The 114,511-nt window shown below is 57.8% G+C and carries 105 protein-coding genes, 1 tRNA gene, 2 pseudogenes, 1 riboswitch and 1 other annotated feature (2 of these 110 only partly in view); of the genes and pseudogenes, 91 read left to right on the forward strand and 17 right to left on the reverse strand.

Annotated elements, in window-relative coordinates:
- Positions 1–30, reverse strand: partial view of a DUF1846 domain-containing protein gene (locus tag ACK2JC_RS26600; RefSeq protein WP_320936505.1) — the 5' end (the start) only. It extends 1,449 nt beyond the left edge of the window; only the first 30 of its 1,479 coding nucleotides appear in the window; the start codon lies at positions 28–30; its stop codon lies off the left edge, out of view.
- Positions 31–250: 220 nt separating this feature from the next.
- On the opposite strand from ACK2JC_RS26600, the gene ACK2JC_RS26605 reads away from it, so the two are divergent.
- A complete protein-coding gene (locus tag ACK2JC_RS26605) occupies positions 251–853 on the forward strand; it encodes a hypothetical protein (protein WP_320936504.1) in 603 nt (200 codons plus the stop codon).
- Between the two features lie 52 nt (positions 854–905).
- On the opposite strand, the gene ACK2JC_RS26610 is transcribed toward ACK2JC_RS26605, so the two are convergent.
- Complete coding sequence (locus ACK2JC_RS26610; protein ID WP_320936503.1) at positions 906–1,751, reverse strand: YitT family protein; 846 nt, start codon at positions 1,749–1,751, stop codon at positions 906–908.
- 270 nt (positions 1,752–2,021) lie between these two features.
- Here ACK2JC_RS26610 and ACK2JC_RS26615 point away from each other — a divergent pair, with 270 nt between their 5' ends.
- Together ACK2JC_RS26615 and ACK2JC_RS26620 are read left to right on the forward strand one after the other, a co-directional pair.
- Positions 2,022–5,798, forward strand: coding sequence for a phosphoribosylformylglycinamidine synthase (locus ACK2JC_RS26615; RefSeq protein ID WP_320936502.1), 3,777 nt, complete (start codon positions 2,022–2,024; stop codon positions 5,796–5,798).
- 236 nt (positions 5,799–6,034) lie between these two features.
- The gene (locus ACK2JC_RS26620) at positions 6,035–6,451 is read left to right on the forward strand and encodes a hypothetical protein (protein WP_320936501.1); all 417 of its coding nucleotides are present in this window, start codon (positions 6,035–6,037) and stop codon (positions 6,449–6,451) included.
- A gap of 19 nt (positions 6,452–6,470) precedes the next feature.
- On the opposite strand, the gene ACK2JC_RS26625 is transcribed toward ACK2JC_RS26620, so the two are convergent.
- Entirely contained in the window at positions 6,471–8,144 is a 1,674-nt protein-coding gene (locus ACK2JC_RS26625; protein ID WP_320936500.1) for a MutS-related protein, read from the reverse strand.
- A gap of 317 nt (positions 8,145–8,461) precedes the next feature.
- Between ACK2JC_RS26625 and ACK2JC_RS26630 the strand changes: the two genes are divergently transcribed.
- The 6 genes from ACK2JC_RS26630 to ACK2JC_RS26655 all read left to right on the forward strand — a co-directional run bounded on the left by ACK2JC_RS26630 (position 8,462) and on the right by ACK2JC_RS26655 (position 13,636).
- Positions 8,462–8,845, forward strand: a complete 384-nt coding sequence (locus ACK2JC_RS26630) for a RidA family protein (RefSeq protein ID WP_320936507.1) — start codon at positions 8,462–8,464, stop codon at positions 8,843–8,845.
- A 4-nt stretch (positions 8,846–8,849) separates the two neighbouring features.
- Positions 8,850–9,956, forward strand: coding sequence for an alanine racemase (locus ACK2JC_RS26635; protein ID WP_092360939.1), 1,107 nt, complete (start codon positions 8,850–8,852; stop codon positions 9,954–9,956).
- A gap of 79 nt (positions 9,957–10,035) precedes the next feature.
- Positions 10,036–10,863 carry a carbon-nitrogen hydrolase family protein gene (locus ACK2JC_RS26640; protein ID WP_092360938.1) on the forward strand — a complete coding sequence of 276 codons (828 nt, stop codon included), beginning with the start codon at positions 10,036–10,038 and terminating at the stop codon, positions 10,861–10,863.
- A 51-nt stretch (positions 10,864–10,914) separates the two neighbouring features.
- Positions 10,915–11,784, forward strand: a complete 870-nt coding sequence (locus ACK2JC_RS26645; RefSeq protein ID WP_092360937.1) for a DUF3100 domain-containing protein — start codon at positions 10,915–10,917, stop codon at positions 11,782–11,784.
- Positions 11,785–11,799: 15 nt separating this feature from the next.
- Positions 11,800–12,267 (forward strand): hypothetical protein, encoded by a 468-nt coding sequence (locus ACK2JC_RS26650; protein ID WP_276854166.1) that lies wholly within the window; start codon positions 11,800–11,802, stop codon positions 12,265–12,267.
- Positions 12,268–12,301: 34 nt separating this feature from the next.
- Positions 12,302–13,636 carry a M20/M25/M40 family metallo-hydrolase gene (locus tag ACK2JC_RS26655; protein ID WP_320936499.1) on the forward strand — a complete coding sequence of 445 codons (1,335 nt, stop codon included), beginning with the start codon at positions 12,302–12,304 and terminating at the stop codon, positions 13,634–13,636.
- A gap of 84 nt (positions 13,637–13,720) precedes the next feature.
- Here the strand turns inward: ACK2JC_RS26655 and ACK2JC_RS26660 are convergent, their stop codons facing one another.
- Positions 13,721–14,362: a transcriptional regulator gene (locus ACK2JC_RS26660; RefSeq protein WP_024734875.1), complete on the reverse strand. Its 642-nt coding sequence runs from the start codon at positions 14,360–14,362 to the stop codon at positions 13,721–13,723.
- A 280-nt stretch (positions 14,363–14,642) separates the two neighbouring features.
- On the opposite strand from ACK2JC_RS26660, the gene ACK2JC_RS26665 reads away from it, so the two are divergent.
- A complete protein-coding gene (locus ACK2JC_RS26665) occupies positions 14,643–15,452 on the forward strand; it encodes an aspartate dehydrogenase domain-containing protein (RefSeq protein WP_227167538.1) in 810 nt (269 codons plus the stop codon).
- Here ACK2JC_RS26665 and ACK2JC_RS26670 read toward each other — a convergent pair.
- Together ACK2JC_RS26670 and ACK2JC_RS26675 are read right to left on the reverse strand one after the other, a co-directional pair.
- Positions 15,449–15,973, reverse strand: coding sequence for a GNAT family N-acetyltransferase (locus tag ACK2JC_RS26670; protein ID WP_320936498.1), 525 nt, complete (start codon positions 15,971–15,973; stop codon positions 15,449–15,451). The genes ACK2JC_RS26665 and ACK2JC_RS26670 overlap by 4 nt on opposite strands.
- 85 nt (positions 15,974–16,058) lie before the next feature.
- A complete protein-coding gene (locus ACK2JC_RS26675; RefSeq protein ID WP_040411808.1) occupies positions 16,059–16,568 on the reverse strand; it encodes a hypothetical protein in 510 nt (169 codons plus the stop codon).
- A gap of 213 nt (positions 16,569–16,781) precedes the next feature.
- Between ACK2JC_RS26675 and ACK2JC_RS26680 the strand changes: the two genes are divergently transcribed.
- From ACK2JC_RS26680 to ACK2JC_RS26705, 6 genes are all read left to right on the forward strand, one after another.
- Positions 16,782–17,369 (forward strand): hydrolase, encoded by a 588-nt coding sequence (locus ACK2JC_RS26680; protein ID WP_320936497.1) that lies wholly within the window; start codon positions 16,782–16,784, stop codon positions 17,367–17,369.
- Positions 17,370–17,580: 211 nt separating this feature from the next.
- Positions 17,581–18,900, forward strand: coding sequence for an aspartate kinase (locus tag ACK2JC_RS26685; protein WP_092360929.1), 1,320 nt, complete (start codon positions 17,581–17,583; stop codon positions 18,898–18,900).
- Positions 18,901–19,198: 298 nt separating this feature from the next.
- Entirely contained in the window at positions 19,199–20,704 is a 1,506-nt protein-coding gene (gene pap / locus ACK2JC_RS26690) for a polyphosphate:AMP phosphotransferase (RefSeq protein ID WP_092360928.1), read from the forward strand.
- Positions 20,701–21,939 (forward strand): NAD(P)/FAD-dependent oxidoreductase, encoded by a 1,239-nt coding sequence (locus tag ACK2JC_RS26695; RefSeq protein WP_107434811.1) that lies wholly within the window; start codon positions 20,701–20,703, stop codon positions 21,937–21,939. Before pap ends, ACK2JC_RS26695 begins: the two co-directional genes overlap by 4 nt.
- A gap of 16 nt (positions 21,940–21,955) precedes the next feature.
- Positions 21,956–22,636, forward strand: a complete 681-nt coding sequence (cmk, locus tag ACK2JC_RS26700; protein ID WP_092360926.1) for a (d)CMP kinase — start codon at positions 21,956–21,958, stop codon at positions 22,634–22,636.
- A complete protein-coding gene (locus ACK2JC_RS26705) occupies positions 22,636–24,618 on the forward strand; it encodes a bifunctional 4-hydroxy-3-methylbut-2-enyl diphosphate reductase/30S ribosomal protein S1 (protein ID WP_118754068.1) in 1,983 nt (660 codons plus the stop codon). The genes cmk and ACK2JC_RS26705 overlap by 1 nt, the downstream gene beginning before the upstream one ends.
- Before the next feature lie 127 nt (positions 24,619–24,745).
- On the opposite strand, the gene ACK2JC_RS26710 is transcribed toward ACK2JC_RS26705, so the two are convergent.
- Positions 24,746–25,480, reverse strand: coding sequence for a LytR/AlgR family response regulator transcription factor (locus ACK2JC_RS26710; protein WP_118754066.1), 735 nt, complete (start codon positions 25,478–25,480; stop codon positions 24,746–24,748).
- A gap of 217 nt (positions 25,481–25,697) precedes the next feature.
- Between ACK2JC_RS26710 and ACK2JC_RS26715 the strand changes: the two genes are divergently transcribed.
- Together ACK2JC_RS26715 and ACK2JC_RS26720 are read left to right on the forward strand one after the other, a co-directional pair.
- On the forward strand, positions 25,698–25,919 hold the full coding sequence (locus ACK2JC_RS26715) for a small, acid-soluble spore protein, alpha/beta type (RefSeq protein WP_007712093.1): 222 nt from the start codon (positions 25,698–25,700) through the stop codon (positions 25,917–25,919).
- Positions 25,920–26,016: 97 nt separating this feature from the next.
- Positions 26,017–27,087: a cobalt-precorrin 5A hydrolase gene (locus ACK2JC_RS26720; RefSeq protein ID WP_320938446.1), complete on the forward strand. Its 1,071-nt coding sequence runs from the start codon at positions 26,017–26,019 to the stop codon at positions 27,085–27,087.
- A gap of 127 nt (positions 27,088–27,214) precedes the next feature.
- On the opposite strand, the gene ACK2JC_RS26725 is transcribed toward ACK2JC_RS26720, so the two are convergent.
- A tRNA-Ala gene (locus tag ACK2JC_RS26725) sits at positions 27,215–27,287 on the reverse strand.
- A 125-nt stretch (positions 27,288–27,412) separates the two neighbouring features.
- On the opposite strand from ACK2JC_RS26725, the gene cbiD reads away from it, so the two are divergent.
- From cbiD to ACK2JC_RS26815, 18 genes are all read left to right on the forward strand, one after another.
- A complete protein-coding gene (cbiD, locus tag ACK2JC_RS26730; protein WP_320938445.1) occupies positions 27,413–28,597 on the forward strand; it encodes a cobalt-precorrin-5B (C(1))-methyltransferase CbiD in 1,185 nt (394 codons plus the stop codon).
- A 3-nt stretch (positions 28,598–28,600) separates the two neighbouring features.
- Positions 28,601–29,362 (forward strand): precorrin-4 C(11)-methyltransferase, encoded by a 762-nt coding sequence (gene cobM, locus ACK2JC_RS26735; protein WP_320938444.1) that lies wholly within the window; start codon positions 28,601–28,603, stop codon positions 29,360–29,362.
- The gene (cobJ, locus tag ACK2JC_RS26740) at positions 29,362–30,105 is read left to right on the forward strand and encodes a precorrin-3B C(17)-methyltransferase (RefSeq protein WP_320938443.1); all 744 of its coding nucleotides are present in this window, start codon (positions 29,362–29,364) and stop codon (positions 30,103–30,105) included. The genes cobM and cobJ overlap by 1 nt, the downstream gene beginning before the upstream one ends.
- Positions 30,089–30,952, forward strand: a complete 864-nt coding sequence (cobK, locus tag ACK2JC_RS26745) for a precorrin-6A reductase (protein WP_320938442.1) — start codon at positions 30,089–30,091, stop codon at positions 30,950–30,952. The genes cobJ and cobK overlap by 17 nt, the downstream gene beginning before the upstream one ends.
- Positions 30,945–32,213, forward strand: coding sequence for a precorrin-6y C5,15-methyltransferase (decarboxylating) subunit CbiE (gene cbiE, locus ACK2JC_RS26750; RefSeq protein ID WP_368271528.1), 1,269 nt, complete (start codon positions 30,945–30,947; stop codon positions 32,211–32,213). Before cobK ends, cbiE begins: the two co-directional genes overlap by 8 nt.
- A complete protein-coding gene (locus tag ACK2JC_RS26755; protein ID WP_368271529.1) occupies positions 32,210–33,727 on the forward strand; it encodes a cobyrinate a,c-diamide synthase in 1,518 nt (505 codons plus the stop codon). The genes cbiE and ACK2JC_RS26755 overlap by 4 nt, the downstream gene beginning before the upstream one ends.
- Positions 33,705–34,763 carry a nicotinate-nucleotide--dimethylbenzimidazole phosphoribosyltransferase gene (cobT, locus tag ACK2JC_RS26760; RefSeq protein WP_320938449.1) on the forward strand — a complete coding sequence of 353 codons (1,059 nt, stop codon included), beginning with the start codon at positions 33,705–33,707 and terminating at the stop codon, positions 34,761–34,763. The genes ACK2JC_RS26755 and cobT overlap by 23 nt, the downstream gene beginning before the upstream one ends.
- Positions 34,764–34,946: 183 nt before the next feature.
- Positions 34,947–35,522, forward strand: coding sequence for a bifunctional adenosylcobinamide kinase/adenosylcobinamide-phosphate guanylyltransferase (locus ACK2JC_RS26765; protein WP_320938439.1), 576 nt, complete (start codon positions 34,947–34,949; stop codon positions 35,520–35,522).
- Positions 35,519–36,304 (forward strand): adenosylcobinamide-GDP ribazoletransferase, encoded by a 786-nt coding sequence (locus tag ACK2JC_RS26770; RefSeq protein WP_320938438.1) that lies wholly within the window; start codon positions 35,519–35,521, stop codon positions 36,302–36,304. Before ACK2JC_RS26765 ends, ACK2JC_RS26770 begins: the two co-directional genes overlap by 4 nt.
- Before the next feature lie 40 nt (positions 36,305–36,344).
- On the forward strand, positions 36,345–36,902 hold the full coding sequence (locus tag ACK2JC_RS26775; protein ID WP_320938437.1) for a bifunctional adenosylcobinamide kinase/adenosylcobinamide-phosphate guanylyltransferase: 558 nt from the start codon (positions 36,345–36,347) through the stop codon (positions 36,900–36,902).
- A gap of 58 nt (positions 36,903–36,960) precedes the next feature.
- On the forward strand, positions 36,961–37,977 hold the full coding sequence (cbiB, locus tag ACK2JC_RS26780) for an adenosylcobinamide-phosphate synthase CbiB (RefSeq protein WP_411338534.1): 1,017 nt from the start codon (positions 36,961–36,963) through the stop codon (positions 37,975–37,977).
- A gap of 131 nt (positions 37,978–38,108) precedes the next feature.
- Positions 38,109–39,200, forward strand: coding sequence for a histidinol-phosphate transaminase (locus ACK2JC_RS26785; protein WP_368271532.1), 1,092 nt, complete (start codon positions 38,109–38,111; stop codon positions 39,198–39,200).
- A gap of 4 nt (positions 39,201–39,204) precedes the next feature.
- A complete protein-coding gene (locus tag ACK2JC_RS26790; RefSeq protein WP_320937123.1) occupies positions 39,205–40,986 on the forward strand; it encodes a cobyric acid synthase in 1,782 nt (593 codons plus the stop codon).
- Positions 40,976–41,635 carry a precorrin-8X methylmutase gene (locus tag ACK2JC_RS26795; protein WP_320937122.1) on the forward strand — a complete coding sequence of 220 codons (660 nt, stop codon included), beginning with the start codon at positions 40,976–40,978 and terminating at the stop codon, positions 41,633–41,635. Before ACK2JC_RS26790 ends, ACK2JC_RS26795 begins: the two co-directional genes overlap by 11 nt.
- Before the next feature lie 133 nt (positions 41,636–41,768).
- Entirely contained in the window at positions 41,769–43,406 is a 1,638-nt protein-coding gene (locus ACK2JC_RS26800; RefSeq protein WP_092360911.1) for a response regulator, read from the forward strand.
- Positions 43,407–43,421: 15 nt separating this feature from the next.
- Positions 43,422–45,209: a sensor histidine kinase gene (locus ACK2JC_RS26805; RefSeq protein WP_320937121.1), complete on the forward strand. Its 1,788-nt coding sequence runs from the start codon at positions 43,422–43,424 to the stop codon at positions 45,207–45,209.
- 34 nt (positions 45,210–45,243) lie between these two features.
- Complete coding sequence (locus ACK2JC_RS26810; protein WP_411338535.1) at positions 45,244–46,215, forward strand: sugar ABC transporter substrate-binding protein; 972 nt, start codon at positions 45,244–45,246, stop codon at positions 46,213–46,215.
- Between the two features lie 34 nt (positions 46,216–46,249).
- Positions 46,250–47,293, forward strand: coding sequence for a galactose ABC transporter substrate-binding protein (locus ACK2JC_RS26815; protein WP_320937120.1), 1,044 nt, complete (start codon positions 46,250–46,252; stop codon positions 47,291–47,293).
- A 233-nt stretch (positions 47,294–47,526) separates the two neighbouring features.
- Here ACK2JC_RS26815 and ACK2JC_RS26820 read toward each other — a convergent pair whose 3' ends face one another.
- Both ACK2JC_RS26820 and ACK2JC_RS26825 read right to left on the reverse strand, forming a co-directional pair.
- A complete protein-coding gene (locus ACK2JC_RS26820) occupies positions 47,527–48,279 on the reverse strand; it encodes a transposase (RefSeq protein ID WP_368275016.1) in 753 nt (250 codons plus the stop codon).
- 144 nt (positions 48,280–48,423) lie between these two features.
- Positions 48,424–48,657, reverse strand: a pseudogene (locus ACK2JC_RS26825) (transposase zinc-binding domain-containing protein); the annotation flags it as partial.
- A 306-nt stretch (positions 48,658–48,963) separates the two neighbouring features.
- Here ACK2JC_RS26825 and ACK2JC_RS26830 point away from each other — a divergent pair.
- From ACK2JC_RS26830 to ACK2JC_RS26845, 4 genes are all read left to right on the forward strand, one after another.
- Complete coding sequence (locus ACK2JC_RS26830; protein WP_092360907.1) at positions 48,964–50,109, forward strand: galactose ABC transporter substrate-binding protein; 1,146 nt, start codon at positions 48,964–48,966, stop codon at positions 50,107–50,109.
- A 72-nt stretch (positions 50,110–50,181) separates the two neighbouring features.
- Positions 50,182–51,687 (forward strand): sugar ABC transporter ATP-binding protein, encoded by a 1,506-nt coding sequence (locus tag ACK2JC_RS26835; protein ID WP_092360906.1) that lies wholly within the window; start codon positions 50,182–50,184, stop codon positions 51,685–51,687.
- An 18-nt stretch (positions 51,688–51,705) separates the two neighbouring features.
- Positions 51,706–52,710: a galactose/methyl galactoside ABC transporter permease MglC gene (locus ACK2JC_RS26840; RefSeq protein WP_092360905.1), complete on the forward strand. Its 1,005-nt coding sequence runs from the start codon at positions 51,706–51,708 to the stop codon at positions 52,708–52,710.
- A gap of 6 nt (positions 52,711–52,716) precedes the next feature.
- Positions 52,717–52,932, forward strand: coding sequence for a hypothetical protein (locus tag ACK2JC_RS26845; protein ID WP_092360904.1), 216 nt, complete (start codon positions 52,717–52,719; stop codon positions 52,930–52,932).
- 137 nt (positions 52,933–53,069) lie between these two features.
- Here ACK2JC_RS26845 and ACK2JC_RS26850 read toward each other — a convergent pair whose 3' ends face one another.
- Positions 53,070–53,537, reverse strand: a complete 468-nt coding sequence (locus tag ACK2JC_RS26850) for a CYTH domain-containing protein (RefSeq protein WP_092360903.1) — start codon at positions 53,535–53,537, stop codon at positions 53,070–53,072.
- Between the two features lie 295 nt (positions 53,538–53,832).
- Between ACK2JC_RS26850 and ACK2JC_RS26855 the strand changes: the two genes are divergently transcribed.
- The 7 genes from ACK2JC_RS26855 (at position 53,833) to ACK2JC_RS26885 (ending at position 61,373) form a co-directional block, all read left to right on the forward strand.
- A complete protein-coding gene (locus ACK2JC_RS26855) occupies positions 53,833–54,387 on the forward strand; it encodes a DJ-1 family glyoxalase III (protein WP_092360902.1) in 555 nt (184 codons plus the stop codon).
- A 182-nt stretch (positions 54,388–54,569) separates the two neighbouring features.
- Positions 54,570–55,856 carry a trigger factor gene (gene tig / locus ACK2JC_RS26860; RefSeq protein ID WP_092360901.1) on the forward strand — a complete coding sequence of 429 codons (1,287 nt, stop codon included), beginning with the start codon at positions 54,570–54,572 and terminating at the stop codon, positions 55,854–55,856.
- A 116-nt stretch (positions 55,857–55,972) separates the two neighbouring features.
- On the forward strand, positions 55,973–56,554 hold the full coding sequence (gene clpP, locus ACK2JC_RS26865; RefSeq protein WP_320937687.1) for an ATP-dependent Clp endopeptidase proteolytic subunit ClpP: 582 nt from the start codon (positions 55,973–55,975) through the stop codon (positions 56,552–56,554).
- A 39-nt stretch (positions 56,555–56,593) separates the two neighbouring features.
- Positions 56,594–57,910 (forward strand): ATP-dependent Clp protease ATP-binding subunit ClpX, encoded by a 1,317-nt coding sequence (gene clpX, locus ACK2JC_RS26870; RefSeq protein ID WP_007712009.1) that lies wholly within the window; start codon positions 56,594–56,596, stop codon positions 57,908–57,910.
- A gap of 97 nt (positions 57,911–58,007) precedes the next feature.
- Entirely contained in the window at positions 58,008–60,323 is a 2,316-nt protein-coding gene (gene lon / locus ACK2JC_RS26875) for an endopeptidase La (RefSeq protein ID WP_092360899.1), read from the forward strand.
- A gap of 18 nt (positions 60,324–60,341) precedes the next feature.
- On the forward strand, positions 60,342–60,962 hold the full coding sequence (gene yihA / locus ACK2JC_RS26880; RefSeq protein WP_092360898.1) for a ribosome biogenesis GTP-binding protein YihA/YsxC: 621 nt from the start codon (positions 60,342–60,344) through the stop codon (positions 60,960–60,962).
- A gap of 144 nt (positions 60,963–61,106) precedes the next feature.
- The gene (locus tag ACK2JC_RS26885; protein ID WP_276953817.1) at positions 61,107–61,373 is read left to right on the forward strand and encodes a hypothetical protein; all 267 of its coding nucleotides are present in this window, start codon (positions 61,107–61,109) and stop codon (positions 61,371–61,373) included.
- A gap of 110 nt (positions 61,374–61,483) precedes the next feature.
- Here ACK2JC_RS26885 and ACK2JC_RS26890 read toward each other — a convergent pair whose 3' ends face one another.
- Positions 61,484–62,002, reverse strand: coding sequence for a DUF4364 family protein (locus tag ACK2JC_RS26890; protein WP_007711997.1), 519 nt, complete (start codon positions 62,000–62,002; stop codon positions 61,484–61,486).
- 121 nt (positions 62,003–62,123) lie between these two features.
- On the opposite strand from ACK2JC_RS26890, the gene ACK2JC_RS26895 reads away from it, so the two are divergent.
- From ACK2JC_RS26895 to ACK2JC_RS26975, 17 genes and pseudogenes are all read left to right on the forward strand, one after another.
- On the forward strand, positions 62,124–65,714 hold the full coding sequence (locus ACK2JC_RS26895) for a DUF5717 family protein (protein ID WP_320937688.1): 3,591 nt from the start codon (positions 62,124–62,126) through the stop codon (positions 65,712–65,714).
- A gap of 73 nt (positions 65,715–65,787) precedes the next feature.
- Positions 65,788–67,011 (forward strand): DUF5716 family protein, encoded by a 1,224-nt coding sequence (locus ACK2JC_RS26900; RefSeq protein WP_368272638.1) that lies wholly within the window; start codon positions 65,788–65,790, stop codon positions 67,009–67,011.
- Positions 67,008–67,820, forward strand: coding sequence for a hypothetical protein (locus ACK2JC_RS26905; protein WP_368272636.1), 813 nt, complete (start codon positions 67,008–67,010; stop codon positions 67,818–67,820). The genes ACK2JC_RS26900 and ACK2JC_RS26905 overlap by 4 nt, the downstream gene beginning before the upstream one ends.
- Before the next feature lie 239 nt (positions 67,821–68,059).
- Positions 68,060–68,556 (forward strand): annotated as a pseudogene (locus ACK2JC_RS26910) (YbaK/EbsC family protein).
- 43 nt (positions 68,557–68,599) lie between these two features.
- Positions 68,600–68,830, forward strand: a binding site (T-box leader).
- An 82-nt stretch (positions 68,831–68,912) separates the two neighbouring features.
- The gene (locus tag ACK2JC_RS26915) at positions 68,913–71,555 is read left to right on the forward strand and encodes a valine--tRNA ligase (RefSeq protein ID WP_411338152.1); all 2,643 of its coding nucleotides are present in this window, start codon (positions 68,913–68,915) and stop codon (positions 71,553–71,555) included.
- Between the two features lie 41 nt (positions 71,556–71,596).
- Positions 71,597–72,811, forward strand: coding sequence for a BTAD domain-containing putative transcriptional regulator (locus ACK2JC_RS26920; protein ID WP_092360892.1), 1,215 nt, complete (start codon positions 71,597–71,599; stop codon positions 72,809–72,811).
- A 24-nt stretch (positions 72,812–72,835) separates the two neighbouring features.
- Entirely contained in the window at positions 72,836–73,741 is a 906-nt protein-coding gene (locus ACK2JC_RS26925) for a DMT family transporter (RefSeq protein WP_276953835.1), read from the forward strand.
- A gap of 366 nt (positions 73,742–74,107) precedes the next feature.
- A complete protein-coding gene (locus ACK2JC_RS26930; RefSeq protein ID WP_320937908.1) occupies positions 74,108–75,421 on the forward strand; it encodes a folylpolyglutamate synthase/dihydrofolate synthase family protein in 1,314 nt (437 codons plus the stop codon).
- Between the two features lie 158 nt (positions 75,422–75,579).
- Entirely contained in the window at positions 75,580–75,723 is a 144-nt protein-coding gene (locus ACK2JC_RS26935; protein WP_007711938.1) for a hypothetical protein, read from the forward strand.
- Between the two features lie 9 nt (positions 75,724–75,732).
- Positions 75,733–77,037, forward strand: coding sequence for a tetratricopeptide repeat protein (locus tag ACK2JC_RS26940; protein ID WP_368271780.1), 1,305 nt, complete (start codon positions 75,733–75,735; stop codon positions 77,035–77,037).
- Between the two features lie 148 nt (positions 77,038–77,185).
- The gene (locus ACK2JC_RS26945; RefSeq protein ID WP_024734837.1) at positions 77,186–77,527 is read left to right on the forward strand and encodes an anti-sigma factor antagonist; all 342 of its coding nucleotides are present in this window, start codon (positions 77,186–77,188) and stop codon (positions 77,525–77,527) included.
- Positions 77,528–77,555: 28 nt separating this feature from the next.
- On the forward strand, positions 77,556–77,993 hold the full coding sequence (spoIIAB, locus tag ACK2JC_RS26950; RefSeq protein ID WP_320937911.1) for an anti-sigma F factor: 438 nt from the start codon (positions 77,556–77,558) through the stop codon (positions 77,991–77,993).
- A gap of 5 nt (positions 77,994–77,998) precedes the next feature.
- Complete coding sequence (sigF, locus tag ACK2JC_RS26955; RefSeq protein WP_007711935.1) at positions 77,999–78,718, forward strand: RNA polymerase sporulation sigma factor SigF; 720 nt, start codon at positions 77,999–78,001, stop codon at positions 78,716–78,718.
- Between the two features lie 143 nt (positions 78,719–78,861).
- On the forward strand, positions 78,862–79,077 hold the full coding sequence (locus ACK2JC_RS26960; RefSeq protein WP_320937907.1) for a hypothetical protein: 216 nt from the start codon (positions 78,862–78,864) through the stop codon (positions 79,075–79,077).
- Positions 79,074–79,700 (forward strand): stage V sporulation protein AA, encoded by a 627-nt coding sequence (locus ACK2JC_RS26965; RefSeq protein ID WP_320937906.1) that lies wholly within the window; start codon positions 79,074–79,076, stop codon positions 79,698–79,700. Before ACK2JC_RS26960 ends, ACK2JC_RS26965 begins: the two co-directional genes overlap by 4 nt.
- Positions 79,687–80,130: a stage V sporulation protein AB gene (locus tag ACK2JC_RS26970; protein WP_206196977.1), complete on the forward strand. Its 444-nt coding sequence runs from the start codon at positions 79,687–79,689 to the stop codon at positions 80,128–80,130. The genes ACK2JC_RS26965 and ACK2JC_RS26970 overlap by 14 nt, the downstream gene beginning before the upstream one ends.
- Before the next feature lie 31 nt (positions 80,131–80,161).
- Entirely contained in the window at positions 80,162–80,623 is a 462-nt protein-coding gene (locus ACK2JC_RS26975; RefSeq protein ID WP_320937905.1) for a SpoVA/SpoVAEb family sporulation membrane protein, read from the forward strand.
- 98 nt (positions 80,624–80,721) lie between these two features.
- Here the strand turns inward: ACK2JC_RS26975 and ACK2JC_RS26980 are convergent, their stop codons facing one another.
- Complete coding sequence (locus ACK2JC_RS26980; RefSeq protein ID WP_411338157.1) at positions 80,722–81,117, reverse strand: helix-turn-helix domain-containing protein; 396 nt, start codon at positions 81,115–81,117, stop codon at positions 80,722–80,724.
- On the opposite strand from ACK2JC_RS26980, the gene ACK2JC_RS26985 reads away from it, so the two are divergent.
- From ACK2JC_RS26985 to ACK2JC_RS27030, 10 genes are all read left to right on the forward strand, one after another.
- Positions 80,998–82,362 (forward strand): IS1182 family transposase, encoded by a 1,365-nt coding sequence (locus ACK2JC_RS26985; RefSeq protein ID WP_411337769.1) that lies wholly within the window; start codon positions 80,998–81,000, stop codon positions 82,360–82,362. The two genes, ACK2JC_RS26980 and ACK2JC_RS26985, sit on opposite strands and share 120 nt — an antisense overlap.
- 44 nt (positions 82,363–82,406) lie before the next feature.
- The gene (locus tag ACK2JC_RS26990) at positions 82,407–83,198 is read left to right on the forward strand and encodes a hypothetical protein (RefSeq protein WP_411338159.1); all 792 of its coding nucleotides are present in this window, start codon (positions 82,407–82,409) and stop codon (positions 83,196–83,198) included.
- Between the two features lie 310 nt (positions 83,199–83,508).
- Positions 83,509–84,603 (forward strand): agmatine deiminase, encoded by a 1,095-nt coding sequence (aguA, locus tag ACK2JC_RS26995; protein WP_320937903.1) that lies wholly within the window; start codon positions 83,509–83,511, stop codon positions 84,601–84,603.
- 43 nt (positions 84,604–84,646) lie between these two features.
- Entirely contained in the window at positions 84,647–85,672 is a 1,026-nt protein-coding gene (ptcA, locus tag ACK2JC_RS27000; RefSeq protein ID WP_320937902.1) for a putrescine carbamoyltransferase, read from the forward strand.
- Positions 85,673–85,694: 22 nt separating this feature from the next.
- Positions 85,695–87,110, forward strand: a complete 1,416-nt coding sequence (locus ACK2JC_RS27005; RefSeq protein ID WP_320937901.1) for an MATE family efflux transporter — start codon at positions 85,695–85,697, stop codon at positions 87,108–87,110.
- Positions 87,067–88,695: an amidohydrolase gene (locus ACK2JC_RS27010; RefSeq protein WP_320937900.1), complete on the forward strand. Its 1,629-nt coding sequence runs from the start codon at positions 87,067–87,069 to the stop codon at positions 88,693–88,695. Before ACK2JC_RS27005 ends, ACK2JC_RS27010 begins: the two co-directional genes overlap by 44 nt.
- Positions 88,696–88,719: 24 nt before the next feature.
- The gene (gene arcC, locus ACK2JC_RS27015; protein ID WP_276952571.1) at positions 88,720–89,661 is read left to right on the forward strand and encodes a carbamate kinase; all 942 of its coding nucleotides are present in this window, start codon (positions 88,720–88,722) and stop codon (positions 89,659–89,661) included.
- A 165-nt stretch (positions 89,662–89,826) separates the two neighbouring features.
- On the forward strand, positions 89,827–90,849 hold the full coding sequence (spoVAD, locus tag ACK2JC_RS27020; RefSeq protein ID WP_092360885.1) for a stage V sporulation protein AD: 1,023 nt from the start codon (positions 89,827–89,829) through the stop codon (positions 90,847–90,849).
- A 12-nt stretch (positions 90,850–90,861) separates the two neighbouring features.
- Entirely contained in the window at positions 90,862–91,215 is a 354-nt protein-coding gene (spoVAE, locus tag ACK2JC_RS27025) for a stage V sporulation protein AE (protein ID WP_320937899.1), read from the forward strand.
- 163 nt (positions 91,216–91,378) lie between these two features.
- The gene (locus ACK2JC_RS27030; protein WP_092360875.1) at positions 91,379–91,753 is read left to right on the forward strand and encodes a LytR/AlgR family response regulator transcription factor; all 375 of its coding nucleotides are present in this window, start codon (positions 91,379–91,381) and stop codon (positions 91,751–91,753) included.
- 68 nt (positions 91,754–91,821) lie between these two features.
- On the opposite strand, the gene ACK2JC_RS27035 is transcribed toward ACK2JC_RS27030, so the two are convergent.
- Together ACK2JC_RS27035 and ACK2JC_RS27040 are read right to left on the reverse strand one after the other, a co-directional pair.
- Positions 91,822–92,292, reverse strand: coding sequence for a helix-turn-helix transcriptional regulator (locus ACK2JC_RS27035; protein WP_320937898.1), 471 nt, complete (start codon positions 92,290–92,292; stop codon positions 91,822–91,824).
- Between the two features lie 125 nt (positions 92,293–92,417).
- Entirely contained in the window at positions 92,418–95,111 is a 2,694-nt protein-coding gene (locus tag ACK2JC_RS27040; RefSeq protein WP_092360870.1) for a transglycosylase domain-containing protein, read from the reverse strand.
- Between the two features lie 299 nt (positions 95,112–95,410).
- Between ACK2JC_RS27040 and ACK2JC_RS27045 the strand changes: the two genes are divergently transcribed.
- The 14 genes from ACK2JC_RS27045 to ACK2JC_RS27110 all read left to right on the forward strand — a co-directional run bounded on the left by ACK2JC_RS27045 (position 95,411) and on the right by ACK2JC_RS27110 (position 110,411).
- Positions 95,411–96,067: a YigZ family protein gene (locus ACK2JC_RS27045; protein ID WP_092360869.1), complete on the forward strand. Its 657-nt coding sequence runs from the start codon at positions 95,411–95,413 to the stop codon at positions 96,065–96,067.
- Between the two features lie 136 nt (positions 96,068–96,203).
- A complete protein-coding gene (gene typA / locus ACK2JC_RS27050) occupies positions 96,204–98,033 on the forward strand; it encodes a translational GTPase TypA (protein ID WP_024734830.1) in 1,830 nt (609 codons plus the stop codon).
- A gap of 192 nt (positions 98,034–98,225) precedes the next feature.
- Positions 98,226–98,858 carry a single-stranded DNA-binding protein gene (locus tag ACK2JC_RS27055; protein ID WP_092360868.1) on the forward strand — a complete coding sequence of 211 codons (633 nt, stop codon included), beginning with the start codon at positions 98,226–98,228 and terminating at the stop codon, positions 98,856–98,858.
- Between the two features lie 144 nt (positions 98,859–99,002).
- Positions 99,003–99,515, forward strand: coding sequence for a cob(I)yrinic acid a,c-diamide adenosyltransferase (locus ACK2JC_RS27060; RefSeq protein WP_007711884.1), 513 nt, complete (start codon positions 99,003–99,005; stop codon positions 99,513–99,515).
- 43 nt (positions 99,516–99,558) lie between these two features.
- Positions 99,559–99,736, forward strand: a riboswitch (Lysine riboswitch).
- 212 nt (positions 99,737–99,948) lie between these two features.
- Positions 99,949–100,833, forward strand: a complete 885-nt coding sequence (gene dapA, locus ACK2JC_RS27065) for a 4-hydroxy-tetrahydrodipicolinate synthase (protein WP_092360867.1) — start codon at positions 99,949–99,951, stop codon at positions 100,831–100,833.
- Between the two features lie 28 nt (positions 100,834–100,861).
- A complete protein-coding gene (dapB, locus tag ACK2JC_RS27070; protein ID WP_092360866.1) occupies positions 100,862–101,620 on the forward strand; it encodes a 4-hydroxy-tetrahydrodipicolinate reductase in 759 nt (252 codons plus the stop codon).
- 126 nt (positions 101,621–101,746) lie between these two features.
- Entirely contained in the window at positions 101,747–102,085 is a 339-nt protein-coding gene (locus tag ACK2JC_RS27075; RefSeq protein ID WP_092360865.1) for a lipase chaperone, read from the forward strand.
- 118 nt (positions 102,086–102,203) lie between these two features.
- The gene (locus ACK2JC_RS27080; protein WP_320937894.1) at positions 102,204–102,527 is read left to right on the forward strand and encodes a hypothetical protein; all 324 of its coding nucleotides are present in this window, start codon (positions 102,204–102,206) and stop codon (positions 102,525–102,527) included.
- Between the two features lie 150 nt (positions 102,528–102,677).
- Positions 102,678–103,385: a phosphoribosylaminoimidazolesuccinocarboxamide synthase gene (purC, locus tag ACK2JC_RS27085; RefSeq protein WP_092360863.1), complete on the forward strand. Its 708-nt coding sequence runs from the start codon at positions 102,678–102,680 to the stop codon at positions 103,383–103,385.
- Positions 103,386–103,471: 86 nt separating this feature from the next.
- Entirely contained in the window at positions 103,472–104,914 is a 1,443-nt protein-coding gene (gene purF / locus ACK2JC_RS27090) for an amidophosphoribosyltransferase (protein WP_320937893.1), read from the forward strand.
- A gap of 123 nt (positions 104,915–105,037) precedes the next feature.
- Positions 105,038–106,474: an adenylosuccinate lyase gene (purB, locus tag ACK2JC_RS27095; RefSeq protein ID WP_092360861.1), complete on the forward strand. Its 1,437-nt coding sequence runs from the start codon at positions 105,038–105,040 to the stop codon at positions 106,472–106,474.
- A 117-nt stretch (positions 106,475–106,591) separates the two neighbouring features.
- Positions 106,592–107,521 carry a LysR family transcriptional regulator gene (locus ACK2JC_RS27100; protein ID WP_368271341.1) on the forward strand — a complete coding sequence of 310 codons (930 nt, stop codon included), beginning with the start codon at positions 106,592–106,594 and terminating at the stop codon, positions 107,519–107,521.
- Positions 107,518–108,888, forward strand: coding sequence for an MATE family efflux transporter (locus tag ACK2JC_RS27105; protein ID WP_320937465.1), 1,371 nt, complete (start codon positions 107,518–107,520; stop codon positions 108,886–108,888). The genes ACK2JC_RS27100 and ACK2JC_RS27105 overlap by 4 nt, the downstream gene beginning before the upstream one ends.
- Positions 108,889–109,133: 245 nt before the next feature.
- On the forward strand, positions 109,134–110,411 hold the full coding sequence (locus ACK2JC_RS27110; RefSeq protein ID WP_092360858.1) for an adenylosuccinate synthase: 1,278 nt from the start codon (positions 109,134–109,136) through the stop codon (positions 110,409–110,411).
- 284 nt (positions 110,412–110,695) lie between these two features.
- On the opposite strand, the gene ACK2JC_RS27115 is transcribed toward ACK2JC_RS27110, so the two are convergent.
- Together ACK2JC_RS27115 and abc-f are read right to left on the reverse strand one after the other, a co-directional pair.
- On the reverse strand, positions 110,696–110,911 hold the full coding sequence (locus ACK2JC_RS27115) for a hypothetical protein (RefSeq protein WP_092360857.1): 216 nt from the start codon (positions 110,909–110,911) through the stop codon (positions 110,696–110,698).
- 25 nt (positions 110,912–110,936) lie between these two features.
- Positions 110,937–112,946 (reverse strand): ribosomal protection-like ABC-F family protein, encoded by a 2,010-nt coding sequence (gene abc-f / locus ACK2JC_RS27120; RefSeq protein ID WP_320937466.1) that lies wholly within the window; start codon positions 112,944–112,946, stop codon positions 110,937–110,939.
- 206 nt (positions 112,947–113,152) lie between these two features.
- Between abc-f and ACK2JC_RS27125 the strand changes: the two genes are divergently transcribed.
- The 3 genes in view from ACK2JC_RS27125 to ACK2JC_RS27135 are tightly spaced (at most 16 nt apart) and all read left to right on the forward strand, a layout consistent with a single transcriptional unit that may run on beyond the window.
- On the forward strand, positions 113,153–113,818 hold the full coding sequence (locus ACK2JC_RS27125) for a redox-sensing transcriptional repressor Rex (RefSeq protein WP_092360855.1): 666 nt from the start codon (positions 113,153–113,155) through the stop codon (positions 113,816–113,818).
- Positions 113,819–113,834: 16 nt separating this feature from the next.
- The gene (gene acpS, locus ACK2JC_RS27130; protein ID WP_107434779.1) at positions 113,835–114,227 is read left to right on the forward strand and encodes a holo-ACP synthase; all 393 of its coding nucleotides are present in this window, start codon (positions 113,835–113,837) and stop codon (positions 114,225–114,227) included.
- On the forward strand, positions 114,224–114,511 hold the beginning of the coding sequence (locus tag ACK2JC_RS27135) for an NAD(P)H-hydrate dehydratase (protein ID WP_320937467.1). 1,368 nt of this gene lie beyond the right edge of the window; only the first 288 of its 1,656 coding nucleotides appear in the window; it begins with the start codon at positions 114,224–114,226; its stop codon lies off the right edge, out of view. The genes acpS and ACK2JC_RS27135 overlap by 4 nt, the downstream gene beginning before the upstream one ends.

Consider the following 114,511-nt stretch of genomic DNA (forward strand, 5'->3'; position numbering starts at 1 on the left):
GTATTTTTCGTTGTCAAATCCGGTTTTCATCTTTTTGTAATCTCCTGTTTTAAAATTGACCATAAGTAATACATTTCCATAGTATACCATAAATCCGGCGGGTGTGCTATCAGTTTTCACATCGGCTGCCGGAACGGATGCGAATTTCCCGGACGCTTCCGCAGAGAACATTGCAATCGTTGCCTGTCCCGGCTATAATGGAATAAAATGGATGAAAATGTGGGGCCGTAGGCGGCAGGAGGAACGACGGATGTGGAGAGAGATCAGCGGGCGGGAGCGCAGGCACGTTCAGCGCATGGAGATGAAACTGTGGAAAAGGAGGCGGATCGCCGCATTGGGGTACACGGTTCTGACTCTGGGATTTCTTGCGCTGGTCACGTCCGCCTGCTATGAGCAGGAGAAAAGCGCCCAGTGGGAGAGGGAATTTCTGCTGGAGGTGCTGTACGATCTGGGAAACGGCGGCAAGGACGACAATCCGGTCAGGCAGCAGAAGCTGGTGCGGGAAGCGTGCATGAAGCTGAAATACCGGAGGATCTATTGGATCGAGTGTATCCTGGCGGCGGCGGGCTATGGGGGTTATTATTACGTTGCCGTATGGCGGACCAGGAAGTATCTGTCGGGATCGCTAAAGGTCCGGACGGCGGTCTGTACGGGGACAAAGGGGGTCCGCCGCAGGTCCTGGCACAACTTTTACGTCAATCTCAAAACAGAAGACGGGGAGAAGCTGCGGGAGCTGTGGGTACCCTGGAGGCTGGGGGAGGAGATCGAGAGCGAGACCCCTCTGCTCCTGGTCCGGGAGGACGAGGAATCGGAGCCGAGAGTTTACCCGGCCAGGAGCAGCCGCGGAATCTGAACCCCGCAGATTCCGCCCGCTGGAGCCTGGCCGGGAAGCGCCGCAGCTTCAATCAACGGATTTTCGGGCGGTAAAACACTTCGTTTACATTGTAGACCGTCACAAACGCGCTGGGGTCCGTTTTGGAGATATAGTTCATAAGCTGTATATATTCGTTTTTATCGACGATTGTGATGATCTTCCGGCGGATCTGATGGTCATAAGCGCCCACCGGCTCATATATGGTAGCGCCGCTGTGGAGCGTGTGGAGTATAAACGCCTCAATGTCGGCTTCCTTGTTCGACAAGATGCAGACCCGCCTCCTGATATTGAATCCGAAAATGAAATGATCCAGCACAATCCCGTTCAGATACGTTCCCAGGATACTTAACAGCACAGTTTTTGCATCGTACACCAGGGCCGCCGTAAGGGCGGTACAAATGCCTGCCAGCGACATGGCCTTTCCCAAATCCATGCGCAGATATTTATTTAACAGCTTCGCAATAATATCCAGACCTCCGGAGGAAGCGTTCCGGTTAAACAGAATCGCCAGACCGATGCTGACCGTAAAAATGTAAAGCAGCATATCTAAAAAACCATCGCCCATAATGGACTGCATGTCCGGAAACAGGATTTCCAGAACCGCCAAAACCACAGGCATCAGAACCGATGTGTAGATTGTTTTGATCCCAAAGTCACGTCCGATAAAAATCAAGCCGACCACCAGCAGAGCGACATTCAGCCCCATCGTAATCGCGGATATTTTCAGCGGTATAAAGTTCGCAAGAATGATTGCAAGCCCGGAAATGCTGCCGACTGCCAAATGGCTTGGGATCAGAAAGAAGAAAACAGCTGATGCCGCGACCACTGTGCCAAATGTAATGATAAGCCATTCAGATAATATCTTTTTAGGATTCATGACGGACTTCCTCCATAGACCGGTTTCCGGTTTGATGTAATACCGCCTACATTATACCCGGTTTTGAATGGGTTGACAACCGGGCCGACGGTCTGACACGGAGGGAACTCCTGTATATAAGCCGCGATATTCAAATATTTATAAGTAAATAACAAAAAAGAAATTAAATATATTAATTTTACTAATTTATCTTTCCTGTGATATGATAGGGGACAGATGGTTTAGACTTTTTAGACTTAGGGTTTCTATGGAAAAGCAGGAGGTTTGTAAATGAGCGTAAGACGAATTTTTGTGGAGAAAAAGCCGGCGTATGCGGTAAAAGCCGGGGAGCTGCGGGAAGAGCTGGAGAGCTATCTGGGCATCGATACTGTGGAAAATGTGCGGGTTCTGATCCGTTACGATATTGAAAATCTGTCTGAGGAGACTTATGGGAAGGCGCTGGTGACCATTTTCTCCGAGCCGCCGGTGGACGAGGTGTACGAGGAGGAATTCCCGAAGAACCCCGGTGATCTGGTGTTCTCCGTGGAGTACCTGCCCGGCCAGTTCGACCAGCGGGCGGACTCCGCCGAGCAGTGCGTGAAGCTGTTAAAGGAGGATGAGGAGCCGGTGATCCGCTCCGCAACCACCTACGTGATCACCGCGGCCCTGACCCCGGAGCAGGAGAAGGCCATCAAGGCCTTCTGCATCAACCCCGTGGACAGCCGGGAAGCGGGGGTGGATAAGCCCTCCACCCTGGTGGCGGAGTTTGAGGTCCCGGAGGACATTAAGACCTTTGAGGGCTTTGCCGCCGCGCCGGAGGCGGAGCTTAAGTCGCTCTACGACACCCTGAACCTGGCGATGACCTTTAAGGACTTCCTTCATATTCAAAGGTACTTCCGGGATGAGGAGCGCCGCGATCCCACGGTGACGGAGATTCGGGTGTTGGACACCTACTGGTCCGATCACTGCCGCCACACCACCTTTTCCACGGAGTTAAAGAATGTCTGCTTTACCGACGGGGATTACAGAAAACCCATCGAGGACACCTACAACCGGTACCTGGCGGACCGGGAGGTGATCTACAAGGGGCGGGACGACAAGTACGTCTGCCTCATGGACCTGGCCCTGATGGCCATGAAGAAGTTAAAGAGCGAGGGAAAGCTGGAGGACATGGAAATCTCCGACGAGATCAACGCCTGCAGCATCGTGGTGCCGGTGGAGATCGACGGCGTCACCGAGGAGTGGCTGGTGAACTTTAAGAACGAGACCCACAACCACCCCACGGAGATCGAGCCCTTCGGCGGCGCGGCCACCTGCCTGGGCGGAGCCATCCGCGACCCGCTGTCCGGCAGAACCTACGTGTACCAGGCCATGCGCGTTACCGGCGCGGCGGACCCCACCCGGCCCTTAAGCGAGACCTTAAAGGGCAAGCTGCCCCAGCGCAAGATCGTAAACGGAGCCGCCCAGGGTTATTCCTCCTACGGCAACCAGATCGGCCTGTCCACCGGCTATGTGAAGGAGATTTACCATCCGGGTTATGTGGCCAAGCGCATGGAGATCGGCGCGGTGATGGGCGCGGCTCCCAGAAAAGACGTAATCCGTGAAAATTCCGACCCGGGCGACATCATCATTCTTCTCGGCGGGCGCACCGGACGGGACGGCATCGGCGGGGCCACCGGCTCCTCCAAGGTGCACACCACGGCCTCCATCGAGGTCTGCGGCGCGGAGGTGCAGAAGGGAAATGCGCCCACGGAGCGCAAGATTCAGCGCATGTTCCGCCGCCCTGAGGTGAGCCGGATCATCAAGAAGTGCAACGACTTCGGCGCGGGCGGCGTGTCCGTGGCCATCGGCGAGCTGGCGGCCGGACTTCAGATCGACCTGGATAAGGTTCCCAAGAAATACGCCGGTCTGGACGGCACGGAGATCGCCATCTCCGAGTCCCAGGAGCGTATGGCCGTGGTGGTGGACCCCGGCGACGTGGACAAATTCCTGGCCTACGCCGGGGAGGAGAATTTGGAGGCCGTGACCGTGGCCGTGGTCACAAAGGAGCCCAGGCTGGTGCTCAACTGGCGGGGTAAGACCATCGTGGACATCAGCCGCGCATTTTTGGACACCAACGGCGCACACCAGGAGGCGGACGTGACCCTGGAGGTGCCGGGCCGTGAGAACAGCCCCTTAAAGCGCGCAGAGGTGGAAGATGTAAAGAAAGCCTGGACCGGCATGCTGGCCGGACTCAACGTGTGTTCCCAGAAGGGACTGGTGGAGCGGTTCGACGGGTCCATCGGCGCGGGCAGCGTGTTTATGCCCTACGGCGGAAAATACCAGCTCACCGAGACCCAGGCCATGGTGGCCAAGCTTCCGGTGCTGAAGGGCAGCACGGACACCGTGACCATGATGAGCTACGGCTTTGACCCCTACCTGTCCAGCTGGAGCCCCTACCACGGGGCCGTGTACGCGGTGCTCACCTCTGTGGCCAAGATCGTGGCCGCGGGCGGAGACTACAGCAAGATCCGTTTCACCTTCCAGGAATATTTCCGCCGGATGAACGAGAATCCGAAACGTTGGAGCCAGCCCTTTGCAGCGCTTCTGGGGGCCTACAGCGCCCAGATGGGCTTCGGACTGCCCTCCATCGGCGGCAAGGACAGCATGTCCGGGACCTTCGACGACGAGCACGGCGAGGTCAATGTGCCCCCCACCCTGGTTTCCTTTGCGGTGGATGTGAACAGCTACAAGAATATCATTACCCCCGAGTTCAAAAAGCCGGGCAGTAAGATCGTAGTGTTTAAGGCGGAGCGGGACGGTTACGACCTGCCGGTGTACGGACAGGTGATGGACGGCTACGGGAAGCTGTTTGAGGATATCAAAGCGGGCAGTATCATTTCCGCCTACGCGGTGGAGGGCCACGGCATGGCGGAGGCGGTCAGCAAGATGGCCTTCGGCAACAAGCTGGGCGTAAAGATCGAGCACAGCCTGGATCCCAGGGATTTCTTCGCCCCGGGTTACGGCGACATTGTCTGCGAGGTGCCGGACGGCCTGGTGGGAGAGCTCTCCATCTCCTACACCGTGATCGGCGAGGTGACGGACCGGGCGGCGTTTGAGTACGGCAGCGTGTCCATTTTCCTGGACGAAGCGCTTGAGAGCTGGACCAAAACCCTGGAGGACGTGTTCCCCACTGCCACGGGCAGAGAGAAGCGCGGGGAGGAGGCGGTGCTTCCGGAGCGCCTCTACAAGACGGACGCAATCTACATCTGCGACCACAAGATCGGTAGCCCCACGGTGTTCATCCCCGTGTTCCCGGGCACCAACTGCGAGTACGACAGCGCGAAAGCCTTTGAGCGGGCCGGCGCCAGGGCCGTCACCCGGGTGTTCCGCAACCTGAGCGCTGAGGACATCCGCCAGTCCGTTGAGGTCTACCGGCAGGAGATCGCAAAGGCCCAGATCGTCATGTTCCCCGGCGGCTTCTCCGCAGGCGACGAGCCGGAGGGTTCCGCCAAGTTCTTCGCCACCGTGTTCCGCAATGCGGTGATGAAGGAGGAGATCGAAAAGCTGTTAAATGAGCGGGACGGCCTGATGCTGGGCGTGTGCAACGGCTTCCAGGCGCTGATCAAGCTGGGCCTGGTGCCCGGAGGCGAAATCGCCGACCAGGGGCCGGATTCCCCCACCCTGGCCATGAACACCATCGGCCGCCACGTGTCCAAGATGGTCTACACCAAGGTGGTGTCCGACAAGTCCCCCTGGCTGGCAGAGGCCAGACTGGGCGGTGTGTACTGCAACCCCGCCTCCCACGGAGAGGGCCGCTTTGTGGCAAATGAAGCCTGGCTGTCCAGACTCTTTGCCAACGGACAGGTGGCCACCCAGTATGTGGACGACCAGGGCAACGCCACCATGGACGAATACTGGAACCCCAACGGCTCCTACATGGCCATCGAGGGCATCACCAGCCCCGACGGGCGAATCCTGGGCAAGATGGCCCATTCCGAGCGCCGCGGTCAGGCGGTTGCCATGAACATTTACGGGGAGCAGGACATGAAGATCTTCGAGTCCGGCGTGAAGTATTTTAAGATTTGATAAAAACAGATTGAGATAAATTTCCCGGGCAGGGCCGGACAGGATAACGAATATTCTGTCCGGCCCTGCTTTTGGCAAGGGGCCCGGCGGCGCGCGTTTTGGTTCAGCGCAGCCGGGCCAAATAAAAAAGATTAAAAAATTTTAAAATAATTAAAACCGATGGGCGCTCCGGATCGTCTTGTAATCAGATGGCGGTAGAAACCGGCCGGAAAATCAAACGAAAAGGAGAAAGAATTATGAGTAACAACAGTGGAATGGGAAGAAGCGTGGTGGACAGGATCGATGGGAACGGACTGGTGATGAGAGGATTTCAGTTGTCTCTTGTGGGACTTGCGGGGGTTACCCTGGGGGTTGCGTCGGAGAATGCCTGGGGCATCCTCCAGTGGATCGGTTCGGCGCTGGGGCTTGTGTTGTTTCTCGCCTATCTGGTGGGCCTGGCGGTTCTTTACAGCAAGGCGGGCGTGTGGAAGTTTATCGGCGTCCTGGCGGTCAAGGGGGCGGTTTTCCCGTGGAGAGTGACCAGAATCATCGTGTTTTCCTGGGTATTCTTCTTTGTCTGGGCCTCCATCTCCATCTGCCTGGTGTGGCTGGTGATGATGATTGCGGTGGGCGCCCCCTGGCTCCTGGTGCTGCTGGCGAAACACTTTGGATGAGCGCGCGGCTCAGGACGGATCAGCCGCGAGGCTGCGCCAGCTCCCTGGCCTCCCGGGTGATTTCCTCCGGAAAACCCATGTACTCCAGCAGGCGGATGGCGTTTTTGGAATCCGCGGGGCCGGAATGGATCTTGTAGGAGAAAGTGATCCCGCCGTCCGTGATCTGCTCGCTGAAATGAAAATTGTCGTACTGTCTCTCCAACAGCTGCGTCAGCTCGATGTCGTGGGAGGCCACGATGGCCAGGCAGTTATGCTTTGCCAGGTAGCGAAGCACCGCGCAGGAGGCGGCGATGCGCTCCTGGGTGTTGGTTCCCCTCAGAATTTCGTCCACGATGCAGACGGTGGGCGTTTCCGGGGTCAGGCTGTCGATGATGCGCTTCAGATAATGAATCTCTTTAATATAGTAGCTTTCCCCGGACAGAATGTCGTCCCGCAGCGCCATGGAGGTGATCAGGCCGGTCCGTGGCAGGGTCAGACGGGCTGCGGAGCAGGTGAAAATGCTCTGGGCCAGCAGAACGTTGACCGCCACGGCCTTGATGAAGGTGGATTTGCCGGAGGCGTTGGAGCCGGTGACGATGCAGCTGCGGCGGATGGATGCAGAGTTGCTGACCGGATGGCTGAGAAGGGGATGGTACAGCTCTTCCGCCTCCAGCCGGCAGGGGGCGTCCTGCTCTGCGAAGGACGGTTCGCACCAGTGGGGCAGGCTGGCCCGGAAGGAGGCCACGGAGATGGCCATGTCGATCTCGCCCACACGCTGGTATAAGGCCAGCAGGTCCTCTTTCCGGCCGTCCAGCTCCCGGAGCAGCTTGTTGTACCGGATGAAGTCGCTGAGGGTGACGCCCACCAGGTAAGCATTTAACAGGCTGAAGAGATCGCCGGACAGGCCGCTCTGTTCCCGGGTGTTCAGCCTCATGATTTTGCGGGCGGAGCGGGAGAAGCGCTGGGCCAGCTCCCCGAGGTCGGGGAAGGGTTCCCCGCCGCCGGACTTTCCGGGGTCCGACAGCAGCCTGGCGGTGCGGATGACCCCCAGGGTGGCGCGCAGCATGGACAGATTGGCGCTGTACTTGTATTTTTGGAAGGAGTAGATCACCAGGTTGGCCAGGGCGGTAAAGAGCGGGAACACCAGATAGCGGGTGTCTAAGAGCAGGGCGCTGGGGAGGAAGGAGCAGAACAGCAGCCCCCTCATAAACCGGTAGAACTGGATGTTGGGGATTTCAAATCCCTTCAGATTGCGGATGAACACGGGCAGATAATAGCTGCCGTGCTCTTTCCCCAGGCAGTGGAGCAGATACGTTGCCCGCTCCCGCTCGGTTTCGTGCTCCCCGAAATAGCGGATCTTCCCGCGCAGGGATTCTTCCGCCTCCCGGTCCTGGCTAAGACGGTGGAGAGCCGTGTACAGCGCCTGTTCCCCGGCAAAGGAACGGCAGTTGTTGACGCGCAGGTACACGGCGTCCATTTCCAGATCATTCCAGGTGATTTCGTCGATCTGTTCCTGTTCGGAGAGATTCGTCTGCTCAAAGTCCCAGTCATATTCAATTCCGCCATAGTCCCGGTTTTCGCGCTGGGGAATGGCGCCGAAGCTCTGCCGCAGCAGGGCTTTTTTTCCGTTGCGGGAATCCCGGCGGTTCTCCAGGCGGATCAGAATGTAGGCCATTACTAAAATGCACAGCAGGATCAGTGTGTACGGTTCCATGGCGCTCCCTCCTTTGTTTCTTTCATTCTATCACAGTTCCCGGTGATTTATCTTACGATTTCCATAAATCAGCGGAGGTTTTCCGGATCAATTTCTTAAAAATAGAACGGAAGGTTATAAAAAAATATAGACGGTAAGCAGAAAAAAAGAAAGATATGATAGAAAAAAATATATATGATAATCGTTTGAAATGGTAAAAAAGCCAATATTTTCTAATTAAACCGGGTAAGATAGGAGAAAATGTATAAATTATTATTGACATGACGTAGAAAATATTCTATAATCAAGATAACAACAGAAAGGAGGAGCAGACGGTGATGGAAATAGTCGAGACAAAGTTCTCCGTCCGCGACGGCGGCCACTACGTGCCTGGTGTAAAGCACAATCAGGTGCTGTACATATCCGGCCAGCTGTCCATTGACCCGGAGACCGGGAAAGTTCCCGAGGGAGGGGTGAAGGCGGAGGCCAGACAGGCTCTGGCGAATCTGGATCTGGTGCTTCAGGAGGCCGGAGCCAGCCGGGAGGACGTGCTGCACTGCCGCGTGTACATCCCGGATGTGGCGTACTGGCCGGACTTGAATCAGGTGTACGCGGAATTCTTCGGGAGCCACCGCCCGGCCAGGGTCGTGGTGCCCACCAACAGGCTGTATAACGGCTGCCTGGTGGAGGTTGAGGCCATAGCGGCGTGCGGAAAGGAATGAGTTTATGAATTACATGGAATTGGACACTCCGGCCCTGATCATTGACCGGGAAATCATGATGGATAACCTGCGCTTCATGCAGGAGTACGCAGACCGGCGCCATGTGGCGCTGCGCCCCCATACGAAGACCCATAAGATGCCAAGACTTGCTCTGATCCAGGAGGAGTTAGGAGCCAGGGGCGTCACCGTGGCCAAGGTGGGCGAGGCGGAGGTCATGGCGGAAGCGGGGCTGCGGGATATCTTTATCGCCAATGAAATCGTGGGCGAATCCAAGCTGGCCCGGATTCGGGAACTGGCGAAAACCGTGGACATCTCCTTCGGCCTGGACTCCATTCCCCAGGCGGAGATGATCGAGAGGGCCTTTGCGGGAGCCCAAAAGCCCGCCCGGGTGCTGATCGAGATCGAGGTGGGGGAGGAGCGCTCCGGCGTCATTGAGGAGGCGGACTATCTGGAGCTGCTGGAATACTTAAAGGGGTGCAAAAACATTTCCCTGAAGGGGATTTTCTCTCACGACGGCAATTCCTACCAGGCCGCGGATATCCGGGAGTGCCGGGAGATCCACCTGACCGCCCAGAGGCGGACCCTGCGTTTTGCCGAACTGGCAAAGGAAGCGGGCATGGAGCTGGAGACCGTGAGCATCGGGTCCACTCCGTCCATGATGCACGACTTCCCCATTCTGGACGGCGTCACGGAGATCCGGCCGGGAACCTACATCTTTATGGACGCCTCCCAGGCCAACGCCTACGGAAGCCTTGCGCGGAACGCGGCCACGATCTTAACCACCGTGATCAGCCGTCCCACCCCGGAGCGGGTGATCACCGACGTGGGGGCCAAGGGTATCACCGCCCAGACCCGGAGCAAGGGCTTTTGCGCCACCAGAGGGCTGGGGCTGATCAAGGGCTGGCCCGAGGTAGAGATTTTCGACGTGTACGACGAGCACGCCATTATCTACAACAAGGCCTTCCACGACGGAGTGCGGGTGGGCGACAAGGTGGAGATCATTCCCAACCACATCTGTCCGGTGGTGAACCTGCACGAGACGGCCTATCTGGTAACGGACGGGGAAGTGGTGGAGGAGATCCCGGTAGCCTGCAGAGGCAAGCTGAAGTAAAATACAATGCCGGAGTTTCAGGGCGGGTTTGGCGCTTACAACCACGCCGCCGATTGCTCCGGGGAAAGGCAGGAATCCGATGACAAAACTGAGAGCAGCCATGCTGCAGACGCGGGTGTATGCGGACAAGATGGAGAATATCCGGGAGGCGGGGCGCAAGCTGGAAGCCCTGGAGGCAGAACAGGTGGACCTGGTGACCCTTCCCGAGATGTTCAACTGCCCGTATCAGACCCCCAATTTTCCGGTCTACGCGGAACCCCAGGGCGGCCCGGCGTGGACGGCCTGCGCCGAACTGGCGAGAAAGCACAAAATCTATCTCTCCGCAGGTTCCATGCCCGAGGTGGACGAGGCGGGCCGGGTGTACAACACGGCCTATGTATTCGACCGCCAGGGCAGGCAGATCGCAAAGCACCGCAAGGCCCACCTGTTCGACATCGACGTGAAGGGCGGCCAGTGCTTTAAGGAATCCGACACCCTGACCGCCGGGGATCAGGTGACGGTGTTCGACACGGAATTCGGGAAAATGGGTCTGTGCATCTGCTACGATTTCCGGTTCCCGGAGCTGGCCCGCCTGATGGTGGAGAAGGGGGCGAAGGTGATTTTGGTGCCTGCTGCCTTCAACATGACCACCGGCCCGGCCCACTGGGAGATTCTGTTCCGCTGCCGGGCGCTGGACAACCAGGCTTTTGTGCTGGGCACGGCCCCGGCCAGGGATCCGTCCAGCGGCTACACCTCCTGGGGACACTCCATCGCCGTGTCGCCCTGGGGAGACATTCTGGGACAGATGGACGAGCAGGAGGGGTGTATGATCCACACCCTGGATCTGGAGCGGACCGGGGAGGTCCGGGACCAGCTGCCGCTGTTAAAGCACAGAAGGACGGACATGTACCACCTTGAGGAGTGCTGAGGGGATTAGGAACACACAGGAAAAAGAAAATGTGAGAACGGAGGTTACACAATGTCAAATACGAATCAGAAGGCGGAGACCGTGGATCCTGTATTGAGCACAAAGGACGGCCGGTGGCCGATTTTTATCAAACTGTTTATCCTGTTGATCGCGGCCAGCGTGCTGGCGGAGCTGATCGGCACCGTCACTATCCCGTTGGGACCCATCGGAAAGATCAGCATCATTCCTATGATCTTCTCCATGATCATCGCGGTGCTGTTTACGCCGGACGCCCTTGGCCGGGTGATCGAGCCCTTAAAAAAGCTGTGCAGCGAGAAGGAAGTCCAGCTGGCCGAGAACGCGATCATGCTCATGCTGCTGATCCTGGGCGTGAAGCTGGGAACCAGCGCCGGGCCCAACATCCTTAAGATCGTTCAGGCCGGACCGGCTCTGATCTTCCAGGAGTTCGGTAACCTGGGAACCATGCTCATCGGCCTGCCCTTCGCTATGATCCTGGGTATGCGCCGTGAGGCCGTGGGCGCCACGGTCAGCATCTGCCGCGAGCCCACCCTGGGACTGATCAGCGAGAAATATGGAATCAACTCCCCCGAGGGCCTGGGTGTCATGGGAACCTACATGGTGGGAAACCTGTTCGGAACGCTGTTCTTCGGCCTTCTGGCCTCCCTGGCCGTGAACACGGGAATTCATCCCTACGCCCTGGCCATGGCCAGTGGCATGGGCTCCGGCTCCATGATGACCGCGGCCAGCACATCCCTTGCGGAGATTCTTCCCAATATGAAGGACGAGATTCTGGCCTACGCGGCTACTTCCAATATTATGACAAATGTGACCGGCCTGTACATGGAGTGCTTTATCGCCATCCCGCTGGCCAATAAAATGTACCGGGTTTACAGCCGCCTGCTGCGGCGCAAAGAAGCGTAAAGGGAGGGAACGGATATGTCGGCAAAACTTGAAAATATGTTAAATCAGCTTAAGGTATTGATCCTCTGCGGCCTGGCGGTTCTGGCCACACAGGCGGTGAACTTAAAGGGCGAGTTGGACATTCTGCCCGCCATCCTGGGTATGCTCATCATTATTGCGGTGTCCATCGTGGCGCTTAAAATCAAAGAGGCGCTGCCCCTGCAGATTCCGGCCTTCGCCTGGGCCTCCCTGCTGTCGCTGCTTTTGACCACCCCCTGGAGCCCGGTGCAGGGCCTGATCCTGGACCTGACCAAGCAGATTTCCGCGGGCCAGATCGGCACCGTGATCTTGGCCATCGCAGGCGTTTCCATCGGCTGCAAGCTGGACGACATCAAAAAACTCAGCTGGAAGATCATTCTGACGGCCTTTGTGGTGTTCATCGGCACGTTCTTCGGATCGGCTCTTGTGGCGGAACTCATTCTGAAACTGCAGGGAATTATTTGATGAGGGCCTGACAGGCCTCACGGGAGAGACGGATATGAACATCGAGGAATTAAAACAGAAAGCCATCCAAACCATTGACCAAAGGCGGGAGGTTTACCTGGCCCTTGGAAGGAAAATCTACGAGAACCCGGAGACCGGCTACCGGGAGGTAAAGACCACACAGACCCTGGCGGAAGCGCTGGAAGCGCTGGGGCTTGAGACGGAGCGGGATATCGCGGTTACCGGGTGCAGAGCCCGGGCAAACGCCCACAAGGAGGGGCCGAAGGTGGTGGTGATGGGGGAGCTGGACTCCGTGATCTGCCTGGACCACCCGGACTGTGACCGCCGGACCGGAGCGGTCCACGCCTGCGGCCACAATATTCAGACCACGGTGATGTACGGGATCGCGGACGCGTTTACCCACGCGGGCCTGTTTGACGAGCTGGACGGAAAGATCGACTTTATGGCGGTTCCCGCGGAGGAGTACATTGAGATGGACTACCGGGAAGGGCTGCGCAGGGAGGGAAAGCTTCACTATTTCAGCGGCAAGGCGGAGCTGACCTACCGCGGCGCTTTTGACGACGCGGACATGTGTATGATGGTCCACAACTTCCCCATCAGCGCCGGGGGCTACCGCCTGGCGCCCTGCAACACGGGCAACGGATTTATCGGCAAGAACACCGTATTTATGGGCAGGCAGTCCCACGCTGGCGCGGCGCCCTGGGACGGCATCAACGCCCTTAACATGGCCAGCCTGGCTATGAGCGCCATGGCTTATCAGAGAGAGACCTTTAAGGAGGAGGACACGGTCCGGGTCCACCAGATTATCAACAAGGGCGGCGACATCGTCAACGCGGTTCCGGCGGACGTGCATCTGGAGACCACGGTGCGGGCCGGGAACTTAAAAGCCCTGAAGGAGACTAACGAGAAGATCAACCGCTGCATCGAGGGCGCGGTGATCGCCCTGGGAGGCGAGGCCCAGGTGACCGACATGCCGGGCCAGATGCCCCTGAAGGCGGACCCGGGCCTGGCGCAGTGTTTCAAGGAAAATGCCCTGCGCTTTTACCGGGAGGAGGAGATTCTGCCCTGCTTAAAGAGTACGGCGTCCTTTGACATGGGCGATTTATCCCTGTTTATGCCGGTGCTCCACGGCATCACCTCGGGCATCGAGGGCGGCCTGCACTCTAAGGATTACCGCATCGTGGACGAGGAGGACGCCTACATCACGCCCATGAAGATCATGGCCTGCACGCTGATCGACCTGCTGGCAGGCGGCGCGTCCCGGGCGAAGGAAATCTGCGGACAGTTCCGGCCGGTGATGAGCAAGGAGGAGTATCTCCAATACCTTGTGGACACCCAACAGCAGCATCATTACGGGAACATGCAATAGACAGGCACAAAAAGAGAGCCCGGACGGCAGTGAGTGGATCGCTGCCGCCCGGGCTCTCCCTCGGCGGGGCGCCTGCGCGCCGCATCAGCCCCCGTTTTTGCGGATTTCGTCCAGGTAGCTGTAAACAGTGACCTTGGAAATCTTCATCCGCTCCGCCACCTTGTCCAGGGTGCCCTTGATGGTGAAAATTTCCCGGTCGTTCATAAAGCGGATCAGGGCGATTTTCTGGTCCCGGCTCATGGACTCCACGTCCTGATCGCCGATGGTCCGGTCGATGATGTCGTCCACGATCTCGCGGATGCTGGACACCACGTCCACCTCCTCCGCGGGGGGAACGATGGCGTCCGGCATACCGAGCAGCGTGCTGATATCCCCCATAAACTGGACGATGCGGGAGAGGTCAATGTTGACGCAGAGGGCGCCGATCACCTTGCCGTTTAAGTCGCGGATCAGGGCGGTGGAGGATTTGATCTTTTTGCCGTCCTTTCCTTCCATAATATAGTTGGCGCAGCAGTCGTTGTTGAACTTGCGGGAGAGCAGGACCTCCTTCACAAAATATTCTGTGAAGCTCTCGCCTACCGCGCGGTTGGTGACGACGTTGTTTTCCGTGTACACCACGGAATTCTGTGGCCTGTCGAAGTCGTGGATGATGACCTCGCAGTGGCTCCCAAAGGTCTGGGAGATCAGTTTGGCTACCGGAATATAATTTTCTAAAATGGGATGCATGTGTTTCTCCTTGCACCAGTGATTGATTTTCACACCGGAATGTTTTATACTACCAGTATATAGAAAAAAATTTATGAATTCAATGAGAAAATGCAGTATTTAGAAAAAGTTTAGGAATTTGCAGTAACAGTTCAGACGGCGGGGAAAATGGCGCGGGAAGCCGCGTCAAGCTCGCTTGTAAGCGGCTTCCCGCCCCATTTTTCACATCGGATGGATACCCGATGCTTCTTGACCGGTCTGAACTGTTACAATATGCATAGAAAAAATTATGGAGGAAGCGATGAGAGAGAAGCGAGTTGCAGTGATCGGCTACGGAGCCCTGGGGAAAATCCTCACAGGGGGGATCCGGGAGAAGCTGAACGGGATTTACCGGGTGTCCGGCGTCTGGGAGCTTCGTATGGATTTGGTCCGGGAGGCCATAGAGAGGGAAGGATTTAAGGCTTACGGGTCTTTTGAGGAGTTGTTGGAGGATTGCCCGGATTATGTGGTGGAGATCGCCAGCGCCCAGGCGGTGGCGGCCTACGGAACCAGGGTGCTGGAGGCGGGCTGCGATCTGGTCGTCACCTCGGTGGGAGCCCTGGCGGACGACGGCCTGTACCGGCTTCTGAGAGACGCGGCCCGCAGCAGCGGAAGAAAGGTCCATCTGACCTCCGGCGCGGTGGGTGGTTTCGATGTGTTAAAGACCATCGCGGCCATGGGTGGCGCCAGTGGCCGCATCGAGAACTACAAAGCGCCCGCCAGCCTAAACGGCGCGCCCCATCTGGAGGGACGTGAGCTGCCGGAGGACCGGCAGGAGCGGATCTTCGACGGCACGGCCAGGGAGGCCATCGTGGGCTTTCCAAAGAATGTAAACGTGGCGGTGGCCTCGGCCCTGGCCAGCGTGGGGGTGGACCGGATGCAGGTGACCATCGACAGCTGTCCGGGTATGGAGGACAATGTGCACAAGATTGTGGTGGAGAACCACAGCGTGACGGCGGTGGTGGAGATCGCCTCCAGACCGGACGCGGACAACCCCAAATCCAGCGTCATGACGGCCTGGAGCGTGGTGGCCCTGCTGGCCAACCTGGCGGATCCGGTTCAGTTCTTTTAAGAGCGCGCCTGCAGCGTTTTCTGATAGGCGATCCTGAGCTCTCCGTCCTCCGAGCCTCCCGACAGACGGATCAACCCGCAGGACCTGTAGCCGCTTTTTTCAAGGGCGCGCTGCATGGACCGGTTGTCCGGGTGGGTGTCGATGCGGATATCCTCATACCCGAGGCTGCGGCTGTAAGCCTCGGACTCGGAAAAGAGCCTGGCGGCAATGCCGCGCCCTTTTAAGTCTTCCGCAATGCAGACGCGGTGGAAGCCCACATAAGGGCGGTCGTTGAGCCAGGCTCCGTCGATTTTGGCGTAGCTGGGATCCCGGCCTTCCAGCAGGGTGATCATGCCGATGACCCGCCCGTCCTCCTCCAGCACGCGGATCTGTCCCTTTGCCGCGCCGGCGGCCAGGCCCTCGCGGTTTGGCTCCCCCTTCTGCCACTGGTCGATGCCCCGGGCTTTGAAGGAGGCCTTGGCCTGGTCCACCATGGCCATCATCTGATCCAGATCCGCGTTCACTGCCAAACGGTATATCATGTAAGTTTCCTCCCGATTCGGATGTTTTTAAGCCCGCGCTATTTTGCGGGCGCTTTTTAAGTATACCGGGGAAGAGCGGGAGGCGTCAACTGTTTTCCAGCGGAGGACGGCCGCAGAAGGTGATTACGGTCTCAGGGGTGGTGATGGCCGGCACGCTCCGGGTGGAGCTGGAGTAGACGGCCAAGAGCACCTGCTTTCCCAGAGGACCGTAATAGAGCTGGCCGTTGGGGGTCAGAAGCTTGGTGGAACGGCTGATATTTAAGTGCAGCGTGTTGTCCTCGTCGGTCAGCTGCTCGTCAAAATAGGCCAGCAGCGCGGTCTGGGCGGGATTTAGGCGGGCCGCCGCCAGGATGTTGTACCGGGGCGGATAGATGAGAGGCATGGGGGCGTTGGCATCGTAGAAGGCGGTGATGCGCTGGCCGGGGTGCAGGGGTTCGCAGCCCAGAATATAGGTGTCGGCGAAAATCACCAGGTCCGCGGGGCCTTGTTCCGTGTGAAGGGAGATCAGGGAAGCGCAGTTGCACCACTCCCGGGAACAGGACTGCATGGGGCCGATGTGGTTGATTGTGCCTGTGACAGAGCGAAAACGGCTCATAAGTAACCTCCAGAATGTGAGCGTTCGCCGCAGGCCCGGCCCATGGGGGGCTCGGCTGCGGCCATATGGTACAGTATATTCCGGCGGAGGGCAAAAAGTACCGGTTTTGCGGCATTTGCGGACACTTTTCCGCCATGGACTTGATTTTTTCCGCCGCGATGCTATACTGGATTTCATAATGTTTTAAATGATGACAAAAGGAGAGCGAACCATATGAAAACGCAGTTGACGAGAGAGAAAGCTCTGGAGCTTTTAAAGACTTACAATCAGGAACCCTTTCACATTCTTCACGCCCTGACCGTGGAGGGAACCATGCGCTGGTACGCGAAGGAACTGGGCTACGGCGGCGAGGAGGACTTCTGGGGGATCGTAGGACTGCTGCACGACATCGATTTTGAACAGTATCCCGAGGAGCACTGCCTGAAGGCGCCGGAGCTTTTAAAGGCCGGAGGGGCTGAGGACGAGTTGATCCACGCGGTGTGCAGCCACGCCTACGGGATCATGGTGGACGTCAAGCCGGAACACACGATGGAGAAGGTTCTGTTCGCCGCCGACGAGCTCACCGGCCTCATCGGAGCCGCCGCCCGCATGCGCCCGTCCAAGAGCGTGATGGACATGGAGGTGTCCAGCCTGAAAAAGAAGTTTAAGGACAAACGTTTTGCCGCCGGATGTTCCAGGGACGTGATCAAAGATGGGGCGGAGGCCTTGGGCTGGACCCTGGAGGAGCTGATGGACAAGACCATCCAGGCCATGCGCTCCTGTGAGGCCCAGGTGGCCGCCGAGATGGAGACGCTGGGTTGAGACGGTGGGAAGCCGTTAACCGCACACGCTTTTGATGAAAAGTACGCCTGCGACGGACAAATGTCGGTCGCAGGCAAATTTTTTTGCCCGAAACCTATTGACATCCCCCGGGAAATACGGTATTATTTGCACTTGTAACGCCTTAAAGCAAACGCGGTTCGATTTCAAGGCGCATGTACGGTTTTAAGAATGGAAGAGGGAGACTTAAGAGATGAAAAAAGTGGTGAAATTCGGCGGCAGTTCGCTGGCCAGCGCCAGACAGTTTAAAAAGGTGGGGGAGATCATCTGGTCGGATAAGAGCAGACGGTATGTGGTGCCCTCCGCGCCCGGAAAGCGCAACGACAAGGATGAGAAGGTGACCGACCTTCTGTACCAGTGCTACGATGCGGCTTCCCAGGGCAGGTCCTACAAAAAGATCCTGGAAAAGATTAAAAACCGTTACAACGACATCATCGACGGACTGGGGCTGGATTTGAACCTGGACCACGAGTTCCAGCGGATTGAGGAGAATTTTGTGGCCGCGGTGGGCCGGGACTACGCGGGCTCCAGAGGCGAGTATCTCAACGGCCTGGTGATGGCCTGCTATTTAAACTATGAATTCATCGACGCCGCGGAGGTGATCTTCTTCGACGACAACGGCAACCTGGAGGCCGAGTACACGGACCATGAGCTGTCCGAGCGCCTTGCCAATGTGGAGCGGGCCGTGATCCCGGGCTTCTACGGGGCCAAACACGACGGCACCATCAAGACCTTCTCCCGGGGCGGCTCCGATGTCACCGGCTCCATTGTGGCAAAAGCCATTCACGCCGACATGTACGAGAACTGGACCGACGTCTCCGGCATGCTGGTGACCGATCCGCGCATCGTAGAGAATCCGGAAGTAATCGAAACCGTTACATATAAGGAGCTGCGGGAGCTGGCCTACATGGGCGCCAGCGTGCTCCACGAGGATGCCATTTTCCCGGTGCGAAAGGAAGGCATCCCCATCAACATCCGCAACACCAACCGCCCCGAGGACAAGGGCACTCTGATCGTGGAGAGCACCTGCCGCAAACCCCGCCACACCATCACGGGCATCGCGGGCAAGAAGGGCTTCTGCTCCATCAATATTGAGAAGGCCATGATGAACTCCGAGGTGGGATTCGGGCGGAGAGTGCTCAGCGTGTTTGAACAGTACGGCATCAACTTCGAGCACATGCCCTCCGGCATCGACACCATGACCATTTACGTGCACCAGTCCGAATTCGAGGACTACGAGCAGTCCGTGATCGCGGGTATCCACCGCGCCGTGGAGCCGGATACCCTGGAGATGGAGTCTGACCTGGCCCTGCTGGCGGTGGTGGGCCGCGGAATGCGCAGCGCCCGGGGAACTGCGGGAAGGATTTTCTCCGCCCTGGCCCACGCCAGAGTCAACGTGAAGATGATCGACCAGGGGTCCAGCGAGTGGAATATCATCATCGGCGTGAAAAACGACGATTTTGAGACCGCCATCAAGGCGATCTACGATATTTTTGTGACAGCGGAGCTGTAGAAAACGGCCCGGTGTCATTGCGTCCAGCGAACGTCCGGCCGGAGCGGCGAAACCTTGCCCTCCGGCCTTTTTGTGTTCGTTTTCCGGCGGCGCGGACGTCCTCTTGCAGTCCCAAATTCAGGCCGCGCGGCAAAAAATATGGTAAATCCCTTTCATTCGTGGTACAATATGAACACTTGAGGAGGTGCCGCGGGCGTCCGGCGGGAATCTGTGCCCGTATCCCGGGCGGGATCCATGTGGCCCGCTGTGTGCGGCGGTACTTTTTGGGCAGACTGATCCTTAGAAGGAGGCAGGGACTATGTTGGAAAAAATTGATTTATCCAAACGAGTAGCGAAAGATACTTATAAGAAGGGAATGGAGGAAGCCGGTGAGAAGCTGGGCCTTCTGCAGCGGGAGTTAAAGGCCGCCGGGATTCCCGTGATTCTGGTGTTCGAGGGTATGGGCGCAGCGGGAAAGGGCGTGCAGATCAACCGCCTGATCCAGGCGCTGGACCCCAGGGGTTTTGACGTTTACGCCTGCAACCGCCCCACGGAGGACGAGCAGATGCGCCCGTTTCTGTGGCGTTACTGGACCAAGACCCCGGCTAAGGGCCGCATCGCCATCTTTGACCGCAGCTGGTACCGCAGCGTGCAGGTGGACCGCTTTGACGGCCTGACGCCGGAGTCGTCCCTGGCGGACGCCTACCAGGACATCCTGTCCTTTGAGAAGCAGCTGAACGACGACGGTACGGTGATCATCAAGCTGTTCCTCTACATCGACAAAAAGGAGCAGGACAAGCGCTTTAAGAAGCTGACCGGGTCCCGGGAGAATTCCTGGCGCGTCACCCCGGAGGATTTAAAACGCAACGAGGAATTCGACCGGTATCTGCAGATGAACGAGGAGATGCTGGAGAACACGGACACGGACTACGCGCCCTGGACCCTCATCGAGGCGGTGGACCGGGACTACGCGGCCTTAAAGATTTTGACCACGGTGGCGGACCGGCTGGAGTACGAGCTGAACCGGCGGAACGGGGCGGAGGCGGGAGCGCAAAAGCAGACGGAGCTTCCCGGCAGGCAGCGCTTCAAGAACGGCGTGCTCTCCGGCATCGACCTGAGCAAGAAGCTGGAAAAGGACGACTACAAAAAACAGCTGAAAAAGCTGCAAAAGCGTCTGGAGGAGCTGCACAGCGAGATCTATCTGCTGCGCATCCCGGTGGTGATCGGCTTTGAGGGCTGGGACGCGGGCGGCAAGGGCGGCGCAATCAAGCGGCTGACCAGCCATCTGGACCCAAGGGGCTACCGGGTGAATCCCACCGCCGCGCCCAACGACATCGAGAAGGTGCACCACTACCTGTGGCGCTTCTGGAACGACGTGCCCAAGGCGGGCCACATCGCCATCTTTGACCGCACCTGGTACGGGCGGGTCATGGTGGAGCGCATCGAGGGCTTCTGCACCGAGGCTGAGTGGCGGCGGGCCTACCAGGAGATCAACGAGATGGAGTCCCACATGGCCAACGCCGGGGCGGTGATCCTGAAGTTCTGGCTGCACATTGACAAGGACGAGCAGGAGCGCCGCTTCACGGAGCGGCAGAACAACCCGGCCAAGCAGTGGAAGATCACGGACGAGGACTGGCGCAACCGGGAAAAGTGGGATGAATACGAGGAGGCGGTCAACGAGATGCTGGTGCGCACCTCCACCACCTACGCGCCGTGGATCGTCGTGGAGGGCAATGACAAGTATTACGCCAGGGTCAAGGTCTTAAAGACCGTTGTGGAGGCCCTGGAACAAAAGATAAAGGAAGTAAACGGTACGGCAGAATGAGTAATGTAGTGGTAGTGGGCGGTGGAGCCGCCGGAATGACGGCCGCCATGGCGGCAGCGGGCAGCGGACACAGCGTCCTGCTCCTGGAAAAGAATGAAAAGCTGGGGAAAAAGCTGTTTATCACCGGCAAAGGGCGCTGCAATGTGACCAACGCCTGCGATATGGAGGAGCTGATGGCCGGGGTGGTGACCAACTCCCGGTTCCTCTACAGCAGCTTCTACGGTTTTACCAATCGGGATATGATGGACCTTCTGGAGCGCTGCGGTTGTCCCCTAAAGGTGGAGCGGGGAAACCGGGTATTTCCGGTCTCCGACCACTCTTCGGACGTGATCCGGGCGCTGGCCGACGGTATGCGGGACCTGGGGGTGCAGGTGCGGCTGAACACGGAGGTGGACTCCCTGATTCTTGCGGACGGCTGCGTCAGGGGCGTGCGCATACGGGGTGGCAGGGAGGAACTGCCGGCGGACGCCGTGGTGGTGGCGACGGGCGGTCTTTCCTATCCAACCACCGGCTCCACCGGGGACGGACTGCGCTTCGCCGGGGAGGCGGGACACAAGGTGACGGAGCTGTCGCCCGCCCTGGTCCCCTTCAACGTGAAGGAGGCGGAGCTTGCCAGGGAGCTTCAGGGCCTGGCTTTAAAGAACGTGGAGGTCACGGTTCTGGACGGCAAGCGGGAGCTGTACCGGGAGTTCGGCGAGATGCTTTTCACCCATTTCGGGGTCAGCGGCCCGGTCCTGCTCTCCGCCAGCAGCTTTTGCGCCAAGGCGATCCGCAGGCATCCCCTGACTATGGAGATCGACCTAAAACCGGCCCTGTCGGAGAAGCAGCTGGACGAGCGGATTCTCCGGGATTTCGGGGAGGCGAAGAACCGCCAGTTCAAGAACACCTTAAACCACCTGTATCCGGCTAAGCTGGTCCCGGTGATGATCCGGCTCTCCGGCATTTCCCCGGAAAAGCAGGTCAACGAGATCACCAAGGCGGAGCGGGAGCGGCTGTGCGGGCTGACCAAGCATTTCACCATGACGCTCACCGGCCTCAGGGATTACAAGGAGGCCGTCATCACCCAGGGCGGCGTGTCCGTGAAGGAGATCAACCCCTCCACCATGGAATCAAAGCTGGTGAAGGGTCTGTATTTTGCCGGGGAGGTCCTGGATCTGGACGCGGTGACCGGAGGGTATAACCTTCAGATCGCCTGGTCCACGGGCTGGGCGGCCGGCAGCAAAATCGAATTTTAACAGGAGATCAGAGACAATGAAGCATTTCAATATCGCAATCGACGGTCCGGCTGGGGCCGGAAAGAGCACAATCGCGAAGGAGGTGGCCAGGAGACTGGGGTTTGTGTATGTGGACACAGGAGCCATGTACCGGACCATGGCGCTGCATTTTATCCGAAGCGGGATCGATCCGAAGGACGAGCAGGCGGTGGCGGCGTCCTGCCGGGATGTGGACGTGTCCCTGCGCTATGAGAACGGCGTCCAGCAGGTTCTGCTCGGCGGGGAAAATGTAACCGGCCTGATCCGCACCGAGGAGGTGGGCAACATGGCCAGCGCCACGTCGGTGTACAAGCCCGTGCGGGAGAAGCTGGTAGAGCTGCAGCAGGCCCTGGCCAGGCGGGAGAACGTGGTCATGGACGGCCGCGACATCGGCACCTGCGTGCTTCCGGACGCGCCCGCCAAGATCTATCTCACGGCCTCCAGCGCGGTGCGGGCGGGACGCCGTTACAAGGAACTGGTGGAAAAGGGCGTGGAGTGCGATCTGGCGGAGATCGAGCGGGACATCATCGACCGGGATTACCGGGATATGAACCGGGAGAACTCCCCACTGCGCCAGGCTGAGGACGCGGTGCTGGTGGACAGCTCCTGCATGACGGTGGAGCAGGTGATCGCGGCCATTCTGGAAGCGGCCAAGAGCCGCGGACTTGAGGTGGAGTGATGAGCCGGGAGGTAATTGTGGCCAGGACCGCGGGATTTTGCTTCGGCGTGGAGCGGGCCGTGGATCAGGTCTACGAGCAGATTGGGCTGGTGGAGCAGGGCAGGGCCTCGGGGCCGATTTACACCTACGGTCCCATTATCCACAATGAGGAGGTGGTGGGCGACCTGGCGAAAAAGGGCGTCACGGTGCTGGAGACCGAGGAGGACTTAAAGGCGCTTCCCCCGGGACAGGGCACGGTGATCATCCGCTCCCACGGCGTCAGCCGCCACATCTACGACATTCTCGAGGAGCGGGGCGTCGCGGTGGTGGACGCCACCTGCCCCTTTGTAAAAAAGATCCACCGCATCGTGGATGAGCACTCCCGGGCCGGGGAGGCCGTGGTGATCATCGGGAACGCTTCCCACCCGGAGGTGGAGGGCATCCGCGGATGGGGCAACCGCGATACAAAGGTGGTGGAAAACGAGGCCGAAGCTGAAGATTTTAATCTTTCAGAGGGCCAAAAGCTATGCATCGTGTCCCAAACGACATTTAATTACAACAAATTTAAAGAATTAGTTGAAAAATTTTCGAAAAAGGGTTATGATAGTAGTGTTTTAAATACGATTTGCAATGCAACACAGGAAAGACAAGTGGAGGCGGCGCGTATCGCTTCGCAGGTGGAAGCCATGATCGTCATCGGCGGCAGGCATTCTTCCAACACCCAGAAGCTGTACGAGATCTGTCTCAAGGAATGTAAAAACACCTTTTACATTCAGACACTCGGCGACTTAGATCCTGATAGTGTATCTTCTGTGCGCAGCGTAGGTATTACAGCTGGGGCATCCACCCCAAAAAAGATTATTGAGGAGGTTCATACCAGAATGGCAGAGCAGAGTTTTGCAGAGTTATTAAAAGAAGAGGAAGAATCCACCAAACCAATACGTACAGGAGAGATAGTTACCGGTCAGGTCATCGAAGTCAGCAAAGATGAGATTATTCTGAGTATTGCAGGAAACAAGTCCGAGGGCGTTATCACCCGGGACGAGTACAGCAACGACAACAATGTAGACCTGACCACCAAGGTACAGGTTGGTGACGAGATGGAAGCGAAGGTCATCAAGCTGAACGACGGCGTGGGCATGGTATCATTATCCTATAAGCGTATGGCTGCCGACAGAGGCAACCGCCGTCTTGAGGAGGCGTTTGAGAACCAGGAAGTGCTGACCGCAAAGGTCACCCAGGTTCTGGACGGCGGCCTCAGCGTGGAAGTGGAAGGCGCACGGGTATTCATCCCCGCAAGCCTGGTTTCCGACAGCTACGAGAAAGACCTGTCCAAGTATGCCGGACAGGACATTGAGTTCATCATCACCGAATTCAACCCCAAGAGAAGAAGAATCATCGGCGACCGCAAGGCCCTTCTGGTTGCTCAGAAGGCCAAGATGAAGGAGGAGCTGTTCTCCAGAATCCAGCCCGGCGACGTGACCGACGGCGTTGTGAAGAACGTGACCGATTTCGGCGCGTTTATCGACCTTGGCGGCGCGGACGGCCTGCTGCACATCTCCGAGATGAGCTGGGGCAGAGTTGAGAACCCGAAGAAGGTGTTCAAGACCGGCGAGCAGGTGAGAGTTCTGATCAAAGACATCCAGGGCGAGAAGATTGCCCTGAGCTTAAAGTTCCCGGAGGCCAATCCCTGGGTGACCGCTGCTGAGCGTTATGCGGCCGGCAATATTGTAGTTGGACGTGTTGCCCGTATGACCGACTTCGGCGCATTCATCGAGCTGGAGCCCGGCGTGGACGCACTGCTTCACGTATCCCAGATTTCCAGAGAGCACGTGGAGAAACCCTCCGACGTTCTGAGAATCGGCCAGGAGATCGAGGCCAGAGTCGTGGACTTTAACGAGAACGACCACAAGATCAGCCTGAGCATCAAAGCCCTGATGGGCGGCGGCCAGGAGCGTATGGAAGATTCCGACGTGGCGGATGTGGACATCAACAATTATTAATTGCAAAAGACAGTAGGAAACGAAAGAGGCAGTTCCCGTTGCGGGAGCTGCCTTTTTAAGACCTGACGCCCAGATTTAGAAAATGGGATGGTGCGGGGAAAAGGAAGAGCGGCGGGAGACAAAATCGTCAGCCGCCGCTTATGCCGTCGTGTAAATGTTTGAATTGGTAATCCGCGTACTGCTGGTGGATGGCAAGGCGCATGCTCCGGGAGATGGGGATCCGGTCCCCGGAGGCCAGAAGAAATTCGTTCCTCTCCATCTCCACAACCCGGTCCATGTTGATGATGCAGTTGCGGTAGCAGCAGAGAAATTGCGGATAGCATAAAAGAAGTCTGGAAAAATCTTCAAACCGCATGTAGGTGCGGTACATCCGCCGCGGTGTGTGAATCTGTATGTAGTGGTTGGAGTAATCCGCGTAACAGATATCGTCCAACAGAATCTTGACCATGATACGGCTCACCTTGACCTCGATGTAGCGGCCGGTGTTCTCCAGCTCCCGGTGGGCGTACTCCATGGCGCGGCAGAAACGGTCGTAGCCGATGGGCTTGAGCAGGTAGTCCAGGGCGCGGACCTCGTAGCCTTTGAGGGCGAAATCGCTGCTGCTGGTGGTGAAAATGATGATACAGCTCTCATCCTCCCGGCGTATTTGCTCCGCGATTTCAAGTCCCAGGGTTTCCTGACCCAGGTAGATATCGATGAAAACCAGCTGATAGGAATCCTTTTTCCAGACCTGCAGAAAATCCGCCGCAGCGGTAAAGAGCTCGGTCCGCTGTAAGATGTGGACGGAATGGAAATAGGTTTGAACGTAACCGGATAACTGGCGCGCTTCTTCCACGGAGTCGTCTATAATTGCGATATTCACGGCATTTATCCTTTCGTACAAAAGTCCGCTGCGGCATAGCCGCCATATGGAACGATATTGGGTATAATATGTGAAACATTATAGTATAGAACCTATGAAAAAGCAAGGATTATCGGGAAGACCTGTATACATGGGGTAGGCCTGGGCATACTTGGGGTAGGATTCGTTGGGCCTTGTTTCACGGCCTGCGAAGGACCATGAAAGGAGTATTTGAATTATGCCGAAAGCGAAGAAAAACGAACCATTTAACCCCAAGGATCTGACCCCTCAGGAGCAGCTGAAATTTGAGATTGCCCAGGAGCTGGGCCTTGGCGACAAGGTGATCGCGGGGGGCTGGAGAAGTCTGACCGCCAAGGAGAGCGGCAAGATCGGCGGCCTGATCACCAAGAAAAAGCGCGAGATGAAGCGGGAAGCCCTGGAGCAGGAGCAGGGGGCCTGAGCGTTTGCGGGGCTGTGATTGAAAACTGCGGCCAAATCGCGTATACTTAGATGAGAAATGAACCCGGCCGTCAGGCCGGGGACGGAGGAGATACAACATGGAATTGGGAATAATCAGCTTTACGGCCCGGGGGACCGGGCTTTTGCACCGGCTTTCCGGGCTGTTGCGCGGGAGGGCGGACTGCGTCTGCAGGGCGCCGGAGCGGTTTCTGACCCCTGAGATGGAGGCGGAGGGCATAAGCCGGACGCCCGAGGGGGGAGCTGCCTCGTTCGCCCGGGAAATGTTCGCCGCAGGGAGGCCCATGCTGTTTGTGGGAGCCGCAGGCATCGCGGTGCGGGCCATCGCGCCCCTGGTGAAGGACAAGCTGACGGACCCGGCCGTGCTGGTGATGGACGAGGCGGGACAATTTGTGATCCCGATTTTATCCGGCCACGTGGGCGGGGCCAATGAGCTGGCCCGCCTGATCGCAGAACTCTGCCGTGCTGTGCCGGTGATCACCACGGCCACGGATGTGAACCGGGTTTTCGCGGTGGATGTCTTTGCCGCCAAAAACGGCCTGATGATCGCGGACCGGGAAGCGGCCCGTCATGTGGCAATGGATCTGCTGGAGGGCAGGGAGGTGGGGTTCCTGAATACCTGCCAGGTGGAATGCGGCACAACGCCGACGGACGGCTGGACGCCGGAGGGCTGCATGGCGCGGACCTGCGGGCGCAACATCTACATTGGCGTGGAGAAGAATCCAGCGGTGTCCGGGGAGACGCTGCGTCTGGTACCGAAAGCTGTGGTTGTGGGACTTGGCTGCCGCCGGGGAACGCCGGTTCAAACGCTGCGGGAGCAGGTGCGGCTGGCCCTGGAGCGCGCGGGAGTCATGGAGCAGGCTGTGGCCTGTGTGGCCTCCATCGACTTGAAACGGGAGGAGCAGGGGATTTTGGAGCTGGCCCGGGAATATAACTGGGAATTTATTACATATTCTGCGGAGGAGCTTATGCAGGTGCCGGGAGAATTTTCAGAGTCCGGTTTTGTGCGGGAGACGGTGGGCGTGGACTGCGTGTGTGAGCGGGCCGCCGTGGCTGCGGCTGGGGAGGGGCGTCTGATCCTTGGAAAGCAGGCGGCAAACGGCGTGACGGTGGCGCTGGCTGTGCGGGAGGTGCGGCTGCGGGCGGAGTGATGGGGCGGAAGAGATGGGGAGGTGGGAACTCCGAACCGGATGTTGGACCGATTTGGCCCCCTTCTTTTACCGCACAAAAATAGCGGCAAACCCTTGAAAACACAAGGTTTTACCGCTATTAAATAAGTGGAACCGAAGGGACTCGAACCCTCGACCTCCTACATGCGAAGCAGGCGCTCTCCCAACTGAGCTACGATCCCGTAACCACCGTTTGATATCATAGCACAAATTTCCAAAAAGGTAAACACTTTTTTTGAAAAGATTGAGATTTTTTTTTTGATATGGTATAACTTACTGGTGAGATTAGAATGGTCAGAGGACAGGAATGGAAAATACATATATTTACAAGCAGCAGAAAAAGTTAAGGTGCGGATACACCACAGGCACTTGCGCGGCAGCGGCTTCCATGGCAGCTGCCGCCATGTTGTTGGGGGAGGAGGCCGTGGAACAGGTTTCGGTGGAGACGCCGGGTGGGGTGCGTTTCCTTCTGAGCGTGGAGGAGATACGGCGGGCCTCCGGCTGGGTGAGCTGCGCGGTCCGCAAGGACGGCGGGGACGACCCGGACGTGACCCACGGCATGCAGATTTGCGCCCGGGTGGGAGTTGCGCCTCCTGAGCCGGAAACGCCTGGTGGGTGGTATGAATATAAAAATGGCGGTTTGACGCTGAAAATAAAGGGTGGAGTGGGGATCGGACTCGTCACAAAGGCTGGACTGAGCTGCGAAGTGGGGAAATATGCCATTAACCCGGTGCCCAGGGACATGATCTTTAAGCATGTGGAGCGGGTCTGCGCCGGCCGGGATTTTGCGGGGACGCTGTGGATTGTGATTTTTGCCCCGGAGGGGGAGGCGCGGGCGTTGGATACCTTTAACAGCCGCTTGGGAATCCGGGGAGGAATCTCCATACTGGGCACCACGGGCATCGTGGAGCCCATGAGTGAGGCGGCCCTGCTGGCCACCATCCGCCTGGATATCCGGCAGCAGGCGGCCGGGGGACCGGGAACGCTGGTGCTGACCCCGGGAAATTACGGCGAGACCTTTGTGCGGGAACGCCTGGGGCTGGATCTGGACCGGGCGGTGAAGTGCAGCAATTACATCGGCGCTTCCATCGACATGGCGGTGGAGGAGGGGATCCGGGAGGTGCTTCTGGTGGGGCACGCCGGAAAGCTGGTCAAGGTGGCCGCCGGGATTATGAACACCCACTCCTCGGTGGCGGATGGGCGCATGGAGGTACTGGCCGCCCACGGAGCGGCCTGCGGGGCGGGACCGGAGCTGGTGGAACAGATTCTGGAGTCCATCACCGTGGACCAGGCCCTGGAATATATGGAGCAGGTCCCCGGCCTGGGGCAGGCGGTGATGGATCGGGTGATCCGCCGCATGGACGGCTGCCTGCGCCGCAGAGCCGGAAAGGCCATGAAAATAGAGGCGGTGGTCTTTACCAACGCCAGAGGGCTTTTGGGCCGCACAAAAGGCGCGGACGGGCTGATTGAGAAGATAAAGGCAGGAGGATAAAGGATGGTACATATAGTGGGAGCCGGGCCGGGAGCGCCGGATCTGATTACGGTTCGGGGACAGAAGTTGTTGGAAGCGGCGGATGTGGTGATTTACGCGGGTTCTCTGGTGAACCCGGAGCTGCTGGCCGGTTTGAAGGCAAATTGCCGGGTTTACAACAGCGCCCTCATGACGCTGGAGGAGGTTCTGGAGGTGATCCGGGAGGCGGAGGAGCAGGGACTTGACACCGTACGCCTGCACACCGGGGACCCCTGCCTTTACGGGGCGATCCGGGAGCAGATGGACGCCATGGACCGGTTGGGAATTTCCTATGATCTCTGTCCGGGGGTCAGCTCCTTCTGCGGCGCGGCCGCGGCGCTCGGCATGGAGTACACGCTTCCGGGCGTCTCCCAGAGCGTGGTGATCACCCGGATGGCGGGGCGGACCCCGGTGCCGGACCGGGAGTCGGTGTCCTGCTTTGCGGCCCACGGCGCTACCATGGTGGTGTTTCTCAGCGCCGGCCTGTTGGACGGGCTGCAGCGGGAGCTGCTGGACGGGGGCTATCAGCCTTCCACTCCGGCGGCCATTGTCTACAAGGCTACCTGGCCGGAGGAAAAGACGGTGATCTGCCGTTTGGACCAGCTGGCCGATACCGCCGGGCGGGAGGGCATCTCAAAGACCGCGCTGGTGATCGTTGGGGACAGCGTTTCCCAGGCGGGATACGACCGGTCCCTGTTGTATCACCCGCAGTTTACCACGGAATTCAGAAAAGGGGAGGAATCGTGATGGCCGGAATTTTATATGTGGTGGGAATCGGACCAGGGGAAGAGGCGCAGATGACGCCCCAGGCGGACGAGGCGGTCCGGCAGAGCCAGGTTCTGGCCGGATACACGGTGTATGTGGATTTGCTGCGGGAGCGTTATCCGGACAAGGAGGTTCTGACCACCGCCATGACTCAGGAGGAAAAGCGGTGCCGCCTGGCCTTCGAGTGCTGCGCCGGGGGCCGCAGCACCGCTATGGTGTGCAGCGGGGACGCAGGGGTTTACGGCATGGCCGGGCTGATTTTAGAACTGGCCCCGGAGTATCCGGAGGTGGCGGTGCGGGTGATTCCCGGCGTGACGGCTGCCTGCGCCGGAGCCGCCGTGCTGGGCGCGCCTCTGATGCACGATTTTGCGGTGATCAGCCTCAGCGACCGGCTGACCCCCATGGAGACCATCTGGAAGCGCCTGGAGCTGGCGGCGGAGGGGGATTTTGTGATCTGCCTCTACAATCCCTCCAGCAAGGCCAGAGAGGATTACCTGGCCATGGCCTGCGACCGCCTGCTGGCCCGCTGCGGCGGAGAACGGATCTGTGGGATTGTGCGCAACATCGGCAGGCAGGGCCAGGAATACCGGGTGATGACGCTGCGGGAACTGCGGGACTGGAAGGCGGATATGTTCACCACGGTGTTTGTGGGAAATTCCCAAACCCGCCGCATCGGGGACTATATGGTGACGCCCAGGGGATACCGTCATGGACAGCGCGGTTGAGCGCCTGCGGCCTGTGCTGCTGTTCGGCGGCACCACGGAAGGGCGGGAGCTGGCGGCCCGCCTGGCGGGCAGAGGGCAGCGGACGATCCTCTGCGTGGCCACGGACTATGGCCGGGAGGTGCTGGAGCCGGAGCTTTTAGCCAACCCCTGCCTGAACGTGCGGATCGGGCGGATGGACGCGGAGGAGATGCGCCGTCTGATTCTGGAGGAGGAGCCGGGCCTGGTGGTGGACGCCACCCACCCGTACGCGGACCAGGTGACCCGGAATGTGCGGGAAGCCTGCGAAAAGACCGGCCGGGAATGCCTGCGGTGTCTGCGCCCGACGTCGGGTGCGGAGAATCCTGGAGATATGGGGCTGCGGTCCGGTGCGGAAAGCCCTGAGGGCGGCATGGTGCGGGTGCCCTCCGTGCAGGCGGCCGTGGAATGGCTGGCGGCCCGGGATGGGAATATTCTGGTTACCACCGGCAGCAAGGAATTGGCCACTTTCTCACAACTTCCGGATTTCGCCACACGGGTTTACGCCCGGGTGCTGCCCACGCTGCCGTCCCTCAGCGCGTGTCTGGACCAGGGGCTTTCCGGCCGCCATATCATCGCGATGCAGGGGCCGTTTTCCGAAGAGACCAACCGGTCCCAGCTGGCGGAATTCAACTGTCGTTTTCTTGTGACAAAGGACACGGGGGACAACGGCGGTTTTCGGGAAAAGGTGCGGGCCGCCGGGGAGGCGGGAGCGGTGGCGCTGGTCATCGACCGGCCGGAGACGGAGCGCGGCCTGAGCGCAGCGCAGGGTTTGAGCGCGGACCAGGTGATGGAGCGCTATGAACAGTGGAGGAGGAGACAGCATGTGTGATAAGAAAATTTCGATTGTGGGCGCAGGGATGGGCACAGCGGAACAGCTCACGGGTCTGGGAAGCCTCCGCCTGCGGGAGGCGCAGGTGGTTGTGGGCGCGCCCCGGCTGACAGAGGGACTTTCGGGGGAGCTCTCCGGCCATGCGGTTCTGGCCTCCCACCGCACCGGTGAGATCGTGGAATTTTTGAATAAGGAAAAATGGACCCGGGCGGTGTTTCTGGTTTCCGGGGACACGGGATTTTACAGCGCCGCCTCCGGGGCCGCCGCCGCGTTTGAAGAACAGGGCTGGGAGACTGAGCTGGTGCCCGGAATTTCCAGCATGTCCTGGTTTACAGCTAAGCTTGGAAAAAATTGGCAAAACATGGCGGTTTTGAGCTGCCACGGCAGAGATGTGGACCCGGCGGACTGGGTCCGCTGTCATAGGGAGAGTTTTTTGCTTTTAGGCGGGAAAATCGGCGTGCGGGAGCTGTGCGCCGCCCTTTTGGAAGGCGGGCTTTCGGACTGCCGCCTCTGGATCGGGGAGAATCTCGCCGCGGCAGAGGAGCGGATCGAGGCGGGAAGCCCGGAGCAGATTTTATTGAGCGATACAAACCGGCCGTTCGGCAGTTTATGCTGCGCGGTGGCGGAGAATACCCGGGCGGTAAACGCGGCGTTCTGCTCCTTCGGCCTTCCCGACAGCGCGTTTGTCCGCGGAAAGGTTCCCATGACCAAGTCCGAGGTGCGGGCACTTTCTCTCACAAAGCTGGGGCTGTGGCCGGGAGCGGTGTGTTTTGACGTGGGTTCCGGTACCGGCTCGGTGTCCGTGGAAATGGGGCTGGCCCTGAAAGCCTGGGGCGCGGGCCAGGTCTACGCGGTGGAGAAAAAAGAGGAGGCCCTGGGGCTCACAAGAGTCAACGGGGAGCGGCTGCTGGGAAACTGGAAGGGATTCCACGTGGTTCCCGGTAGCGCGCCGGAGGCATTTGCCGGCCTGCCGGCCCCCACCCACGTGTTTGTGGGCGGAAGCGGGGGAGCGCTCCTTCCGGTGGTGGAGCAGATACTTGAGAAAGCGCCCGGGGCCAGAATCGTGGTCAACGCCGTTACTCCGGAGACAATGGCGGAGCTTTTGCAGTGCCGGAAACGCTTCCGGTTCGCGGTCTGGGAAATGATTCAGGTCCGCGTGGACACATTCCGCACAGCGGGGAATTACCATATGCCCTGCGCGGGCAACCCGGTCTGCATCGCGCTGATGCAGAACCCACAGCCCGGGGAGGGCGCGCTGTGAGAGGCGTGCTGATCGCCGCGCCCTCCAGCGGCAGCGGCAAGACGGTGGCGGTCATGGGGCTTCTGGCGGTCCTGAAGCAGAAGGGCGTGGGCCTGGCGGCGTTCAAGTGCGGGCCGGATTACATCGATCCGCTGTTTCACCGGAAGGTGCTGGAGGTGGAGAGCTGTAATCTGGACAGCTTTTTTCTGCCCGCGGACCAGGTGAGGGCTCTGGCGGAGCGGACTCTGGCTGAGACCGCCGGGCCGGAGGGGTTCGGCGTGGTGGAAGGCGTGATGGGGTATTTCGACGGCCTTGGGGGCGTCTCGGTCCGTGGGAGTTCCCGGGAGATGGCGCAGATTCTGGAGCTTCCGGCCATTCTGGTGGTGGACGGGCGGGGCGCCAGTTTATCCCTGGCGGCCCTGATCCAGGGCTTTTTGAACTATACCCCGTCGGATGGAACGGGCCGGGGAAACCGCATTGCCGGGGTGATTTTCAACCGCGTGGGCGGCGGGATGTATGACATGTTAAAAAAGACCGTTGAGGCGGAGCTGCCGGTCAAGTGCCTGGGATATATGCCGAAAATGGACTGGCTGAACATTGAGAGCCGTCATTTGGGGCTGGTGCTGCCCGATGAGATTGCGGACCTGAAGGGGGTGGTGAAGCGCCTGGGGGAGGAACTTGAGCGGACGCTGGACTGGGAAGGAATTCTGGCACTGGGAGCTGGGGAAGGGGAGGCTGATAAAGGGGGCGGTTCCGGCTCTGAGAAGTCGGCTGAACCGGCAGAGGCCGTAAACTTCCGGAAGAATCCTCTTAACGACGCCTCCCCCCGTGGAAGCGGGATCGCCCGGCCTTCCTTCCGCCTGGCAGTGGCCATGGACGAGGCGTTCTGCTTTTATTACCGGGAAAATCTGCGGGCGCTGGAGGAGGCAGGGGCGCAGCTGTGTTATTTCAGCCCCATCCATGACCGCAAGCTGCCAGAACAGGCGGCGGGCCTGCTGTTGGGCGGCGGTTACCCGGAGCTGCACGCGGGGGAGCTGGCCGCGAATCAGGAGATGCGCGAACGCATCCGCAGTGCGGCGGAGTTTGGCATGCCCATTCTGGCCGAGTGCGGCGGGTATCTGTATCTTTTGGACGAGCTGGAGGGGGACGACGGAGCGGTTTATCCCATGGCCGGGGTATTTGAAGGGGCCGGACTGCGGGAAAACAAGCTGCGGCAGTTCGGCTATATCACGGTTTCCTCCGGGCAGGACGGGCTTTATCTCAAACACGGGGAAATGGTCCGCGCCCACGAGTTCCATTACTGGCACTGCGCCCGGGACGGCGAGCTGGCGGTTATGAGGGCGGTCAAGCCCACGGGCCGTAGGAGCTGGCCGGCCATGCGGGAGAAAAAGCGGGTGCTGGCAGGATTTCCTCATCTGTATTACCCCTCCTGCCCAGAGTTTGTCCGGCGTTTTGGGGAGCAGTGCAGGCAATATTATAATGAAAAAAACGGAAAGCTGGTAGAGAAAAATGCTGACATTGCAGAACGTGATTGATTCCATAAAAGAACCGGATCAGGCGGCGGCGGACCTGGCGCGGCGGCGCTGGGACAGCGTGGCGAAGCCGTTAAACAGCCTGGGCGCGCTGGAGCGGGATCTGGTCCGCATAGCGGGGGTTCAGGGAACGCCCCGGATCACCATCGGCAGCAAGGCCATTGTGGTCATGTGCGCGGACAATGGAATCGTGGAGGAGGGCGTGACCCAGACCGGACAGGAGGTGACCGCCATCGTGGCGGAGCACATGGGGGACGGCACCTCCTGTGTCTGCCGGATGGCCGCGGTGGCCGGGGCGGAGGTGATCCCTGTGGACATCGGCATCGCCGGGGAGACGTCCTCTCCCGGCATCCTGCGGATGAAGGTAGCCCGCGGAACCCGCAATTTCCTGAAGGAACCGGCCATGAGCCGCCGGGAAGCGGTACAGGCCCTGGAGACGGGGATCGCCGTGGCGGGGGAAATGAGCCGACGGGGGTTTACGCTTCTGGGATCCGGTGAGATGGGCATCGGAAACACCACAACCAGCAGCGCGGTGCTGTCGGTGCTTCTGGAGCAGCCGCCCAGCCGGGTGACCGGCCGGGGCGCCGGATTGGATACAACCTCCTACCGCAGGAAAATTTCCGTGATCGAGGAGGGAATCCGCCTCCGCCGCCCGGATCAGGGGGATGGAGTCGATGTTCTGAGCAAGGTGGGGGGACTGGATCTGGCCGGGCTTGCGGGGCTTTACCTGGGCTGCGCTTACTTCGGTATTCCGGCGGTTCTGGACGGTCTGATCTGCGCGGCCGCGGCGCTGGCGGCGGTGCGCATCTGCCCGGCTGTGAGCGGATACCTTCTGGCCTCCCACGTGTCGGCGGAACCGGCTGGGGCTATGGCTTTGGAGGCGCTGGGGCTGGAACCGGCCATTAACGCCGGTATGTGCCTGGGCGAGGGCACCGGCGCGGCGGCGCTGTTTCCGCTGCTGGATATGGCCTTTGCGGTTTATGACGGAATGAGCACCTTCGGGGAGATGCAGGTGGAACAGTACCAGCCCCTGAAATAAAGACAGAGAGATTACGGTTTACAGGTAATATCCCGCGAGGCGTTTTTGCGAGTGGAGCATAGCGGAAGCCGCAGAAAACCCGGGGGATAGCGGCGCGAAACGGCGTTTTTAGCTGTTTCTGTGCATCGCGTAGCGTGTTACTGGGAACGGAGTGAGCAGTAACACAGAGAGGAACAGGAGTACATGATCACACTGGTGACTGGGGGCTGCGGAAGCGGAAAATCGGAGTATGCGGAGAATCTTGTGGCGGGCAGCGGCTGCTCCTGCAAATGGTATGTGGCCACCATGGAGGTCTGGGGGGATGAAGATCGGAGAAAGGTGGAGCGCCACCGGAAGCAGAGGGCAGGGAAGGGCTTTCACACGATTGAGCGCCCCAGGGGGCTGAACGCGCTGCGGATTCCCGGCAGCCCGGAACAGACGGCGGTGCTTTTGGAATGCGTGTCCAATCTGGCCGCTAATGAGATGTTTGGCGGGGGAACGCTGCCGGACTGCGCGCCGGAACCGGCAGGTGCCGCCGGGGAGGCGGTGGTGGACGGGATCGCAAGCCTGGCCCGCCAGGCCGCAGAGCTGGTTGTCGTCACCAACGAGGTGGGACTTGACGGGATTTCCTATGAGGTAGAGACGATGGAGTATATCCGGCTGATGGGCTGGGTTAACCAACGCCTTGCAAAGCTTGCGGACCGGGTGGTGGAAGTGGTTTACGGAATTCCGGTGGTGCTTAAGGAAAACGGCAGCGCCGGGCAGGGAGGTGGGATATGAACGGATTGTATTCTCTTTTAATCGCTGTTTCCATGTACTCGAAATTCCCCGTTCCAACGGTCAACTGGACCAGGGAGCGCATGGGCTACGTGATGTGCTGGTTTCCGGTGGTGGGAGTGATCGAGGGGCTGGCGCTGTGGTTCTGGCAGTGGGCGGGCGGGAGGCTTGGATTTACGGCTGCGGGCAGCGCTCTGGTGGCTGCGGCCCTGCCTCTGATCGTCACCGGGGGAATCCACATGGACGGATTTCTGGATACCATGGATGCCATCCACTCGTACGGGGACCGGGAGAAAAAGCTGGAGATTCTCAAGGATCCCCATGTGGGAGCCTTTGCAGTGATCGGCTGCGGGGGATATCTGCTCCTGTATACGGCCGCGGCGTATGAGGTCACGGCCCTGGGGATCTGGCCGTTAGCCCTTCCGGTTTTTGTGATGGAGCGGGCGCTCAGCGGCTTGTCGGTGGTATTTTTTCCGTGTGCAAAAAAGAGCGGCCTGGCCGCAACCTTCTCGGACGGGGCCAAGCGCCGGGCGGCGGGAATCAGCCTGAGCCTTTGGCTGGCCGCGGCCCTGTGCCTTGGCGGCACAGTGATTCCGGGCGGAAGCGCGGTTACGGCGCTCGGTCTTGTGGCGGTGCAGCTATTGGTATTCGCCTATTACCGCCGGATGGCGGTTGGACAGTTCGGAGGAATTACCGGGGATTTGGCCGGGTATTTTCTGCAAATCTGTGAACTGGCCGGGCTGTTTTGTCTGGCGGTGGCCGGACATATGGGCTTTGCCGGATAGGGCGGAGCGGAAATGAAGATATTGGAAAGGCGGAAATGATATGATTCTGGTGACAGGCGGAATGGCCCAGGGGAAGCGGGGGTTTGTGGAACGGGAGCTGACTGGAGAACTGGCCAGCGGGCAGGCTGCCGGAATGACTGGAGAGCCGGACGACGGGCAGGCAGGCGGAATGACCGGAGAGCCGGACGACGGGCAGGCAGACGGAATGACCGAGGAGCGGGACGGCGGGCGGGCAGGTGGAATGACTGGCGAACTGGCCGGCGGTTCCCCAGGCGGCCGGACTGTGGCATGGGTGGACGGTGCGGCCGCGGAGCCGGAGTGCTTTTTGTCCGCTCCATTCTGCCATAACTTCCAGGCTTTTGTGCGCAGGATCGTGTCCGGGGAGGTGGCGGTGGATCTGGCGGAGCTTGCGGAAGTGATGCGGCAGGCCCGGCCGGACCGCGTGATCGTCACCGATGAGATCGGCGGAGGTATTGTCCCCACAGACCCGATGGAGCGAACCTGGCGGGAGGAGACGGGGCGGGTCTGCTGCCGTCTGGCGGCAGAAGCAGAGCAGGTCTGGCGGGTAAACTGCGGGCTGGGACAGAGAATCAAATAGCCGGATGCCCGGCGGCGATACAGAACAGAGGACGGGAGAGATTGACTGCATGTTTGGACTGGAATCAGGTTGGTTTGGATTGTTTGTATTTCATGGAGGCGCCCTGTTGGGGGGCTGCGCGCTGGACTGGCTGTTTGGCGACCCGCGCTGGCTGCCGCACCCGGTGCGGCTGATGGGGCGGATGATCGCCTGGCTGGAGGGCTTGCTGCGGCCGCGGTTTTCGGGCCGGGAGCGAACCGCGGGGCTGCTTTTGGCGGCCCTCATGTGCGGCTTCTGGACTGTGGTTCCCGGGCTGCTTCTGGCGGCCCTGGGTGGGTTTGCGCTGCATCTGCCGGGGCGGGCGGGCGCGTGTTTTCTGCTGGCGGCGGAGAGTCTGATGTGTTACCAGCTTTTGGCCGCTAAGGACCTGTGCGCGGAGAGCATGAAGGTCTGCCGTTCCATGGAGAAGGGCGACGTGGAGCAGGCCAGGAGAGACGTTTCCATGATTGTGGGCCGGGATACTGCGCCTCTGGACGGCAGCGGCATCCTGCGGGCTGCGGTGGAGACGGTGGCGGAAAACGCCTCCGACGGCGTGATCGCCCCCATGCTCTGCATCGCTCTTCTGGGACCTGTGGGCGGCTACCTCTACAAAGCGGTGAACACGATGGATTCCATGGTGGGCTATAAAAATGACCGCTACCGGGAACTGGGCCGGGTGGCGGCTAAACTGGACGATCTGGTCAATCTGATTCCTTCCCGGCTCACTGGGCTGTTGTTTTGCGCCTGCGCCGCGCTGCTTCCGGGATTTGACGGCCGGGGGGCGTTTAAGGTGTTTTGCCGGGACCGGTTTAATCATGCCAGCCCCAATTCCGCGCAGTCCGAGGCGGCCTGCGCCGGAGCTTTGGGCCTGAGGCTGGCCGGGGATGCCTGGTATTTCGGCACGCTTTGTTCCAAGCCCTATATCGGGGATGACAGGAGGGCCATCGAGGCGGCGGACGTGCGCAGAATTAACCGGCTGATGTTTGGCGCGCAGCTGTTGTTCCTGGTATTGTGGGCGGGAGTTCTGGCGTTGTGGGCAGCAGCGCTGGCATTGTGAGCGAGAGTTCTGGCGTTGTGGGCGGCAGCGCTGGCATTGTGAGCCGTAATCTTGGCGCTGTGGGCGGCAGCGCAGCCGCAGTTGTCGGAAATTCCCGCGCTGCGGGCAGTTTTATGAAGGAGGACAGGACCATGGAATATCAGCACGGAGGAGATATCTATAGCCAGGAGGTGGATCTGGATTTCTCGGCCAATTTAAACCCGTTTGGCCTGCCTGAGGCGGTGCGGCGGGCGGCGGCGGACAGTCTGGGGGACTGCACGGTCTATCCGGACAGCAGCAGCCGGAAGCTGACGGCGGCCCTGGCCGCGTATCACGGCGTGCCGCAGGAGCAGGTGATCTGCGGAAACGGGGCCGCGGACCTGATCTTCGGGCTGGCGCTGGCGCTTAAGCCAAAGCGCGCCCTGGTTACGGCCCCGGCTTTTTCCGAATACGAGCAGGCATTGGCCGCCGTGGATTGCCGGGTATCCTGGCTGGATTTGCGGGAACAGGACGGGTTCCGGCTCAATCCCAGGGAGCTTTTGGAAAAGCTGTCCGGGGAGCCGCAGCTTCTGTTTCTCTGCAATCCCAACAATCCCACCGGCGTGTCCATCCCGCGGGAGGACATGGAGTGGGTGGCAGGTGTCTGCCGCAAACAGGGCGTCCGTCTGGCGGTGGACGAGTGTTTTTGCGATTTTCTGGACGCCCCGGAGTCCTGTTCTCTGATTCCGTTTTTGGAAAAATACCCTAATGTATTTGTGCTCAAGGCGTTTACCAAGCTCTATGCGATGGCGGGGCTGCGCCTGGGTTACGGCCTCTGTGCCGACGGGGAACTGATGGAGCGGTTAAAGCAGGTGCGCCAGCCCTGGAGCGTTTCCAGCGTGGCACATGCGGCCGGGCTGGCGGCTCTCGGCGAGACCGGATATGTGCGCGCGTCCACAGAAGCTATTGCGCGGGAGCGCAGGTGGCTGTCCGGGGAGCTGACCCGCCTTGGACTTACGGTGTACGGCTCGGAGGCCAACTACATTTTCTTCCGCGATCCGGCCGGGGCGGACCGGTCCGTGCGGGGCAGGCTGTATGAAGCGCTTTTGGAGCGGCGTATTCTGATCCGGTCCTGCGCCAATTACCGGGGACTGGACAACACCTATTACCGCGTCTGCGTCAGACTGCATGAGGACAACGAAATTCTCATCCGGGAGCTGGAGCGGATTCTGGCGGGCGCAGATCATTTGGAAAGGCAGGAATAAAACGATGGCAAAAGCGATAATGGTGCAGGGAACCATGTCCAATGTGGGCAAAAGCCTGATCGCGGCGGGACTCTGCCGCATCTTCCGGGAGGACGGCTACCGCGTGGCCCCCTTTAAATCCCAGAATATGGCCCTCAACTCCTTTATCACCGGGGACGGCCTGGAAATGGGCCGGGCCCAGGTGGTTCAGGCGGAGGCGGCCGGAATCCGGCCCACTGTGGATATGAACCCCATTCTGCTCAAACCCACCACGGACGTGGGCAGCCAGGTGATCGTGCGCGGTGTGCCCCTGGGAAATATGAAGGCCCGGGATTATTTTGCGTACAAAAAGGAGCTGGTTCCGGTGGTGATGGAGTCCTACCGGCGTCTGGCGGAGGAGTACGACATCATCGTGATCGAGGGGGCCGGAAGCCCGGCGGAGATCAACTTAAACCATGAGGATATCGTGAACATGGGCATGGCGGCCATGGCGGACGCCCCGGTGCTGCTGGTGGGAGACATCGACCGGGGCGGCGTGTTCGCCCAGCTCTACGGCACCGTTTCCCTTCTGAAAGAGGAGGAGCGGGCCCGGGTGAAAGGCCTGGTGATCAACAAATTCCGGGGGGACAAAACGATTCTGGACCCGGGCGTTTCCATGCTGGAGGAGCTTTGTAACATTCCGGTGGCCGGGTTGGTGCCCTACATGCAGGTGGAGCTGGAGGACGAGGACAGCTTAAGCGGCGCGCTGGAGGGCAGGGCCGGGAACGCGGCGGAAGTCCCGCTGGACGGCAGAGCCGGGAACACAGAGGAAGCTCTGACGGATGGCGGGAGGACGGCGGCAATGGACGCGCAGGACGGCAAGGCCGGGAACACAGCGGAAGTCCGGCGGGACGGCGGGACGGCGGCAATGGACGCGCAGGACGGCAAGCCGGAGAGCACAGCTGCGGCCCCGCTGGTAGATATCGCCGTCATCCGGTTCCCGCGGATCGCCAATTTCACCGACTTTAACGCCTTAAGCGCCATCCCCTGCGTGCGGGTCCGCTATGTGGCGCGGCCCTCGGAGCTTGGGGCGCCGGATCTGGTGGTGCTTCCGGGGACGAAAAACACCATAAGCGACCTCCTGTGGCTGCGCAGCAGCGGGCTGGAGGCGGCGGTATTAAAATTGGCCTCCCGCCGGGTTCCCATCTGGGGAATCTGCGGCGGTTTCCAGATGTTGGGAGAGGAAGTGATCGACGAGGCCGGAGCCGAGGGCGCGTCTGTCCATCGTGCGGCCGGTCTGGGCCTGTTGCCCCTGACCACATGGTTCGAGGCAGAGAAAGTCCGCACCCAGGTCACCGGCTCTCTCGGGGAGCTGGACGGACCCCTGTCCGCCCTGTCGGGGAAATGCCTCACCGGCTATGAGATTCATATGGGCCGCACCGCAATCTCCGGAGGGCGGGGGCCAGAGGATACGGGACGGCTGGTGGATTACCGGGCGGAGCCGGAAATCTGCCGCCCAATGGCCTATCTCCTGGAGACGCAGTCGGATTCCAAGCAGGTCAAAACCGACGGCTGGAACCGGGGAAATGTGTACGGCTCCTACGTTCACGGCATATTCGACGATCCCGGCATCGCCAGGTCCCTGACGGAGGCGCTGCTGGCGAAAAAAGGGCTTTGTGCGGACCTGGCCGGTACGGCGGATTTCGACTATGCGGCGTTCAAGGAGATGCAGTTTACGGCCCTGGCAAAAGGGCTGCGGGAGAGTCTGGATATGGATCGGATTTACGAGATTATGGGAATAGAGGGAGGGAACAGCCGTGAAAATTGAGTTGGAGCAGGTGCTGCCGTCTCAGATCGAGACCAGAAGCTTTGAGATCATCGGCCGGGAACTGGAACAGATGGGAAAGGTCCTGGACCCGGAGCAGGAGCCGGTGATCAAGCGGTGTATCCACACCACGGCGGATTTTGAGTACGCGGACAGCCTGGTTTTCTCAGACCGGGCGGTGGAGCAGGGCCTTAAGGCCCTTAAGGCCGGGGCGCACATCGTGACGGACACCCGGATGGGATTCTCGGGCGTGAACAAAGGGCGGCTGGAGAAACTGGGCGGGGAAGCGCTCTGTTTCATGGCGGACCCGGATGTGGCGGAGATTGCCGCCGGGGAGGGCTGTACCAGAGCCACGGCCAGCATGGACAAGGCGGCCGGCCTGTACGGAACGGGCGGCCCCAGGGAGCGGATTCCCTGCATTTTTGCGGTGGGAAACGCGCCAACGGCATTGGTGCGGCTGTACGAACTGGTGACGGAGGGACGTTTGAAGCCCGCGCTGATTATCGGGGTGCCGGTGGGATTTGTCAACGTGGTCCAGTCCAAGGAGCTGATTCTGACGCTGCCTGACACGCCTTATATCGTGGCCAGGGGCAGAAAAGGCGGCAGCAATGTGGCGGCCGCCATCTGCAACGCGCTGCTGTACCGCATATAGAGGGGATAGAGAGGCCCCCTCATTCCCACCACAACCGTGGAAACAGTTGCCGCAGCCGCCCAAATATTGTATACTGATCAGTAAATAAGCTGCAAATCAAATGGCGAATCATGATGGAGAAGAGGTTTTGGATATGGACTTATATCGGATTATCCTGGTGGACGACGAGGAAGAAGTGCGCAAGAGCATCATCAAGAAGATCGACTGGAACGCGGCCGGATTCCAGGTGGTGGGGGATGCGGAGAACGGCGAGGAGGCCCTGGAGCGCATCGAGGCCCTGGAGCCGGACGTGGTTCTGACGGATATCCGCATGCCCTACATGGACGGACTGACCTTGGCGGAAAAGGTCCGCCAGCGTTTCCCCTCCACCAAGATCGTCATTTTCTCCGGCTACGATGATTTCGAGTACGCCAAGCAGGCCATCAAGCTCAACGTCACCGAGTACATTTTAAAGCCGGTCAACGTGGAGGAGCTGACCGCCATTTTAAAGCGGATCAAAGCAAACCTGGACGAGGAGATCGAGCAGAAGCGCAACGTCAGCCTGTTGCGGGAGAACTACCGCAAGAGCCTGCCCATCCTGCGGGAGCAGTTCTTAAACGACCTGATCAACCGCCGGGTGAGCGGCGATCTTCTGGCGGGCCGCCTCTCGGAGTACGATATCCCCATCGCGGGAGCCCAGAAATGGGTGGTCGCGGTCATCGACATCGAACCGGCGGAGCAGAAGGAGGGCAAGGAGCTGCCCCTGCACCAGGAGGCCGACTTGATCCCCATTTCCGTCATGCAGATCGTGGAAGAAAAGCTGAAGGACTACTGCCGTTTCACCCTGTTCACCTCCAATCTGGGGCCGGAGTCCGGCATGACGGTGATCGCCGCCATCGACCAGGAGAACACCCAGACCGGCCTCATCGACGTGCTGGGCGATATCTGCAAGGAGACGCGCAAGATCCTGGAGGTGCCCATCACCATCGGCATCGGCCACCGCTGCACGGACCTGCTCCATATCAGCGATTCCTACAAGGCGGCGGTGGACGCCCTGGGCTACAAGGCCATCGTGGGCATCGGCAGCACCATCTACATCAACGACGTGGAGCCGGGGGACGGGGGCAAGCTGGCCTTTGACAGCCGGGACGAGGCAGACCTGATCGCGGCCGTGAAATTCGGCCCCCAGGAGAAGATCGAAGCCGCGGTCAGGCGGGTGGTAGACCGGATGAGCGACGCAAAGGTGCATTTCCGGCAGCATCAGGCCTACATGCTGAGCGTGGCCAACTGCATCGTGCAGCTGATTCAGCAGTACGATCTGGACATGGCGGAAATGTTCGGCGAGGGCCGGGATTATGCGGACACCTTCAGCGTGATTCCCAAGATGCAGAAGCAGGAGGAATTCGGCCAGTGGCTGCTGCCCATCGCCCTGCGCATGAACCAGGCCATGAACCAGGAGCGCGACAACACCATGAAGCAGGTGATCAAGGAGGCCAAGCAGTACATCCAGGACAATTACCAGGACCCGGACTTATCCGTGGAAAAAATTTGCCGCCACCTGCACATGAGCCCCGCCTATTTTTCCACCATGTTCAAGAAGGAGACAGGTCAGGCCTATATCGCCTACCTGACCGAGGTGCGCCTGGACAAGGCGGTGGAGCTTCTGGGCAAAACCGACGACAAGACCTATGTGATCGCGGCAAAGGTGGGTTATCAGGAGCAGAACTATTTCAGCTATGTGTTTAAAAAGCGTTTCGGCGTATCGCCCACCAAATTCCGGGGGGCCAAGTAAGCGAGGAGGGCGGCCATGCCTTTGAAAAAGCGCCGGTATCCGTTCCAGAATACCAGCATCCGCTACACCATATTCATCTATTTCACCGTGTCCGCCCTGGCGGCCAGCATCTTCATCGGGCTGTCCATGTACAGCCGCATGTCCGGGCAGATGTCCGCGGCCATCCAGGAGGAGAACCAGATCCTGATCAACCAGCTCTCCCGGACCACGGACACCTACCTGCGCACCATCATGAAGTTGTCCGACTCCCTGTACTATGGGGCCGTCAAGAACGCGGACCTATCCGACAGCTCCATCAACCGCGAGATCACGCTGCTCTACGACAACAACAAGGACAACGTGGAAAATATCGCCCTCCTGTCCAACGACGGCAGGCTTTTGGAGGCGGTTCCCGCCGCCCGCTTAAAGACCAATCTGGACGTCACGTCGGAACCCTGGTTCCGGAACACCCTGGAAAAGACGGAGAACCTGCATTTCTCCATCCCCCAGGTCCAGTACATCTTCGACGCCAACGAGAACCAGTACCGCTGGGTCATCTCCGTGACCCGGGCCGTGGAGATCACCCAGGGCCCCTACACGGACCAGGGAGTGCTGCTCATCGACATCCGCTACAACAGCCTGGAACAGCTCTTTGACAGCGTCAGCCTGGGAAACGGCGGCTACGTGTACCTGATCACCAGCGGCGGGGATATCATTTACCATCCCAGGGCCCAGCTGCTGGACTCCGGCATCGCCAGGGAGAACAACGTAAAGGCGTCGGAGTACCGGGACGGCAACCACGAGGAGCTGTTTGAGGGGAAAAAGCGCCTGGTGACGGTGAAGAGCGTGGGGTACACCGGCTGGAAGATCGTGGGCGTCACGCCCATGGACGGGGTGTCCTTAAACAATCTGAAAACCAAGCTGTTCGTGGTCTTTATCATCGCCTTTATCCTGTTCATCCTGTCCATCATCAACTCCTACATCTCCTCCAGGATCACGGATCCCATCAAGGAGCTGGAGAAGTCGGTGAACGAGATCGAGGAGGGCCATCTGGAGACCAACGTGTACGCGGGCGGCTCCTACGAGATCCAGCATCTGGGCAATTCCATCCAAAACATGGCCCGGCAGATCAGGCGGCTTATGGACGACATTGTGGCGGAGCACGAGTCCAAGCGAAAGAGCGAGTTCGACACCTTGCAGTCCCAGATCAACCCCCATTTCCTCTACAACACCCTGGACATCATCGTGTGGATGATCGAGAACGAGCGGCAGTCCGAGGCCGTGAAGGCGGTGACCGCCCTGGCACGGTTTTTCCGCATCAGCCTGAGCAAAGGCAAGAGCATCATCCCGGTGCGGGACGAGCTGGAGCATGTGCGCAACTACCTGATGATCCAGTCCATGCGCTATAAGAACAAATTCACCTACTCCATTGAGGCGGGGGAGGGCGTGGAGGAGCTGGCCAGCTTAAAGCTCATGCTGCAACCCCTGGTGGAGAACGCCATCTACCACGGCATGGAATTCATGGACGGCGACGGCGAGATTCTCATTAAAGCGTGGCGGGAGGGGGACGACCTCTACATGAGCGTGGGGGACAACGGCCTTGGCATGACGCAGGAGCAGGTGGAGAACCTGTTTGCGGCCGCTGAGCACGTGCCCTCCAGGCGCGGCTCCGGCATCGGCGTGCGCAATGTGAACGAGCGCATCAAGCTGTACTTTGGCAAGGAGTACGGGCTTGTCATCGACTCGGAGCCGGACGAGGGGACCACGGTAACGGCCCACCTGCCTGCGGTTCCCTATGAGCAGGTGGCACAGAAGGTCACGTAAACAGCGGGGCGGAGGGGATTGAAACATGAATGTTATGTCAAAAAATGAGAAAATACTGTGGGCCCTGTCGGCCTGCGCCCTGGTCCTGCTGTTTCTGATGTCGTCCACCAACCTGATCATCAAGGAGAAAAAGGTGGAGATACACCCTATCTCCGTGATCATTGAGGATTCCAACGACGACTTTTACGGGAATTTCCGCAAGGGCATGGACAAGGCGGCTCTGGAGTACCACGCGGATATCAGCTTTATCACCTTATACGAGCGAAATGACCAGGAGCAGCAGCTGGAGTTAATCAACCGGGAGATCAAGGACGGGGCCAAGGCCGTGATTCTGACCCCGGTAAACGAGCGGGAGACGATCCGGGCGCTGGACCGCACCAGTTTAAACAGCCCGCTGGTGGTGCTGGGCTCCCAGGTTCCCAATGAGATCGTGGTGGCGAACGTGGCGGTGGACGGCTATGAGATGGGAGAGAAGCTGGGAAATGCGGTGGCGGCCCATGAACCTAAGGAAAATCCGGTCTACCTGTTCACCGACGGGCTGGAATACGGGCTCAACCTGCGGGTGTACGACGGCGTGCGGACTGTTCTGGAACAGGCGGGCTTCACCTGCACGCTGGTGGAACGCCGGGACGGAGACACCTACCGCGGAGTGATCGAGGAGACCGTCTATCCGGGCAGCGGCAGGGCGGCCATCGTGGCCCTGGACACGCCGTCCCTGGGGGAGGCGGCCCAGATTCTGGAGGACAGCAGCGTTTACCACCAATACATCACCGGACTTTACGGCGTTGGCGGCACCACGGCCCTGCTCAACCAGCTGGACCAGGGGATCATCACCGGGCTTGTGACCTACAACCGGTACGACGAGGGATATTTGAGCGTGGAGCGGGCCGTGGAGGCCATCGAGGGAAGCCGGCAGAGGGAACAGATTCTTCTGGACTCCTATTACATTGAAAAACCGCAGCTGCGGGACAAGCAGTACGAGAAGATGCTCTACCCCATGGATTGATGGGGAAATGATAGAATATCGGGGAGGAAACCATATGGAGGTCAACAAAAAACGCTGGCTGTGCGGCGGGACCGCGGCAGCCCTTGCGCTGGCTCTGGCCGTGGCCGGGATTGTGTGCTGGTTCAGAACCAACCGGGTGCCGCCGCCTAAAACCTCGATCCGCATCGGGGTGGCCCTGTACCGGGGCGACGACACCTTTATCAGCACGGTCCGGGCGGCCCTGGAGGAGCGGGCCAAGGCCTATGAGCAGGAGACGGGAATCAAAGTGGTTATGGACATTGTGGACGCCAAGCTGAACCAGAATACCCAGAACAGCCAGGTGGAACGCTTCATCTCCCTGGGCTACGACGCTCTGTGCGTGAACATCGTGGACCGCTCCGCGGCGTCCATCATCATCGACAAGGCCATGGACGCGGGCATCCCCGTGGTGTTCTTCAACCGGGAGCCGGTGGAGGAGGACATGAACCGGTGGGAGAAACTGTATTACATCGGAGCGGACGCCAAGGAGTCCGCGGTGCTCCAGGGGAATATTCTGGTGGACGCTTACAAAAAGGACCCCTCCTGCCTGGACCGGAACGGGGACGGCATGGTCAGCTACGTGCTCCTGGAGGGGGAGAGCAGCCATCAGGACTCCCTGATCCGCACCGAGTGGTCCATCCAGACCTTAAAGGACGGCGGAGTGCCCCTGGAAAAGCTTACCGGCGGCATCGCCAACTGGGAGCGCAGCCAGGCGTCGGCCTGGATGGAGCAATGGATCTCGGAATATCCGGAACAGATCGAGCTGGTGATCTGCAACAACGACGACATGGCCCTGGGCGCCATCGACGCCATCAAGCGGGCGAATATCTCCAGGGGCGCCATCAAGGTGGTGGGCATCGACGGCACGCCGGTGGGCAAGGAAGCCCTGGCGGCAGGGGATCTGTTCGGCACGGTGGAGTCCGACCGGGAGCAGTACGCCAGGGTGATTTTTGACATCGCGGCGGCCCTTGCCCTGGGGAAGGGCGTGCCGGAGGACATCCATTTAGACGGCGGAAAATACTACCGCTGCCCGCAGATTGCGCTGACTGGTGAGAAATAGAATGAAAAAGAGCGAAAGCCTTGTGCAAAATGGAGCAAAGCTCCCTGGCACAGGGCTTTTTTGCTTTATAGGAAACTTCTCAAATCAGCGAAGATGGTGTATAATAGATTGGAAATAAAAAAGGCATAGCAAAAGAGCGAAGGTGTGACTTCGCCATGACGTTGTCTATGTATTTTTTGTTTTTGGTTTAGGCTGCACTATCTGACGGTAGAGAAAGAATAGGGCATATGGAACTATCCATATCCCATAACCTTTCGATAGCGTTCAAATAGTGCAGTTTTTTTGTGGTAAACTTCTAAAACCAACATAGAAGTGCCACACTCCGGGCATCTGAGCGGATCATAGCCAAAGGTCAGAAGAATCAAATTCCGCCAATCTAGGAGCTTAGAAAGATAATGCTGCTTCTGCTTGGATAAACATTTCCGGAGATTTTTTTCCTGTTTGTGGTGCTTTGCATAAATGCCGTAGTAGCGGACCATTTTAAAATGCTTGTCAGGGATATGCAGGATCAGGCGTTTGATAAAGTCAATGGCGGGGATGCATTCTGTGATCGTTTTATGGTCCTCATGTCGCTGATAATGGAACGTCACAGAATCCCCGTCATAGGCATCCATCCTGGAAGTGGCAATGACAGGCCGTCCAAGGTATCTGCTGATGTATTTAATGGTGATATCAGGAGAACACAAATTAGGTTTGGCTCTCACATAAAAGCCTTCGGGATGGTCTTTGTAGATTTGATTTTTAAGCTTCTTAAAAGGCGGTCCCAGTTTAAGAGAGAGCTGATCCAAAAGGACTTTCCGAAAAGCCAGGCGCAGGAAATCATAATCAAAATGGGGATTGGGTCGCCAGGGAGTAATGTTGCCAGCACCGCCTTCCGAAATCAGGGCATGGATGTGAGGATTCCACTTTAAATCTCTACCGAAGGTATGAAGGACGCAGATAAAACCAGGAGTAAAGAGTTCGGACTTATTCATCTTGAAGAACATGCGTAGGACGACATCCCTGACAGAATGGAACAGGCAGTTAAGGAGTGAGTGGTCCTTAAGAAAGAAGATGCGCAGTTCCTCAGGAATGGTAAAGACACAGTGTCTGTGGATACAGGAAACGAGTTTACAAGACATACGAAAAGCACGTTTCTGGTTATAGACGTTGCCGCATGAGGGACAGAACCGGCTTTTACAGGAAAAGGGAACAAATTTAAGGTTACCACAATGAGGACAGCCAAAGAAAGCTCCGCCATAAGAAGGATCATGGCAGAGGATCATCCGGTTGATGTTATCCAAAACATTTTTATCAGGTCGAATAACATATTGGATATATTCAAAGTGGTCAGAAAAAATAGTTTGGAGGATGTTCTTATGCATAAGAACATTTTACAATAAAGCAGCAAAAAAGGAAATCCCCTAAAACCCCTCATGAGTGAGGGGCAGGGGAGTTGAGAGTGCCGAAGGCACTTTGTTCCCCCCTGCGCGGCGGAAAAATGCTTTGAAAGTTTAGAGAAAATCATGGAAAAATATCATTTTAGACAGAAAATCAAAGAAATTTCATAATGGACCGTAAAAAATCATATGGAAAAATGCATAATTCGGAACTATAATAACCTTGTCGTTAAGATAAAAGTAACAAATACGACAGAAAACCGAAAACAAAGCAAAGGGAGGAATACAAACATGAGAGTATTAAGAAAAGTTACTGCAGTTGCAATGGCTTCCGCAATGGTAGTTTCCATGGCAGGATGCGGCGGTGGCGCGAAAGAGACCACAGCGGCAGCGACCGAGGCTCCGACCACAGCGGCAACTGAAGCGGCGACCGAGGCGGCCACAGAGGCAGCGACCGAGGCGGCAGCGGCAGCAGCGACCGAGGCAGCAGCAGCGACCACGGGTGACTATGCGGACAAGAAAGTCGGCATCAGCATTTACAAATTCGACGATAACTTCATGACCCTGTACCGCACCGAGTTAGAGAGATATCTGACCGAGGACCTGGGCTTCAAGAAAGAGAACATCACCATCATGGACGGCAAGAACGATCAGGCTGAGCAGACCAACCAGATCGACAACTTCATCAACCAGGGCGTAGACGTTCTGATTCTGAACCTGGTTCAGTCCTCCTCCGCTCCTTCCGTTACCGACAAGTGTAACGAGGCCGGAATCCCCGTTGTTTACATCAACCGTGAGCCGGATGCCGCTGAAGAGCAGAGATGGAAAGACGAAGGAATCAAGGCTACATACGTTGGCGCTGACGCAAGACAGTCCGGCACCTTCCAGGGCGAGGAGATCGCAGAGCTTGAGAACCACGGCGATGCCAACGGCGACGGCGTTGTGTCCTACATCATGGTTCAGGGCGATCCCGAGAACGTAGACGCTCAGTACAGAACCGAGTATTCCGTGAAGGCTCTGACCGACGCAGGCGTACAGGTTGAGGAACTGTTAAAGCAGAGAGGCGACTGGGATCAGGCTAAGGGCCAGCAGATCGTGCAGGATGCCCTGACTCAGTACGGCGACAAGATCGACGTTGTGTTCTGTAACAACGACGCTATGGCTCTGGGCGCTCTGGCCGCTATCCAGGCAGCTGACAGAAAAGTGGGCGAGGACATCTACATCGTAGGCGTTGACGCTCTGACCGAGGCCGTTCAGAACGTAATGGAAGGCAAGATGACCGGTACCGTATTTAACGATCACATCAGCCAGGCTAAGACCGCCGCTGACATTGCCTGTGATTTCTTAAACGGCAAGGATGTTGCGAATGTAAACATGGTTGACTATGTAAAGGTTACCAACGAGAACGCGCAGCAGATCCTCGATATCGTGAAATAATCGGTTCGCAGAGTAGAAACTTTTCAGGTGTGTCTGTCCGGCACACCTGATTTTATGAAAGGAGATAACGGGATGGCAGAGTACAGATTGGAAATGCGGGGTGTCAGCAAAAGCTTCCCCGGCGTCAAGGCTCTGGACGGGATCAGCCTGAAAGTCCGGCCGGGCTCCGTACACGCTCTGATGGGTGAGAACGGCGCCGGCAAATCCACGCTGATGAAATGCCTGTTCGGAATTTATAAGATGGATGAGGGGGAGGTCTACCTGGACGGGGAAAAGATGAACATCATAAACCCCGACGACGCCCTCCACAAAGGTCTGGCCATGGTGCACCAGGAGCTGCAGCCCATACCGGAGCGTTCCATCGCTGAGAACATGTACTGCGGCAGGTTTCCGACCAGAAATTATGGCCCGCTGAAGGTAATCGACCATAAGAAAATGAATGAGGAAGCGCAGAAGTGGCTGAGGGACGTGAAGATGGATTTCGACCCCAAGGCCAAGCTGGGAACTCTGTCCATCTCGCAAATGCAGTCCGTTGAGATTGCCAAGGCAGTATCCATGAACGCCAAGGTGGTGATTCTGGATGAGCCCACATCCTCCCTGACGGACAATGAGGTGGAGGCCCTGTTTCGGATTGTGCGCGATCTGCGGGACCGGGGCGTTTCCCTGATTTACATATCCCACAAGATGGCGGAGATCCGCGAGATCGCGGACGACATCACCATCATGCGCGACGGCACCTACGTGGGCAGCTGGGCCGTGAAGGACATCAGCGACCAGGAGATCGTAAAGCAGATGGTAGGCCGCGAGCTGACCAACATCTACCCGCCAAGGGACAACAAACCCGGCGACGTGATCCTGGAGGTGAAACACTTATCCAGCATCCACGAGCGCTCTTTCCAGGACTGCAGCTTTGAGCTGCACCGGGGTGAAATCCTCGGCTTCGGCGGCCTGGTGGGCGCCCAGAGAACCGAACTGATGGAGGCCATCTTTGGCATGCGCCATGTGGCAAGCGGCGAGATTCTCATGGACGGCAAGCCCATCAAGGTGGTGCGGCCTCAGGAGGCCATCCGCAACAGCATCGGTATGATCACTGAGGACCGCCGCGGAACGGGCATCATCGGCTGTCTGTCCATTGCGGACAACGTGTCCATTTCCTCGCTAAACCAGTACCTGGATATGGGAATCGTGCTGAACCACGGGAAGATTGAGCAGCTGGTCAAGGACAACGTGGCGAAGCTGAGCATCAAGACGCCCAGCAGCAAGACCACAATCCAGTCCCTGTCGGGCGGCAACCAGCAGAAGGTAATCATTTCCCGGTGGCTGGCCAACAACCCGGATGTGCTGATCATGGATGAGCCCACCCGAGGCATCGACGTCGGCGCCAAGTACGAGATCTATCAGATTATGATCAATCTTGCGAAGCAGGGAAAAGCCATTATCATGATTTCCTCCGAGATGCCGGAGCTGATCGGCATGTCCGACCGCATTATGGTAATGTGTAACGGCAGGATTACCGGCGAGGTGTCCGGTGAAGAAGCAACCCAGGAGAATATCATGAGCCTGGCTACCAAGTTTTAGCCGAAGGAGGACGTAGGGATGGATAAGAAGAAAATAAATGTAAAAGATTTTTTGATTAACAACGGAATTATCATGCTGCTGGTCATCATGGTGGCATATGTGAGTATTACCAAGGATAATTTCTTCAGCTTCAACAACATGAAGGGTATCGCCTTAAACTGCGCGCCCCGTTTCATCATCGCCTTCGGCGTCAGCGGCTGTCTGATCACCCGCGGAACCGACCTTTCCGCAGGACGCTGCGTGGGCTTAAGCGCCTGTATCGCAGGCACCCTGCTTCAGGACCCCAACTTTGCGGGCCGTTTCTGGCCCAACCTGCCGGATCTCCCGGTGATCCTGGTACTGCTGATCTGCGTGGCGGTCTGCTGTATCTTCGGTCTGATCAACGGCCTTGTGATCTCCTTCCTGAGCGTGCCCGCATTCATCGGCACCCTGGGCATGCAGCTGATCGTTTACGGCGTTGTGCAGGTTTACACCAAGAACGTACCCCTGGGCGGCTTCCGCAAGGACTTCGTGAACGTCGGTACCGGCGCTCTGTTTAAAACCGCGAATTTCCCGGGTATTCCCTACCTGTTCATCATCGCAGCCATCGTAGGTCTGATCATGTGGTTCGTCTACAATATGACCCGCCACGGCAAATATATGTACGCCATTGGCGGTAATGAGAGCGCTGCCGAGGTGTCCGGCGTAAATGTGAAAAAGACCAAAATCATCATCTACATGACCGCAACCGCTCTGTACGCGCTGGCCGGCTTCCTGTTGGCGGCAAAGACCGCGGGCGCCAGCACCAACATGGGCCAGGGTTATGAGCTGGAGGCAATCGCAGCCTGTACCATCGGCGGCGTGTCGGTAAACGGCGGTATCGGTAAAATTTCCGGCGTTATCGTCGGCGTGCTGGTGTTCGAGCTGTTAAAATCCACCCTGCAGTTCCTGGGCGTGGACCCCAACTACCAGTACATCCTTCAGGGCGTGGTAATCGTGGTAGCAATCGCTCTGGATATCCGCAAGTACATCGTGAAGAAGTAAACGCCTATGGAAGAGAGAGAAAAACTTCCGGAGGAGCGCCTGCGGGAGCTGGAGGAGGAAAACCGGCGGCTTTTGGAGGAGAACACGGAGCTCAAATCCAAGCCGCTCAAGGAGAGCTTCTACGACCACATCCACGTCTCCGTGCGGACCATGGATATCATCATCGGCTGCCTCTGCGTCCTGTTTGTGGTGGTGCTGATCTTAGGGATGTCCAACCGGTAACAGGGGGCGCGCCGCCGGCCCATTCCATTCAATAAAAAAACGCTGCTGTCTGTGGGACGGCGGCGTTTTTTGACGGACGGATGAGAGTGCGGGCAGCGGCGGTCCCGGGAAGGAACGCCCCGGACCGGAGATCGGAATCAGCAGAAATCCACTTTCCCGCTGCTGAGCCTGCTGTTCTGGTATTCGCCGGACATGGTCACGTCCTCGGTGAACCACTCCGGGGGCACGAAGGCTTCCGCCTCCTCCACGGTGGGAAATTCCACCTCGGCCAGAATCAGGCCGCTGTATACCCCGGAAAATACGTCCAGCTCGATGGTCAGGTGGGCGTACGTTCCGGTCATGGGGATCCGGTAGCGGTCCTTGGTCAGCACGATGCCGTCGGCTTTTTCCAGCAGATGCCTGTAGGCCTGTTCGTTTAAGGGCAGGTTGTATTCCTCCCTGGCAAGCAGACCCCGGCCCTTGTAGGTGAGATAGTATTCGCCGCCGTCCCGGCGCACGCGCACCACCGGGTCCGTGCACAAATAGGCCTGCTCAATGGCCCGGACCGGGTAGGACCTGTAATGTTCCGGCAAAACCGCAATCCGATATTTTCGTTCAATTTCCATTCTTTTCCTCCTGGATCATATGCATTCTGACAGTATCATAACACGTAGTTTTTCGTTAGAACAGCAAAATTATCAAAAATAAAAAAAGGACTGGCAATTTTCCTCAGCCATGCTAGAATGTTCTATGAGATTAAGTAACTGTTCGGCAGGTCTGCGCACTTGCTGCGCTGACCGTACGAAAATCTGGGCATGCAAGCAAAAATCCTATCGACGAAGTCGATTTTAAATGGATTTTTGCTCGTATCTGTGAAGGTACTGAACAGATATGAGATTAAGTACAGGGAAGGAGATTGTCATGGCAAAGGTGTTTGCATTTTTAGCGGAAGGTTTGGAAGAGGTGGAATGTCTGGCCGTAGTGGACGTGCTGCGCAGAGCCGGGGTGGAGACGCGCCTGGTGTCCGTTACCGGGAACCGCATGGTAACCGGGTCCCACAATATCACCATTCAGGCGGACGCTCTGTTCGAAGAGGTGAATCCGGACGAGGCGGACCTGCTCTTTCTCCCGGGCGGCGTTCCGGGGACTCCGAATCTGAAAGCCCACGAGGGGCTTGCAGCCGCGCTGGTGAAGGCCAACAAACAGGGCCGCCGGGTGGCCGCAATCTGCGCCGCGCCCAGCGTGCTGGGAGAACTGGGACTGCTCAAGGGCCGTACCGCCACCTGTTACCCGGGCTACGAGGACCGGCTCCATGGCGTCTCCTACACCCTGCAGGGCGTGATTACGGACGGAAACATCACCACGGGCAGAGGCCTGGGCTACGCGCTGGACCTGGGGCTGGAGCTGGTGCGCCTGCTTCAGGGAACCCAGCAGTCGGCCAAAATCAAGAAATCCATCCAGTACGACCAGTGCTGAGACGTCTGCGCGGGTGAGACTGCGCAGGCTTTCCGGAGATGGAATTAATTTTTTGGAAAAGCTGCGCAGTTTCGCAAAATAATACTGGAATTTTGCGAACGGGCATGCTATAATGGTAAATTGAAGTGTAGCGCCCTCGGGATATGGGCGAATCACATATATTTTAAGGAGGAACCCATAGAATGAGTTTACAAGTAGAAAAATTAGAAAAAAACATGGCGAAGCTGACCGTGGAGGTGCCGGCGGAGCAGTTTGAGAAGGCAATCAAGAAAGCATTCAATAAGAATAAGAACCGTTTCAACATTCCCGGCTTCCGCAAGGGCAAAGCTCCCCAGGCCATGATCGAAAAGATGTACGGCGTGGGCGTTTTCTATGAGGACGCTGCGGACGAGGCCATCAACGAGACCTACGCCGACGCCATGAAGGAGAGCGAGCTGGACATCGTTTCCAGACCCGCCATCAGCATCGAGCAGATCGAGAAGGGCCAGCCCTTTATCTACACCGCTACCGTGGCTGTGAAGCCGGAAGTGACGCTGGGCGAGTACAAGGGATTAGAGGTCGAGAAGGCCGACATGACCGTGAAGGCCGAGGACATCGAGGCTGAACTGAAAAAGGTTCAGGAGCAGAACGCCAGACTGCTGACCGTTGAGGACAGACCCGTTGCCGACGGCGACCAGGTTGTGATCGATTTCGACGGCTATGTGGATGGCAAAGCGTTTGACGGCGGCAAGGCTGAGGACTACAGCCTGACCATCGGCTCCCACTCCTTCATCGACACCTTCGAGGAGCAGCTGATCGGCAAGAACATCGGCGAGGAGTGCGAAGTAAACGTAACCTTCCCGGCTGAGTACCATGCGGCCGAGCTGGCGAACAAGCCCGCTACCTTCAAGGTGACGGTCAAGGAGATCAAGGTCAAGGAGATCCCGGAGCTGAACGACGAGTTCGCCGGAGAAGTTTCCGAATTTGAGACCCTGGATGAATACAAAAAGGATATCGAGGCGAAACTGTCTGAGAAGAAGCAGAAGGAAGCCGCCACTGAGAATGAGAACCGCGTGGTTGAAAAGGTAGTGGCCGGAGCCACTATGGAGATCCCGGAGCCCATGATCGACGGACAGGTGGAGAACATGCTTCAGGATACCGCCCGCAGAATGCAGAGCCAGGGCCTGAACCTGGAGCTGTACCTGAAATACACCGGCATGACCCTGGATCAGATGAAGGAGAACATGCGTCCCCAGGCTGTGAAGCGCATTGAGACCAGACTGGTTCTGGAGGAAGTGGTAAAGCAGGAGAACATCGAAGTTTCCGACGAGCGTCTGGACGAGGAGATCGCCAAGATGGCGGCCGCTTACCAGATGGAGGCTGACAAGCTGAAAGAGTACATGAGCGAGCAGGATAAGAAACAGATGAAGGAAGATCTGGCCGTTCAGGAAGCGGTTGATTTCCTGGTAGCAGAGGCCAAGTTAGTTTAAACACGTTTTGAGAGCAAGGGGGATTCCTGGTGTCCGAATGGCCTGCTGGGAGCCTCCTTGGTTTTATGAGACGGAATGTCAAGTGAAAACAACATGACAGACAGGAGGATCTGATTATGAGTTTAGTACCCTATGTCATTGAACAGACCAGCCGCGGGGAGCGCTCCTACGATATTTACTCCCGGCTGTTAAAAGAGAGGATCATTTTCCTGGGCGAGGAAGTGAACGATGTGTCAGCCAGTTTGATTGTGGCCCAGCTGCTGTTTCTGGAGGCTGAGGACCCGGGCAAGGACATCAATCTGTACATCAACAGCCCGGGCGGGTCTGTGACCGCCGGCATGGCGATCTACGACACCATGAACTATATCAAGAGCGACGTGTCCACCATCTGTATCGGAATGGCGGCCAGCATGGGCGCGTTCCTGCTTTCCGGCGGCGCAAAGGGCAAGCGCTTCTCGCTTCCCAATTCCCAGATTATGATTCACCAGCCCTCAGGCGGAGCCCAGGGCCAGGCGACGGAGATCAAGATCGTTGCCGAGAACATTTTAAAGACCAAACGGAAACTGAATGAGATTTTGGCGGCCAATACCGGCAAACCGCTGGAGATGATCGAGCGGGATACGGAGCGCGATTACTACATGAGCGCTGAGGAGGCCAGGGAATACGGCCTGATTGACCAGATTATCACCAACCATTGACCGTCGCCCCAAACCTGTAAATGAAAGGTAAGGAAAAATATGCCAATTAGGACAGATGACACGATCCGCTGCTCCTTCTGCGGAAGGACCCAGGATCAGGTGCGAAAGATGATTGCCGGAGCAGGCAACAACAATGTCTATATCTGTGACGAGTGCATTGAGCTCTGCTCGGAGATTCTGGAGGAGGAACTGGACGGCATCGAGGAAGAGACCGCTCCGGGCCTTTCGGATATCCGGCTGTTGAAGCCCAAGGAGATCAAGACGTTTCTGGACGAATATGTAATCGGACAGGACGAGGCGAAAAAGGTGCTTTCCGTGGCGGTTTACAACCACTACAAGCGCGTGACCGCCTGCCAGCATGTGGACGTGGATGTTCAGAAGAGCAATATTCTGATGATCGGCCCCACGGGTTCCGGAAAGACCTATCTGGCGCAGACTCTGGCCAAGATTTTGAATGTTCCCTTCGCCATCGCGGACGCCACGGCGCTGACCGAGGCCGGATACGTGGGCGAGGACGTGGAAAATATTTTGCTGAAACTGATCCAGGCGGCGGATTACGATATCGCCCGGGCGGAGTACGGCATTATCTATATCGACGAGATCGACAAGATTACCAAGAAATCGGAGAATGTCTCCATTACCAGGGACGTTTCCGGTGAGGGCGTGCAGCAGGCCCTGTTAAAGATTCTGGAGGGAACTGTGGCTAGCGTGCCGCCCCAGGGCGGAAGAAAGCATCCGCACCAGGAGCTTTTGCAGATCGACACCACTAACATCCTCTTCATCGTGGGCGGCGCCTTCGACGGACTGGAGAAGATCGTGGAGGCGCGTCTCTCCGCCGGTTCCATCGGCTTTAACGCTGAGATCGTGGATAAGAACGACATGAACATCGACGAGCTGTTAAAGAAGGTGGAGCCCAAGGATCTGACCAAATTCGGCCTGATTCCGGAGTTTATCGGCCGTGTGCCGGTGAACGTGTCCCTGCAGTCTCTGACCAGGGATGCCATGGTGAGAATCCTCTCCGAACCCAAGAACGCCCTGATCAAGCAGTATCAGAAGCTTCTGGAGCTGGACAATGTGAAGCTGGAATTCACGCCGGAGGCCCTTGAGGAGATCGCCCAGCTGGCGGTGGACCGCAAGATCGGCGCCAGGGGCCTGCGCTCCATTATCGAGGGCGTGATGATGGATCTGATGTACGAGATTCCCTCAGATGAGAGCATCGGCATCTGTACGATCACCCGGGATGTGGTGAAAAACAGAGCCCAGCCGGAGCTGGTATACCGGGATGTGCCGGCAAACCCGCGGAAGGGCCGCGCGGACCGGAAACGCGGGGATAGCAAGACTGGAGAAATTGCATAGAACAAGTGAAAAAAAGGCCGCTGCAAACAGGATAGAAACCAGTTATCCCAAAGGTTGCAGCGGCCTTTTAAAGGGTACAAGAGGTGAACGAACAAGTATGGAAGAACAAATTAAGACAATGCCTGTGGTGGCATTACGGGGGCTGACCATACTGCCCAAGATGGTGATGCACTTCGATATCACCAGGCCGCGGTCCATGGCCGCGGTGGAGAAAGCCATGATCGGGGACCAGAGAATTTTTCTGGTGACGCAGAAGCATCACGAGGTGGTGGAGCCGGAACTGGACGACCTGTATCAGGTGGGAACCATCGCAGTGGTCAAACAGATGGTGAAGCTTCCCAAGCATGTGGTACGGGTGCTGGTGGAAGGGATGGAGCGGGGAGAACTTCTCTGCTTTGACAGCGAGGAGCCGGCGCTGATCGCCCAGGTTGGCTCCATGGATAAGGAAGATGAGGATCTGGACAGCCTGACCAAGGAGGCCATGCTGCGGATTGTGAAGGATAAATTGGATGAGTACGGACAGGTGAACGCCAAGTTCAGCCAGGACGTGCTGCCGGGACTCAAGGTGATCCCCAGCCTGGAAGAACTGCTGGATCAGATCGCCATTCAGCTGCCCTGGGACTACACGGTGCGCCAGGGCGTGCTGGAGAGTAACTCCCTGGAAGCGCGCTACGAGGTGATCCTGCGGACGCTGATGTCCGAGATGGAGATTTACCGCATCAAGAAGGATTTCCAGGAAAAGGTAAGAGCGGACATTGACCAGAACCAGAAGGAGTATATCCTGCGGGAACAGATGAAGGTGATCCGCCAGGAGCTTGGGGAGGACAGTTCCATGTCCGACGCGGACGAGTACCAGAAAAAACTGGGACTTTTGAAGGCGGACAAGGAGACCAAGGACAAGCTGCGCAAGGAGATCGAGCGTTTTCGCGGGATGCCGGCCGGAAGCCAGGAGGCCAACGTGCTGCGCACCTACATCGAGACGCTTCTGGAGCTGCCCTGGAAAAAGACTTCCAAGGACAACGACGATTTGAAACACGCCCAGCAGATTCTGAACGCGGACCACTACGGTCTGGACAAGGTCAAGGAGCGCATCCTGGAGTATCTGGCCGTGCGGACCCTGACGAAGAAGGGCACCAGCCCCATTATCTGTCTGGTGGGCCCGCCCGGTACGGGAAAGACCAGTATCGCCCGCTCCGTTGCCAGGGCGTTAAATAAAAAGTACGTGCGCATCAGCCTGGGCGGCGTGCGGGATGAGGCGGAGATCCGCGGACACCGCAAGACCTATGTGGGCGCTATGCCGGGCCGCATCGTGGAGGGCCTCAGACAGGCCGGGGTCAGCAATCCGCTGATGCTTCTGGACGAGATCGACAAGGTCAGCAGCGATTACAAGGGGGACACCTCCTCCGCGCTGCTGGAGGTGCTGGACAGCGAGCAGAACGTGAAGTTCCGCGACCACTACGTGGAGCAGCCCATCGATTTATCCCAGGTGCTGTTTATCGCCACGGCCAACACTACCCAGACCATCCCCGGCCCGCTGCTGGACCGCATGGAGCTGATCGAGGTGAACAGCTACACGGAGAATGAAAAGTTCCACATTGCCAAGGATTACCTGGTGGGCAAGCAGCTGGAGCGCAACGGCCTGAGCCGGGAGGAGGTTTCCTTCTCTGACCGGGCGCTGGAGAAGATCATTCACAATTACACCCGGGAGGCCGGAGTCCGCAATCTGGAACGGCGCATCGGGGATATCTGCCGCAAAGCGGCCAGGGAATTTCTGGAAAATAAACGCAAGTCCATTAAGATCACGGAGATCAACCTGGAAAAGTACCTGGGTAAGGAGAAGGTGACCTTTGAGGACGCCAACGAGGAGGACCAGGTGGGGGTGGTACGCGGCCTGGCCTGGACCAGCGTTGGCGGGGACACCTTGCAGATCGAGGTCAACGTGATGCCGGGCAAAGGGAACCTGCTGATGACCGGCCAGCTGGGCGATGTGATGAAGGAGTCGGCCCAGACCGCCCTGACCTTTGTGCGGTCCATCTGCCCGGACTATCAGGTGCCCAACGATTATTTTGAGAAGCACGACCTGCACATCCACATCCCGGAGGGCGCGGTGCCCAAGGACGGCCCCTCCGCGGGCATCACCATGGCCACGGCTATGGTCAGCGCGGTGACGGGCAGGAAAGTGTTCGCCAAACTTGCCATGACCGGCGAGATCACCCTGAGAGGCCGGGTCCTGCCCATCGGGGGGCTGAAGGAGAAGATTCTGGCGGCCCGGATGGCCCACATCGAGAAGGTGCTGGTGCCGGAGAAGAACCGGCCGGATATGGCGGAGCTGTCCCGGGAGATCACGAAGGGCCTGGAGATCGTGTACGTCAAGGACATGTCCCAGGTGCTGAGCCAGGCTCTGGCCTCATAGAGAAAGGAATTCACCGATATGATTATCAAGACTGTAAATCTGGAGACCGTGATTGGCGTGACCAGCAAGCTGCCGGAGAACCATCTGCCGGAGTTCGCCTTTTCCGGCAAGTCCAATGTGGGCAAGTCGTCCCTGATCAACGCGCTGATGAACCGGAAAGCCTACGCCAGGACCTCGTCCCAGCCGGGCAAGACCCAGACCATCAACTTTTACAACATCAACGACGCCCTGTACTACGTGGACCTGCCGGGCTACGGATATGCCAAGGTGGCGTTAGCGGCCAAGGAGAAGTGGGGGAAGATGATCGAGCGCTACCTGCGCCAGTCCCCCATGCTGAAAATGGTGTTTCTGCTGGTGGACATCCGCCACGAGCCGTCGGCCAACGACAAGTCCATGTACGACTGGATCGTGTACAACGGCTACCACCCGGTGATCATCGCCACCAAGCTGGACAAGATCAACCGCAGCCAGATCCAGAAACAGGTGAAGCTCCTGCGCCAGGGCCTGGGCATGGACAAGGACGGAATCCTGATTCCCTTCTCCGCTGAGACCAAACAGGGCAGGGAGGAAATCTGGGACCTGATCGAGCGGGTCATGGCGGAGACGGTTCCCGGCGAGGAGAGCGCGGACGGGGAGTAGGGTTCGCTTCCAGGGAGAGACGGCCTGAACCGGCAGAAAAAATTAATATGCGCATCCGTGAAATGTAAAGATTTTTTTGAGCGGATTTGTTATACTGTAGATGACAGAGCAGATTAATTGGATTCGGGGGAAAGGAGCGGCGTTATGATCACCATATTCAACCGGAAGGAAGTGTACAGCACATACTCCATAGAGAGCCAGGCGAGGGCCAGGGCGGCGCTGGAGCATCACGGCATCGACTACGTGATTTGTACCACGGCCGGCATGGCCCGCAACTACGGTTCCGGTCCCATTGCGACGAGCCGGTTCGGGACTGATCCCAGAAGCAGCATTCAGTACCGCATCTTTGTGAAGAAGAAGGATATCGATCTGGCCGCCGCGGCCATCGAGGGGAAATTGGACAGATTGTAATAAAATGGAAATTTATGAGCTGCCAAAACTGGCAGGAATCATAAAAGGAGCAGGGCCGTTGATCGGGGTTCTTGATCAGCGGCCCTGCTCCCTGAGGTTTCACAGACGGTTCAGGACAGCAGAGTTTTCATAGCAAAGGAGTAGATCTCCTGGCTTTTTTCCTTCCAGTTGCTGCACATGGCCTCGGCCTGCTCCTTGTCCGGCAGGGCCAAGTCCAGGCGGATCAGCACGGTCTTGCCCTCGCGGACCTCGCAGTGGACGATGTAGTCCTGGCCGGTGGCCTTGTAGTAGTCGGCGCTGGTGCCCACCTCCTCACGGAGGCGGAACTTGTTCTCCTTCAGGTACTGGTCCATATCGTTTACGATGGCGGGGGAGATGTTCTTGCCGAAAAAGTTCAGAGTCTCCTCGCCCTCGCGGGTGATCTCGTAGCGGGTGCTGTTGTGGCTGGGCTCCTTGTGGATCAGCCCCGCGTCCTCCAGCTCGTTTAACGCCTGCTGGAGCGTGAAGTAGGTGGTGTACTCGTGCTCGGTGAAAAAATTGGTGAGCTGGGCGTTGGTCAGCGGAAAGTTAACCTGTTTCAGCATATACAGATTCATCAATTTGTATAGGGTCATAGGTTCATTCAGCATAGCGCACTCTCTCCATTGTCGTTCCATTTTCCTCTATCATATCAACTTTTGACTTTTAATTCAAGATGAAATGTGGTATCATAATACATTATGAGCGAAGGATAAAGATACAGGTGGTACTATGAGAGAACGGATCAACCGGCTTGCCAAGGGAATCATTGACAGCGAAGTGCCGAAGCTTGTGATCACTCCGTCCGCACTGGAAGGAAGCGTGCCCGCGGGCACCACGGCCAGGGGGGAACTGATGGTGGTCAGCGGCAACGGCCTGCACATCAAGGGACTGATTTACTCCGGCAATCCGCGGGTCACGGTTGCAAACAACGCCTTCGGCGGCCTGCGCAACCGCATTGTGTACGAAGTCAACAGCAAGTATTGCGAACATGGGGAAGTTATCAAGGGATCTTTTTATCTGGTCACGAATGGCGGTGAGAAAGAGATTCCTTATTCTTTGCGCATTCAGGCCGGCAGTGCGGGGGAAATCCTGGACAGCCTGGCCACCCCGGACGACTTCGGGCGGCTGGCCAAGCGGGATTTGGAGCAGGCTCTGCAGCTCTTTGAGTACCAGGATTTTGTGGAGGCGCCCTTTATGCAGGACGCCCGCTGCAGGACGCTCTACGACGGCCTCAGGGGCAGGCCCGGGAGGCGCAATCTGCTGGAGGAGTTTCTGGTGGCCCTGGGGGTCAAGGAGCCCGTGGAGCTGTCGGTGGACACCCAGTCCAGAGTTTATGAGAATCCATTAAATACCATTGAAGATAAAATCGAGATACGGGTGAACGGATGGGGGTATGTGTCGGCCCAGATCGAGGCGGACGAGCCCTTTATCGAGCTGGAGGCGGATCATATCACGGACCGGGATTTCTCCGGCGGGCGCTGCACCGTTTCCTACCGCATCCGGCCCAGACATCTGCACCGGGGGAAGAACTTCGGGCGGATTCAGATCGTTTCCCTGAAGGAGCGCTTCACGGTGACCGTTGAGGCCGAGGGGGACGAGACGGTGGATATCACCCACCGGGACCCGGAGGAAGAAAGCCGCATCGACAAGGACAGTCTGCTGCGGTACCTGTCTCTGCGCTTAAACTACGAGACCGGCGTTTACGAGCCGGCCCTGCTGCGCAACCAGATGGCGGCGGAGGTGGAACAGCTGCGGGAGAATTACCGGGAGGACGACCTGGTCCGGCTTTTGCAGGCGGAGCTGTTTCTGGAGGGCGGCAGGAAGGACGCGGCGGCCTCCGTACTGGAGGAATGCCGGGACCACGTGATGGAGCGGCGGGAAAAGTACGTGGAAAACTACTGCTTTTACCAGTATCTGAAGATGCAGCTGTCGCCCTCGCAGTCCCAGCGGGAGTCGTTAATCCGCCTGATCGGAAAATATCTGGAGGAGGGGGACTCTTCCAGGGAATACCTGTTTTTCCTGCTGTTAAAGCTGGACCCCACCTTAAAGCAGAATCCGCTGGAGCTGTATCTGCGCATGAAAGCCATGCACCAGGAGGGCTGCCGCAGCCCCTTCCTGTACACCGCGGCCTGCCGCCTGCTGGAGGACCATCCGGATCTTATGGCCTCCCTGGGGGATTTTGAGGTCCAGGCGCTGTACCTGGGAGCCAGAAAGGCCATGGTGAGCCGGGAACTGGCTGAAAAGGCCGCCCACCAGGCCCTGTCCCTGCGCCATTACCGCAGGATGTACGAGCGGCTGATGACGCGGCTCTACGAGCTGTACCCCAGGGTGGAGCTTCTGACCGCGGTCTGCAGCATCCTGATCAAGGGGGACCGCAGGGGAGCGGGCGCGTTCCAGTGGTACAAGCTGGCCCTGGAGAGCGGCGTGAATCTGACGCGGCTGTACGAGTATTTTCTCTACTCCCTTCCCGGGGATTACGGCCATCTGCTGCCCAGGGAGGTGCTGCTGTACTTTTCCTACGAGAAGGATCTGGACGAGCACAGCCGGAAGGTGCTGTACAAGAACATTCTGCTGTACATGAACCCATCCCTGGAGCTGTACCAGACCTACACCCGGCACATGGAGAAGTTCGCAATGGAGCAGCTGTTTGCCTCCCGCATCGACAGCCGTCTGGCGGTGATTTACGACCACATTATCTACCGGGACATGATCGACCGGCGGGTGGCCCGGGTGCTGCCCGGGATTCTGCGGTCCTACCGCATCAAATGCCGGGACAGCCGGATGAAATACGTGATCGTGCGCTATGAGGAACTGAATGAGGACTACGCTTACCTGTTGGAGGACCAGGCGGCCTATGTGCCCATCTACGCGGACAACATTGTGCTGCTGTTCCAGGACGCCTTCGGCAACCGGTACGCGGATGTACAATATTGGAAGGTTCCGGTGATGGATAAGCCGGAGCTTCTGGAGAAATGCTACCAGGTCTACCCGGAGCACACCATGCTGCGGCTGGCGGAATGCCGCCGGATTTTGGAGACCGGCATCGCGGACGACGATCAGGCGGAATTTGTGGAGCAGATTCTGCAGGGATTGGATTTAAACCCGGTGTTCGCCCGCAGGCTGTCCACCGTGGTGACGGACTACTACTGCCGCAAGGCCGAGGATGAGAGCGGGGATGGGGCGGCCTTTGACTGCGCCTATCTGGTGCAGATGGACAAGGAGGAGCTGACCACAGAGCAGCGGCAGAAAATCTGCAGCACGCTGATCAGCCAGAATTATTACCGGGAAGCCTACGAGATGATCCGCCTCTACGGAAGCGGCCAGATCAGCCCGGGGCGGCGGATGAAGCTCTGCGCCAAGATGATTTTACAGAACTTATTCGACCAGGATGAAATCCTGTTAAACCTGTCCTACGGCGTGTTCCGGGAAGGGCGGTACGACAGCGTGATCCTGGATTATCTCTGCGAGCACTATAACGGCACGGTGAGCCAGATGTACGAGGTGCTGATCCGGGGCGTGGAGGAGCACGTGGAGACCTACGACCTGGAGGAGCGGCTTCTGGCCCAGATGATGTTCACCGGAAGCACGGACCAGATCGACTCCGTGTTCCAGCTCTACGTGAACCGCAAAAAGACCCGGGAGAGCGTGGTGAAGGCCTATTTCACCGAGAAGAGCGTGGCCTATTTCCTGGAGCGCAAAAAGGTGGACGGGCGGGTGTTCGAGTACCTGGAGAGCGCCGTGAACCAGAGCATCGAGAAGGACAAGGTGCCCACCATCTACCTGCTGGCCCTGACCTACTACTACGCGGGCTGTCAAAAGCTCACGGAGGAGCAGTCAAGGCTTTGCCGCCTGATCGGAGGGCTGTTGATCGCGGAGGGATTGGTGTTCCCCTATACCCGGGAGCTGTCCCGGCACATGGCGGTGCCGGAGGACATCATGGACAAGGCCATGGTGGAGTACATCGGCAGACGGGACGGCAGGCCGGAACTTCTGGTGCGGATTCTGCCGGACGAGGAGCAGTTCCACAGCGAGGAGATACGCCGGGTTTACCAGGGGATTTTCGTCAAACAGAAGATACTGTTTGAGGGCGAGTCCATGGAGTACCGGATTTACGATTATGAAGAGGGAAAACGCGTTCTGGCGGCCGAGGGCCGGGTGGCCTGCGACCACAAGCTGGACGGAAAGGAAAACAGCCGTTTTGCCCTCTTAAACCAGATGGGAGCCGCCCAGGGCAAAAAGGACGAGGAAGCCTTGAAAAAGGCCATGGAGGACTACCTGAAGAAGGCTGCGGTTCTCTCGGAGCTGTTTCCCATTATTTGATTGTCTGAGGATTGACAACCGGGCGGAGCCTTGTCCGGTTATGAGGAATATATTGTGAGGAAAGGGGCTGTCTATGGACGGGCTTGTGATTGGGCTGGACCTGAATGACGACTATACCAGGATCAGCTGTTATGATGAGGAAAAGTCATGGACGATTCCGACGGTGATATGCCGCAAGAAGCAGGAAGAAGTCTGGCTGGCGGGGGAGGAGGCCTACGCCTGCACCCTGGTCGGCGAGGGTGTGATTGTGGACAAGCTTCTGAAGATGGTCCGCAAGGACGGAACCTCCACCATCGGGGGGATCCGTTACACGGGCCGGGAGCTGTTAAACCTGTTTGTCCGGAAAATGTTAGAGTACCCCATAAAGGAATTCGGGGAGAATGAGGTGGACCAGCTGGTGATTTCCCTTCAGCAGGTGGACGCCAAGATGACGGATACGCTGATGTACTGCGCCGATTTTCTGGGCATTCCCAGGGAGAAGGTTCACGTGATCAGCCATATGGAGAGCTTTGTCTACTATGTGCTGAGCCAGAAAAAGGATCTGTGGACCAACCAGGTGGGGCTGTTTGATTTATCCAACCAGCGTCTCTGCTACTATGAGATGAAGGTGCAGCGGGGGCTGCGCCGGAACATGGTTCAGGCCGACAGCGAAAATATGGAGGAGGCGTTCAATCTGGACATTCTGGATTCCCCGTCGGGCAGCCGTCTGGCGGACCGGATTCTCTGCTCCTGCGGGGAGCGGCTGCTGTCCAAGAAGCTGTTTTCCTCCATCTTTCTGACGGGAAAGGGGTTCGACCGCACGGATTGGGCGGGTGAGTTTATGAAGCTGGTCTGCCACCGCAAGAAGGTGTTCGCGGAGCCGGTGCTCTTCGCCAGGGGAGCGGCCTACAAGGGCGCGGACTGCCGGCAGAGCGCCACATCCTACCCCTATATTTTCATCTGCGAGGGCAGGCTCAAGACAGAGGTGTCCATGCGGGTGGTGAGAGGGCAGAAGGAGGGTTCGCTGGTGCTGGCGTCCTACGGGGACAACTGGTACGAGTCCAAGAGTACCATGGATTTTATTCTGGACGACCAGAACGAAATCGAGTTTACGATCACGCCGTTAGATTCCAAGAAAAAGAAACTGGTGCGGATTCCCCTGACCGGATTCCCCAAGCGTCCCCCCAGAACCACCAGGATTCAGATGAGCCTGGCCTTTCTGGACGAGCGGACCATGGTGACGGTGATCCGGGACAAGGGCTTCGGGGAGTTGTTTCCGGCCTCGGACGCGGTGATTAAGCAAGAGGTGACGCTATGAGTTTGCTGTTGTGCCGGTATGAGCCGGTGAAACATCCTTACTATATTGAGATTTTGGGAATCCACATCCACTCCTCCCAGGAATTGTGTTATGTGATCTACAATCACCCGCTTCTGGTGATGGAGGACTTTGTGGACGAATCCCTTCTGGTCTTTATCCGGGAAGAGCTGGACATGGCCTATCTGGCGGACAAGCTGAAGGTGCTGATGGACGGCAAATCAAAAAGCGACGATCTGCTGTTTTTGATCCTGTCCGAGTGCGACTATTACACGGACCAGGAGCAGAGCCGCTTCCGCCAGACCGTGGCGGGCTTAAGAAAGCTTCACCCGGCCCAGTACGCCAAGGCCAGGGCGGACGACCTGTTCCACAAAAAGCAGTACGGCAAGGCGGCCCAACGCTACGAGCGGCTTTTGGAATATCCCAAAGACAAGGTGGTGGACGACGGTTTTCTGGCCGGAATCTACCATAATCTGGGAGCTTCCTACGCCCAGATGTTCCAGTTTGACCGTGCCTTCAAGGCACTGGACAAATCCTACAACATGAACAAGGACATGGGCACCTTAAAGCAGATTTACTACCTGACCGTGTTCGAGCCGGCGCTGCCCATAGGAGAGCGCTACCACGCCCTGTTTACCAGGGAGCTGATCGAAGAGTGGGAGAAGGAGCTGGAGACAGCCCGCCAAAGCGCGCTTGTGAACGAGGACGTAGTGCGATTGCGTGAGCTGTTTAAAAAGGACCCTGTCAAGCGAGCCGAGGGATCCGCGAAAATGATCCAACAATGGAAGCAGGAATACCGGGTAATGATATAACGAAACAGAATAGACGGCGGGAAAAATGCTGGAGAAAGCCGCGTCAAGCTCGCTTGTAAGCGGCTTTCTCCAGCATTTTTCCCATCGGATGGACATCCGATGCTTCTTGACCGGTCTTTTCCGGTCAAGAAGATAAGCCGTCGGGCGGCCGGAACACCCCCATCCCTAACCCCAGGAAACACAGTATCGTGCGGTCAGAATATATCACCCCCAACATCATAAAAATGGAGGAACCAAACATGGCATTTAACATAGCAAAAGATCACTTAAACCATTTCAATCTGGGCGGACGCGTCCAGGTATTCGACGTATCCAGCGCCACGGTAGATCTTGCGGCGCAGGCAGTAGGCTGTGAGCCGGCCCACATCGCCAAAACCTTATCCTTCATGGTAGACGGAGCGCCCGTCCTGGTAGTAGCCGCCGGGGACGCCAAGGTAGACAACCGCAGATACAAAGATGAGTTCGGAACCAAAGCGAAGATGCTCACCCCCAGGAGGCCGAGGACCTGGTAGGCCACGCAGTAGGCGGCGTCTGCCCCTTTGGCGTAAAACCCGGCGTCCGGGTATTCCTGGACCAGTCCCTGAAACGGTTTGAGGAAGTATACCCGGCCTGCGGCAGCGCCAACAGCGCCGTGCGCCTGAGCATCCCGGAGCTGGAGCTGTCCTCGGGCTGCGAGAAATGGGTGGACGTGTGCAAGGGCTGGCGGGAGCAGGAGCAGGTGAAAGAAACTGCTTGACAAAACGGCAGATTATCATTATCATGAGAAAGTATATATCTGAATAATGGCAGTGAAGAAGAGGAGTACGCCGGCGCCGCCGGCAGAGAGGACGGCTCACAGGCTGAAAGGCCGTCCGGGAGAGGCGCAGCGGAAGGTAGCTTCGGAGCCGGAACACTGACACGCTTTTTTACCGGCGGATAGGCGTTCCCGGGCGGCCCCCGTTAACAGCCGCAATGAGGCCGGGAATTTCCCGGTGAACAAAGGTGGTACCGCGGTTACGATCGCCCTTTGCAGACAATAGGGGTTTGCAGAGGGCGTTTTTATATGTAAAAAAACCACCCCGCAGGCCCGGCAGAAAAGGAGATGTGAGATCAATGAAAGAATTGGAAAAAACTTACAATCCGGCGGACATTGAGGACCGCCTGTACCAGAAGTGGCTGGACGGAAAGTATTTCCACGCCAAGGTGAACAAGGACAAAAAGCCCTTCACCATCGTGATGCCCCCGCCCAATATCACCGGACAGCTGCACATGGGACACGCCCTGGACAACACCATGCAGGATATCCTGATCCGCTACAAGCGGATGCAGGGCTACGAGGCCCTGTGGCAGCCGGGCACGGACCACGCGGCCATCGCCACCGAGGTCAAGGTCATCGACAAGCTGAAGCAGGAGGGCATCGACAAGCACGATCTGGGCCGGGACGGCTTTTTGGAGAAGTGCTGGGACTGGAAAGAGGAGTACGGCACCCGCATCGTGAACCAGCTGCACAAGATGGGCTCCTCCGCGGACTGGGACCGGGAGCGGTTCACCATGGACGAGGGCTGTTCCGACGCGGTTCTGGAGGTATTTGTCAAGCTGTACGAGAAGGGATACATCTATAAGGGCTCCCGGATCATCAACTGGTGTCCGGTCTGCCAGACCTCCATCTCCGACGCCGAGGTGGAGCACGTGGAGCAGGAAGGAAAGTTCTGGCACATCAACTACCCGGTAGTAGGCGAGCCCGGACGCTTTGTGGAGATCGCCACCACCCGTCCGGAGACCATGCTGGGCGACACCGCCGTGGCGGTGAACCCGGAGGACGAGCGCTACAAGGACATTGTCGGGAAAATGCTGGAGCTGCCGTTGACCGGCCGCCAGATCCCGGTGGTCGCCGACGCGTACGTAGACCAGGAGTTCGGTACTGGCTGCGTGAAGATCACCCCCGCTCACGACCCCAACGATTTCGAGGTGGGCAAGCGCCACAACCTGGAAGAGATCGTGATCTTAAACGACGACGCCACCGTGAACGTACCCGGTCCTTACTTCGGCATGGACCGCTACGAGGCCAGAAAGGCCATTGTGAAGGATCTGGAGGACCAGGGCCTGTTGGTCAAGGTGGTTCCCCACTCCCACAACGTTGGCACCCACGACCGCTGCAAGACCACGGTGGAGCCTATGGTGAAGCAGCAGTGGTTCGTAAAGATGGAGGAGATGGCAAAACCCGCCATCGAGGCGCTTAAGACCGGCGAGCTGAAATTCGTGCCCGAGAGCTTTGGAAAGACTTATCTGCACTGGCTGGAGAACATCCGCGACTGGTGCATTTCCCGCCAGCTGTGGTGGGGCCACCGGATTCCGGCCTACTACTGCCAGGACTGCGGCGAGATCGTGGTAGCCAAGGAAGCGCCCTGCAAGTGCCCCAAGTGCGGCGGCACCTCTTTCGTGCAGGATGAGGACACCCTGGACACCTGGTTTTCCTCCGCCCTGTGGCCCTTCTCGACCCTGGGCTGGCCGGAAAAGACCGAGGACCTGGAGTATTTCTACCCCACGGACGTGCTGGTGACCGGTTATGACATCATCTTCTTCTGGGTCATCCGCATGGTGTTCTCCGGGTTGGAGCAGACCGGGAAGTCACCGTTCCACACCGTGCTGATCCACGGTCTGGTTCGGGATTCCCAGGGCCGGAAGATGAGCAAGTCCCTGGGCAACGGCATCGATCCCCTGGAAGTGATCGACAAGTACGGCGCCGACGCCCTGCGCATGACATTGATTACCGGAAATGCGCCCGGCAACGACATGCGTTTCTACTGGGAGCGTGTGGAGAACAGCCGCAACTTTGCCAACAAGGTGTGGAACGCCTCCCGCTTCATTATGATGAACATCGAAAAAGCGCCGGATGTGGCCGGCGTTACCCTGGACAGCCTGACCATGGCGGACCGCTGGATTCTCTCCAAGGTCAACACCCTGGCTAAGGACGTGACGGAAAATCTGGACCGCTACGAGCTGGGAATCGCCCTCCAGAAGGTTTATGACTTTATCTGGGAAGAATTTTGCGATTGGTATATTGAAATGGTGAAGCCAAGGCTGTACAATGAAGATGACGCCACCAAGGCAGCGGCGGTATGGACCTTAAAGACCGTGCTGATCAACGCGTTAAAGCTTCTCCATCCCTTTATGCCCTTTATCACGGAGGAGATTTTCTGTAACCTCCAGGAGGAAGAGGAGACCATCATGGTGTCCCAGTGGCCGCTTTACCGGGACGACTGGAATTTCAAGGAGGAGGAGAACGCCACCGAGACCATCAAGGAGGCGGTGCGCGCCATCCGCGGCGTGCGTTCCGACATGAACGTTCCGCCCAGCAAGCGGGCCAAGGTGTACGTGGTCAGCGAGGACGAGGCGCTGTTGGGAATCTTCGAGCACAGCAGAAGCTTTTTCGCCTCCCTGGGTTATGCCAACGAGGTGGTTCTGCAGAAGGACAAGGAGGGCATCGCCCCTGACGCCGTGTCCGCGGTGATCCCAAGAGCGGCCATCTACATGCCCTTTGCGGACCTGGTGGACATCGGCAAGGAGATCGAGCGCCTGCGCGGCGAGGAGAAACGGCTGGAGGGTGAGCTTGCCCGCTCCTATGGCATGCTGAACAATGAGAAGTTTGTCAGCCGTGCGCCTCAGGCTAAGATCGATGCGGAGAAGGAAAAACTGGAAAAGTATTCCCAGATGATGGAACAGGTGAAAGCGAGGCTGGCCCAGCTGCTGGGATGATTGTAACATTTGGTTTTGACTAATAAGGGGGAAGATAAGACATGAATTACACATCAGAAGAACGGCCGGTGATCCAGGTCAACACATTGGGGGGATTCTCCCTTACCCTTGGGGAGAAGAATATGGGGGACAACGACAACCGTTCCCGGAAGGCCTGGAGCCTGCTGTGCTTCCTGATCATGAACCGCAAAAAGGAGCTGGGAATCGGGGACCTGTTCGCCGCCATCTGGCCGGACGAGAGCCAGGACAATCCTTACGGCGCTTTGAAAACCCTGGTATTCAGGGTGCGCAAGATGCTGGAGGCAGCGGGATTCCCGGCCCAGGAGCTGCTGGTGAACCGGCACGGCACCTACGCCTGGAGCTCGGAAAGCCTGGGCTGCCGGGTGGACGCAGAGCGATTTGAGGAGCTCTGCCACCTGGTGCTGGACCCGGGAAGGCCCATGGCCGGGGTGTACGATGAGGCCATGGAGGCGGTTGCGCTTTACCGCGGCTATTTCCTGCCAAAGTCCGGGGACGAGTCCTGGGTGATCCCCATCAGCGCCTATTATCATTCCCTCTACCAGAAGGTGGTGTGCCGGACGGCCACCTACCTGACCGGGGAGAAGCGTTATGAGGAGACCGTGGACCTCTGCCGGAGAGCGGCGGACATCGACCCCTACGACGAGCATTTTTACTACCACCTGATCTACGCCAGTTTTCTGGAGGGACGCCAGGAGGAGGCCTTAAAGCTTTACAATGAAACTACGGAAATGTTTTACCGCGACAAGCTGATCACGCCGTCCGAGTCCTTTAAGGAGCTGTACCGGGTGATCAGCAGCAGGGAGCGGCCGGCCTTAGCCCAGCTGGATCAGATCCAGAGGGAGCTGGGGGAGGCGAACTCCGGGCAGGACGGAGCGTACCTCTGCGAGTACGCGGTGTTCAAGCGGCTGTTTCAGATCGAGCAGCGGGGCGTGGAGCGCAGCGGGGATTCCATCTATCTTTGCCTTCTGACGGTCAGCGACCGGCAGGGGCGGATGTTGCGGCCGGAGATTCAGTCCCGGGCCATGGAGCGGCTGAAACAGTCCGTCAAGTGCTCCCTGCGCTCCAGCGACGCCTTCTCCCGCTACAGCGTCAGCCAGTACATCATTCTTCTGCCCACCACCACCTACGAGAACGGGGAGCGGGTGGTGCGCAGGATTTTGGGGAATTTCAACCGCAATTACGTGCGCAAGGACGTTGCGATCAATTACAGCCTGAGCCCGATTTTGCCGGGATAACGGATTATAAAGGACGAGGAAAACATGAGACTGAAAAATTCACTGCTGTTACTGTTAACCGCCACCATCTGGGGCGTGGCCTTTGTGGCCCAGAGCGCCGGAATGGATTATGTGGGGCCCTTCACCTTCAACTGCGCCCGCTGCCTGATCGGCGCTCTGGTTCTGGTTCCGCTGATCATTGCGATGGACCGGGGGAAGAGACGGCAGAAGGAGGTCCCGGCGGAAAATAAAAAAGTCCTGATTCTGGGCGGCATCTGCTGCGGTCTGGCCCTGTTTCTCGCCAGCAACTTCCAGCAGTTCGGAATCCAGTACACCACGGTGGGAAAGGCCGGATTTATCACGGCCTGCTACATTGTGATCGTGCCGCTTCTCGGATTGTTTTTCGGCAAAAAGTGCAGCCCCCTGATCTGGGGGGCCGTGGTTATGGCCGTGGTAGGCCTGTACATGCTGTGTATGACGGGCGGCAGCGGAGGGATCAACCGCGGCGACCTGCTGATGCTGGTGTGCGCGGTGCTGTTCTCCGTGCACATCCTGGTGATCGACTATTTTTCGCCCATGGCGGACGGGGTCAAACTCTCCTGCATCCAGTTTCTGGTAGCCGGAGTGCTCTCCGGGCTGTTCGGTTTTCTCTTTGAGGAGCCGAAGCTCAGCCAGCTTCTGGCGGCCTGGGTGCCGGTGCTCTACGCGGGCGTGATGAGCTGCGGCGTGGCCTACACCCTGCAGATCGTGGGGCAGAAGGGAATGAATCCCACCGTGGCCTCCCTGATTCTGAGCCTGGAGTCCAGCATCGCGGTGCTGGCGGGCTGGTTCCTGTTGGGCCAGCAGTTAAACGCAAGGGAGATCACCGGCTGCGTGATCATGTTCGGCGCCATCGTGCTGGCGCAGGTGCCGGTGGGAAGCAAGCGGGAAAATACGGTGGCGGAAAATTGACAGCGGGGGGCCCGGGAGGGGACGGCGGGAAAGTTGGCCGGCCCTCCGGGCTCCGCGTGCATGAAAGGGAGGCCCCTCGGACTCTGTGCATATGAATGGCCGGGTTCCGGGCCTTGCGCCTACAGATGGCCGGGCTCCGGGCCCTGCGCCTACAGATGGCCGGGCTCCCGGGCTCTGCGTCTACAGATGGCCGGGCTCCCGGGCCCTGCGCCTACAGATGGCCGGGTTCCCGGGCTCCGCACCTACACATGGCCGGCCCCACGGCTCCAGTGTCGAAGTCTGTCGGGAATATCCGGTTGCGCTTCGGGAAATTTTGGGGTAAACTGATAAAGGTCCGTGAGACGGACTGGAAAGACGGGTAGATTTATGGTGAATGCGGAGGAATATCTGCTGGAAATTCCGATGTGGACCAAACAGAAAAATTCACTTGAGGATGTGCGCGCATATCTGGAGGCCATGGGCAATCCGGACCGTGCCCTGAAGGCCGTTCATGTGGCCGGGACCAACGGGAAGGGCTCCGTATGCGCGTTTCTGACATGCGCGCTTAAAGAGGCGGGCTACCGCACGGGCACTTTCGTCTCACCCCACCTGGAGCAGGTGCGGGAGCGTTTTCTCATCAACGGGGAGATGACGGACCGGGAGAGCTTTGAGCGGAGCTTTTCCACGGTGTTAGCCGTGACGGAGCGTATGGTGGAGCAGGGGAAATGCCACCCCACGTTTTTTGAGTTTCTGTTTTATATGGCGATGGTGCTGTTCCGGGAGAAGCAGGTGGATGTGGTGGTGTTGGAGACCGGCATGGGCGGCCGCCTGGACACCACCAATGTGATCGAGTCCCCACTGGCCTGCGTGATCACCTCCATCAGCCTGGATCACACCCAATATTTGGGAGATACTATCTCCGCCATCGCGGCGGAAAAGGCCGGTATCATCAAGGCGCGGGTGCCGGTGATTTTCGACGACGGACAGCCCGAGGCCTCCGCTGTGATCGAGGGCCGGGCCTATTTTCTGGACGCGCCCCGGTATCCGGTGGGGGAGGACGATTTTGAGATTCGCGGCAGTCTGGACGATGGGACAGGCTTCCTTATGAGCGCCCGGATGAGGGACGGCCGCAATCTGGATTTGGCGGTGCCCTTTGAGGCCCGCTATCAGGCCCGCAACGCCATGCTGGCGGTCCGCACCCTGGAGATCCTTCGGGGAACGGAGATCACGGCGGACGACGGGGCTGTGCGGCGCGGCATCCGGGCCACCCGCTGGCCAGGGCGCATGGAGCAGGCCGCGCCTGGGCTTTATCTGGACGGCGCCCACAATCCCGGCGGCATCGCAGCCTTTCTGGAGGCGGTACGCGACGTGACCGGGCGGAGGGAAAAAGAGCCGTACCTGCTGTTCGCCGCCGTGGCGGACAAGGATTACCGGAGTATGGCGGAAGCGATCTGCCGGGAAATTCCCTGGCGGGGCATTGGAATCGCCCGCATGAAGAACAGCCGGGGACTGGACACGGAAAAGCTTGCCGGGATATTCCGGGACTTTGCGGACTGCCCGGTGTGGGAGTATGAGGACGCCGGAACCGCCCTTCATGAGATGCGCAAGGCGGCCGGGGAGCAGCTGTTGTTCTGCGCCGGCTCCCTGTATCTGATCGGAGAACTGAGAGAATGTAACAGTTCAGACGGCTTATCTTCTTGACCGAAAAAGAACGGTTAAGAAGCATCGGATGTCCATCCGATGTGAAAATTGGCACGAAAACCCGCTTACAAGCAAGCTTGACGCGGCTTCCCGCACCAATTTTCCCGCCGTCTGAACTGCTACGAGAGAATTGCTGAATACATGAGGAGTGAAAAATAGTGATAGACTTTGAAGAGGAAATCGAGCGTTTTAAACCCAGCCTGGACGTAGAGGACGTTGAGGACGCCATTGTCAAGAGCGATCTGACGGATATGACGGACATCATGATGGAACTGATCAAGGAGAATATGAGCGACAAATAGGCGGTGACTATGGACATACAGAAAAGAAATGCCCAGATAGCCAACAGCTATTACAATCTGGGCCTGGAAAAGGCAAAAATGCGCGACCTGTCCGGGGCGGCCCAGTCGCTCAAGGACAGTTTGTATTTCAATAAATATCAGACGGATGCCAGAAATCTTCTGGGGCTGATCTACTATGAGAGCGGGGAGGTATCGGACGCCCTGGTCCAGTGGGTGATCAGCCTGAATCTGCAGCCGGAGAAAAACCTGGCGGACCACTACCTGGACGAGATTCAGCGAAAGCCCGGACAGCTGGAGATCGAGAGCCAGAACATCAAGACATTCAACCAGGCGCTGTGGCACGCCCAGAACGGCAGCGACGACCTGGCAATCATGCAGCTGGCCCGGGTGGTCCAGGCGAAGCCCCATTTCGTCAAGGCCCATCTGCTTTTGGCCCTGCTGTACATGGGCCGGGAGGACTACACCAAGGCGGGGCGCTCCCTGTACAAGATCCTACAGATCGACAAGAGCAACCCCAAGGCCCTGTACTACATGTCCATCGTCAAGCAGAACACGGGGCGGGCGGAGGCGGAGAAAAAGCGTATGGCCAAGGCATTTTCCCACCGCCAGATGCAGGACGACGACGTGATCATGCCGCCCACCTACAAGGAAAACACAGGGCTGTCCACGGTGCTGCACATCGTGATTGGCCTGGTGATCGGCGTGGCCGCATTCTTTTTCCTGGTGCTGCCGGCCAACGAGAAGGCGCTGAATGAGAAACACAACCAGGAGATGATCCCTTACCTGCAAAAGCTCAACAACGCCAGCCAGCAGTACGAGACCTTAAAGAACCAGTACGATGAGCTGGACGAGAGCGCCGCCAAGGTGCAGGCCCAGCTGGACGAGCTGGTGAACGGCAACACCTCCGTTATGGTGCAGTACCAGAGCCTGATCGGCGTGCTCCAGGCCTACCGGGCCGGGGACATGATCACGGCGGCCAAATCCTTTGCGGACGCGGATTTCTCCCTGATCACCGACGAGGCCGTCCAGGCCATTGTGAGCGACGTGCGGGCGGATATGACAGCCAACGTGTACCAGGTGCTGGTGACCAGGGGAACGGAGCTGTGGAACGCCGGAAATACGTCGGAGGCTATGGAATACTACCAGGCCAGCTTAAAGATCAAACCGGACAACCCGGAGGCCATGTTCTACGTGGGCCGCCTGTATCAGATCGCCGGGGATACGGACAACGCCAACGCCATGTTCGACCAGGTGGTGGGCAATTATCCGGATTCAGACTACGCCTCCAGGGCCCAAAACGCCAGAGGCTACTGATAACAGCAGCAAAAGACGAAATTGGAATGAAAAGACACTACAAGAGATGAAACAGATCTTTTGTGGTGTCTTTTTTTTGAAGACAATGGGCCGCTGGCGCTGCCTGCGGCCCATTGTCTGAACATAGAAGGAAAAAGGAGTGACAAAAATGGAGCAGAAAACATTTGCCTATGAGGCCGCAGGGCAGACGCTGGTGATACACCTGCCGCGTGAGATCGACCATCACAACTGCAAGAAGTTAAAGATTGAGACCGATCTGCTGCTGGAGGAGAACTATATCCGGCGCATTGTGTTTGATTTCTCGCACACACAGTTTATGGATTCCTCGGGCATCGGCGTGCTGCTGGGGCGCTACAAACAGATGAGAGCCAGCGGCGGCGCGGTGACCTACTACGGCGCGGGCGCGCAGGTGGCGCGCATCCTGACCGTGGGCGGGATGGCGAAACTGATCCGCGGATTTGAAGATAAAGAGTCAGCCATTAATGGATAGGAGGAAGGAAAAAATGGAGGATAAGAGGATGGAGACGAAGAAGGAACATTTGCGGCTGGAGCTGGACAGCCTGTCGCAGAACGAGGAGTTTGCAAGGGTGGTGACCGCGGTGTTTATGAGCCGCTTAAACCCCACCCTGGAGGAGATCGACGACGTGAAGACCGCGGTCAGCGAGGCGGTGACCAACGCGGTGATCCACGGCTACAAGGGAGAGGCGGGAACCATTTACATGGACTTCACGGCCCAGTCCGGCGAGGAGACCAGCCTGACGGTCTGCGTCCGGGACGCGGGAATTGGAATTCCCGACGTGAAACAGGCAATGGAACCCATGTACACCACCGACACTTCGGGAGAGCGGTCCGGAATGGGCTTTTCCTTCATGGAAGCATTTATGGACCAGGTGCAGGTGGAATCCGAACCCGGCCGCGGAACGCTGGTGACCATGAAAAAGTTCATCGGCAGGTGACGGCCATGGATGAGACCTTAAAATTAATTTTGCGGGCTCACGAAGGGGATAAAACGGCCAGGGATCAGCTGGTGATGGATAACGTAGGATTGATCTGGAGCATCGTCCGCCGGTTTGCCGGGCGGGGTTATGAGATGGAAGACCTGTTCCAGATCGGCAGCATCGGCCTGATGAAGGCCATCGACAAATTCGACACCACCTTTGAGGTGAAATTTTCCACCTACGCGGTGCCCATGATCACCGGGGAGATCAAGCGCTTTCTCCGGGACGACGGTATGATCAAGGTCAGCCGCTCCATCAAGGAGCTGGGGTTAAAAGTAAAATGCGCGAGGGAGGAAATGACCTACGAGCTGGGCCGGGAGCCGACCATCGAGGAGATCGCCGGGTCGGTAGGGGTCAGCCGTGAGGAGGTGGCGGCCTCCATGGAAGCCGGGGCGGAAGTGGAATCCTTATACCGCCCGGTGGGAGGAAGCGACGACAACCAGCTGTGTCTCATGGACCGGCTGGAGGAGGAGAACAACGAGCACGAGGCCCTGATCAACCGCATGGTGTTAAAGGAGCTTTTATCCTCCCTGGAGGAAGGGGAGCGGGAGATCATTGTGCGGCGCTATTTCCACAACCAGACCCAGACGCAGATCGCCCAGGACCTGGGAATTTCCCAGGTGCAGGTGTCGCGTCTTGAAAAACGAATTTTAAAAGCAATGCGGAAACGTTTTGAGTCGTAACGCTTGATGTAGAAACGGTTCGTATAAAAAAATAAAAAGCCAACCATACTAGTTTCAGAAGCCAATTAACCGAAACCGCAGAGCAGGTCTTTGGGAAACCGGACCACCGTCTCTGCGAGACCAACGAAAGGATGTGAAGTCAAATGATGGGCTTTGGAAAACATGTATGGAGTCTGCTGGCCGTGGCGGCCGTAATGGTACTTGCGTGCGCAGCCGTCTGGTACTGCCTGTCCGGATTTGGCGGACGGGATGTGGAGCAGGAAGGCACCCTGGTGCGGATGGAAGCGCCCCTTGAGAGCGGTTTGGTTCCCGCCTTTGTGACGAACCCCGCATCCATTGTGGTGGACGAGGCGTTATGAGCAAGACCGTCTATTTAAAGCTGAACCAGATCACGGAGATTCACCGCAAGGATGTGGTGTTAAAGGACGTGGCGGAGGTTTACTGCGAAGATAAGAACATTCAGAATAAATGCAGCGCCATGAAGGTGAAGCATATCACCGGAGACCGGAAGCACCGCTATGTGATGAGCGCTCTGGAGGTCATTGAAAAGCTGGAACAGCTGGATAGCGCCATACAGGTGAACAATGTGGGGGAGGTGGATTTTATTATCGCTTACCAGCCGCCAACTCCCCCCATGTACGCCTGGCAGTGGGCCAAGACGCTGTTTGTCTGCGCCGTCTGCTTCTGCGGCGCGGCCTTTGCCATCATGTCCTTCAACAATGATTCCGGCGTCACCGAGGTGTTCGGCGAGGTGTACCGCCTGGTTATGGGACAGGAATCAAACGGCTTCACCGTTCTGGAAATCGGCTATTCCATCGGGCTGGCACTGGGAATCGTCATCTTTTTCAACCATGTGGCCGCGTTTAAGCTGAACACCGATCCCACCCCTCTGGAGGTGGAGATGCGCCTGTATGAGGACAACATCAGCAAGACCCTGATCGCGGAGAACGGGAGAAAGGAGTCGAAGATTGATGTTACTTAAACAGATATTTCTCGGTTTCACGGGCCTGTGCGCCGGCGGCATCATCGCGGCCGGCGTTTACGCATTTCTGGCGATCATCGGCGTGTTTCCGCGCCTGATGGGCCGGACCGGGACCAGAAGGCACCTGATCCTCTATGAGACGGTTATCGTGGCGGGAGGAGTCCTGGGAAATGTGTCGGATCTGTACGAAATCCCCATCCCCCTGGGCAGTTTTTTCGGCCCGCTGTTTCTGGGTATTTTTGGGCTCACCGCGGGCATCTTTGTGGGCTGTCTGGTGATGAGCCTGGCGGAAACCCTAAAGGCCCTGCCGGTGATCAGCCGGAGAATCCACCTGGCGGTGGGGCTCCAGTACATGATTATATCCATCGCAGCCGGAAAGCTGATCGGATGCCTGACCTATTTCTGGAACGGATTCGGGGCGCAGAAATGATGTGCCGCCCATTGTAGAAAGGAGTTTTGAAGTGGAAGTTGACAAACAAAAATACGACCAATACGTCAAGGAAGTGACACCTGTCCACAGCCTGGCAAAGAGCATGGCCTGCGCATTTTTAGTGGGCGGAATCATCTGCTGCCTTGGCCAGTTTTTTAATACGTTTATGACGGACAAGATGGGGATGGAGAAGGAGGCAGCGGCGGCGTGGACCTCCCTGGAACTGATTTTCCTCAGCGTGATCCTCACCGGGCTCAATATTTACCAGAAGCTTGTGAAATTTGGCGGCGCCGGGGCGCTGGTGCCCATCACCGGCTTTGCCAACTCCGTGGCCGCTCCGGCCCTGGAATTTCACGCCGAGGGCGAGGTGTTCGGCGTGGGCTGCAAGATCTTTACCATCGCCGGGCCGGTGATCCTCTACGGGGTGTTGACCAGCTGGGTGTTGGGGCTTTTATATTGGCTGGGAAGCCTGGTGGGAATTTTTCAGATTTAAGAGAGCATGTGCTAACATGATTGCCAAAAGCAGAATGATGAGATGGGAAGTCCATGTCATGGTTCTGCTTTTTATTGTGCTGTTTTCCGTGGTGGAGTTCATCGCTTTTGTACAAAAGCCCGGAACTGCTCCATCAGCTGAGTTCGTTTCGTAACCTCCGCTTTCTGCAAAATATTATGCACATGGGTTTTCACTGTACCGAGAGAGATTACCAGCTCCCCACAGATCTCCTGATTTGTCCGATCCTTTAACAGCAGATCCAGGATTTCCCGTTCCCGCTTCGTCAGACCCAGCTTCTGTGCAAATTGGGGCTGTTGACAAAGTCCCCTTAGCGCCGGAAATATGATATAATGAAAAAAAGAGCGGAGAGGGGGATGGGAATGCAACTGAAGCTGCACATGGTAACGATAGAAGATTTGGTCCCAGAGGGACACTTTCTGCGAAAACTGGAAGCCACGCTGGACTTGTCCTTCATTCATGAAGAAACAGCCCATCTGTACAACCGCAGATACGGCCGCCCACCCATTGCCCCTGTTGTGCTGGTAAAATATCTGCTGGTAGGATACCTGTACGGGATCCCATCGGAACGGCAGATCGAACAGCGTATCCAGACAGATGTGGCCCTGCGGTGGTATCTGGGCCTGGATCTGTTTGACCGGGTACCGGACCACAGCACCATCTCTCAGCTGCGCCGTCGCAAGCCTTCTTTCCGCAAGGTTTTCCGTCGGCTGTTTGAGGAAGTGGTGCGGCAGTGCATTGAAAAAGGTCTGGTCAGCGGGAAATTGGCAGCTACCGACTCTACCCATGTAAAGGCCAATGCCTCCCGTGCGTCGGAGCATCTGGTGGAAATGCCCGAGGAACCGGGCGTATACTGGGAACGGCTGGACGGCTACGAGGAAGAAGGACTGCAGAAACTGGAGAAACGGACCGGACACCGCCGGAAGAAGCGGACAAAGCAAATCAAGCGGGACAGCCGCCGCAGCCACAAGCGTGTGAGCCGGACTGATCCGGAGGCAGGGCATATGAAACGGCCGGGGAAGCCGGAGGGCCAGTACTACCTGAGCCATCAAACCCTGGACACGGACCACGGTGTGATCCTGGGTGTGACGGTGACACCGGGCGATGTGCATGATTCCGTGCCATACCTGGACCATCTGGAGCAGATCCATCGAAATGTCTTCCCCATTCAGGCGGCCACAGCGGACGCCGCTTACGATTTTCCTCTGGCCCACCGTGTGCTGGAGGAGCAGGGAATCTCCTTTTATGTCAGGCCGCAGCCTTCTGCTGATAGGACCAAGGCGGAATTCAAACGGGATGCCTTTTCTTATGATGCGGAGAAAGATGTTTATCAATGCCCCAATGGGAAAGAGCTTCGAGTGAAGGGGCTGTACCGCAGCGCCAGCGGTGTGTACTGGGAGTATTGGGCAGACCGCGGAGACTGCCGGAGCTGTCCTTTCCGGGAGAAATGTTTGAGCGAAAATGATAAACGCGGCGCACGAAGGCTGCTGGATACCTACTTCCGTCCCACAGTACGGCGGCATCTCGCCCGGCAAAACGAGCCGGACTATCTGGATGCGCTGCGCAAGCGGCAGATCTGGTGCGAGGGCACGTTTGCCGCCCAAAAGTGGGGACATAACTTAACACGCGTCTTACGACGGGGTTTAGAGGCAGCGGAGGACCACTGCCTCCTCTCGGCGACCGCTTTGAACTTAAAAAGGATGATAAGATGTATGGGATGACGCCGGTAGGCGTCTTTTTTATTGCTTTTTTCCGCTCGTAATAAATGATCAGGCACTTTGTCAACAGCCCCAAATTCTTCCTTGGCGCCTTCATACCGGTCTTTAGGCAGAGCGGAGGAAATATTGACTGGCAGGACAGCTGCGTTCAGCTTGTTTTTAATCACATCATAGCACTGGGTGAGGCACCAGCAGGACAGGGCAACAGAGTAAATATCCTCGCAGAAAATCCGTTCGCTGAGCCTGGGCGCAAACGAATTCAGCCAGCCGGAGTATTCGTCCCAGTACATAGTGGTTACTGTGTTTTCTACAAAGGACAGACACATAAACGCCAGTATAAACAGATTCAGCTGCAGGGCCAGGGCCTTGCGCTGCACGTCAATCCGGTCGCCGCAGGCCCGGATCTGGATCCGCAGCAGAAGGAGCAGGCTGATGATGGTGATATAGCGAGTGGGAAAGTACATCCAGTCAGCCGCAATGGAATTGCGGATGGTGCTGAACACAGCTATACAGGCTGCGTAGATCAGAAAGGGGATCAGGTTCAGCAGCTCAAAGGGGCGTTCCATCAGGCACAGGAAGAAAAAGGTATAGATAATCAGCCCGCTGAAGAAGCCGGCATTCCGAAGCAGCGGAAAACTGACGGATGGAACCGGAGAAATCTGTCCCGGCGTATGGTATACAAACTCAATAATGGAGATAACAGACAGATCAAACAGAAAGAAAACAAACATTGCAATCAAATGAAGGTACAGTTTATGCCCCGTATTCATCCACGCATAAAAGCAGCTGCTGATGACACAGGCATACAGGAGCAAAAGAAAAATTGTGTAGAGAAATGAGATGACGTCCATGGCTTCGTCCCCTTTTGGAGTAGTGCCCCTATTATATCATTAAATAGATGGAACTGCAAATTGAAATTCCGCCTTGAACTTCAAAAATATAGAAGATATGCACAAAAGATTAGGCGGGATTATGGATATATATAATAATTATAACGAAAAATACACCCTGGGGATTAGGCAGAAATCAATCCCGGGATGATGGAAAACAGCCGTTCCGGGTAGTAGGATTGTGTCATCCGGTGACGGCGTACCAGGTATACGCCGCACCGGCCTCAGAAAATAAAAAATAAATAAAGGGGGTTTGGAAATGGCCAAACGAATGATAGGGTCAACTCCGAAAGAAGACGGTTACAGGATGCCGGGGGAATTCGAGGAGCAGAAGCAGGTATGGATGCTCTGGCCCGAGCGGCAGGATAACTGGAGGAACGGTGCCAAGCCGGTGCAGAAGGCCTACACGGATGTGGCGGAGGCGATCAGCCGGTTTGAGCCGGTGACCATGTGCGTATCAAAGGAACAGTACGCCAACTGCCGGGCCAGGCTGCCGGAAGAGATCCGGGTGGTGGAGATGGCAAGCAACGATTCCTGGATCCGGGATTGCGGTCCTACCTTTATAAAGGGAGAGGACGGCACTGTAAGAGGAATTGACTGGACCTTCAACGCCTGGGGGGGTCTGGTGGACGGACTGTATTTCCCATGGGATGCGGATGACGCGGTGGCCCAGAAGGTGTGCGAGATCGAAAATGTGGACTCCTACCGCACAGAAGGTTTTGTGCTGGAGGGCGGTTCCTTCCATGTAGATGGTGAGGGCACCGTGATGACCACGGAGATGTGTCTGCTGAGCGAAGGGCGTAACCCGCAGCTGACCAGGGAACAGATCGAGGAGATGCTCTGCAGCTATTTAAACTGTGAGAAGGTGATCTGGATTACGGACGGAATTGACCCGGAGGAGACCAACGGGCATATCGATGATGTGGCGTGCTTTATCCGTCCGGGGGAGGCAGCTTGCATTTACACGGAGGATGAGGAGAATCCCTTCTATGAGGCTTCCAGAAGGGCCTACGACCAGCTCTGCCAGGCAGTGGACGCCAAGGGCAGAAAACTGAAGGTACATAAGTTGTGCTTGCCCAGGAAGCCGGTGCTTTTAGAGGGCGCTGAGGGCATTGACCAGATTCAGGGAACCATGCCAAGGGAGGACGGAGACGTGTGCATCGCTTCCTATATGAATTTCCTCATTGTAAACGGCGGCGTGATCGTGCCCCAGTACGGGGATGAGAACGACGCGGCAGCCCTTGCCCAGATACGGGAAATGTTCCCGGACCGGGAGGTAGTGGGCGTCAAGACAAAGGAAGTTGTATTCGGCGGCGGAAACATCCACTGCATCACACAGCAGCAGCCAAAGTAGGAACATATAAACCATTATAAATCAAAAAGCAGGAGGAATTATCATGAAAACATTGAGACACTTTATCGACACGAACGACTTCACAAAGGAGGAACTGCTGGACATGATCCATCTGTCCCTGGAGATCAAGCAGTGCATCAAGGCAGGCTACAATCCGCCGCTGATGAAGGGAAAGACCCTGGGGATGATCTTCCAGCAGTCCTCCACCAGAACCCGCGTGTCCTTTGAAACCGCAATGGAACAGCTGGGCGGCCATGCCCAGTACCTCGGTCCCGGCATGATCCAGCTGGGCGGTCATGAGACCATCGGCGACACGGGAAAAGTGCTTTCCAACCTGATCGATATTGTGATGGCCCGCGTGATTGAGCACAAGAGCGTTGTGGAGCTGGCGGAGGCCAGCAGCATCCCCGTGTTAAACGCTATGTCCGATTACAACCATCCCACCCAGGAGATCGGCGATCTCTGCACCATCATTGAGAATCTGCCTAAGAATAAGAAGCTGGAGGACTGCAAGGTTGTGTTTGTGGGCGACGGCACCCAGGTGTGCGCGTCCCTCGGCTTTATCACCACCAAGCTGGGCATGCATTTTGTACACTACGGGCCCAAAGGCCACCAGCTGCTGGATGAGCACAAGAAGATCATGGAGGAGAACTGCAGGGTATCCGGCGGAACCTGGGACGTGACGGACGACAGGGAGAAGGCCCTCACCGGAGCCGATTTCATTTACACAGACGTATGGTACGGCCTCTACGAGAACGAAATGCCCAAGGAGGAACGGGTGCGTGTGTTCCATGACTACCAGGTCAACCGTGAGATGCTGCAGATGGCTAACATTGGCTGCAAGTTCATGCACTGCCTGCCTGCAACCAGGGGAGAGGACGTGACGGACGAGGTGCTGGACAGCGAGTGCTCCCTGGCGTTTGAGGAGGCGGGAAACCGTTTGACCGCAATGCGCGGCCTTCTGGTGTATTTCACTCAGTACCAGAGAGAGCAGGCGCCCAGTAAGCTGAAGGCAGAGGCCGCCAGGGAGGAGCTGGAGCGCTTTATGGAAGAGAGAGGCCTCATTTAACCGGAAAGGAGAGGGGATTGATATGGGAGATCAACAAGAGCTGCAGGAAGGGCGGGAGCTTGGGACGAAACCGATTCTGCCGTTATTTACAAAATACAGCTTTCTTACATTTGTGGGAATGATTGCACAGTGCATCATGGTGCTGTGTGAGGGGATTATCATTGGAAATGGGCTTGGCACCGAAGGTCTGGCCTGCGTGGAACTGATTATGCCCATGGAGTACCTGATGCTTGCACTGGGGGGATTCTTCGCCATCGGTATCTCCACCATCGCCGGAATCCGGTTGGGGAACGGGGACCCGGAGGGGGCCAGAAGGGTATACGGACAGGGAACTCTGTTCACGCTGTTCGTTATGATCGCCCTGTCCGCGATTATCTTTTTATTCGCAGGTCCTGTGGCGGATCTGATCGGTACTCCGGCGGAATATAAGGACATGATGATCATTTTCCTGCGCATATTCATGGTGGGTTACCCCTTCTGTGTTATCGGACATATTGTGGTCTACATGGCCAGAGTAGATGAGAAGCCGGCCATCGCCACCTGGGCCATGACCAGCTCCGCGGTAATCGCACTTGCCTGGCTGTATGTAAGCACCTACATATTAAAACTGGGGATTCCCGGGAGCGCGGTATATTACGCTATCTCCATCGGAATCTGGGGGCTGTTTATCGTTTACTTTATCTTCAGCAAGAATACACTGCTGAAGATCCGCAGGGAGGATCTGCATTTTGATAAGGATCTGATCATGGAGATCATGAAGATCGGTTTCCCGTTCCTGCTGGTTCAGGCCTCCAGTACGGTGTTCGGTATTGTGATCAACAATTTCCTTGGAGCCTACGGGACGCCTATGGATCTGGCCGCCTATGCGGTGATCAACGGCTATGTGATCTACATTCTGATGATGATCACCCAGGCTATCACAGGAGGTATGCAGCCCATTGCCAGCTTTAACCTGGGCGAGAAAATGTATGGCCGGATTCGTCAGCTGATCAAGGTCAGTATGATTGGAAATGTTCTGGTAGTGGGCGTGTTTACCCTGGCCTTCTACGTGAGCGCACATGTGGTCTGCGATATATTCTGCGGAGATGCGGCGCTGGTGGAGGTTGCGGTGCCTGCCCTGCGCATGGCAATTATCTGTTCATCCCTGGGTCTGTGCGCCAATGTGATGTCCTGTTACTTCCAGTACGTGGAGCGGGTGGTTCCGTCCACATTCCTGGGAATCTGCCGCTACATCCTGTTCTGTATTCCGATTATGCTGGTTCTGACCAGGACCTTCGGCGTGAACGGCGTGTGGTATTCCCTGCCCGTGGCCGATATACTGGCCTTCGCAGCAGCGGCAGTCATGGCAGTGTATGAAATGAAGCGGTTAAAAAATATGGAAGGGAAGAAATGTGATGAGAAAAGCGGATTATATTTTAAAGAGCAGCCGGATTTATAAAGGAACAGGCAGAAAACTGATAGACGGCTTCGTAGCGGTAAAGGGAGAGAAGATTATGTTTGCAGGCGCCTGTGACCAGATGGAAGGGGTCATTGGGCCGGAAACCAAGGTACTGGATTTCGGGGATCAGGTGATCATGCCAGGTATGCACGATGCCCACATCCATCTGTACATGTCCGGGCTCTATTCCTCCCCATTGGTACACGCCAGCTTTACCGACACCTCGGAGCAGCAGTGCGTGGACGGCTTAAAGGAGCTTGCTGCGCGCATTCCGGAGGACCGCTGGCTTATTGGCGCGGGCTGGTATCATCCTCTTTGGGACAATCCTGTGCTGCCCAGCAAGAAGTCACTGGATGCAGTATACCCCAACCGCCCGGTGTGCATGGTCAGCGGAGATGGCCATACCATGTGGTTTAACACCAAGGGCATGGAAGTGCTGGGGATTGACAAGGACACTCCGGCGCCTCCGGGCGGCACCATTGACAAGGACGAGAACGGTGAGTTGACGGGCATTTTCCATGAGAGCGCGGCCGCCTGTCTCAGCAGCAGGGTCTACTGTTTCACCCAGGAGGAAGAAGACCAGTGCTACAAGAAGCTGATTTCCAATTTAAACAAGTTCGGGATCACCTCTGTTTGCGATGTATCCATGATGGCGGTGCCGGGAGCGGACTTTGTGCGGGACGACATCTATTCCCGGCTGCTGGACAAGGGCGAGTTAAATGTGCGTGTCCACATGTATCCAACCATGACCGATGAGATGACCAGGCCCATGGAGATGCGGGACCAGTACAGAAGCCCCATGTTAAAATGCACCGGCGTGAAGCATTTCTTTGACGGAGTGTCCAGCTGCCATACCGCCTATTTAAAGGAGCCCTACGCAAATGCCTACTATGAAGGCGACTGCGGTAAGCTGTCCACCAACCCCGATGATATGCGCCGTCTGGTGTTAAAGGCAGTGGAAAATGATCTGAGTATGAGAGTCCACACCATCGGCGACCAGGCTATCCATCTGATGCTGGACTATTTAGAGGAAGCGGAGATGGTCTATGGGAAGAAACCGTATCTGCAGCACACCTTGGAGCATCTGGAGAATCTGCAGTACGAGGACATTGCCAGGCTGAGCAAATTAAATGTGGTCGCCTCCGTGCAGCCGCCCCACCTGATGATTGATCCCAACGGCATTGAGCGTGATCTGGGGCAGGACAGAATCCAGTTGATGTGGCCCTTCCGCCGCTTCCTGGATGCAGGCGTGACCCTGGCCTTTGGAACGGACAGCCCGGTAGCTGAGATCAACCCCTTCAACGGCCTCTACAATGCGGTAACCCGTCGTTCGGCATTTGACGGCAAACCGGACGGAGGATGGATTCCCGCGGAGCGGATCAATGTATATGAGGCAGTCAGCGCCTATACCTACGGCTCCGCCTGCGCGGCCAACAGCGCAGATGAGATCGGCACGCTGGCTCCCGGCAAATTCGCGGATATATGCGTTCTTGACCACAACATCTTTGAGGGCGAGCCGGAAGTGATTCTGGAGACGAAAAATGTGTTCACTATGGTAAACGGACGCATTGTTTATGAAGGCTAAAGAAGTAGTAGGAGGAAATGCAGCATGTCAAGAATCGTAATTGCCCTGGGCGGAAACGCCCTGGGCAACAACCCAAAGGAGCAGCAGGAGATGATTGAGGCGGCCTGCCCCTCTCTGATCGGCCTCATCAGCCAGGGCCATGAGATCATCATCAGCCATGGAAACGGCCCACAGGTGGGAATGATCAGCAAAGCCTTCGAGATCGGCGCACAGCACGATACGGGCATCTGTCCCATGGAGCTGATGGAGTGCACGGCTATGAGCCAGGGGTATATCGGCTACCATTTACAGAAGGGAATTAAAAAAGAGCTGAGAATCCGAAATATGCCCTGGCATGTGGCCAGCGTAGTAACCCAGGTGGCCGTAGATCCAGGAGACCCCGCGTTTTTAAAGCCAACCAAACCCATCGGCAGCTTTATGACAAAGGAGAACATGGAGGCGCTTAAGAAGGAGCGGCCGGAGCTTCAGTTTGTGGAGGATTCGGGCAGAGGCTACCGAAGAGTCGTTCCCTCCCCTAAGCCCGTGGCTATTGTGGAGCGGGAGTCCATATTAAATCTGCTGGACAATGAGTATATTGTCATTGCCTGCGGAGGAGGCGGCATTCCTGTCATCAGGGATGAAAACGGGGATTACACCGGGGTTCCGGCTGTGATCGACAAGGATTTCGCCTCAGCCAAGCTGGCGGAGATGGTGGATGCGGACTATCTGTTTATTCTCACCGCGGTGGATCACGTGGCTGTGAACTTCGGCAGGCCGGACCAGAAGCAGCTGACGGAAATGACCGTGGACCAGGCCAGGGAATACTGCAGTCAGGGACAGTTCGGGGCGGGAAGCATGCTGCCCAAGGTTCAGGCGGCCATGGCGTTTGCGGAGAGCAAGAAGGGGAGGAACGCAGTCATTGCCTCCCTGGAGAAAGCCCCGTTAGCGATGGCGGGACAGAGCGGCACCAGAATTTATCAGGGATAAAAAAGCGGTGGATCACTTAATGATAGGGTGATCCACCATTTTTTAATTGGATCACAGTAAAATGATCCGGATGGAATTTTCAGAACAACCATAAATTGGAATATGTTTTTAGTTTCTTTTTGTCAATAATAAGCTTAAGAGAGAATAAAAACGAGGTGAATGTTAATGGGAGAAATGAAAGGAAAGGCCAGTCTGGAATTTGAGCATCCGCCGGTGATCGTCAGCGCGGCCTCCGTGGTTGGCAAAAAGGAAGGGGAAGGACCTCTGGGGCCGCTCTTCGACCAGGTGGAGCAGGACGACATGTGCGGCAAGGACAACTGGGAGCAGGCGGAGAGCGCCCTGCAGAAGCAGGCTGCGGACAAGGCCATTGAGAAGGGCGGGCTGCGAAAAACGGACCTGCGCTACCTGTTTGCCGGAGACTTACTGGGGCAGTTGATCGCCACCTCCTTCGGAACGGTGGATCTGGAAATCCCCCTGTTCGGGCTTTACGGGGCCTGCTCCACCATGGGCGAAGCCCTGAGCCTGGGAGCCATGGCCGTGAACGCGGGTTATGCAAACCAGGTTCTGGCCATGGCATCCAGCCACTTCGCCACAGCGGAGAAGGAGTTCCGCTTCCCGCTGGCGTACGGCAACCAGCGCCCCATGTCCGCCACCTGGACGGTCACCGGGGCCGGGTGTGTGGCTCTGGCCGGGGACCGGAAGGAGGGGCTTGCCAAGATCACGGGAATCACCACGGGCCGCATGGTGGACATGGGGACCAAGGACTCCATGAACATGGGCGCGGCCATGGCTCCGGCGGCGTTCCACACCATCGAGCAGAACCTGGAGGATTTCCAGGTCAACGAGACCTGGTATGACAAGATCATCACCGGGGACTTAGGCGAGATCGGGCGGACCATTTTGCTGGATTTTATGAAAAATAAAGGGCGGGATCTCAGCGAGCTCCACATGGACTGCGGAATGGAGATCTATGACAAGGAGCAGCAGGACACCCACGCGGGCGGAAGCGGCTGCGGCTGTTCTGCGGTGACGCTGTGCTCCTATATTCTACCCAAAATCCAGGACGGCACCTGGAAGCGGGTGCTGTTCGTGCCCACCGGGGCGCTTTTGTCCAACATCAGCTTCAACGAGGGACAGAGCATACCGGGCATCGCGCACGCGGTTGTCATCGAGCATATCGACGGTTAAGGAGGCAAAACGATGGATTATGTGAAAGCATTTCTGGTGGGCGGCATCATCTGCGCCCTGGTGCAGATCCTGATGGAAAAGACAAAGCTGATGCCGGGCCGAATCATGGTGCTGTTGGTGGTCAGCGGCGCGATCTTAGGCTGCATCGGCTTATACCAGCCCTTTGTGGAGTGGGCGGGAGCGGGAGCCTCCGTACCCCTTCTGGGCTTTGGAAACGCCCTGTGGAAGGGCGTGATGGAGGGCGTGGCCAAGGACGGGCTCTTGGGCGTGTTCAAGGGCGGTTTCACCGCCGGTTCCGCCGGAATCTGCGGAGCCCTGGTGTTCGGCTACCTGGCCAGCCTGGTGTTTAAGCCGAAAATGAAATAGAACGGAAAAATATTCATTGAAACAGACGGCGAAAGCCGTTATAATAGAGAATAGCGCGGCCCGCCCGGAAAGCAAGAGCGGGCTGTTTGTCTGCCGCGGCCTGGTTGGGAAAGGGGCGCGGCAGGCGGGATTTGCCAAATGATAAGGGGATATGGGAGGAACAATGAGTATCAGAACAGTGATCGTGGACAATGATCCGGAGCTGCTTGACAAGCTGACCGGCATTCTGGAGGACACGGAGGAGATCGAGCTTCGGGGAAGGTTCGAACACCCGGCGGAGGTGCTTGCGATTGTGGAGCGGGAGCCGGTGGACCTGGTATTTTCCGACGTGGTGATGCCGGATATCAGCGGGATCACCCTGGCGGCCCGGCTGGCAGAGACCGCGCACCCGCCCAAGGTGGTGCTGCTGTCGGACATCCCGGGGCTGTCCATCAAGACCTGGAATATCAAGGCCTTTGGGTTTGTGCCCAAGCCGTATACCAGGGGGGACATCGCGGGTATGGTCAGCCTGTACCGGGAGAGCGTGCAGGGGAGATGAATTCAGGGGAGGGCTTGCCCTCCTCTTTTTGAGATACCCGGCCCTTCGCCACCCACCCTGTCCGGGTCCTACCGCGCCTTGTCCAGCAGCCCCATCAGCTGTTTGCCAAAATGCCGTTGTGTCACCTGGCCGATGGCGATCATAATCAGGCTGACGGCGATCACCACACTGCGGCGGGTGGAGTCCGGAGCGATCAGTGCACCTACCAGAAGGCCGCTGCCGGCTCCGGTGAAAAAGTCAATCAGTTTATATTCCCGGCGCATTCGCTGCGCCTGGTCCAGAGAGAGCAGCAGGTTATTGTCCGCCTGTTGCCTGAAATCCGCCTCGTCCAGCGGCCTGCCGCTGATCATCTCATTGATACTCACATTCAATACGGCGCACAGGGACTGAAGGACCGCCAGATCGGGCATATAGTTGCCGTTCTCCCATCTGGAAACAGTCTTGTTGGTCACGCCCACCAGCTCCCCCAGCTGCGCCTGGGTCAATGATTTTTCTTTTCGCAGTTCTGCGATAAATTTTCCGGTTTGTATTTGATCCAAGAAATCACCTCCTTGAGAGAGATCGTACCACAGGGAGCGCTTTTTGTATTCCCCACAGATGGCGAATTGCAGAAAAATACTGCTCTCAGCAATCCGCATGGAATTTCTGAGAGCAGTTGAGTTGTCTACTGGATTCCGGGTCCGTACTCGGAGGAGGTCTCCTTGGAGGGCTGATAGCCCGGCCCCAGGGGGATCTCATAACCCGGCGATTCGCCGCCGTTTGATTCATTGGGCGGAACGATAATGGTGGAGGCATCCGTGTGGATCGGGCACTCCCCGGGGATTGCGAAGTAGGAATCGTCCGTGGTCCCGTCCTCGCCGCTTGGAAGAACCATGCAGATCCGCGTGGTTTTCTCCGGACAGAAGGGGGTGGGGCGCATGCCGGACTCGGCGCACACTGTCACGGCCACGTGCTTGTCGCAGACCTCCGTGGGCGCGGTTCCCTTGGCGAAATACTCGGTGTACACCGCGTTGCCTCTGGGATCGTGGTCGCAGACGCCGGAGACGGCGCGTTTGCCGGATTTACGGCAGATCTGCGCGGTCTCGATGCTGTCGGGGATCACAAAACCAGGATCGGAAAGCCCCTCGTGGATCCGGTTCATGATTTTGCGCCAGATCGCTTTGTGGAAGGAGGTTCCGCCGTTGTTGACGCCTCCGTCCTTTAACTTCTGGTTGCTGTCGCAGCCGCCCCAGATGCCCGCCGTGTAGTAGGGCGTGAAGCCCTCAAACCAGACGTCCACGTTGTTGGTGGTGGTGCCGCTCTTTCCGGCGGTGGACATATTGTTTAAAGCCGCCGCCGTGCCGGTCGCGCTGATGGGAGAAACGCCCGGGCGCATAAATTTTCGGTTGCCTTTCATCACGTCGGTCATGGCGTCCGTCAGCAGGAAGGCGGTGGAATCCTTTAACACCTGGCGCGTCTCCGGCTGATTGTCGATAAGCACCTTGCCGTTGTGGTCCAGAATCTTGGTGTAGAATCTGGGACGGATGTAGGTGCCGCCGTTGGCGATGGAGGCGTAAGCTGCCGTTAAATCCAGGTTGGTGGTGCCGAGAGTCAGGCCGCCCAGGGCGGTAGCCGCGCCCAGATCGGTCTTGGTCATGGTGGAAATGCCCATGTTTTCCGCGTACTCCACACCCAACTGGGGCGTCACGGTCTCCATCAGGCAGCGCACGGCCACGATATTCATGGAGTAGACGATGCCGTCCCGGATACTGGAGTAGCCGGTGTAACCACGGCTTTCACCCCACCAGTTGCGGAAGGACTTGGTGCCGACCGTGTAGGGGGCGTCATAGTAGACCGTTCCCAGAGTGGCGCCGCAGGCGTCCAGGGCAGGCGCGAAGGCCGAGATCACCTTGAAGGTGGAACCGGGCTGCCGCGGCACGTTGGTGGCGCGGTTTAAGGTCAGGCTGTCTTTTTTCTCGCCGCGTCCGCCGCTTATGGCGATCACCTCGCCGGTGTGCTGGTCGATGAGCACAAAGGAAGCCTGGGGCTGAAGCGTGGTGTTCAGGCGCTCGCCGATCACCTCGTCGCCCTCCTTTAACAGCCATGCCTTGTACTGGTCGATGTCCTGTTGAAGAGCGTCGGTGCTGGTGTAGAGCCCGTTGAAGTTCTTGTCTCCCAGCACGGATTTGCGCCACGCCTCCACGTTCTTGTTGGAGTAGTGCTGGGTGTCGCCGTTTGCGTGGGTGACGGAGAGGCGGTATTCCATGGAATACTTGGCCGCGTCATAGTTGTCCGGGTTGTTGATCTCCTCGTCCACAATGGCCTGGATGTCCGGGTCCTGGGTGGTGTAAATCTGCAGGCCGCCGGAGTAGAGCAGGTTGCTGGCCTGGCTCTCCGTGTAGTCCAGCTTTTCCATCAGGTCCTGTATCACCTGCTCGATCAGCTCGTCCGTGAAATAGCTGTAGGGATTGACGCTCTCTTTCTTCACCGCGTCCACATTCTGGATGCGGCTGTAGACGTCGTCGGCCAGAGCCTCCTCCTGCTGGGCTTTGCTGATTTTTTTCTGCTCGTACATGTACTGCAGCACGATGGCCCGGCGCTCCGCATTGGCCTCGGCCCCGGTGATGGGGTTTAGGCGGGAGGGGTTTTTGGTAATGGAAGCCAGCACCGCACACTCCGATAAAGTCAGGTCGGAGACTTCTTTATTAAAATAGCGCCGGGCCGCCACCTTCACGCCCAGGGTGTTGCTTCCCAGGTTGATGGTGTTTAAGTAGCTGGTGATGATCTGTTTTTTGGTGTCCTCCTTGCTCATACCGGAGTTTTTCTCCAGCTGCACGGCAAGGTACTGCTCCTGAAGCTTTCGCTCGATGCGGGGCCCCCAGCCGGACTCCATACCACCGGCAAATACGTTGTTTTTGATCAGCTGCTGGGTGATGGTGCTTCCGCCTCCGGCGTAATCGTCGCTGATCAGACCCTTGGCCGCGCGGGCGATGGAACGGATGTCAATGCCGTTGTGGGACCAGAAACGAGAGTCCTCGATGGCCACGAAAGCGTTGACCAGGTCCGGCGGAAGCTCGTCGAAGGTGGCGGCCTCGCGGTTGGAACCGCTGGTCACCAGGGTATCGGTCAGATTGCCCTTTGCATCGTAGATGGTGGTGGCAAACCGGTCCGGCTGTATGTTCAGGATGTCCACGGTGGGCGCATTGTCGATGATTCCCTTGACCATGCCAAACCCGATGCTGGCCCCCACCACCACACAGAATAAGAACAGCACAAACAGCGCCTTGAATATGTTTAAAAACAGCTTGGACGTATATTTGGCTGACTTTGAGTGAAGAGACTTGAGCCTGCGCTCTGTCTCATACTTCCCATAGTTCATGAAACTGCTCCTTTTATGTTCGTTCTTGGAGGCGTGTCCGCAAATGGTCCGGGCCGGGACTGTGCCGGAATGTGGGTTTCCGGACGGCCAAAAGACCTCGCCAAGTGGTCAGGGATATATTCGCACTAGGTTCGTGAGGGACCTCACCAAGTGCTCATATTATACAACAGTTTATCGGAAATGAAAAGGATTAAATAAGCCCTTGTCATCCGGGGTTATCTATATTATGATTAAATTTATGAGTATTTAGACAAAAAGTGGGAAAATAATACCTGAAAATGTAAAAAGGAGCGGAATAAGTGGAAGAAGCCTACAAAATTCTATACAGGGGCGGAAGCGGGGAGATTACGGAGAAGAAGTCGCGGTTTATCGCGGATTTAAAGCCCGTGTCAAGCGAGGAGGAAGCCCTTGCATTTATCGAAGAGATACGGAAAAAATACTGGGACGCCAGACACCACTGCTACGTCTACCGCATCGGGGAGCGCAGCCAGACGGTTCGGTTCTCTGACGACGGGGAACCGGCTCAGACCGCGGGAAAGCCCATGCTGGACGTGCTGGCAGGCCGGGATATCCACGACGTGTGCGCGGTGGTCACCCGGTATTTCGGGGGCACGCTGCTGGGCACCGGCGGCCTGGTGCGGGCGTACTCCCAGGCGGTCCAGGCGGGCCTGGAAAACTGCCTGGTGGTGGAGAAACGCCCGGGCGTGCGGCTGAGCGTGGACACGGATTACAACAGCGTGGGAAAGATCCAGTATATTGCCGCCCAGATGGGCATCACGGCCCTGGAAAGCGCCTACACGGACCGGGCCAGCTTCACCTACATGGTGCCGGAGGAGCAGGCGGAGGACTTTGAGGCCAAGCTCACCGAGGCCACGGCCGGGCGGGCCGTTCTGCACAGGTCCGAAACGGTTTATTACGGTTTGGCGGAGGGAGAGCTGGTTCTGTTCGAGAAATAGAGGAAAATACAGGCGCGGGCCTAATTTTTCCTTGCAATCCGGGAATACCAATGTTATACTAGTAAACCGTGACAAATGTGTATATAAATAAGTAGATACCCGATTTTATCTGTAAAGTGAAGGAAGAGTACGCAGTATGAAAATGAAAAGAGAAGATATTCGTAACATTGCAATTATCGCCCACGTAGACCACGGCAAGACCACCCTGGTGGATCAGCTGCTGCGTCAGAGCGGCGTGTTCAGGGCCAACCAGGAGGTGCAGGAGCGCGTGATGGACTCCAACGACATCGAGCGGGAGCGCGGCATCACCATCCTGTCCAAGAACACGGCGGTGTATTATAAAGACACCAAGATCAACATCATTGACACCCCCGGACACGCGGATTTCGGCGGCGAGGTGGAGCGCGTGTTAAAGATGGTGAACGGCGTAGTCCTGGTGGTGGACGCCTACGAAGGCCCCATGCCCCAGACTAAGTTTGTGCTTCAGAAGGCTCTGGAGCTGGACTTATCCGTGATCGTCTGCGTGAACAAGATCGACCGCCCCGAGGCAAGGCCCGAGGAAGTGATCGACGAGACCCTGGAGCTGTTCATGGATCTGGACGCCTCCGACGAGCAGCTGGACTGCCCCTTTGTATTTGCCTCCGCCAGAGCCGGTTTTGCAAAGAAGGAGTTAGACGACCCGGAAGTGGACATGAGTCCGCTGTTTGAGACCATTATCAACTATATCCCCGCTCCTGAGGGCGACCCGGACGCGGAGACCCAGGTGTTAATCAGCACCATCGACTACAACGAGTACGTTGGCCGCATCGGCATCGGCAAGGTGGACAACGGCGGCCTTAAGGTCAACCAGGAGTGCGTGCTGGTGAACCACCACGACCCGGACAAATTCAAAAAGATCAAGATCGGAAAACTCTACGAGTTTGACGGGCTTAACCGGGTGGAGGTCCAGGAGGCGAAGATCGGTGCCATCGTGGCCATTTCCGGAATCGCGGATATCCACATCGGAGATACCATCTGTTCCCCGGCAAAGCCTGAGGCCATTCCCTTCCAGAAGATTTCCGAGCCCACTATCGCCATGTATTTCATGGTCAACGACAGCCCCTTAGCCGGTCAGGAGGGCAAGTTTATCACCTCCCGCCATCTGCGGGACCGCCTGTTCCGGGAGCTGAACACGGACGTGAGCCTGCGGGTGGAGGAGACGGACAGCGCGGACTGCTTCAAGGTGTCCGGCCGCGGCGAGCTTCATCTGTCCGTGCTGATCGAGAACATGCGCCGGGAGGGCTTTGAGTTCGCGGCCAGCAAGGCCGAGGTGCTTTACAAGTACGACGAGCGCAACCGCAAGCTGGAGCCCATGGAGATCGCCTACATCGACGTGCCGGAGGAGTTTACCGGCGTGGTGATCCAGAAGCTCACCAGCCGCAAGGGCGAGCTGCAGGGTATGAGCAAGGCGGCGGGCGGCTACACCCGACTGGAGTTCTCCATCCCCTCCAGAGGACTGATCGGATACCGCGGCGACTTCATGACCGACACCAAGGGCAACGGCATCCTGAACACCATTTTCGACGGTTACGCTCCCTACAAGGGGGATCTGACCTACCGTCCCACCGGCTCTCTGATCGCCTTTGAGGCGGGCGAGGCCATCACCTACGGCCTGTTCAACGCCCAGGAGCGGGGCGCTCTGTTTATTACGCCCGGCACCAAGGTCTACGCCGGAATGGTGGTGGGACAGAATCCCAAGGCCGAGGACATTGAGATCAACGTCTGCAAGACCAAGAAGCTGACCAACACCCGTTCCAGTAGCGCAGACGAGGCCTTAAAGCTGACGCCGCCCAAGATCATGAGCCTGGAACAGTGCCTGGACTTCATCGATACCGACGAACTTCTGGAGGTCACGCCCAAGAGCCTGCGCATCCGCAAGAAGATTCTGGACCCCACCATGCGCAAGCGCGCCTCCTTTAACAAATAATTTACGTTTCATCGCACAATATGGCGAATCCTGTCGAAATGTTTTTCAGGATTCGCCAATTTTTTTGGTCTATTATCCGGAATCGCCTCATAAACTATTTATGTGCCGCAGAGGGACTGCTGCGGCGAAACGAAAACGGGCGGACCTCTGTCCGCGAACAAAAATAGAATCGAAGCGAAGAGGAGAAGTACAATGTCAGAAAAAATGATTGAGAACAACAAGGTAAGCGTGATCGGAAAAATCGTATCGGGATTTACATTCAGCCATGAGGTATTCGGCGAGGGCTTTTATATGGTGGATGTGGCGGTAAACCGCCTCAGCGAGCAGGCCGATATCATCCCCTTAATGGTGTCCGAGCGGCTCATCGACGTGCATGAGGATTACATAGGCTGCACCATTGAGGCCCTGGGCCAGTTCCGCTCCTACAACCGCCATGAGGGCGTGAAAAACCGCCTGATGCTTTCCATCTTTGTGCGGGAAGTTCATTTCATGGAGGAATTCACGGATTACACGAAAACCAATCAGATTTTTCTGGACGGGTACATCTGCAAAGCGCCCATTTACCGGAAAACCCCGCTGGGCCGGGAGATCGCCGATATTCTGCTGGCGGTGAACCGCCCATACGGCAAGTCCGACTACATACCCTGCATCTCCTGGGGAAGAAACGCGCGTTTTGCCTCCAGCTTCACCGTGGGCACCCGGGTGAGGATCTGGGGCCGGGTTCAGAGCCGGGAATACACCAAAAAGATCAGCGAGACAGAGTGCGAGAAGCGCATCGCCTACGAGGTGAGCATCAGCAAACTGGAGTGCGACGAGGTGGAATAAGTTTGGAAAAACGTAGTAAAAAGTTAAAAAAGATGTAAGAAAAGTTTGCAAAAACAGAAAAACTGTGCTATTATGAGCCGTGTTCGCTAAGAATGATCTTTTAGTTTGAAAAAAGCTGTTTATCAGCATACGAGGTGCAATACGATGAAAGAAAGCATGATACAGGTGATCTGCGGACCGGGAAGAGGAAAGTCTACCGGAGCGCTTGGCCGGGGCATCAGCGCCCTGAACAAAGGCCAGTCGGTCATCATGGTGCAGTTTTTAAAAGGATCGCTGGATTTGCAAAACGCGGAGGTGATCAAGCGGCTGGAACCGGAGTTCAAGTTGTTCCGCTTTGAGAAATCCTCTGTCATTTTCGACCGCCTGACGGATGAGGAGAAGAACGAGGCCTGCATCAATATCCGCAACGGCTTAAACTTCGCCAAAAAGGTGCTGGCCACCCGGGAATGCGACGTGCTGATCCTGGATGAGATTCTGGGCATCCTGGACGAGGGGATCATTTCCCTGGAGGAGCTGATCAATGTGATCGAGCAGGCGCGCCAGGTGGAGATCCGCCTGATTCTCACCGGCACGGTTTATCCTCAGGAGCTGGACGGCCGCGTGGACGAGGTTACCCGCCTTCAGACCCGCTACGAGGAAGTGAAGCCGGAAGAATAATTGTTGACAAGAAAAAGGTTCAATGTTAATATAGTACCAACAATCATAGAGTAGAGGTTGCGTCAATCATCAGTAACAAGCCGGATGTGGCAGGCACAGAAGAAGGTTTGGGAAAGGGAACGACGCCGAAGAGAGGATGCGCCTGCGCGGCATGCTGCTCTGGGGATATGGCGAACAGCCATATAACTGTCATCCCGAGCGGATGGTGAGCTACCTGAAAGACGATGCGGATTTATGGATCGAACGTATAAGGGCTGACTGACCGTCAGTCCTTTTTTGTTGAATGTAATGGGCCTCCGGCGCAGCCGAAGGGCGATTGCGGAGTGTAATGGGCCGCAGGCGCAGCCAGCGGGCGAGACAAAAACGTAGATCCCGACATATACGGCAGAAGGGGCAAGCCCATGATTGATTCAAGAAAAAGGAGAGAAGGATTATGGCAATTTTTGAAGGAGCAGGAGTCGCGTTAGTCACCCCGTTCAAGGAGAACGGCGAGGTCAATTATGAGAAGCTGGAGGAGATCGTGGAGGAGCAGATCGCAGGGGGAACCGACGCGATCATTGCCTGTGGCACCACCGGCGAAGCGTCCACCATGTCCCATGAGGAGCATCTGGACGTGGTCCGCTATGTGTGCCAGGTGACAAAAAAGCGGATTCCCGTGATCGCAGGCACCGGCAGCAACTGCACGGAGACCGCGGTCTACCTGTCGGTTGAGGCGGAGAAGTACGGGGCGGACGGACTGCTGCTGGTTTCCCCCTACTACAACAAGGCCACCCAGAAGGGCCTGATCTGCCATTTCAGCGCGGTGGCGGAGGCCGTTAAGATTCCCATCCTGCTGTACAACATTCCCGGCCGCACCGGCGTGACGATCCAGCCGGAGACCATCGCCTCCCTGTGTAAGAACGTGGACAACATCGTGGGCGTCAAGGAGGCCAGCGGCAATTTCTCCGCCATGGCCACCATGATGAACCTGGCGGACGGCCAGGTGGACCTGTACTCCGGAAACGACGATCAGATCGTTCCCCTGCTGGCCCTGGGCGGCAAGGGCGTGATCTCCGTGCTGAGCAACATCGCCCCGGCTCAGACCCACGCCATCTGTCAGGCCTTCTTTGACGGGAATCCGGCGGAGAGCGCCAGGCTTCAGCTGGCGGCCATCCCGCTGATCACAGAGCTGTTCCGGGAGGTAAATCCGATCCCGGTGAAGGCAGCCATGAACCTGATGGGCAAGGGCGTAGGCCCTCTGCGCCTGCCTCTGACCGAGATGGAACCCCAGAACCAGGAGAAGCTGAGAGCCGCCATGACGGCTTACGGGCTCCTGTAAAGCGACGAGAGGGCGGAGGAAGAATCATATGGTAAGAGTGATAATGCATGGGTGCAACGGCGCCATGGGACGGGTGATCACCGGCCTGGCCGCCGAGGATCAGGAACTTGAAATTGTGGCGGGCATCGATGTGAACCCCGGCCCGGACCAGGGCTATCCGGTGTTCCCCTCCCTGAACGACTGTGACGTGCAGGCGGACGTGGTGGTGGATTTCGCCTCCGCCAGGGCCGTGGACGGACTTCTGGACTACTGTGAGGCCCACGGCATGCCTCTGGTGCTGTGCACCACCGGGCTGTCGGAGGAGCAGGTCCGCCGCGTGGGATCGGCGTCTGAGAAAACGGCGATTCTGCGCTCCGCCAATATGTCCCTGGGCGTGAACCTGCTGATGAAGCTGGTGCAGGATGCCGCCAGGGTGCTGGCGGGTGCAGGTTTTGACATTGAGATTGTGGAAAAGCACCACCGGCGGAAAAAGGACGCTCCCAGCGGGACCGCCCTGGCCCTGGCTGATTCCATCAACAGCGCAATGGAGGATCAATACCGCTACACCTATGACCGCAGCCATAGAAGCGAACCCAGGGATCCCGGGGAGATCGGCATCTCGGCGGTCCGGGGCGGCACCATTGTGGGCGAGCACGACGTGATTTTTGCGGGCACCGACGAGGTGATCACCTTCAACCACACGGCGTACTCCCGGGCGATTTTTGCCAAGGGCGCCCTGTCCGCGGCTAAGTTTCTGGCCGGCAAGGAGCCGGGTCTGTACGATATGGCGGATGTGGTCGGCCTGTAGCAGGGCATGAAGCTCCGACGGACCCGATAACGGCTGTTCCCATTAAAAAAATTAGAAAATATTCCCACCATAATCCATTCTCCCGGCGCACATAATAAGGGTAGAAATCGAAAGGAGAATGCGATTATGAAAAAAATCAGACCTATTATTTTCACAATGCTGCTGATCGCTATGGTGATGACCGCCACAGCATGCGGCAGCTCCAATAACAATTCCGGCCAGTCCAGCAACAGCACCAGCCAGTCCGCTACCCAGCAGTCCGGCACTGCCGCTCAGGAAACCAGCCGGGTAGGCGAGTCCGGTTCCGCTGCCGTTGACGGCACCTCGGAGGACGGCGGGATCATCGACGGCGTTGTCAACGATATCGAAAAAGGCGCCGACGACGTGAGAAACGGCATGGACAACATGGAGTCCACCAGTGCCGGCGACAACGCCAACACCTCCAGCAATGGAGCCAATGAATAAGCTGGTTTCACATGTACGGGGACCTTTGCTCCTTTTAGCGGGAGCGAAGGTCCATTTTCTGCTTGTGCCCGGGGCGTCCTTCCGCTATAATGGGGGTGTGGCGGGAGGAGATCGAAGGATGATAACTGCGGCGGTTTACGGAATAGAGCGGAGAAGGTGGCGCAGGGCAGGGGTGCGCCGGTGGAAAGAGGCCCGAGGCCGGGGAATTTGGCGAAGAAGCATTTCCCTGCTGTTTAAATTCTGTCTGCTGGCCGCCCTTTTGGCTGAGAGCTGCTGGTTCGCGATTTCCTTCATCACGGTGGAGCGGGTGGACGAAATGCAGGGGATTTACGAGACTGATCCGGGGCCGGCGAGAACCGGGCGGGGCATCCGCCTGCGGCTAAATGACGGGGAGGTCAGCCTGTTTGAGGTGGAGGAGCGGGCGGTTCCCGGGAGTGATTAGCTTTCGTGTATACAACTCATTAGGAATTTTAATGATTGTCCGGCTTGTATTCACTGATGGATTGTATTATAATTTCTACTGAAAAGGCGCTCTTTTATAGCGTCAACTTATAAGTCAATGGAATACATAGAAAAGGACAGGTGGATACCCATGGAAAAGAAAGAGATGCTTTACGAGGGAAAGGCTAAGAAGGTCTACACAACGGAGGATCCGGATGTTTTAATCGTTTCCTACAAGGATGACGCGACCGCGTTCAACGGACTGAAAAAGGGAACCATCGTCGGCAAGGGCGCAATCAACAACCGCATGACCAATTTCATTTTCAAGAAGCTGGAAGAGCAGGGCGTGCCGACCCACCTGGTTGAGGAATTAAACGACCGCGAGACCGCTGTGAAGAAGGTTGAGATCGTTCCCCTTGAGGTGATCATGCGCAACTATTCCGCGGGCAGCTTTGCCAAGAAGATGGGCATGGAGGAGGGCGTGAAGTTCAAATGCCCCACCCTGGAGTTCAGCTACAAGAACGACGATCTAGGCGATCCCTTTATCAACAGCTACTATGCGCTGGCTCTGGAACTGGCGACCCAGGAGGAAATCGACGACATCACCAAGTACGCCTTCAAGGTAAACGAGGTGCTTCAGCAGTATTTTGACGCCTTAAACATCGATCTGATCGACTTCAAGATCGAGTTCGGCCGCTACCACGGCAAGATCATTCTGGCGGATGAGATTTCCCCGGATACCTGCCGTCTGTGGGACAAGGACACCCACGAAAAGCTGGACAAGGACCGCTTCAGAAGAGATTTGGGCGGGGTTGAGGACGCTTATGAGGAAGTGTTCCGCAGACTGGGAATCCAGTAAAAACCGTATAATGAAAAGACCCATTCCCCCCTGTCGGACCGGCAGAGGGGATTAACCAATCCTACAGGCAGAAAGGACATGACCGGATGAACGAGCTGGATTTTGACATTGGAGGGGACAAGCTGCGGGAAGAATGCGGGGTTTTCGGGATCTACGACCTGGATGGCGGGGATGTGGCCTCCACCATCTATTACGGGCTGTTCGCCCTGCAGCACAGGGGGCAGGAGAGCTGCGGCATCGCAGTCAGCGATACGGAGGGACCCAAGGGGAAAGTTTCCGCGTACAAGGGAATGGGGCTTTGCAATGAAGTGTTTGAGACGGAGCATCTGGAGCAGATGCACGGCAATATCGGAGTGGGCCACGTGCGCTACTCCACGGCGGGCAGCAGCACCCGGGAAAACGCCCAGCCGTTGGTGCTCAACTACGTGAAGGGCACCCTGGGGCTGGCCCACAACGGCAATCTGGTGAACGCGCCCCAACTGCGGAAGGAGCTGGAGTACACCGGCGCCATTTTCCAGACTACCATCGACTCCGAGGTGATCGCCTACCACATCGCCAGGGCGCGTATCGGCACCCCCAATGTGGAGAGCGCGGTGGCCGCCGCCATGAAAAAGCTCTCCGGGGCTTACTCCCTGGTGATTATGAGCCCCAGAAAGCTGATCGGGGCCAGGGATCCTTACGGTTTCAAGCCCCTGTGCATCGGCAGGCGGGACAACGCTTATATCCTGGCCTCCGAGACCTGCGCCCTGGAGACCATCGGCGCGGAGTTTGTCCGGGATGTGGAGCCGGGCGAGATCGTGGCCATCACCCGGGAGGGCATCGCCTCCAACCGGGAAATGTGCCTGCCGGATCCGGCCGGAGAGGCCCGTTGCGTGTTTGAGTACATCTATTTCTCGCGGCCGGACAGCGCCTTTGACGGCGTGGGCGTGTACCGGGCCAGGCTTCAGGCCGGGCGCTTCCTGGCCATGGATTCGCCGGTGGAGGCGGATCTGGTGGTGGGCGTGCCGGAGTCCGGAAATGCGGCGGCCCTGGGTTATGCCATGGAGTCCGGGATTCCCTACGGCACCGCCTTTGTGAAGAATTCCTATGTGGGCCGGACGTTTATCAAACCCAAGCAGAGCAGCCGGGAGTCCGCGGTGCGGGTGAAGCTCAACGTGCTTAAGGAGGCGGTGGCCGGAAAGCGGGTGATCATGATCGACGATTCCATTGTCCGCGGCACCACCAGCGCCCTGATCGTGAACATGCTGCGGGAGGCCGGGGCCAGGGAGGTGCACGTGAAGGTCAGCGCGCCGCCGTTCCTGCACCCCTGCTACTTTGGCACCGATATCCCGGACGAGGACCAGCTCATCGCCCATGGACGTTCTGTGGAGGAAATCCGGCGGCTGATCGGCGCGGATTCCCTGTCTTATCTGCGGATGGAGCGGCTTAAGGAGATGGCTGGGGGGAAACCCATCTGCACCGCCTGTTTCAGCGGAATCTACCCAATCGAGCCGCCCCAGGAGGATATCCGGGGAAGCTACGAGCGGTGAGGAGACACCTATAACAGGGCTGTCCCTGGGGACTTGTGAGCATTAGAGAGAATCAGGACCGGCGGCGGGCCATAAAACCGGCCCGCCGCCGGCCGGAAAATAGAAGAGAGGACGAACTATCCCATGAGTGAATACAACAAATATGTAAGCCCGCTGTCCGAGCGCTACGCCAGCAAGGAGATGCAGTACATTTTCTCGCCGGACAAGAAGTTCAAGACCTGGAGAAAGCTGTGGATCGCCCTGGCGGAGACTGAGCGGGAGCTGGGCCTTTCCATCACCCAGGAACAGATCGACGAGCTGAAGGCCCACGCGGAGGAGATCAACTACGAGGTGGCCATTGCCAGGGAGAAGGAAGTGCGCCACGACGTGATGAGCCATGTGTACGCCTATGGCGTACAGTGCCCGGCGGCCAAGGGGATCATCCATCTGGGCGCGACTTCCTGTTATGTGGGGGACAACACGGACCTGATCGTCATGACCGAGGCATTAAAGCTGGTGCGCAGCAAGCTGATCAACGTGATCGCCGAGCTGGCCAAATTCGCGGATCAGTACAAGTCCCAGCCAACCCTGGCGTTCACCCATTTCCAGCCGGCCCAGCCCACCACGGTGGGAAAACGGGCCACCCTGTGGATGATGGAGCTGAAGCTGGATCTGGACGATCTGGACTACCTTATCGGTTCCATGCGCCTTTTGGGCTCCAAGGGAACCACCGGCACCCAGGCCAGCTTCCTGGAGCTTTTTGACGGCGACCAGGAGAAATGCCGACTTCTGGACCAGCGGATCGCGGAGAAGATGGGCTTTTCCGGCTGCTACCCGGTATCCGGGCAGACCTATTCCCGCAAGGTGGACAGCAGAGTCCTGAGCGTTCTCGCGGGTATCGCCCAGAGCGCCCACAAATTCTCCAACGACGTGCGGCTACTGCAGCACTTAAAAGAGGTGGAGGAGCCTTTTGAGAAGAAGCAGATCGGCTCTTCGGCTATGGCCTATAAGCGCAATCCCATGCGCAGCGAGCGCATCGCCTCCCTGGCCAACTATGTGATGAGCGACATGATGAATCCCATGCTGGTGGCCTCCACCCAGTGGTTCGAGCGGACCCTGGACGACTCCGCCAACAAGCGTCTGTCCGTGCCGGAAGGATTTCTGGCGGTAGACGGCATTTTGGATTTGTACTTAAACGTGGTGGACGGCCTGGTGGTGTACCCCAAGGTGATTGAGAAACACATGATGGCGGAGCTGCCGTTTATGGCCACCGAGAACATCATGATGGATGCGGTGAAAGCCGGAGGCGACCGGCAGGAGCTGCACGAGCGCATCCGCGAGCTGTCCATGGAGGCGGGGCGGAACGTGAAGGAGAACGGGCTGGACAACAATCTGCTGGAGCTGATTGCCGCGGACCCGGCCTTCGGCCTGTCCTTAGAGGAGCTGAAGCAGGCGATGGATCCCTCCCGCTACGTGGGACGCGCGCCCCGGCAGGTGGAGGAGTTTTTAAGCGAGGTGATCAATCCGCTGCTGGAGGAGAACCGCGGCCTTCTGGGTATGACCGCGCAGATTAACGTATAAAAAGCGTGACAGAAATACAGCCAAAGGGCGTTCCGGTTTTGACGGGGCGCCCTTACCTGTGGTATGATGGGAAATATGGCGTGAGAGCGGAGGAACGAATGATCGGGGGGAATGGCGATGACCATTAATTTTGAGTATTACAAGGTGTTTTATTATGTGAGCTGCTACGGCAGCCTGACCGCGGCGGCAAAGGAGCTGTGCATCTCCCAGCCCGCGGTGAGCCAGGCGGTGCGGCAGCTGGAGAAGGAGGCGGGTACGCGCCTGTTTTCCCGCACCTCCAAGGGCGTTTTGCTGACCCGGGAGGGGGAACTTTTGTACCGCTATGTGAAGAGCGGGGTGGAGAGTCTGCTGGAGGGGCAGCGGATGTTGGAGCGGATGCTGGGCATGGATATGGGCGAAGTGCGCATCGGGGCCAGCGATATGACCCTCCAGTTTTTTCTGCTCCCGTTTTTAGAGCAGTTCCACCAGCAGTTTCCCAACATCAAGGTCAATGTCTCCAACGCGCCCACGCCGGAGACCATTGAGAGCCTGACCGAGGGAAGAATTGATTTCGGCGTGGTCACCACGCCCTTTGAGGCGGGAAAAGGAATCCGGCAGATTCCGGTGATGCCGTTTCGCAACGTGTTTATCGCGGGCAAGCGTTTTGAGTACCTGAAGGGAAAGGAGCTGGACTACAAGGTGCTGTCCGGCCTTCCCTGCATTTTTTTGGAAAAAAATACCAGCACCAGGACCTTCATGGACCGGTTCCTGGAGGAACATTCCATCCGTCTGACGCCGGAGTTCGAGCTGGCCATCAGCGACATGGTGGTCCAGTTTGCCAAGCGCAACATGGGGGTTGGCTGCGTGATGGAGGGATTCGCCAGGGAAGCCCTGGAACGGGGGGAAGTGTTCGAGCTGAAATTCCGCCGGGAGATGCCCCTGAGGCAGATTTGCGTGGTGACCGGAGATGAAAATCTGATTTCCCTGGCCGGGCGGAGCCTGTTTCAGATGATCACCGGGGGAGAGCAGAGGAACTACGGGAATGATACAGAGGAGAATGGGAAATGATATTGCATAACACATACCGCTGGCTGGACAAGAACCGGGGGAGAATCCGCACGGCCGTAGGCATGGCATGGCCGTCGGTGCTGGAGTCCTTTTTCGTGGCACTGGCGGGCATGGTGGACACCATGATGGTCAGTTCCATCGGGGCCTACGCGGTGGCGGCCGTGGGCCTGACCACCCAGCCCAAATTCATCGGCCTGGCGCTGTTTATCGCCACAAACGTGTCGGTCTCGGCCCTGGTGGCCCGGCGGAAAGGGGAGATGGACGCTTACGGGGCCAACGAGACCCTGCTGACCGCTCTGGTGTTCACCGCCATCGCCGGGACAGTGGTCAGCGCGGTTTGCGTGTATCTGGCGGACCCCATTATCCGCCTGTGCGGCTCGGGGGCGGATACCCACGAGGGGGCGGTGCTGTATTTCCGCATCATCATGGGCGGCATGATGTTCAACATCATTTCCCTGGTGATCAACGCGGCCCAGCGGGGGTCCGGTAACACCCGCATCGCCATGACCACCAACGTGACCTCCAACCTGCTCAACATTGTGGGAAACTACCTGTTAATCGGCGGCCACTTCGGTTTCCCGGCCCTGGGGATCAAAGGGGCGGCCATCGCCACGGTGTTCGGCACCGTGGTGGCCTGCGTTATGAGCATCGCCTCCCTGCTGCGCAAGGACAGCTTTGTGAACATCCGAACCATGGTGCGGGACAAGGTGCGGCTGTCCCTGCGGCCGGTGAAAGCCATCGCAAAGCTCAGCTCCAGCGTGTTTCTGGAACAGCTGCTCATGCGGGCGGGCTTCATGTCCACCGCGGTGATGACCGCCAGGCTGGGGACCGAGGCGTTTGCGGCCCATCAGGCGGCCATGAACATTTTAAGCATCTCCTTCTCCTTCGGGGACGGCATGCAGGTGGCGGCCGTGGCCCTGATCGGCCGCAGCCTGGGGGAGAAACGGCCTCAGCTGGCCCGCCTCTACGGGCAGATTTGCCAGCGCATCGGCAATGTGATCTCCCTGGCGGTCTCGGTGTTCTTTCTTCTGGGCGGGCGCTTTTTGTACCAGATCTATTTCGACGAACCGCACATCGTGGACATGGGTGTGACGCTGGTGCGCGTGATTGTGCTGATCGTGATCGTGCAGATCGCCCAGGTGATCTACATGGGCTGCCTGCGGGGCGCGGGGGACGTGATTTTCACCACCATCGCCTCCACCGTCAGCGTCACCATCATCCGGACTGCGGTCTCCTACGGCATGTGTTACGTGGCGGGGCTGGGCCTGGTGGGAATCTGGCTGGGCATTCTGGCGGACCAGATCAGCCGGTTTCTGTTTACCAGCTGGCGCTTCAAATCCGGAAAATGGACGAGAATCCGCATTTAGGACTTGCAGTACGTTGTACTGGGGCATGCTTGCCGTATGCCCCGGACCGCCTGCAGTTGGAACCTGGCTGATACAAATGATATAATCCTTACTTATGGAAAATATAATAAAGACTGTCTTTACTTATGACATTTGCTGTAGTAAAGTATAGAAGGATTTGGTCCGGCTGTTTGAGACGGTCCAATGACAAGCGATACGGTTACACGACAAGGTTTGCGGGCTTTGCCCAAAGGAGGATTATCAAAATGGTTCAAGCGATTGTAGGAGCGAACTGGGGAGACGAGGGAAAAGGCAAGATCACGGACATGCTGGCCAAGGAATCGGACATCATCATCCGCTTTCAGGGCGGCAGCAACGCGGGCCACACCATCATCAACAACTACGGCAAGTTTGCGCTTCACCTGCTTCCGTCCGGCGTGTTTTATCAGCACACCACCAACATCATCGGAAACGGCGTGGCGCTCAACATCCCCTATCTGGTGAAGGAGGTTCAGTCTCTGGTGGAGAAGGGCGTGCCCCAGCCCCACATCCTGGTTTCGGACCGGGCGCAGATTCTGATGCCTTACCATGTGCTGTTCGACACCTATGAGGAAGCGCGCCTGGCGGGTAAGTCCTTTGGTTCCACCCAGTCGGGCATCGCGCCGTTTTATTCCGATAAATATGCCAAGACCGGCTTTCAGGTAAGCGAGCTCTACGACGAGGAGAGCCTGAAGGAGAAGGTATACCGCATCTGCGAGATGAAGAATGTGCTGCTGGAGCATCTGTACCACAAGCCGCTTCTGGACCCGCAGGAGGTATTTGAGGAGATGCTGGAATACCGCGCCATGGTGGATCCCTATGTGTGCGATACCTCCGCTTACCTGTACGAGGCCATCCGTCAGGGCAAACGGATTCTGTTGGAGGGGCAGCTGGGCTCCTTGAAGGACCCGGACCACGGCATCTATCCAATGGTCACCTCATCCTCCACGCTGGCGGCTTACGGCGCCATTGGAGCCGGGATTCCGCCTTATGAGATCAAGGACATTATCACCGTGGTGAAAGCGTATTCCAGCGCCGTGGGAGCGGGCGCTTTTGTCAGCGAGCTTTTCGGAGACGAGGCGGAGGAGCTGCGCCGCCGCGGCGGTGACGGCGGAGAGTACGGGGCCACCACCGGACGTCCGCGCCGGGTGGGCTGGTTCGACGCGGTGGCCACCCGCTACGGCTGCCGCATCCAGGGAGCCACCGAGGTGGCCTTCACGGTGCTGGACGTGCTGGGCTATCTGGACGAGCTGTCCGTGTGCGTGGGTTATGAGATCGACGGACAGGTCACGAAAGATTTCCCGACCACAGGCAAGCTGAACCGGGCGAAACCGGTTTACGTCAAGTTGCCCGGCTGGAAGTGCGACATCCGCGGCATCAAAAATTACGGGGATCTGCCCGGGAACTGCCGGAGCTATATCGAATTCGTGGAGAAGGAGATCGGAGTGAAGATCACCATGGTCTCCAACGGACCGGGGCGCGAGGACATTATTCTGCGCAGGTAATACTGCGCACAGGCAATACTCTGCGCAGGCCCTCCGCAGGCAATACTTTCCGCAGGTAATACTCCCCGCGGCAGGGGTGCAAAGGGTCAAAAAAGGACGTCCCGCAGGCTTGGGTTTACAGCCTGGGGGCGTCCTTTTTTGCAGCGCGCCATGCGGGCGGTTGCTGAATGTAATGTGCCGCAGGCGCAGCCATGCGGGCGATTGCTGAATGTAATGGGCCGCTGGCGCAGCCATGCAGGCGATTGCTGAATGTAATGGTCCGCAGGCGCGGCCTGTGGTCGATTTTAAGAGCGGTCCTTACCGTCCGGGTCCTCGTCCCGTTTTAACACCTTTCCGATCAGGCTCATGGCGTAGAAGAACACCGGCACCAACACCAGGCAGAGCAGGGCGGCCATGAGGTAGTTGGCCGGCGCGCCAGTGACGGCCAGCACCAAAATGGCGATGGACAGGGCGATAAAGAGCAGGGCGGCGATCAGAGCCGCCAATCGTTTTAACTTCATTTGGTTCTCCTTTCAGCGGGCCGGATCAGACCTCCTCGGCCAGCTCCTCCCAGCGGGCATAGAGCTCTTCCAGGCGGGCGGCGCCCTCCTCCTTCTCCTTGTTCAGCTCCATCAGCCGGGTCACGTCGGTGTAGACCTCCTCCAGAGCCAGGAGGCCGTCGATCTCGGCGTCCCGGGTTTCCAGGCGGTGGATCTCGTCCTCGGTCTTTTTGAGATCGTTCTGGAGCTTGCGGATCCTGGCCTGCTCTTCCTTCTGGGCCTTCCATTCCAGTTTACCCGCGGGAGCGGCGCTTGATTCCTTCTCGGACAAAGCCGGACCCGCCTCAGGGGCGAAGATGGCGGCCGCCGCCTTGCCGCCCGGGATCAGGACAGAGCTGGGGGCGGATCCGGGAAGGACAGTGGCCAGGCGCTGGAAGTGAGCGGCCTCCACATCCTCCTTTTTCTCCAGATAATAGTCATAGTTGCCAATATAGTTCACAAAGCTGCGCCCGGTCAGATCCAGAATCCGGGTGGCGGTGCGGTTGATGAAATAGCGGTCGTGGGACACGTACAGCACGGTGCCGGTGTAGCGGTTTAAGGCGCTCTCCAGAATCTCCTTGGAGGTGATATCCAGATGGTTGGTGGGCTCGTCCAGGAGCAGGAAGTTGGCGTCCGAGAGCATGAGCTTGGCTAAGGATACCCGTCCCCGCTCGCCGCCGCTCAAATCCCGGATCAGCTTGAACACATCGTCCCCGGTGAACAGAAAAGAGGCCAGGGTGTTACGGATCTGGGTGTTGTTCATGGTGGGGTAGGTGTCCTGAATCTCGTCGAACAGGGTCTTTTCCATGTGCAGCACCTGGTGCTCCTGGTCGTAGTAGCCGATGTGCACCTTGGAGCCCAAACGGATCTCGCCGGTATCCGCGGGGAGCATCCGGTTGATGATCTTTAACAGGGTGGTCTTGCCCGTGCCGTTGTTGCCGATGATGGCGATGCGCTCGCCGCGCTTGACCTCAAAATCCACGTGCTCGAACAGGAGCTGGGAACCGAAGGATTTTCTTAGGTCCTTGACAGTCAGCACGTCGTTGCCGCTGACCACGTCCGGCTCCAGGCGGATGTCCATGGAGTCGTTGACCTCCACCGGCTTGTCGATGCGCTCGATTTTCTCCAGCATCTTCTCGCGGCTCTCCGCCCGGCGGATGGATTTCTCACGGTTGAAGGATTTGAGCTTGGTGATCACAGCCTCCTGGTGCCGGATTTCCTGCTGCTGGTTTAAGTAAGCGCGGATCTGGGCGTCCCGGAGCATGGCTTTCTTGTCGGAGTAGGCGGAGTAGTTGCCCAAAAACACGGTGCCAACGCCGTTGTCCAGCTCCACGATCTTGGTCACCACCCGGTCCAGAAAATAGCGGTCGTGGGCTACGATCAGCACGGCTCCGGTGTAGCTCTTTAAGTAGGTCTCCAGCCAGGCGATGGACTCCATGTCCAGGTGGTTGGTGGGCTCGTCCAAGAGCAGGATGTCGGGCTTTGTCAGCAGCAGCTTTCCCAGGGATACCCGGGTTTTCTGGCCGCCGGACAGGGCGGTGATGGGCTTGGCAAACTCGTCCTCCTCAAAGCCCAGGCCCTTTAAGACGCCTGTGATCTCACTGCGGCAGGCGTAGCCGTTGGCCATCTCAAACTCGTGGTTTAAGCGGCCGTACTGGGCCAGCTTGGCCTCCAGCTCGTCACCGGAGGCGGATTTCATCTCCAGCTCCAGGCGGCGCAGCTGTTCCTCCATCTCCAGGATGGGGCGCTTTACCTCCAGCAGTGCGTCGTAGATGGTTTCGGCGCCCTCCAGGTCCTGGTGCTGGGCCAGATAACCGATGGTGGAGCCCTTGGAAACGGTGACGCTGCCCTCGTCGGGCGCAAGCTCGCCGATCATAATTTTGAGCAGGGTGGACTTGCCGGCGCCGTTTATGCCGACCACGGCCGCTTTTTCATGTTCCTCTATATGAAAGGATATGTGTTTTAAAATATCGTTGTCCCCGAAGGATTTGGTTATGTTGCTGCACGACAAAATCATGGTGTTTCTCCTTTACAAAGCCCCGGATCAGATTGGGGTTGGGGGCTTTTTGCGGCTCCTTGGCCTATTCAAGTATAATATAGGGTCATATTTTTTTCAAGAACATCATGAAACGTGTTTGACATTTTTTTGACACGTGCGTATAATAGAACTATTAAAATCTTACAACGGATGACTATATTTTTTCAGGGAAGGTGACAAGATAAATGGAACGGAAAGAAATCTCCAAGGCAGTGATCGGAAGGCTGCCGCGCTACTACCGATATTTGGGGGAACTGATCGAAGAGGGCGTGGAGCGGATTTCTTCAAATGAGCTGAGTGCCAGGATGAAGGTGACCGCATCGCAGATCCGTCAGGACCTGAACAATTTCGGAGGATTCGGCCAGCAGGGATACGGATACAACGTGAAATATCTGTACTCGGAGATCTCAAAGATCCTGGGAATCGACCAGCAGCACAACGTGATTATTATCGGAGCCGGAAATCTGGGACAGGCGATCGCCAACTACACCAATTTCGAGCGCCGCGGTTTTGTGATCAAAGGAATGTTCGACATCAACCCCAAGCTGATCGGCCTGGTGATCCGTGGAATCGAGATCCGTTCCGTGGACGATCTGGAGACATTCATCAAGGACAACGAGATTCAGATTGCAGCCCTGACCATCCCCAAGACAAAGGCTCCTGAGATCGCGGACCGTCTGGTGAATGCGGGAATCAAGGCGATCTGGAATTTCGCCCACACCGACCTGGTGGTGCCCGACGACGTGGTGGTGGAGAACGTGCATCTGTCCGAGAGTCTGATGCGCCTGTCCTACCGCGTGTGCAGCATGCAGGACCAGGGCGACGGCAAGGGTGAAAAATCATCCAAGTGACGGGGTGCCGTGAGCTATGATACTGGGTGTTGGAACGGATTTAGTGGAAATTGACCGCGTCCGGAAGGCCTGTGAGCGGGATTCTTTTGTGGTGCGCACATTTACGGAACTGGAACGCCGGCAGGCGGGGGATAAAATCTCCCGCTTTGCCGGCAGTTTTGCTGTCAAGGAGGCTGTGGCCAAGGCGCTTGGCACGGGCTTTCGCGCGTTTATGCCCATCGATATCGAGGTGGCGCGGGATGAGCTTGGGAAGCCTTATGTGAATCTGTACCGGGGTGCCAGAGCGCTGGCCCATGAGCTGGGCGTGGAGCGCATCGAGGTCTCCATCAGCAATACGGCGGAGCACGCCATGGCCTTCGCAGTGGCGGAGGGCGCGCTCCGGACAGGTGAAAAGGAGGTTGGCGGATGAGAACATTGGTGACCGGAAAACAGATGAAGGCTGTGGACGCCCACGCTATCACAACCATCGGCATACCGTCCATGGTGCTCATGGAGCGGGCGGCCTTTGCGGTGGCGCGGGAGGTCAAAGGGATTTTGAAGGAGGAGGCAGGCCGTCTGGCCCCTGGCGCCTCGGTCTGGTCCGTCTGCGGCACCGGGAACAACGGGGCCGACGGCATCGCCGCGGCGCGGATGTTGTTTTTGGAGGGCGTGAGCGCCGGTGTGGTGCTCATTGGCCAGCCGGAGAAGGGGACG

The sequence above is a fragment of the Enterocloster lavalensis genome, from assembly GCF_046603895.1.
GTDB classification, from domain to species: Bacteria; Bacillota; Clostridia; order Lachnospirales; family Lachnospiraceae; genus Enterocloster; species Enterocloster lavalensis.

What these genes read in the sequence shown, in the direction of transcription:
- pap (WP_092360928.1), top strand. Translation starts at nt 19,199, where the DNA reads ATGTTGGAAAAAATTGATTTATCCAAACGAGTAGCGAAAGATACTTAT.
- cobK (WP_320938442.1), top strand. Translation starts at nt 30,089, where the DNA reads ATGGACAGCGCGGTTGAGCGCCTGCGGCCTGTGCTGCTGTTCGGCGGC.
- ACK2JC_RS26605 (WP_320936504.1), top strand. Translation starts at nt 251, where the DNA reads ATGTGGAGAGAGATCAGCGGGCGGGAGCGCAGGCACGTTCAGCGCATG.
- ACK2JC_RS26900 (WP_368272638.1), top strand. Translation starts at nt 65,788, where the DNA reads ATGGACGGGCTTGTGATTGGGCTGGACCTGAATGACGACTATACCAGG.
- ACK2JC_RS26890 (WP_007711997.1), bottom strand. Translation starts at nt 62,002, where the DNA reads ATGCTGAATGAACCTATGACCCTATACAAATTGATGAATCTGTATATG.
- ACK2JC_RS27055 (WP_092360868.1), top strand. Translation starts at nt 98,226, where the DNA reads ATGTCAGAAAAAATGATTGAGAACAACAAGGTAAGCGTGATCGGAAAA.
- ACK2JC_RS27030 (WP_092360875.1), top strand. Translation starts at nt 91,379, where the DNA reads ATGAGTATCAGAACAGTGATCGTGGACAATGATCCGGAGCTGCTTGAC.
- ACK2JC_RS26835 (WP_092360906.1), top strand. Translation starts at nt 50,182, where the DNA reads ATGGCAGAGTACAGATTGGAAATGCGGGGTGTCAGCAAAAGCTTCCCC.
- ACK2JC_RS26905 (WP_368272636.1), top strand. Translation starts at nt 67,008, where the DNA reads ATGAGTTTGCTGTTGTGCCGGTATGAGCCGGTGAAACATCCTTACTAT.
- ACK2JC_RS26895 (WP_320937688.1), top strand. Translation starts at nt 62,124, where the DNA reads ATGAGAGAACGGATCAACCGGCTTGCCAAGGGAATCATTGACAGCGAA.
- cbiE (WP_368271528.1), top strand. Translation starts at nt 30,945, where the DNA reads ATGTGTGATAAGAAAATTTCGATTGTGGGCGCAGGGATGGGCACAGCG.
- cbiD (WP_320938445.1), top strand. Translation starts at nt 27,413, where the DNA reads ATGGAAAATACATATATTTACAAGCAGCAGAAAAAGTTAAGGTGCGGA.
- ACK2JC_RS26715 (WP_007712093.1), top strand. Translation starts at nt 25,698, where the DNA reads ATGCCGAAAGCGAAGAAAAACGAACCATTTAACCCCAAGGATCTGACC.
- ACK2JC_RS26610 (WP_320936503.1), bottom strand. Translation starts at nt 1,751, where the DNA reads ATGAATCCTAAAAAGATATTATCTGAATGGCTTATCATTACATTTGGC.
- cobM (WP_320938444.1), top strand. Translation starts at nt 28,601, where the DNA reads ATGGTACATATAGTGGGAGCCGGGCCGGGAGCGCCGGATCTGATTACG.
- ACK2JC_RS27075 (WP_092360865.1), top strand. Translation starts at nt 101,747, where the DNA reads ATGAAAAAAATCAGACCTATTATTTTCACAATGCTGCTGATCGCTATG.
- abc-f (WP_320937466.1), bottom strand. Translation starts at nt 112,946, where the DNA reads ATGATTTTGTCGTGCAGCAACATAACCAAATCCTTCGGGGACAACGAT.
- ACK2JC_RS26765 (WP_320938439.1), top strand. Translation starts at nt 34,947, where the DNA reads ATGATCACACTGGTGACTGGGGGCTGCGGAAGCGGAAAATCGGAGTAT.
- ACK2JC_RS26695 (WP_107434811.1), top strand. Translation starts at nt 20,701, where the DNA reads ATGAGTAATGTAGTGGTAGTGGGCGGTGGAGCCGCCGGAATGACGGCC.
- ACK2JC_RS26785 (WP_368271532.1), top strand. Translation starts at nt 38,109, where the DNA reads ATGGAATATCAGCACGGAGGAGATATCTATAGCCAGGAGGTGGATCTG.
- spoVAE (WP_320937899.1), top strand. Translation starts at nt 90,862, where the DNA reads ATGGATTATGTGAAAGCATTTCTGGTGGGCGGCATCATCTGCGCCCTG.
- clpX (WP_007712009.1), top strand. Translation starts at nt 56,594, where the DNA reads ATGCCAATTAGGACAGATGACACGATCCGCTGCTCCTTCTGCGGAAGG.
- ACK2JC_RS26705 (WP_118754068.1), top strand. Translation starts at nt 22,636, where the DNA reads ATGAGCCGGGAGGTAATTGTGGCCAGGACCGCGGGATTTTGCTTCGGC.
- sigF (WP_007711935.1), top strand. Translation starts at nt 77,999, where the DNA reads ATGGATGAGACCTTAAAATTAATTTTGCGGGCTCACGAAGGGGATAAA.
- cobJ (WP_320938443.1), top strand. Translation starts at nt 29,362, where the DNA reads ATGGCCGGAATTTTATATGTGGTGGGAATCGGACCAGGGGAAGAGGCG.
- ACK2JC_RS26790 (WP_320937123.1), top strand. Translation starts at nt 39,205, where the DNA reads ATGGCAAAAGCGATAATGGTGCAGGGAACCATGTCCAATGTGGGCAAA.
- tig (WP_092360901.1), top strand. Translation starts at nt 54,570, where the DNA reads ATGAGTTTACAAGTAGAAAAATTAGAAAAAAACATGGCGAAGCTGACC.
- ACK2JC_RS26770 (WP_320938438.1), top strand. Translation starts at nt 35,519, where the DNA reads ATGAACGGATTGTATTCTCTTTTAATCGCTGTTTCCATGTACTCGAAA.
- spoVAD (WP_092360885.1), top strand. Translation starts at nt 89,827, where the DNA reads ATGGGAGAAATGAAAGGAAAGGCCAGTCTGGAATTTGAGCATCCGCCG.
- ACK2JC_RS26820 (WP_368275016.1), bottom strand. Translation starts at nt 48,279, where the DNA reads ATGTTCTTCAAGATGAATAAGTCCGAACTCTTTACTCCTGGTTTTATC.
- ACK2JC_RS26990 (WP_411338159.1), top strand. Translation starts at nt 82,407, where the DNA reads ATGATCAGGCACTTTGTCAACAGCCCCAAATTCTTCCTTGGCGCCTTC.
- dapA (WP_092360867.1), top strand. Translation starts at nt 99,949, where the DNA reads ATGGCAATTTTTGAAGGAGCAGGAGTCGCGTTAGTCACCCCGTTCAAG.
- lon (WP_092360899.1), top strand. Translation starts at nt 58,008, where the DNA reads ATGGAAGAACAAATTAAGACAATGCCTGTGGTGGCATTACGGGGGCTG.
- aguA (WP_320937903.1), top strand. Translation starts at nt 83,509, where the DNA reads ATGGCCAAACGAATGATAGGGTCAACTCCGAAAGAAGACGGTTACAGG.
- ACK2JC_RS26930 (WP_320937908.1), top strand. Translation starts at nt 74,108, where the DNA reads ATGGTGAATGCGGAGGAATATCTGCTGGAAATTCCGATGTGGACCAAA.
- ACK2JC_RS26850 (WP_092360903.1), bottom strand. Translation starts at nt 53,537, where the DNA reads ATGGAAATTGAACGAAAATATCGGATTGCGGTTTTGCCGGAACATTAC.
- ACK2JC_RS26615 (WP_320936502.1), top strand. Translation starts at nt 2,022, where the DNA reads ATGAGCGTAAGACGAATTTTTGTGGAGAAAAAGCCGGCGTATGCGGTA.
- ACK2JC_RS26855 (WP_092360902.1), top strand. Translation starts at nt 53,833, where the DNA reads ATGGCAAAGGTGTTTGCATTTTTAGCGGAAGGTTTGGAAGAGGTGGAA.
- ACK2JC_RS27100 (WP_368271341.1), top strand. Translation starts at nt 106,592, where the DNA reads ATGACCATTAATTTTGAGTATTACAAGGTGTTTTATTATGTGAGCTGC.
- ACK2JC_RS26920 (WP_092360892.1), top strand. Translation starts at nt 71,597, where the DNA reads ATGAATTACACATCAGAAGAACGGCCGGTGATCCAGGTCAACACATTG.
- ACK2JC_RS27005 (WP_320937901.1), top strand. Translation starts at nt 85,695, where the DNA reads ATGGGAGATCAACAAGAGCTGCAGGAAGGGCGGGAGCTTGGGACGAAA.
- arcC (WP_276952571.1), top strand. Translation starts at nt 88,720, where the DNA reads ATGTCAAGAATCGTAATTGCCCTGGGCGGAAACGCCCTGGGCAACAAC.
- ACK2JC_RS26925 (WP_276953835.1), top strand. Translation starts at nt 72,836, where the DNA reads ATGAGACTGAAAAATTCACTGCTGTTACTGTTAACCGCCACCATCTGG.
- ACK2JC_RS26980 (WP_411338157.1), bottom strand. Translation starts at nt 81,117, where the DNA reads ATGGGCTGTTTCTTCATGAATGAAGGACAAGTCCAGCGTGGCTTCCAG.
- ptcA (WP_320937902.1), top strand. Translation starts at nt 84,647, where the DNA reads ATGAAAACATTGAGACACTTTATCGACACGAACGACTTCACAAAGGAG.
- ACK2JC_RS26805 (WP_320937121.1), top strand. Translation starts at nt 43,422, where the DNA reads ATGCCTTTGAAAAAGCGCCGGTATCCGTTCCAGAATACCAGCATCCGC.
- ACK2JC_RS26640 (WP_092360938.1), top strand. Translation starts at nt 10,036, where the DNA reads ATGACAAAACTGAGAGCAGCCATGCTGCAGACGCGGGTGTATGCGGAC.
- purF (WP_320937893.1), top strand. Translation starts at nt 103,472, where the DNA reads ATGAACGAGCTGGATTTTGACATTGGAGGGGACAAGCTGCGGGAAGAA.
- ACK2JC_RS27115 (WP_092360857.1), bottom strand. Translation starts at nt 110,911, where the DNA reads ATGAAGTTAAAACGATTGGCGGCTCTGATCGCCGCCCTGCTCTTTATC.
- ACK2JC_RS26810 (WP_411338535.1), top strand. Translation starts at nt 45,244, where the DNA reads ATGTCAAAAAATGAGAAAATACTGTGGGCCCTGTCGGCCTGCGCCCTG.
- ACK2JC_RS26720 (WP_320938446.1), top strand. Translation starts at nt 26,017, where the DNA reads ATGGAATTGGGAATAATCAGCTTTACGGCCCGGGGGACCGGGCTTTTG.
- ACK2JC_RS27125 (WP_092360855.1), top strand. Translation starts at nt 113,153, where the DNA reads ATGGAACGGAAAGAAATCTCCAAGGCAGTGATCGGAAGGCTGCCGCGC.
- ACK2JC_RS26830 (WP_092360907.1), top strand. Translation starts at nt 48,964, where the DNA reads ATGAGAGTATTAAGAAAAGTTACTGCAGTTGCAATGGCTTCCGCAATG.
- ACK2JC_RS26655 (WP_320936499.1), top strand. Translation starts at nt 12,302, where the DNA reads ATGAACATCGAGGAATTAAAACAGAAAGCCATCCAAACCATTGACCAA.
- ACK2JC_RS26670 (WP_320936498.1), bottom strand. Translation starts at nt 15,973, where the DNA reads ATGATATACCGTTTGGCAGTGAACGCGGATCTGGATCAGATGATGGCC.
- ACK2JC_RS26965 (WP_320937906.1), top strand. Translation starts at nt 79,074, where the DNA reads ATGAGCAAGACCGTCTATTTAAAGCTGAACCAGATCACGGAGATTCAC.
- ACK2JC_RS27010 (WP_320937900.1), top strand. Translation starts at nt 87,067, where the DNA reads ATGAGAAAAGCGGATTATATTTTAAAGAGCAGCCGGATTTATAAAGGA.
- ACK2JC_RS27110 (WP_092360858.1), top strand. Translation starts at nt 109,134, where the DNA reads ATGGTTCAAGCGATTGTAGGAGCGAACTGGGGAGACGAGGGAAAAGGC.
- purB (WP_092360861.1), top strand. Translation starts at nt 105,038, where the DNA reads ATGAGTGAATACAACAAATATGTAAGCCCGCTGTCCGAGCGCTACGCC.
- ACK2JC_RS26985 (WP_411337769.1), top strand. Translation starts at nt 80,998, where the DNA reads ATGGGAATGCAACTGAAGCTGCACATGGTAACGATAGAAGATTTGGTC.
- ACK2JC_RS26675 (WP_040411808.1), bottom strand. Translation starts at nt 16,568, where the DNA reads ATGAGCCGTTTTCGCTCTGTCACAGGCACAATCAACCACATCGGCCCC.
- ACK2JC_RS26885 (WP_276953817.1), top strand. Translation starts at nt 61,107, where the DNA reads ATGATCACCATATTCAACCGGAAGGAAGTGTACAGCACATACTCCATA.
- acpS (WP_107434779.1), top strand. Translation starts at nt 113,835, where the DNA reads ATGATACTGGGTGTTGGAACGGATTTAGTGGAAATTGACCGCGTCCGG.
- ACK2JC_RS26680 (WP_320936497.1), top strand. Translation starts at nt 16,782, where the DNA reads ATGAAAACGCAGTTGACGAGAGAGAAAGCTCTGGAGCTTTTAAAGACT.
- spoIIAB (WP_320937911.1), top strand. Translation starts at nt 77,556, where the DNA reads ATGGAGACGAAGAAGGAACATTTGCGGCTGGAGCTGGACAGCCTGTCG.
- ACK2JC_RS26960 (WP_320937907.1), top strand. Translation starts at nt 78,862, where the DNA reads ATGATGGGCTTTGGAAAACATGTATGGAGTCTGCTGGCCGTGGCGGCC.
- ACK2JC_RS27105 (WP_320937465.1), top strand. Translation starts at nt 107,518, where the DNA reads ATGATATTGCATAACACATACCGCTGGCTGGACAAGAACCGGGGGAGA.
- ACK2JC_RS26620 (WP_320936501.1), top strand. Translation starts at nt 6,035, where the DNA reads ATGAGTAACAACAGTGGAATGGGAAGAAGCGTGGTGGACAGGATCGAT.
- ACK2JC_RS26665 (WP_227167538.1), top strand. Translation starts at nt 14,643, where the DNA reads ATGAGAGAGAAGCGAGTTGCAGTGATCGGCTACGGAGCCCTGGGGAAA.
- typA (WP_024734830.1), top strand. Translation starts at nt 96,204, where the DNA reads ATGAAAATGAAAAGAGAAGATATTCGTAACATTGCAATTATCGCCCAC.
- ACK2JC_RS26630 (WP_320936507.1), top strand. Translation starts at nt 8,462, where the DNA reads ATGGAAATAGTCGAGACAAAGTTCTCCGTCCGCGACGGCGGCCACTAC.
- ACK2JC_RS26845 (WP_092360904.1), top strand. Translation starts at nt 52,717, where the DNA reads ATGGAAGAGAGAGAAAAACTTCCGGAGGAGCGCCTGCGGGAGCTGGAG.
- ACK2JC_RS27080 (WP_320937894.1), top strand. Translation starts at nt 102,204, where the DNA reads ATGATAACTGCGGCGGTTTACGGAATAGAGCGGAGAAGGTGGCGCAGG.
- ACK2JC_RS26645 (WP_092360937.1), top strand. Translation starts at nt 10,915, where the DNA reads ATGTCAAATACGAATCAGAAGGCGGAGACCGTGGATCCTGTATTGAGC.
- yihA (WP_092360898.1), top strand. Translation starts at nt 60,342, where the DNA reads ATGATTATCAAGACTGTAAATCTGGAGACCGTGATTGGCGTGACCAGC.
- purC (WP_092360863.1), top strand. Translation starts at nt 102,678, where the DNA reads ATGGAAAAGAAAGAGATGCTTTACGAGGGAAAGGCTAAGAAGGTCTAC.
- ACK2JC_RS26840 (WP_092360905.1), top strand. Translation starts at nt 51,706, where the DNA reads ATGGATAAGAAGAAAATAAATGTAAAAGATTTTTTGATTAACAACGGA.
- ACK2JC_RS26815 (WP_320937120.1), top strand. Translation starts at nt 46,250, where the DNA reads ATGGAGGTCAACAAAAAACGCTGGCTGTGCGGCGGGACCGCGGCAGCC.
- ACK2JC_RS26915 (WP_411338152.1), top strand. Translation starts at nt 68,913, where the DNA reads ATGAAAGAATTGGAAAAAACTTACAATCCGGCGGACATTGAGGACCGC.
- ACK2JC_RS26625 (WP_320936500.1), bottom strand. Translation starts at nt 8,144, where the DNA reads ATGGAACCGTACACACTGATCCTGCTGTGCATTTTAGTAATGGCCTAC.
- ACK2JC_RS26650 (WP_276854166.1), top strand. Translation starts at nt 11,800, where the DNA reads ATGTCGGCAAAACTTGAAAATATGTTAAATCAGCTTAAGGTATTGATC.
- clpP (WP_320937687.1), top strand. Translation starts at nt 55,973, where the DNA reads ATGAGTTTAGTACCCTATGTCATTGAACAGACCAGCCGCGGGGAGCGC.
- dapB (WP_092360866.1), top strand. Translation starts at nt 100,862, where the DNA reads ATGGTAAGAGTGATAATGCATGGGTGCAACGGCGCCATGGGACGGGTG.
- ACK2JC_RS26635 (WP_092360939.1), top strand. Translation starts at nt 8,850, where the DNA reads ATGAATTACATGGAATTGGACACTCCGGCCCTGATCATTGACCGGGAA.
- ACK2JC_RS27040 (WP_092360870.1), bottom strand. Translation starts at nt 95,111, where the DNA reads ATGAACTATGGGAAGTATGAGACAGAGCGCAGGCTCAAGTCTCTTCAC.
- ACK2JC_RS26940 (WP_368271780.1), top strand. Translation starts at nt 75,733, where the DNA reads ATGGACATACAGAAAAGAAATGCCCAGATAGCCAACAGCTATTACAAT.
- ACK2JC_RS26660 (WP_024734875.1), bottom strand. Translation starts at nt 14,362, where the DNA reads ATGCATCCCATTTTAGAAAATTATATTCCGGTAGCCAAACTGATCTCC.
- ACK2JC_RS26800 (WP_092360911.1), top strand. Translation starts at nt 41,769, where the DNA reads ATGGACTTATATCGGATTATCCTGGTGGACGACGAGGAAGAAGTGCGC.
- ACK2JC_RS26945 (WP_024734837.1), top strand. Translation starts at nt 77,186, where the DNA reads ATGGAGCAGAAAACATTTGCCTATGAGGCCGCAGGGCAGACGCTGGTG.
- ACK2JC_RS26685 (WP_092360929.1), top strand. Translation starts at nt 17,581, where the DNA reads ATGAAAAAAGTGGTGAAATTCGGCGGCAGTTCGCTGGCCAGCGCCAGA.
- ACK2JC_RS26775 (WP_320938437.1), top strand. Translation starts at nt 36,345, where the DNA reads ATGATTCTGGTGACAGGCGGAATGGCCCAGGGGAAGCGGGGGTTTGTG.
- cmk (WP_092360926.1), top strand. Translation starts at nt 21,956, where the DNA reads ATGAAGCATTTCAATATCGCAATCGACGGTCCGGCTGGGGCCGGAAAG.
- ACK2JC_RS27060 (WP_007711884.1), top strand. Translation starts at nt 99,003, where the DNA reads ATGAAAGAAAGCATGATACAGGTGATCTGCGGACCGGGAAGAGGAAAG.